This is a genomic window from Sulfurivermis sp., assembly GCF_059410345.1.
This window is the reverse complement of record NZ_JBLJDO010000002.1, coordinates 228515-343077: the sequence shown is the minus strand read 5'-3', so window position 1 is coordinate 343077 and position 114563 is coordinate 228515. Positions and strand designations below refer to the sequence as shown.

Below are 114563 nucleotides of genomic sequence, written 5' to 3'. Positions count from 1 at the left end.
GGAACAGCCCGCAGGGCGAGACAGCGGGGCCGCCTTTCTTTGGTTACTTTCTTTGGCGGGACAAAGAAAGTGACCCGTGCGCGGGGCGGCTCCCCGCATTCAATCAAACCGTGGCGTAGCCACACTACAACAGCCTGCGTCACCCGCCATAGCCATCGCAACGATACAGGCTGTAACTGGTCGCCACCGTGCCACGCAACACAACGCTCACCTCGTCCGCCGGCACGCATTGCGCAAAGCGTTGCTGCCAGCGCGCCGCATCGTTGCGGAACTGCCAGGGCACCACCAGCACGCCGCGCGCCCCCGCCTGCGGCGTGCCAAACCAGAGGTCATTCTGATCGTAGCGATCGTCGGCCACCTGCACCGGCCGCGGCCGCGCGTGCCAGGCGAGGTGGCTGGCGTAGGACCAGTTGCCGGCAAACACTACCGGTTCCACGCCCTCTTCCGCCGCCATCTGCAGGCGTAATTCCTCGGCGCGCTGCGCCGTCTGCTCCCAGCCATGCAGGTCGGCAAAGGGATACTGATTCTCGGCGAACGGCAGCCAGGGCACGGTCAGCTCGCTGTGCAGGATCAGGGTCAGCAGCAGCGAATAGCCGAAGCCGCTCCAGGCGATGATGCGCACCGGTCGCCGCGACCAGTGTTGCAACAGCCAGTGGGCGATGAGCGGGGTCAGCAGCGCCCAGCCGAGCAGGGTCCAGTGCGGCAGGGTCGGCTCGAAACCGCTGCTCCAGCCGAACAGCAGCAGCGGCGGCAGGGCCAGCACCAGCACATGGCGCGCCGCCGGTTCGCGCCAGCGGCGCAGGCCGCCGATCACCGCCGCAATGCCGAGCATGTACAGCGCCGGACCGTAGGCCACCAGTTGTCCGGCCTGGGACAGCAACAGGCGCGACAACTCCCAGGAGCGGGCCGGCATGCCGTGGCCGAGCTGGTAATGAAAGGAAAGCCAGTCGTGCTGCCAGTTCCACCACAGCACCGGCGTGATGAGCAGGGCGGCGACCGCCACCGCCAGCCAGGGCCAGGGCGTGCGCAGCAACACCCAGCGCCCGGACAGCGCCAGCAACAGCACGGCGCTCAGGGCCAGGGTCACCGCGGTGTACTTGGCCAGTCCCGCCAGACCGAGCAGCACGCCCAGCCACAGCCAGTCGCGCACCATGCCACGGTCGAACACCCGCCACAGCACCAGCGCAGCCGCCAGCCCCAGCGGCAGCAACGGCGTATCCGGCAGCATGGCCAGTGACAGCACCTGGAAGGCCAGGGCCGAATGCAGCAGGGCCACAGCGATGAAGGCGGTCCAGGGCGAGGCCTCCGGATAGAGCGCGCGCGTCAGGCGAAACAACGCAAAACTGGCCAGCGCCCCCAGCAGCACCGGCCACAGGCGCAAGGCGAACTCGCTGGCGGAAAACAACAGCGCCACTGCCTGCAACCAACCCACCAGCGGCGGGTGGTCGAAATAGCTCAGGGCCAGGTGATAACCGTACAGGGCGTAGTGGGCCTCGTCGCCGGACAGCTCGACGCGGCCGGCCGCCAGCAGGTGCAGCAGGGAACTGAATGCCACGAGCAGCGATGCTGCCCGCCCGGGACTCATCGCGGCGGAAGCTGGAACTGGGGCCAATCTTGGAATCCCGTGGCGTAAATAAAGTGGGGGATTATACCCAAATCACTCTGCCGCCGACGCTTCCGGTACATAGAACACGTACCAGCGCAGGGACAGGTCCGGGTTCTGCACCTCCAGCAGGCTGTGCTGCCGCCAGGCCCCTTCCGGCAAAACGAGGCGCTGGGGCACATCCGCGCGGGCCATGGCCTCGGCATCGTACTTTTCGATGAACAGGCACAGCGGCGCCAGCGGTTGTTCCTTTGCCCACAGGTGGTACTGGCTCATGCGCGTTTCCAGGGTGACGCCCACCCGCCGCGGGGCATTGAGCAGCCAGGCCACCATGCCGGCGCTGGCGTGGTTGCCGGCGATGATGCCGCAGTCCGCCCCCGCCGGCTGCGTGGCCTCCAGCTCCGGCAGCAGGCGGCGCAGTTCGGCCCCCACCTGATCCCAACCGTAGGCCTGGCTCAACTGGGTGCGCTTGGGGGTCATCTCCTCCCCCGCCACCTGCTGCAGCCAGTGGGGAAAGCGCAGCAGATTGACGAGCAGCAGGCTGGCCAGCGCCGCCAGCACCACCAAACCGAGCAGCAGCGGGCGGGCACGGCCACGCGCCCGCGCCGGCGGATAGAGCCAGCGATTGAGGGCGCCGGCGAGCAGGAGGGTGCCCGGCACATAGGCCGTCTCCGGCCAGTTGGGGCCGCTGTCGGCGGTCAGGCCGGCGGCGCCGAACACCAGCAGCGGCAGCCAGAAGCCGGTGGCGAACAGGGCGCGGCCGTAGCCGCTCAAGCGCTGCGGACCGCCGGCGCCGAAGCTGGCCCAGGCCATGGCGAGCCAGGTCCACGGCATGGCCACCGCCATCTGGCCGCCGATGAACATCAGCAGCATCGTCCAGGGGTCGGCGGCAATGCTGCGCTGCACCCCGTGACCGAACTGGAAGGCGAAGGAGATCCAGTCATGCTGCCAGTTCCAGACCACCACCGGCATGAAGACCAGCACTGCCGACAGCGCCCCCAGCCAGGGCCAGGGGCCGGCCAGCTGACGCCGCCCGGCGCGGGACATGAGCAGGGCGAAGAACACACCGCCCAGCACCAGCACTGCCGGGTATTTACCCAACAAGGCCAGGCCGGCGCACAGCCCGGTCACGAGCCACAGTGCCGGCCGCTGTTCCTCCACCGCGCGCCAGGCCAGGTAATAGGTGCACCAGGTGAAGATGATGAGGGGACTGTCCGGCGTGACGATATGAAAACCCGCCTGCACGATGGGCAGGGTGCTCCAGATCAGCACCGCCAGACCGCCGGCACGGGCCTGGCCGTAGGCGCGCCGCGCCAAGTCGTAGGCCAGCAGCGCACCCACCAGCCAGGACAGCAGCGCCGGCAGGCGCAACACCGCGGCGCCGTGACCGAACAGTTCGGTGAACGGCCGCATCAGCCAGGCCACCAGGGGCGGATGGTCGAAATAGCCTGCCTCCAGCCGCTGCGACCACACCCAGTAATAGGCCTCGTCCGGCAGCAGGCCGAGACTGAGCCAGGCCAGCACGTTGCCGGTCAGGGTCAGCGCCAGCAGGGTCAGCAACCAGGGGGGAAAGGCGCGCGCCTCGCGCATCTGTTCGAGAAACATCGTCAGCTCATCCGACCGGAACAGCGGGCGAGTATATCAGCGTTATGTGTCAGCATCGGTGCGGCTTGCTACACTGGCCGCCATGAATCGCCTCCTGCTTACCCTCTGCCTCCTGCTCCTCGCCGGCGCCGCGGCCGCCGACGGCTACCGGCCGCAGCCGTTCCACGCCCGCTACTCGGTGCACGTCAATGGTTTCAAGGTGGGCGAGATCGAACGCACGCTGCGCATCGAGGCCGACGGGCGCTACGTGCTGGAGAACCTTGCCTACGCCACCGGACTGGTGTCGCTGTTCACCAAGGACCGCGCCCTGGAGCGCAGCACCTGGATCTATAACGACGATCATGCCCTGCCCATCGAATATTTCGCCCACTACACCGGCCGCTCCAAGGACGTGGTGGAGCGGCTCGATTTCGACTGGCGCCGCAACATCGTCGCCTCGCTGCGCGACGGCAAGGTCACCGAAGTGGCGCTGGTTCCCGGCACGCTGGACAAGCTGATGCACCAGGCCATCCTGCGCGGCGACGTGGCGGCCGGCACCCGCCACATCGAATACCCGGTGGCCGATCGCAACGAAATCAAACCCTACCAATATGAAGTGCTCGGCAGCGAGGAAGTGGTCACCGCCCGCGGCCGCGTGCGCGCCATCAAGGTGCAGAAGGGCACCACCACCTTCTGGCTGGCACCCGAGTGGGACTATTTGCTGGTGCAGCTGATCCAGAAGAACGACGACGGCACCTTCGCCAGCTATTTGCAGGCGCAGAAATAAAATAACCGACAAGATCAACAGGAATGAGCAAGATGTGTCTTGCTGATTTGTTTATCGTTCCCACGCAAAGCGTGGGAACGATAGCAGCCCCTAGCCCCTAGCCCCCAGCACGCGGCGCCACTCCCGCACGCCCAGCACCATCGCCGCCAGCAGCAGCGGTAGTCCTGCATACATGGCCATGGCACCCAACTGCTCGGTGACATCGCTCAACACCACATCACCCCGGGCGGTGGTGGCATAGATCTCCACGCCGCGCCAGAACAGCACGCCACCCACCCCACCCAGCCAGGCGATCAGCAGCAGGCGCGTGACGCGCACGCCGCGCCGCGCCAGCGGCGCCGCCGCCACCACGAGCAGCACGCCCCACAGCCACCAGCCCGCCACGCGCGGCCAGGACAACTCGGCCGCATAGCGCACGGTTTCCACCACGGGCGTGAACACCAGACGCAGGGTGGAGGGTGGGCCGAGATAGCCGGCCACCACCGGCGTGATGGCGGCGCGCTCGCGCGCGCGCAGGATGTCCACCACCGCCGCCGCCCGCTGGTCCGCCGTCAACTGCGCCGCACCGGGAACGCGGAAGGCCGTCCAGGTGCGGGTGAAGCCACCCCAGCCGTGCCAGTCGGTGGATGACACCAGCACCACCTTGCCCGCGCGCTCCAGTTCCAGCATGGCCGCGCGCACGTCGTGGGGAATATCAGGGTGACCGTTGTTGACGATCTCGAAACCGTCGACACCGGCCGCAACCAGGGCATGCACCGCCGGCGCATCGAGGCGCCAGGCCATGGAGATCACTGCACCGCCGTGTTCGTTGTGCACCGCAGCGACGAAGCGGCGCGCGTAATCATCGCGGTCGGCCCAGAAGTCGGGCAGTGCCACACCCTGGCGCAGGCCGAGGCCCAGCAAGAAGCCACCGTACTCGCTGCCCACCTCGATGCCCGGGATCACCGCCATCGCCGGGAAGTCGCGCGCCGCCACCGCGCGGGCGTGGAAGGAGCCCGCCGGGTCGTCGTGCTCGGTGATGGCGGTGACGTCATAGCCGCGCGCGGCGTGCCAGGCGAGGTTCACCGGCGCGCGCACCAGGCCGTCGTGGGAACCGAGGGTGTGACTTTGCAGGTCGGCGATCAGCAGATCGGCGTCGTCCACCGCCAGGCGCCAGCCGGGGAAATGGACGTGGGAGACGAACAGCACATAGGCGGTCAGACACCACACCGCCGCCAGCGGCGCCAGCGTCATGCGCAGTACGCGGCGCCACCACACCCCGCCGCGCCACCAGCCCCAGACCAGGGCGGCGAGCGCCAGCCAGAGCGCGGTGGCGGCGAAGGCGAGACGAAAATCAGGCGCACCGAGCAGGTAATGTCCCGGCGCCACCAAGGGCTCCAGCACCCCGGCCCAGGCCGGATATTCCAGCGCCATGCCCGCGACTGGTGCATAGTCGCGCGCGTCGAACGGCCCCATGGGATTCCACGGCAGCAGCGCCAGCGCCGTAAGAACCAGCAGCGGTATGAGGATGAGGGTGCGCATGCGTTCAGGTTTCATGATGGGATTAGTCAACCAGACGGCGAAATAATTTCAGCGCGCCCAACGATTGTCGCGCAGCAGCTCGAAGCTCAGTTGGTCACGCGCCAGCAGCTGGCGCTCCAGTTGGGCGAAATACGCCTCGTCCTCGTCCGCGCCCTCGCCCACCGCCTCCAGGCGCTGATGCAGGTTGTGCTTCACATAGCCGTGCGCGCCGACCAGGGCGATGCTCTGGCCGCCCTCGGTGACGAAGGCATGGCCGCTCTGCTTGCGCAGCATCGATTCGCCCAGGGCGGCGAACTCCTCGGGCAGACCGAGCAGGTCGATGATGGTGGGCATCACATCCAGTTGCGAGGCGATGCTGTCGTTGCGGCCGGCGGCGACGATGCCCGGCGCGTAGATGAGCAGCGGAATGTGGAACTGCTTGAGAAAGCCGCCGCGCTGATAGTGGGTGGCGTGATCGGCGGTGAAGATGAAGATGGTATTGGCAAACCACGGCTGTTGCCGCGCCGCACGCATGAACTCACCCACGCTCCAGTCGGAGTAGTGCAGCGCGTTGATGTAGCCGTTTTCATCGTCGTAGCCGTGCGGCTCGCGGATGACGTGGCCCTCCAGCGCCGGATAGGGCGTGTGGGTGGTGCCGGTGAAGGCATAGGCGAGAAACGGCTTGTCCGTGGCATCGAGCCGCCCCTTGAGGAACTGCAGCATGTCGTAGTCCCAGCCGAAGGTGGCGAGTCTGGGATCGGGATAGTTCAGCAACAGCGGGATATCTTCCTTGCCGTAGAACTCGCGGAAGCCGGCGGCGCGCGCCACGCCCTGGATCTTGAACGAATCGCGATCGGAACTCTGCACGAACACGCTGTGATAGCCGTGGCGCTCGGCCAGGGCGCCGAGACGGGTGAAATTGGACACGCCGATGCCGGCATCGATGCGCGGCAAGCCTTTCAGCGCCGGGATGCCGGTGAGTGTCGCCTGCACGCCCTCGATGCTGCGCTGGCCGGCGGCATAGAAGCGGGTGAACATCAAACCTTCGGCCGCCAGGGCGTCGAAGTTCGGCGTGGCGCCGATGCCGCGTCCGGCGAAGCTGTCCACATAGTCGAAGTTCCAGCTTTCCAGCAGTACGAACACCAGGTTGCGACCGTTGGGCGTCACCGCGTAGCGCTGCAGCATGGGAAAGCGCGGGTCGTGCACGGCGCGCTCCTCGGCCAGGATCGCCACCGCTTCTTCCGTAGGGAAGAAGTGGTGATCCACCGGGTCCAGGTTGAGCGAGAACACCATGGTGGTGAACACGCCGTTGAGGGCCAGGTGACCGTAGGCCGAGTCCCCATCAGCGTAGGCATCGATGATCTCGATCACCTTGCCGCCAATACCGCCGCGCCCCACCACGGCGAGCAACAGAAACAGCGCCAGGTACTGCGCTGCCGCCCAGCGCATCGGCTGCAACGGCACCCGCAGCACGCGCTGCCATAGCCAGGCCAGTGCCGCCGCGAACAAGACAAACAACAGCAGCGCCCACCAGTAGGCCTTGAAGGCGTAGTCGACCATGAAGCCCCAGTCATCGCGCAGCAGGATCAGCTCATAGGAGACGTGGCGGCGCACCTGTTCGAAGTAGATGATGTCCGCCACCAGCAACAGCACCATCGCCAGGGTGAACAGCCAAAGCACCCAGGCCAGACTATCGAACCACCAGCGCCGATCCAGCCAGCGCAGCGGCAACGCCATCAGCAGCAGGGGGATGGCGAACACCCGCGCGATGACCGCGCCGTCGAAGCGCAGACCATGGACGAAGGCCGAGACCACGGCACCGAACGCCAGCTGCTCAAACTGCTGCGGATACAACACATAGAGCAGCGCGCGGCCCAGGGTGAACAATCCCAGGGCAATGGCGAACAGCAGCAGGCCTTTGTGCAGGCGGGTCATGCAGGTGGGCATCAGAAACGGCGCAGCAACTGCTGCATGATCTTCTGGAAGAAACCGCCGGGCGCCACGGTGATGCGCGCATTGTCGACGTTGATCTCCTCCGGCGCATACATGGTGAGCGCCACACCGGCCTCGCGGTACATCTCGTAGGACAGCTCCAGATCATCGGCCCAGCGCGACAGAAAGTCCTCGCTCGGCGCAATGCACACCACGCGGCCGATCTCGTCCTGAATCAGCTTGGAGGCGCAGCGCGGACAGGGCGGATGGGTGACGTAGACCGTGCAGCCGCGCAGGTCGCGCTTGGCGAAGATCAGCGCGTTCTCCTCGGCGTGGATGGTGAGGTTCAGCTTGCGCGCCCGATCCACCAGGCGTTCGGTGGTATCGGCCACCCCGGCGGCGAAACCGTTGTAGCCCAGCGACACAATGCGATTGCCGTCGGTGATCACCGCTCCCACCTGCGACGACGGGTCCTTGCTCCAGGCCGAGATGTGAGCGGCAAGGCCGAGGAAGCGGGTGTCCCACTTCTTCGTGGCGGCGGAGATGTCGGTGCTATTGGTCATCGCAGTGGCTGCCGTAGGCGGTTGAGGCCTAGCAAGTTACAAGTTTCAAGTTACAGGTTTCAAGGAAAACCGGGCGCCGCATAAGAAAACGGGGCGGTTTCCCGCCCCGTTGTCCCGTCAGTTGCCGCTGGCCACCGATTATTGAATGACGATCTTCGGGAACTTGGTGCTGTAGTCCTTGGCCTTCAGCGCCAGCTTGGCGGCAACGCGGCGGGCGATGTCGCGGTAGATCTGGGCGATGCGGCTGTCCGGCTCGGCCACCACGGTGGGCTTGCCGTTGTCGGCCTCCTCGCGGATGCGGATGTCCAGCGGCAGGGCACCCAGGAACGGGATGCTGTACTGCTCGGCCATGCTCTGGCCGCCGCCCTGACCGAAGATGTGTTCTTCGTGGCCGCACTTGGAGCAGATGTGGATGGACATGTTCTCCACCACACCGAGCACCGGCACCTCCACCTTCTCGAACATCTTGTAGGCCTTGCGCGCGTCGAGCAGGGCGATGTCCTGCGGGGTGGTGACGATCACCGCGCCGGATACCGGCACCTTCTGCGCCAGGGTCAGCTGGGTGTCGCCGGTGCCGGGCGGCAGGTCGATGACCAGATAATCCACCTCGCGCCACTGGGTGTCGTTGAGCAGCTGCTCCAGGGCCTGGGTGACCATCGGGCCGCGCCAGATCATCGGGGTGTCCTCGTCGATGAGGTAGCCGATGGACATGGATTGCAGGCCGTGGCTGATCACCGGGTTCAGGGTCTGGCCGTCGCTGGACTCGGGGCGGGTACCGCCCACGCCCAGCATGCGCGGCTGGCTCGGGCCGTAGATGTCGGCGTCGAGGATGCCCACGGTGGCGCCTTCGGCGGCCAGGGCCAGGGCCAGGTTGACCGAGGTGGTGGACTTGCCGACGCCGCCCTTGCCGGAGGCCACGGCGATGATGTTCTTCACGCCCTTGATGTGCTTGACGCCCTTCTGGGCGGCGTGGGAGGCGATCAGGGTGTTGACCTTGACGGTGGCACTGCCGACACCGGCAACGGACTCCACCTTGGACTTGACGGCCCCGGCCAGCTCATCGGCATAGCCCTGGGCGGGGAAACCGAGGACCACGTCCACCGTCACCTTGTCGCCGTCGATGGCAATGTTCTTGATGCAGCCGGCGGAAACCAGATCCTTCTCCATATAAGGATCGACGTACTGCTTGATCGCATTCTCGACCTGCGCTTGGGTCACATTGGACATCTTGAGCACTCCGTAAATGGCCGCATCCGGGGAGCGGCACGAATCACCTAGTAATGAAATCGGGTATTGTACGGACCATGGGGCCGGATAGAAAGACCCGCAATGATACCAGAGTATTTCCCTGCCCCGGGGTTCGGTGGCAAGTCCTGTCCATAATTGGTACTGTATGCCCCTTTTTCAAACCCCCGTAAGTCACTGATATCACCGCCATGACGGACATCCCCCGCAAGATTCTGGTCACCAGCGCCCTGCCCTATGCCAACGGGCCGATTCACCTCGGCCATCTGGTGGAATACATCCAGACCGATATCTGGGTGCGCTTCCAGAAGCTGCGCGGCCATCAGTGCCACTACGTCTGCGCCGACGATACCCACGGCACGCCCATCATGCTGCGCGCCGAGAAGGAAGGGATCACCCCGGAGCAGCTCATCGCCCGCGTCTGGGCCGAGCACAAGGCCGACTTCGACGGCTTCCTGGTGGGCTTCGACAACTATTACTCCACCAACAGCCCGGAAACCCGCCACTACGCCGATGACATCTACACCAAGCTCAAGGCCGCCGGCCTCATCGAGGTGCGGGCCATCGAGCAATACTACGACCCGGTGAAGGAGATGTTCCTGCCGGATCGCTTTATTAAAGGTGAATGCCCCAAGTGCCACGCCAAGGATCAGTACGGCGATTCCTGCGAGGCCTGCGGCACCACCTACTCGCCCACCGACCTGCTCAACCCCTATTCGGCGGTATCGGGCGCCACGCCGGTGCGCAAGCAGTCGGACCACCACTTCTTCAAGCTGGGCGCGTGCGCCGACTTCCTGCGCGGCTGGATCCAGCCGCCGCGGGTGCAGGCCGAATCGGCCAACAAGCTCGCCGAGTGGCTGGACGCCGGCCTGTCCGACTGGGACATCTCGCGCGACGCCCCCTATTTCGGCTTCGAGATCCCCGGCGCCCCCGGCAAGTACTACTACGTCTGGCTCGATGCCCCCATCGGCTACATGGGCAGCTTCAGGAATTACTGCGACCAGAACGGCCTCGACTTCGACGCCTATTGGGACAAGCACAAGGCGGCCCGGGAAGGGACCGAGCTGTACCATTTCATCGGCAAGGACATCCTCTATTTCCACGCCCTGTTCTGGCCCGCCGAACTGGAGAGCGCCGGCTACCGCACCCCGACCGGCGTGTTCGCCCACGGCTTCCTCACCGTCAACGGCACCAAGATGTCCAAGTCGCGCGGCACCTTCATCACTGCGTCCAGCTACCTGCAACACCTCAACCCGGAATGGCTGCGCTACTACTTCGCCGCCAAGCTGGGCAGCGGCGTCGATGACATCGACCTCAACCTGGAGGACTTCGTCGCCCGCGTGAACGCCGACCTCATCGGCAAGTACGTCAACATCGCCGCGCGCACCGCCAGCTTCATCGGCAAGCGCTTCGGCGGCAAGCTGGGCGCCCACGACGAGACGACCAACCTGGAAAGCGAGATCAGCGCCGCCGCCGGCACCATCGCCGACGCCTACGAGCAGCGCGAATACGGCAAGGCGGTGCGCGAGATCATGCGCCTGGCCGACCTCGCCAATCAGTACGTGGACGGCAACAAGCCGTGGGAACTGGCCAAGGACAGCGCCAACGACGCGCGCCTGCATGCCATCTGCACCACCACCCTGCAAGTGTTCCGCGATCTGTCCATCTATCTGAAGCCGATCCTGCCCAAGGTCGTTGCGCAGGTGGAACAGTTCCTCGGCACCGGCGTGCTGTCCTGGAATGACATCCCTGCGCGCCTGCCGGCCGGCCACGCGGTCAACGCCTACAACCACCTGATGACCCGCATCGACGCCAAGCAGATCGACGCCCTCATCGCCGCCAACACCGCCAGCATGACACCGGCTGCGGACAGTCACTCCCAGGTGCGCCACGCCGAGCATCAACAACACGAGACCCAGACCACCATGGACCCCATCGCCGACACCATCAGCATCGACGACTTCGCCAAGGTGGACCTGCGCGTGGCGCGCATCGCCGCCGCCGCCTACGTGGAGGGCGCCGACAAGCTGCTGCAGCTCACCCTGGACCTGGGCGGGGAAACCCGCAATGTCTTCGCGGGCATCCGCTCCGCCTACGAACCCAAGGACCTGGAAGGCCGCCACACCGTGATGGTGGCCAACCTCGCCCCGCGCAAGATGAAGTTCGGTCTGTCCGAGGGCATGGTGCTGGCCGCCGGACCCGGCGGCAAGGACCTGTTCATCCTCAGTCCCGACAGCGGCGCCCAACCAGGCATGCGCATCAAATAGGCAGATACAAGTTACAAGCGCAAAGATTAAAGAGGATTGCGAATGATCATTCTTGCCCAAGCGCCGCTTCTGCTATCTTTGCACTAACCATTTAAGGTACTTGTATCTTTTTTCTTTCCACTTGCCTCCGACTTCATGACCGAATACGCCCTCATCCTCGTCAGCACGGTGCTGGTCAACAACTTCGTGTTGGTGAAGTTTCTCGGCCTGTGTCCGTTCATGGGCGTGTCGCGCAAGCTGGAAACTGCCATCGGCATGGGCCTCGCCACCACCTTCGTGCTCACCCTGTCGTCGATCAGCAGTTACCTGGTGAACGAGTTCCTGCTCGCCCCGCTCGGCATCGAATACCTGCGTACCATCGCCTTCATCCTGGTGATCGCCGTGGTGGTGCAGTTCACCGAGATGGTGGTGCACAAGACCAGCCCGGTGCTGTATCAGGTGCTCGGCATCTTCCTGCCGCTGATTACCACCAACTGCGCCGTGCTCGGCGTGGCCCTGCTCAATACCAAGGCGCAGCACAGCTTCCTCGAATCCGCCGTCTATGGCTTCGGCGCCGCCGTCGGTTTCTCCCTGGTGCTGGTGCTGTTCGCCGCCATGCGCGAGCGCATCACCGTCAGCGACGTCCCCACCGTGTTCCGTGGCCCCGCCATCGCCCTGATCACCGCGGGTCTGATGTCGATGGCGTTCATGGGCTTCTCCGGCCTGGTGAAGGGCTAAGGGCTTGGGTCCGCGAATGAACGCAAATACACGCCCATATGTAGCACCGCGACACGACTCCGTCTCTCGCATGAACTCCATTCGCGTTTATTCGCGTTCATTTGCGGACTGCATTTAAACGATGCTTACCGCGATCCTCGCCCTCGCCCTGCTCGCACTGGTCTTCGGCCTGCTGCTCGGCTATGCGGCCGTGCGCTTCAAGGTGGAGAGCGATCCCATCGTCGACAAGATCGACGCCATCCTGCCGCAGACGCAGTGCGGCCAGTGCGGTTTCGCCGGTTGCCATCCCTATGCCGAGGCCATTGCCAAGGGCGAGGCCGACATCAACATGTGCCCCCCCGGCGGCGAGACAGTGGTGATGGCGCTGGCAGATCTGCTGGGGCGTGATGCCAAACCGGTGGAAGGCGGTGCCAAGGAAAAAATGGTTGCCTTCATCGACGAACAGACCTGCATTGGCTGCACCCTGTGCCTGCAGGCCTGTCCGGTGGATGCCATCCTCGGCGCCGCCAAACAGATGCACACCATCATCGCGGACGAATGCACCGGCTGCGAACTGTGCGTGGAACCCTGTCCGGTGGACTGCATCAGCATGATCCCGATCAAGGTGGAGCCCGCCACCTGGACCTGGCCGTATCCGGCCGCCAGCATCAAGCCGGGAACCGCGTCATGACCAGACACGTCGGCAATCATCACGCCACTCCGCGCAAGCTGTACCGTTTCCACGGTGGCCTGCACCTACCCGATCACAAGGCGTTGTCCTGCGAACCGCCGATCCAGCCCGCCCGCCTGCCCAAGCGCCTGGTGCTGCCCTTGCAGCAGCACATCGGCGCGCCGGCCAAGCCGGTGGTGGAGGTGGGGCAGCGTGTGCTCAAAGGGCAGATGATCGCCCAGCCCGACGGTTTCGTCAGCGCGGCGCTGCACGCGCCCACCTCGGGTGTGATCACGGCCATCGAGGAACGCGCGGTACCGCACCCGTCGGGCCTCAGCGCCCCCTGCATCGTCCTCGACAGCGACGGCGAGGATCGCTGGACCGAACTGCATCCGCACGCCAACTGGGCTGCGCTCAGCCCCAGCGAGCTGCGCACCCTGATCCGCGAGGCGGGTATCGTCGGTCTGGGCGGCGCCGGTTTCCCCAGCTTCATCAAGCTCAATCCCGGCGCGCGTACCGAAGTGGAGACGCTGATCCTCAACGCCGCCGAGTGCGAACCCTACATCACCTGCGACGACCGCCTGATGCGCGAACGGGCCGACGAGGTGATCGCCGGCGCCCGCATCATGCGCCACGCCCTGCATGCGCGCCACGTGGTGATCGGCATCGAAGACAACAAGCCGCAGGCCCACGCCGCACTGCGCGAGGCCCTGTCCCGCCACGACCGCAGCGATATCGAACTGGTGCAGGTGCCGACGCTGTATCCCACCGGCGGCGAGAAGCAGTTGATCAAGGTGCTCACCGGCAAGGAAGTGCCGGCGCAGGGCCTACCCATCGACATCAACATCGTCTGCCACAACGTCGCCACCGCCGCTGCCGTGCATCGCGCAGTAGAGCTGGGCGAGCCGCTGATCTCGCGCATCGTCACCGTTACCGGCCGTGGCGTCGTCAGCCCGCGCAACCTGGAAGTACTCATCGGCACGCCCGTTGATGACCTGCTGGCACAATGCGGCGGCACCACACCTACACTGTCGCGCCTGGTACTGGGCGGCCCGCTGATGGGAATTATGCTGCAACACCGCGGCCTACCGATCACCAAGACCGGCAACTGCGTCCTGGCACTCACGCCGGGCGAGTTCGGCCAGCACGGTGCGGTGCGCAACTGCATCCGCTGCGGTGAATGCGCCCGCGTCTGTCCGGCCAACCTGCTGCCGCAACAACTGTACTGGCATGCCCGTGCCAAGGACTTCGACCACGCCCAGGACTACAACCTGTTCGACTGCATCGAGTGCGGCTGCTGCGCCTATGTCTGTCCCGCCAATCTGCCCCTGGTGCAGTACTACCGCTACGCCAAGACCAGCATCTGGACCCAGGCACGGGAAAAGAAAAAGGCCGAGCTGGCGCGCGAGCGCCACGATTTCCGCACCGAACGCCAGGAGCGGGAAAAGGCCGAGCGCGCCGCCAAGCTGGCGAAGAAAAAGGCTGCGCTGGAAGAATCGCCCGCCGCCGACAGCGAGGAGGCCAAGAAGGCCGCCATCAAGGCGGCGATGGAGCGGGCCAAGGCCAAGCGCGAGGCCGCCGGCGTCGAACCGCAGAACACCGACAACCTGACACCGGAGCAGCAGCGCCAGATCGAAGAGGCGGATGCGCGCCGCGCTGCGACGGATAAGGAAGAGTGAGTCCGCGAATGAACGCAAATATGCACAAATACAAAACCCCATACACGGTTGTTCCATGTGTTATTTGCGTCCATTCGCGTTCATTCGCGGAGCGAGATAATTCACCATGAACCACCCGATCGTCAGTTCACCGCACCTGCACGGCCCGGCCAACGTCAGCAACGTGATGTTGCGCGTGGTGTACGCGCTGCTGCCCGCCGTCGCCGGCTGCATCTGGCTGTTCGGCTGGGGCGTGCTGATCAATCTGCTGGTGGCCATCACCACGGCGCTGGCCAGCGAGGCCGCCGTGCTCGCCCTGCGCCGCCGCCCGATCCTGCTCACCCTGCGCGACGGCAGCGCCCTGGTCACCGCCCTGCTGCTGGCCGTTGCCCTGCCGCCGCTGGCGCCGTGGTGGTTGGTCGCCACAGGCAGCTTCTTTGCCATCGTGTTCGCCAAGCAGCTGTATGGCGGCCTGGGCTTCAATCCGTTCAATCCGGCCATGGCCGGTTATGTGCTGCTGCTGGTATCGTTTCCGCAGGAGATGACCTCCTGGGCCGCACCCGCCGGCCTGCGCAGCGCCGACCTCGGCCTGGTGCAAGTGCTGCTGCACAGCCTCACCGGCGCCCTGCCGGCGGACATCCCCATGGACGCCCTCACCTCCGCCACCGTGCTCGACACAATGAAAGTGCAGCTGGGCATGGCGCACACGGTGAGCGAGATCCGCGGCGGCCCGATCTTCGGTTATCTCGGCGGCAAGGGCTGGGAGATCATCAACGGCCTCATCCTGCTCGGTGGCCTGTGGCTGCTGTGGCGCCGCGTCATCACCTGGCACGTGCCGGTGGCGGTGCTGGGCAGTCTGGCGCTGATCGCCACGCTGTTCCACCTCATCAATCCCGAACTCTACGCCAGCCCGCTGTTCCACCTCGCCAGCGGCGGCGCCCTGCTCGGCGCCTTCTTCATCGCCACCGATCCGGTGAGCGGCGCCACCAGCGCACGCGGCCAGCTGGTGTTCGGCATCGGCGTGGGCCTGCTGATCTTCGTCATCCGCACCTGGGGCGGCTTCCCCGACGGCGTCGCCTTCGGCGTGCTGCTGATGAACATGGCCGCCCCCGCCATCGATTACTACACCCAGCCGCGGGTGTACGGCCACAACAGGGGCTGACGATGCCGTTCAAGAAGATGCTGCTCAGCGCCTCCCTGCTCGGCCTGTTCGCCGTCATCGGCACCTCGCTGGTGGCGTTCACCTATGAAAGCACGCGCGAGCGCATCGCGCAGAACGAGCGCGACACCCTGCTGCACAGCCTGCATGCCCTGATCCTGCCGGAACGCTACGACAACGACCCGGCCATCGATCGCACCGAGATACGCGACCCGGCGCTGCTGGGCAGCAACGCGCCGCAACAGGTATACCGCGCGCGCAAGGGTGGCCAGCCGGTGGCCCTGGCGCTGACCGCCGTGGCCCCCGACGGCTACAGCGGCGACATCCACCTGCTCATCGCCATCAATCACGACGGCAGCCTGGCTGGCGTGCGCGTCACCAACCACCGCGAAACCCCCGGCCTGGGCGACAAGGTTGACACAACCCGTTCCGACTGGGTGCATGGCTTTGCCGGCCGCTCGCTGGACAACCCGGCGCCGGAAAAATGGAAGGTTAAGAAGGACGGTGGCGTGTTCGATCAGTTCACCGGCGCCACCGTCACACCGCGCGCCGTGGTCAAGGCAGTGCACAACGCGCTGCACTATTATCAGCAGCACCGCGACACGCTGTTCGACGACGGCGCGGCAACGGCGTCGCAACAGGAGGCCCCCCATGGCTGACAAGTCCCTGCGCCAAATCGCCGGCGACGGCCTGTGGCACAACAACGTCGCCTTCGTGCAGATCCTCGGCCTGTGCCCGCTGCTGGCGGTGACCTCCAACGTGGTCAACGGCCTCGGCCTCGGTATCGCCACCCTGCTCACCCTGGTGCTGTCCAGCGTCACCGTCTCGGCGATCCGCAACCTGATCCGCCCGGACATCCGCATCGCGGTGTTCGTGATGCTCATCGCCAGCATCGTCACCGCCATCGAACTCGCCATGAATGCCTGGTTCCACGAACTGCACGGCATCCTCGGTATCTTCATCCCGCTGATCGTCACCAACTGCTCGATCCTGGGCCGCGCCGAGGCCTTCGCCTCCAAGAACAACATCGGCCGCGCCTTCGTCGACGCCTTCACCATGGGCCTCGGCTTCGCCGCCGCCCTGGTGCTGCTCGGCGCCATGCGCGAGCTGCTCGGCTCCGGCACCCTGTTCGACCAGGCCCATCTGATGTTCGGCGAGGCCGCGCGCTCCTTCAGCCTCACCGTATTCGATGACTACAAGGGCTTCCTCCTCGCCATCCTGCCGCCCGGCGCCTTCATCGGCCTGGGGCTGCTCATTGCCCTGAAGAACGTCATCGACCAGCGTCGTGTGCGGCACACCGAACCTGCCACCCGTACCGCCCAAGTCCCCGCCGCGCCCTGATCCACCCAGCGGCCGGCGTGCTATGATTCTTACCAAACCGGCATCGAATGCCTGGAGGTAAGATTATGGCGGCCACGGCAACCCTATCGAACAAGTTTCAGATATCCATCCCCAAGGCGATCCGGGACATGCAGCACTGGCAGGCCGGCCAGGAATTTGTATTCATCCCCAAAGGCAGCGGCGTATTGGTCATCCCCGTACCTGAACTGAACCAATTGGCCGGCATCGCCAAGGGCGCCAATCCGGAAAACTACCGGGATCACGGGGATCGTTATTGATGCGGGTGGTCGACACCTCGGCCTGGATCGAGTGGCTGATCGCCGGCCCACTGGCGGAAACCCTGGGCAGGGAACTCCCACCCCAGAGCGAATGGATCGTACCCACCCTCGTGCAACTGGAACTGTCCAAGTGGCTGGTGCGTGAAGTGGGTGAAGACGAGGCGGATCGGGTCATCGCCTACACCCAGAAGTGCATCGTGGCATCCCTCGACACCCAGACCGCCCTGCTGGCCGCCGAACTGCACCGCCAGCACAAACTGGCCACTGCCGACGCCATCGTCTATGCCACCGCGCTGCAACACGGCGCCGACCTGCTGACCTGCGACATGCATTTTGCCAACCTGCCCGGCGTCATGTTGCTGCAAAAAAGCTGACCACCGCTCACCATGAATGCCGCCAAACGCCACGAAATCTTCACGCGCCTGCGCGCGGAAAACCCCGCCCCCACCACCGAACTGCACTACAGCACGCCGTTTGAGCTGCTGGTGGCGGTAGTGCTGTCGGCACAGGCCACCGACAAGGGCGTCAACAAGGCCACCGCCAAGCTGTTTCCCGTCGCCAACACACCGCAGGCGATCCTCGGTCTCGGCCTCGACGGGCTGAAGGAATACGTCAAGACCATCGGCCTATACAACAGCAAGGCGGAGAACATCATCAAGACCTGCCGTATCCTGCTGGAGCAGCATGGCGGTGAAGTGCCCGCCGAGCGCGCCGCACTGGAGGCGCTGCCCGGCGTCGGCCGCAAGACCGCCAACGTGGTGCTCAACACCGCCTTTGGCCAGCCCACCATCGCTGTCGACACCCACATCTTCCGGGTGAGCAACCGCACCGGCATCGCGCCGGGCAAGACCGTGCTGGAGGTGGAAAAGAAGCTGGAGAAGGTGGTGCCGGCGGAATTCAAGCAGGACGCCCACCACTGGCTGATCCTGCACGGCCGCTACATCTGCGTGGCGCGCAAGCCCAAGTGTCAGGCCTGCATCATCGAAGACCTGTGCGAGTACAAGCACAAGACCAGCGACGAAGGCGAAAAAGCATCTCACCGCAAAGGCGCAAAGAGCGCCAAGAAAACCAAATCATGACCTACCGTGGATCAAACCTTTGCGCTCTTTGCGCCTTTGCGGTGAAGCCGTGATGCTGTTCGGCAATGACAGAACCGCGTTGCGCCGCTTCTATCTGGATGCCTGGCGCAAGCTGCGCGAGAACCTGCCGCTGGAGCCGCTGGAGCGGCAGATCGCCGAGGTGGTGAGCGAGCACCCGGAATACCATGCGCTGCTCGAAAGCGAGGAGTCATTGGCGCAGGACTACACCCCGGAGATGGGCCAGTCCAATCCTTTCCTGCACATGGGCATGCACATCGCCATCCGCGAGCAACTGGGCAACGACCGCCCCGCCGGCATCGTCACCGCCTACCGTGCCCTGTTGCTGCGCCTGGGCGATGCCCATGCGGTCGAACACCACATGATGGAGTGCCTCGGTCAGGCCCTGTGGGAGGCGCAGCGCGCCGGCCGTGCCCCCGACGAGGCGGCCTACCTGGCCTGCCTGCGGCGAGGGTGAGGTCACACTGATTGGACGGTTTCATCCTGCCGCCGCTGTGATAGGCTTGCGGAACCGCCGCTCAGAGTGGCGGTCACATGTTTACCCCGCATACGGAATCCATGATGCAAGGTTGGCGTAAGGCGATCATCTGGCTGGTGCTGCTGTGGCTGCCCGTACAGGGTTTTGCCGCCGGCTTCATGCCCTTCGCCTGTCACAAGCACGACACCGCCAGCAGCGCCCTATCCCAGCACGACGGTCACCACCACGAATCCCATGCCCACCACAGCCATGACCAGGCCGAGTCTGACGATGGCCTGAGCCATGCGCTGGCCTGCGACAACTGCAACCTGTGCCAGTTGTGCGGCGCCCTGGCCCTGCCCGCGGCGGCACTCAAGGATCATGCCCCCTTGTCCGGCGGCGTCGATGCCACCATGACGCCACGCCTGCCATCCTTCATCCCCGCCCTGCCACACCGACCTCCCCGCGCCCTCCTCGTCTAGGGACGGTTCCGCACCGGCCCGGCGCGCCCCTGCGCGTCGTCTGCGTGTGTCCCGTCCTGTCGTCCGGATGTTTTGTTTCCGTACCCGACGAGGATCATCATGCGTATTCTGTTCACCCTGCTGCTGGCGCTGTGGGCGCCGGTGTTGCCGGCCCATGAGGGCCACGACCACGGCGCTGCGGCACCGGCATTGCCGGCCACGCCGCTCGCCCCCCGTTTCGAGGCCCACGGTTCGGGCCTGGAGCTGCTCGGCCGCCTGCACGACGGCGAGCTCACCCTGTGGCTCGATGCCTACGACAGCAACGAGCCCATCACCGGCGCCGCACTGAGCCTGGAGGCGGGTACGTGGAGCGCGGAGGCGGTGGAGAGCGCCCCCGGACGCTACCGCGCCGACGCCGGTCCAATGCGCCAGCCCGGGCGTCACAACCTGATGATCTTCATCCACGCCGGTGATATCGACGAGGTGCTCATCGCGGCGCTGGAGGTCGCGCCAGAGGCGCATGCGGACACCCACAACCACTGGCTGGAATGGGCGATCGCCGCCGGTATTTTGCTGGCCGCGGGCGCACTGCTGGCAGGCCGCCGCCGTCTCCTGCGCGGCACGCCGCTCGCCGCCCTGCTGCTGGCGCTACTCATCATGCCGGACACCCATGCCGGACCGGGACACGATCACGGCGCAGAACCCGCCACGGTGCAGCCGAACGACGACACGCCAGCGCGCCTCCCCGGTGGCGGCCTGTTCCTGCCCAAGCCCAGTCAGCATCTGCTGGCGATCCGCACCCAGCTCGCGCAACCGGGCGAACTGGCGCGCAGCGTGGAGCTGATGGGCCATGTGGTCCCCGACCCCAACGCCAGCGGCGCGGTACAGGCACCACGCGCCGGCCGTCTGCTCGCCGGCCCCGACGGCCTGCCGTATCTGGGGCAGGGCGTGCGCAAGGGTCAGATGCTGGTGCGGCTGGTGCCGCTGGCCGCTGCCATCGATCACGGCGAAAAGGAGGCACAGCTGGCCGAGATCAAGGGCGAGCTGGAGGTGGCGGAGCGACAACTGATCCGCCTGCAGCAGTTGCGCGACAGCGTGACGGAAAAGGAACTGGACGCCGCCGCCGTGGCGGTGCGCAGCCTGCAACGGCGACGCGATGCGGTGGCCGCCGGCCTGTACAAGGACGAAGCGCTCACCGCCCCCCTCGACGGCGTGATCAGCCTCAGTACCGTTCGTGCCGGCGGCGTGGTGGCGGCCGGCGACATCCTGTTCGAGATCGTGCAGCCGCAGCGCCTGTGGGTGGATGCCGTCGCCTTCGATGCCGGACTCGCCGCACGCATCCGGGATGCCAGCGTGCGCCTCGCCTCCGGGGCGGTAGTGCCGGCGCGCCTGCTCGGTGCCGGCACGCGTCTGCGCCAGCAGGCAGTGCCGCTGCAATTCGAGTTGCTGCCACCGCTGCCGGCGCTGGCGGTGGATGAAAAGGTCACGGTCTACGCGCGCCTGACCGACAGCATGCATGGTGTTGCATTGCCGCGCGAGGCGGTGACGCGCGGCCCGGGCGGTGAGTGGCGCGTGTGGCTCAAGCAGGGTGCCGAACACTTCACTCCGCAGCGGGTAAGCATCGAGGCGCTGGACGGCGCCAGCGTCGCCATTACCGCCGGCCTCGGCGGCGGCGAGCGCGTGGTGGTGCAGGGCGCGTCCCTGCTCGAACAGATCCGCTGAGGAGGGCGCGCCGTGTTCAATCAACTGATCACTGCCAGCCTGCGCCAGCGCCTGCTGGTGCTCGCCGCTGCCGTGCTGCTCATGGCCTGGGGCTCGCTCAGCCTGCGCCAGATGGGCATCGACGTATTCCCCGATCTCAACCGTCCCACCGTCACCCTGATGACCGAGGCCTACGGCATGGCGCCGGAGGAGGTGGAACAGCTGGTCACCTTTCCCATCGAGTCGGCGATGAACGGCATGCCCGGTGTGGTGCGCGTGCGCTCGGTGTCGGGCATCGGCCTGTCCATCGTCTATGTGGAGTTCGACTGGGGCACCGAGGTGTATCGCAACCGCCAACAGGTGGCGGAACGCCTGGGCCTGGTGCGCGATCAATTGCCGGCCGGTATCACACCACACATGGGACCGATCAGTTCCATCATGGGTGAGATCCTGCTGGTGGCGATCCCGGTGGCACAGGATGCCGACCCGATGGCGGCGCGCGAGACGGCGGACTGGGTGATCCGTCCGCGCCTGCTTACTCTACCGGGTGTGGCCCAGGTGATCGCCATCGGCGGCGAGGTACGCCAGTATCAGGTGACGCCCGACCCGCTGCGCATGGAAGACCTCGGCGTATCGCTGGAGCAGCTGGAGGGCGCGCTGCGCAATTTCGCGGTGAACACCAGCGGCGGCTTTCTCGACAGCGCCTCACGCGAATACCTGATCCGCCACATCGGCCGCACCACCCGCCTCGACGATCTGCGCAACCTGGTGGTGGCCTGGCGGGACAACCGGCCAATCCTGCTGCGCCAGCTGGCCAGCGCCGATTACGGCGCGGCGGTGAAGCGCGGCGATGCGGGCTTCAACGGCGCGCCGGCGGTGATCGTGTCGGTGCAGAAACAGCCGGCCGCCGATACCGTGCAGCTCACCGGCGCGGTGGAGGCGGCACTGAGCGATCTGGCGCGCACCCTGCCGGCCGGCGTCGGCCAGCCGCAGATCCTGTTCCGCCAGGCCGACTTCATCGAGGCGGCGGTGGGCAATGTGGGCGAGGCGCTGCGCGACGGCGCCATCATGGTGGCGGTGGTGTTGTTCCTGTTCCTGCTCAACACACGCACCACCTTCATCGCTCTCGCCGCCATTCCGCTGTCGCTGCTGATGACGGTGCTGGTGTTCCGCTGGTTCGGCCTGTCCATCAACACCATGACCCTGGGCGGACTCGCCATCGCCATCGGCGAACTGGTGGATGACGCCGTGGTGGGAATGGAAAACGTGTTCCGCCGCCTCAAGGCGCGGCGCGCCAGCGGTACACCATTCGATGCACTCAAGGTGATTGCCGCAGCCACCGCCGAGGTGCGCTCCGGCATCGTCTACGCCACGGCAATCATCGTGCTGGTGTTCGTGCCGCTGTTTGCCCTGCCCGGCATCGAAGGCCGTCTGTTCACGCCGCTCGGCATTGCCTACGTGGTGTCGATCCTCGCCAGCATGCTGGTAGCGATCACCGTCACGCCAGTGCTGTGCTACTACCTGCTGCCGCGCATGAAGCACCTGCCGGAGGACGACAGCCCGCTGGTGCGCCGGCTCAAGCAGTGGGACCGCACACTGCTGCACTGGTCCTTCGACCATCCGCGCCTGCTGCTCGGGGGAGCACTGGCGTTGATCATCGCCGCTGCCGCCGCCGTGCCGTTCCTGCCGCGCGCCTTCCTGCCGGCCTTCAACGAAGGCACCCTCACCATCACCATGATGCTCAATCCGGGCACCAGCCTGGGCGAGTCCAACCGCATCGGCGCGCTGGCCGAGCGGCTGGTGATGGATGTGCCGGAAGTGGTGCAGGTGGGGCGGCGCACCGGCCGTACCGAACTGGACGAACATGCCGAGGGCGTGCACACCACCGAGCTGGAGGTGGACCTGCGGCCATCGGAGCGCGACCGCGAGGCGATCATGGCCGATATCCGCCGCCGCCTGGCGCCGCTGCCGGCGGGCGTCAGCCTGGGTCAGCCCATCTCGCACCGCCTCGATCACCTGCTGTCCGGCATCCGCGCGCAGATCGCGGTGAAGATCTTCGGTGACGACCTCGACACCCTGCGCGGCCTCGCCGCCGATCTGCACGGCCGTCTGCTGGCCATTCCCGGCCTGGTGGACGTGCAGATCGAAAAGCAGGTGCTGATCCCGCAGCAGGTGGTGCGTCTCGACTACCAGCGTGCCGCCGCCTACGGCGTCAACCCGGCGCAACTGCTGGCGGCGCTGGAGACCCTGGTGGGCGGCGCGCGCGTGGCGCAGGTAATCGACGGCAACCGCCGCTTCGACGTGGTGCTGCGCCTGCCGGAGGAGCGCCGTGGCGCCGCGGCGCTGGAGAGTCTGCTCATCGAGACGCCGGCCGGCCACGTGCCATTGCGCCTCATCGCCGACATAGAGGAAGTGGACGGCCCCAACCAGATCAGCCGCGACAACGGCCGGCGCCGCATCGTCATTGCCGCCAACAGCGACGGCCGCGACGTGAGCGCTGTGGTGGAACAGGTCCGCGCCGCCCTGGCCGAACAACGCCTGCCGGCCGGCTACTTCCACAGCCTGGAAGGGCAGTTCCAGGCACAGGAGCAGGCCACCCGCCTCATCACCTGGCTGGCCCTGCTGTCGCTGCTGCTGGTGGTGCTGGTGCTGTACAGCCGCTACAAATCATGGCGCCTCACCGCCATGATCCTCGGCAGCATTCCCCTCGCCCTGGTGGGCAGCGTGGCCACCCTGTGGATCAGCGGCGAGCAGCTCAGCGTCGCCACCCTCATCGGTTTCATCACCCTCACCGGCATCGCCGCGCGCAACGGCATCCTCAAGATCAGCCACTACATCAATCTCGCCGTGTTCGAGGGCGAGAGTTTCGGTCGCGAGCTGATCGTGCGCGGTTCCCTGGAGCGGCTGACACCGGTGCTGATGACCGCCCTGGTCACGGCCATCGCCCTGGTGCCGCTGCTGCTTGCTGCCGGAGATCCCGGCAAGGAGATCCTGCACCCGGTGGCGGTGGTGATCTTCGGCGGCCTCATCAGCGCCACCGTACTCGACACCCTGCTCACCCCGCTGCTGTTCTGGCTGTGGGGCGAAAAGCCGCTGCAACAACTGCTCGGCGAACAGCGCGCCGAAACCTATTGATTGATAACCATCACACGTAAGGAGAAATATGATGAAACTGCTGCCCACCCTGCTCATGGCCGCGGCGCTGACCATCACCGGTCAGGCCCTGGCCCACAGCGACGAGTATCTCGACAGCATTGCCACACCGCACGGCGGCCAGATGCGCATGGCCGGCATGTACCACTTCGAGCTGGTGGTCGAACCCGGCACGCTCACCGTCTACCTCACCGATCACGCCGACCAACCCGTCGCCAGCGCCGGCGCCAGTGGTAGCGCCACCGTGCTGGTAGGCAAGAACCGCAGCACCATCGCACTGGCCCCCGCCGGTGACAACCGCCTCGGCGGCAAGGGCGAATTCACCATGGACCCGTCCATGCGGGTGGTGCTCAGCATCACGCTGCCGGGCCAGGCGCCCGAACAGGCCCGCTTCACACCGCTGGCGCCGCGCGCCGTCGCGCCCGCCGCAGCCGACCACAGCCACAGCCACGACGACCATCACCATCACTGAAAGGACGGCTTCACCGCGACGGCGCGCCGCTGCCTGGCGCCGTTGCGGTGAATAGTCCGGCCGGCTGTGGGAAAATGGCGGTGTTCAATCAAGGAGCGCCGCCATGAACCAATACAAGCTGGTCCTGCCCGAACACCTCAACCACTACGGTTATCTGTTCGGCGGCAACATGCTGAAGTGGACCGACGAATACTCCTGGATTGCCGCCAGCCTGGATTATCCCGGCTGCAAGTTCGTCACCATCGGTATGGACAAGGTGGAGTTCCGCAGGGGTGTGGACAAGGGTGCCATCCTGCGCTTCGACGTAGCGCGCGCGCACCGGGGGACGACCTCGGTACGCTACGCCGTCAGCGTCTACGCCGACAATATCGAGACCGGTCTGGAAGAATTGGTGTTCTCCACCCAGGTGACCTTCGTCTGCCTGGATGAGAACGGTGACAAGCGGAGCCTGCCCGAAGAAAGGAACGCTGAGTAATAGACAAGGTGCGCATCCGCGCACCTTGTGTACCTTTTGGCTTTGGTCCTGCTTCTGCCGTCAGCGCGGCAGATTGAGGATCACGCTATTGGCCGTGATCGGGTGTTCCGGTGGCACGATGAAGCCATGGTCGTTGTTGTTGTGGCAGAGGATGCATTGCGCGCGCATGGTGCGGAAGGCGTGCAGGAAGGTGCCCCAATCCTTCTTCTTGAAGGCGGCGTCGAACTCCACCATGGCGTGATCCAGAAATACCTGCGCGGTGGCGGCGCGCTTGGGGGAGCTGATCTGCAGCAACTCGATGAGCTTGGCGATCTCTTCCATCTGGTACTCGGCGAACTCCCACTGGCCGAGCTTGCCCGCCCAGTACAGGTTCTGATAACGCTCGCCCACCTCGATCATCACGTGGGCGGTGGACGGCAGGGTCTTGAGGATCTGTTCCACCTTGGCCTCGGTGTCGCCGCTCTTGCGCCAGTCTCCGTTCTGGTCGGCCGCTGCCGCCCCGCTCAAGGCCAGCGCTGCAATGACCAGACCCCAACACCATCCATTACGCATCATCGTTTCCCGTTGCAGAAAAATTTAGACGCATTCTAAATCAGTCGATCGGCTTGGTAAAGCAATCAACCTTTGCGCCCGATGAGTTCTATGGGATAACCATCCGGATCGGCGACAAAGGCGATCAGCGTGGTGCCGGCATTCATCGGGCCGGGTTCCCGCAGGATCCTGCCGCCGCGCGCCCGTATCGCCTCCGCCGCCTGGTAGACGTCATCGACCTCCAGGGCCAGATGGCCGAAGCCGGTGCCCAGTTCGTAGCTCGCCACGCCCCAGTTGTAGGTCAGTTCGATGACGCTGTTGCTGGCCTCGTCGCCATAGCCGACAAAGGCCAGGGTGAATTTTCCTTCCGGATAGTCCTTGCGCCGCAGCAGTTTCATGCCCAGCACTTCGGTATAGAAACGAATCGAGCGGTCCAGATCACCCACCCGGATCATCGTGTGCAGTATGCGCATGGCCGTCCTCCTTTCGTGTTCACGGTAGTCCACCTCAGGCCCCTAGCCACCATGGAGGCTGGCTCAGGCGTTCTCAACATCCTGCTGCGATTGCCGCGTTTCCAGCGCCAGTATTTCGGCGAATGGGCTCGGGGTGGCGATGCCGCTGCCCTGCGCGTAATCGATGCCGGCCTTCTCCAGCGCCATCAGCACCGCCTCGCTCTCGGCAAACTCGCCGATGGTCTTGAGGCCCAGCACATGGCCCACCTGATTGATGGACTCCACCATGGCGCGGTCCACCTTGTCGATCACCATGTCGCGCACGAAACCGCCGTCGATCTTGAGGTAGTCCACCGGCAGATTCTTGAGATAGCCGAAGGAACTGAGGCCGGAACCAAAGTCATCCAGGGCGAAACTGCAGCCCATGCCACGCAATACGGTCATGAAACGGGTGGCGCGCGTCAGATTGGCAATGGCGGCAGTTTCCGTGACCTCGAAGCAGATGCTCTCGCAGGGAATGCCGGTGCGTTCGAACAAATCGATCACATATTCAAGGAAGTGCTCGTCACACAATGACTGGCCGGACAGATTGATGGCGCACTCCACCGGCGGGAAGGCCAGATCACCCTGCGCCGCGCGCAACTGGGCAAAGGTCTGACGCAATACCCAGCGGTCGATGGTCGGCATCAGGTTGTAGCGCTCCGCCGCCGGGATGAAGGCGCCGGGCGGCACCACCCGCCCGGTTTCATCGATCATGCGCAGCAACACCTCGTAGTGGGACACCACGCGATCACCGGCAATATGCGCCACCGGCTGTGCGTAGAGCACGAAGCGTTCATTGTCGAAGGCGGACGACAGGCGGTGCACCCACTCCATCTCGCCGTAGCGCTGCGCCACCGCCAGGTCATCGGGCTGATAGACGTGGATACGGTTACGGCCATGGTCCTTGGCGACATAACAGGCCGCATCGGCCGCCGCCAGCACGTCGGCCAGATTGCCGCTGTCCGGCGCAATCGGCACCACACCGATGGATACGCCGATCTCGAAGCTCTTGTCGTCCCAGGCAAAGCGGTAATCGCGCACCGCAGCACGCACCCCTTCGGCAATGAGGCAGGCCTTGTCCAGGGGACAATGCTCCAGCAACACACCGAACTCATCACCGCCCAGGCGCGCCAGCACATCAGTCTCGCGCACACGCTGCTGCATCAGCTGCGCAATCTGTCCCAGCAGCTCATCACCAGCCTGATGGCCACAGGTGTCGTTCACCACCTTGAACTGATCGAGGTCCATGTAGAACAACACGCTGCTGCCGCCGCCGGCCTGGGCCTCGCGCAGCTTTTCCTCGGTGCGTTTTTCGAACACGCGGCGGTTATACAAGCCGGTGAGCATGTCATGGGTGGCCTGGTAACTGAGCTGCCGCGCCATGCCCATCACCTCGGTAATGTCATGCAACGCCAGCACGGCACCGACTACATGGCCAAAATGGTCGCGCATCGGCGCCGCTGTCACCTTGAGATGGAAGCGGCTGCCGTCATCCTGCAACAGCAGACCTTCGTCGGCATGCACCGCACCCGCATCCAGGGTGAGACACATGCGCACCAGATCGCCCAGCGACTCGCCGGTGGCCTCATCCACTAGACGCAGCACCTCACGATGGTGCACCCCTATCGCCTGCGCCGAACTCACATGCAGCAGACGTTCCGCGGTGGGATTGAGGTAGTCGACCATGCCGAACTCGTCGGTGGTGATGACGCCGTCGCCGATGGACTGCAGGGTGACCAGGGCGCGCTCCTTTTCGTGGTGCAGCGCCTGCTGCGCCTGCTTCAACTCGTTGATATCACGGATGGTGCCTTCCAGCCCGACGACGCGACCACGCTCGTCGTGAATGAATTGGGCATTGAGCGACACCCACACGCGCTGGCCATTCCTGTGGCGCATGTGAATCTCATAGTTACTGAGCACACCACCGCGTGCGTGCAAATCATCGAGGAAGGTCTTGCCATAGCCGGCGACCGCATACAGGTCCGCGATGCGCTTGCCGATACAGTCCTCCGGCAGATAACCAAGCAGTTTTTCCATGGAGCGGGAGACAGAACTGATCCGCCCCACCGGATCGGCGCGGTAATAGGTATCCTGCATGTGATTGAGGATACGATTCAGCTCTTGCAAGGTACTGCGCGTCTTCTGCTCTGCCGCGACACGCTCGGTGATATCGCTCAGCACGCCGAGCAGGCGTACCGGCCGTCCGCCCGCATCACGGACCACCTCGCCGGCATCGCGCAGGACACGTACACTGCCATCGCGGTGTTCGACCCGGAACTCACGACTGAACAGGCCACCGTTATGTACCGCCTGTTCGATGTTGTATTGATAGGCGGTGCGGTCTTCCCAGTGGATCGCGCCCAGCAGGGTCTGCGGCCGGATCGTGCCACATTGCTCCAGACCGAGCAGGGTACAGGCCGCGGCGGACAAGTGAATCTCACCACTGACCAAATCCCACTCCCACTCCCCCAGTTCCGCCACGCGCCGGGCATGCACGAAATTACTGCGCTGGCGTGCCAGTTCCGCCGCCTGTAACGCGCCATGCAACTCCGCCCGGCGTCCGGCGGCGACTATGCCATGCACATGGTGGAGCAGGGCCAGCAGCACAGCGGCATAGAGCAGGATCAGCAGACCTAAGGCCTGATGCTCCTCATCACCGAGATGAAAACTGCGCGCTGCCAGCGGCAGCAAGACCGCCACGATGAACAGGGAGCCGCTCCAGCGCCGCGTGGTATGCGACAGCAATGCCGTCGCCGCGATCAAGGCAGGAAACAGCAGCAACAGCGGCTGCTGCAGGGGGGTAAGCGCGGAAAACAAGACGGTGGCACTGCCCCAGACCAGGGCCGTGATGCTGCTGGCGAAGGCGAACGGAGCGGCCTCGGGTGAATCGCGCCACAGGTGCAGGACGCCACCCCAGCCCAGATAGGCCAGCAGCAGCGCTGCCAGCCAGCCATACAGACGCACCGGGGGAACCACGTCATGCAGCAGCCACACCAGCATCAGCGCAGCCAGTACGCCCCCGCCCATGACCGTGGCCGCATGTGCCAGGCAACGGGCCGAGAATCCATCGGCAACCTCGAGGTTTACTGTTACATCCTGTACCACTACCACTCCCTCATCCGTTCCCTTTCCGCCGCGCCGGCACTCAGCCGGCTACGGCGTCACATTGGTCACGCAGCCGCATCGCCTGCGCCAACACATCGCGCAATGGCTGCGGGGTGCCGATGGCATAACCCTGCGCATAATCCACCTGCAACTGGCGCAGGGCGTCTATGATGGCCCCACTCTCGGCAAATTCGGCGATGGTCCGCAGGCCCATCACATGCCCGATCTGGTTGATGGACTCCACCATAGCGAAATCCACCGTATCGCGCACCATATCGCGTACAAAACTGCCGTCGATCTTGAGGTAATCAACGTGCAGATTCTTCAGATAGGCGAAGGAACTGACGCCGCTGCCGAAGTCATCCAGGGCGAAGCTGCACCCCATACCCCGCAGCACATCAATGAACTGCATGGCACGGCTGAGGTTTGAGATGGCAGCAGTTTCGGTGATCTCAAAGCAGACGCTGTCAGGCGCGATATCCGCCTCATGGAACTGCTCGATGACGAAATCGAGGAAGTGATCGTCTCCCAGCGACTGGCCGGACAGGTTGATGGTGCAGCGTATCGGCGGGGATTCATGCGGCCCCTGCGCTTCACGCAACTGCCCCAGGGTGGTGCGCACCACCCAGCGATCGATGGTCGGCATCAGATTGTAGCGTTCTGCGGCGGGGATGAAGGCCATCGGCGGTATCAGGTCCCCTTCACTGCCTATCATGCGCATCAACACCTCGTAGTGCGTCGGCGTCCGGTCCTCCGCGCGCAGCGCCACGATGGGCTGCGCATACAGCCGCAGGCGATCGTCCTCGAAGGCTTGCGTGATACGGTGCACCCAGGCCATCTCGCCATGATGGTGTACCACCTCACGGTCGTCGGGGGTGTAGACATGGATACGGTTGCGGCCCAGGTCCTTGGACACATAGCAGGCCGTATCCGCGGCGCTCATCACCTCGGCCAGACGGCCACAGTTCCTGCCGATGGGGACGATGCCGATGCTGGCGCCGATCTCGAAGGTCTTGCCCTGCCAGACAAAACGGAACTCATGAATAACCTGGCGCAGCTCCTCGGCGATGAGCAGCGCGTTATCCAGGTCGCAGCTCTCCAGCAGCACGCCAAACTCGTCACCACCCAGGCGCGCCAGAGTATCGGCGTCGCGCAAATGGCGTTGCAACAGGGTGGACAGCAAGGCCAGCAGTTCATCACCGGCACGGTGACCGCAACTGTCGTTGACCAGCTTGAACTGATCCAGGTCGATATAGAACATCGCATGCTCGCCTTCACCGCTGCGCGCGGTACGGATCGCGCGTTCCAGCAGGCGCTCGAATTCACGCCGGTTGACCAGCCCGGTCAACATGTCGTGACTGGCCTGATAACCGAGCTGGCGCGCAATGCCCATCACCTCGGTGAGGTCGTGCAGCACCAGGGCCGCGCCGATCACCTGACCGTCGCTGTCACGCATGGGGGCGGCACTGACGTTGATGTTGTACTCGGTGCCATCGGCGTGGGTCAGCACGCCGTCGTCGGCATGTACCAGGGCACCGTTCTGGCTCAGGCACAGACTGACCAGATCCGCCAGCGCCTCGCCGGTGGCCTCGTCCACCAGACTGAGTACGTCGAGATAGTGGCGGCCGATGGCGCTGCCATCTTCGCAGGCGGTAAGCCGCTCGCCCACCGGGTTGATGTAATCGATGATGCCGTTGGTATCGGTGGTGATGACGCCATCACCAATGGATTGCAGCGTGACCAGCTGACGTTCCTTTTCCTGCTGCAGGCGCCGCTCCACCCGCTCGCGGCGCCGCACCTCCTGTTCCAGGCGGGCATTGATGATCTGCAGTTCACTGGCCCGCACCGGCACATCGCATTGCACCGTCTCGTCACCGCACAGCTGGCGCTGCATCTGTGCCATGGCGGCGATACCGGGCATCCAGCGCCAGAAACCCAGCGCCAGCAGTGCGATGCCTGCCAGATAGCCACCCTCGTACAACACGACATGGGTTGCAGCAAGCGCATGCGGGAGGGACTGGGAGGTAAAATTACTGGCAAGATCAAGCAGGCCGGCGGCAAACACCACCAGAAAACCCGACCAGATGACGCGCCAACCCGGCTGCCGCGCCAGGCCATGCTTGCGTCCCACATGCCACAGCCAGGCCACGATCAATCCCAGCAGCAAGGCACGCAGGCTTTCGACTACGATGTCATTCATCGCTGTACCAGCCACTCCTCCAGTAAACCCCGTGTGGCGGATGGCGAGCGGCTGCGTGGCCGCCCGCTCGTTATCGACTTGGTGGATCAGCGGCCGCGCTTGGCGGCGATGCGCATGCGCAGGGCGTTCAGCTTGATGAAACCCTCGGCATCCTTCTGGTTGTAGGCGCCGGCATCATCCTCGAAGGTGGCGATGTTGGCGTCGAACAGCGAATCGCTCTCCGACTTGCGCCCGGCGACGATGACATTGCCCTTGTACAGCTTGAGGCGCACCACACCGTTCACATGCTCCTGCGAGGCGTCGATCATCGCCTGCAGCATCTTGCGCTCCGGGCTCCACCAGTAGCCGTTGTAGATGAGCGAGGCATAGCGCGGCATCAGCTCGTCCTTCAGGTGCGCCACCTCGCGGTCCAGGGTGAGCGACTCGATGGCGCGGTGGCCCTTCAGCATCACGGTGCCGGCTGGGGTCTCGTAGGCGCCGCGCGACTTCATGCCGACGTAGCGGTTCTCCACGATGTCGGCGCGGCCGATGCCATTGGCGCCGGCCACCGCGTTGAGATGCGCCATCACCTGGGCCGGGGTCATGGCCTTGCCGTCGATGGCGACGATATCGCCCTTGCGGTAGGTCAGTTCCACATAGGTCGGGGTGTCCGGGGCCTTTTCGGGTGAAACCGACCAGCGCCACATGTCCTCTTCCGGCTCACTCCACGGATCTTCCAGCACGCCGCCCTCGTAGGAGATGTGCAGCAGGTTGGCATCCATGGAATAGGGCGACTTCTTGCCCTTCTTGGCGAAGTCCACCGGGATGTTGTGCTGCTCGGCGTAGGCCATCAGCTTCTCGCGCGAAGTGAGGTCCCACTCGCGCCACGGCGCGATCACCTTCACGTCCGGCTTCAGCGCATAGGCGCCCAGTTCGAAACGCACCTGGTCGTTGCCCTTGCCGGTGGCGCCGTGGGAGATGGCGTCGGCGCCGGTCTCGTTGGCGATCTCGATGAGGCGCTTGGCGATGAGCGGGCGGGCGATGGAAGTGCCGAGCAGGTATTCTCCCTCGTACAGGGTGTTGGCGCGGAACATGGGAAACACGAAGTCGCGCGCGTACTCCTCGCGCAGGTCGTCGATGTAGATCTCCTTCACGCCCATGGCCTTCGCCTTGGCGCGGGCCGGCTCGACCTCCTCGCCCTGGCCGATGTCGGCGGTGAAGGTCACCACCTCGCAGCCGTACTTGTCCTTCAGCCACTTGAGAATGATGGAGGTGTCGAGGCCGCCGGAATAGGCCAGGACCACTTTCTTGATGCCGGACATGGAAGACTCCCCGAAAGATTTGTGCCGTACGCCGCCGCCCGGCGGCGCAAAGGGGAGCAATTATAACCGAGACGTCGCGCAGCTATTGGAAAAAATGGCGGCGGACGCCGGGCGCAAACCAAGCAGTCTCAGGGGTTATTTCACCAGCAGCACGACCACGCGGCGGTTGACCGCACGACCGGTGTCGACGCGGTTGCTGGCGAGGGGCTTGCTCTCGCCGAAAGGACGGATGGTGAACTTGCCCTTTTCCACCCCCTTGGCCACCAGGTAGTCGCGCACCGCCTCGCTGCGCCGGCGGCTGAGCTGCTCGTTGTAGCGGCGGAAACCGACGTTGTCCGTATGGCCTTCGATCATCACCTTGCTCACCTCGGGGTCGGCCAGCAGATAGTCGGCCACCCGATCCAGCGCCAGCCGCGCCTCGCGGCTCAGGGCGGCGCTGTCGAAGGCAAAGGTGACCAGGGTCTGCTTCACCTTGTCGAAGTCATAGGCCAGCAAGCCGTTCAGGCAGTGCAGGAACTCGCCCAGCGCCGCCTTCACGTTGACGGAGGAGACGGCCACCGTCACCTGGTCGCGGCCATCGGCCCAGTCCTGATAGGTGAAGGTGGGGACCATGCCCTTTTCCAGTTCGGCCAGCAGGCGCCGCGCCAGGGGACGATCAAAACGGAACGGCTCGCTGCTGTCGGCCACACTGACCTGGCCCAGGTCCAGCGCCGGGGCATCATGCTTCCAGGCCGGGGCCAGCGAGGCCAGTTGCGCCACACCGGCCTGCGCCGGCCGGCGCAGTACCTGCACCACGAAGTCGAGGTTGCCGCCGGCGCGGCCCTCGAAGCGGACGGTGCCATACAGCGGGATGGTGTGACTCAGCGTGCAGGACAGGCGGCTGGAGCTGACTTCCCACTTGGCCTCGTGCAGGGCGGCGCCATAGTGCTGCATGCCGGCCAGCACCGGGCCGGCCGGACACAGTCCGACGCATAACACCACCCACTTCCGCAGGAACAAGGCCACAGGAATACCCGCCATTACCGGTTTACCCGCTATGTCGGCGGCGCGGCCGGAAACTTGACCCTCCCTATTATTCCACCGGCTCCAGGCGCAGCAGCTGGCCGGGGTCGTGGTCGGTGAGCAGCCACAGGCGGCCATCCGGCCCCTGGCGCACGTCGCGGATGCGCCGGCCCAGGGTGGTCAGCAGCTGTTCCTCGGCCACCACCCGCTCGCCGTCCAGCGTGAGGCGGGCCAGGTGGGTGCGCACCAGGGCACCGACAAACAGATTGCCGCGCCAGCGCGGGAACGCATCGCCGCTGTAAAAGGCCATGCCCGACGGCGCGATGGATGGCGTCCAGTGGTACAGCGGCTGCTCCATGCCTTCCTTGTGGGTGCCGATGCCGATGGGCAGGTAGGTGTAGTCGATGCCATGGGTGATCACCGGCCAGCCGTAATTGAGCCCGGGACGCACGATGTTGATCTCATCGCCGCCGCGCGGGCCGTGCTCATGCAGCCACACCGCGCCGGTGTCCGGGTGCAGGGTCATGCCCTGGGGGTTGCGGTGGCCGTAGCTGTATATCTCGGGGCGGATGTTCTGCTGCCCGACAAAGGGATTGTCGGCGGGGACGCGGCCGTCGTCGTGCAGGCGGATCACTGAACCGGCGTGGTCGTCGCGCCGCTGGGCGCGGTCCATGTCGCCGCGATCGCCCACGGTGATGTAGAGAAAACCGGCGCGGTCGAACAGCAGCCGCGAACCGAAGTGGTGGGTACGGCGCGAGCGCGGCAGGGCCTCGAACAGCATCTGCACATGATCGAGGGCCAAGCGCTCGCCATCGAAGCGGCCGCGGGCGACGCGAGTGGTGTAACCGCCCTCGTCCGCCGCCGCATAGGAGAAATAGATCAGCCGGTTAGTGGCGAACTTTGGATGCAGCACCACATCGAGCAGGCCACCCTGACCGCGCGCCGCCACTTCCGGCAGGCCGCTCACCGCCTGCGGCAGCAGACGACCGTCGCGCACCAGCCGCAGCCGTCCCGGCCGTTCGGTGACGAGCAGGCTGCCGTCGGGCAGAAAGGCCAGTGACCAGGGGTGCGCCAGCCCATCCACCACCGTCTCGACGCGAAAGCGCTGCTGCGCCGATTCGTATACCGGCTGCGCCTGCACGGGCAGCAGCAGCAACAACAGGAGGGACAGACTCAAGGTTCGCATGGCGCGTCTCCGCTCGGGGCTTACCCTAGCTTAGACGGCGGAAAGGCGTTTTATCGTTGCCACGCCCGGCATTACGGCAGATGCCGAGCGTCCTGATCAACATACCCACGCAGAGCGTGGGTACGATAAACCTCGCACCTGCGCCGTTTTACCCCACCCACACCCGCGCGTTGCGGAACATGCGCATCCACGGGCCGTCTTCCAGCCAGTCGTCCGGGCCCCAGGAATGCTGCACGGCGCGGAACACGCGCTCCGGATGGGGCATCATGATGGTGACGCGGCCGTCGGCGCTGGTCAGGCCGGTGATGCCCAGCGGCGAACCGTTGGGATTGAACGGATAGATTTCCGTCGGGTCGCCGTAGTTGTTGACCCAGCGCAGGGCGACGCGGTGATCGCGCAGGGCCAGGGCCGGCCCCATCGCCGGGTCGGCGAACTCGGCGCGGCCTTCGCCATGGGCCACGGCGATGGGCATGCGTGAGCCTTCCATGCCGGCGAGGAACAGCGACGGCGACTTGACCACCTCCACCATCGCCACGCGCGCCTCGAACTGCTCGGACTCGTTGCGCACGAAGCGCGGCCAGCCCTCGGCGCCGGGGATGAGTTCGTGCAGATTGGACATCATCTGGCAGCCGTTGCACACGCCGAGACTGAAGCTGTCGCCGCGCTGGAAGAAGGCGGCAAATTCATCGCGCGCGCGCGGGTTGAACAGGATCGACTTGGCCCAGCCGCCACCGGCACCGAGCACATCGCCGTAGGAGAAGCCGCCACAGGCCACCAGGCCGGTGAAGTCTTTCAGTGACACACGGCCGGCGATGATGTCGCTCATGTGCACGTCCACCGCGGCGAAGCCGGCGCGGTCGAAGGCGGCCGCCATTTCCACCTGGCCGTTGACACCCTGCTCACGCAGCACGGCGACGCGTGGGCGCTGGCCGGTGTGGATGAACGGCGCGGCCACATCTGCGTCGATATCGAAGGACAGTTCGGCGTGCAGCCCCGGATCGCCGGCATCGAGCAGGGTGTCGAACTCCTCCTCTGCGCATGCGGGGTTGTCGCGCAACGCCTGCATGCGGTAACTGGTCTCGGCCCAGGCCCGTTGCAGTTCGATGCGCGCCTCGTTGAACAGTTCGATGCGATCCTGCGTGATGACGATGCGGTCGTCGTCATTGAGCGTGCCGATGACCAGGCTGTGTCTGCCGAGGCCGGCATCGTGCAGATATGCCAGCACGTCGTCGGTATCGACGTGACGCACCTGGATCACCGCACCCAGTTCCTCGTTGAACAGGATCGATGCCGCATCGCCTTCCAGCCCGTCCAGCTCGATGCTGATGCCGGTGTGGCCGGCGAAGGCCATCTCCGCCAGGGTCACGAACAGGCCGCCGTCGGAGCGGTCGTGATAGGCAAGCAACAGGCCCTTGGCGTTCAGATCCTGGATACAGTCGAAGAAGGCCTTGAACTGCGCCGCGTCATCCAGATCCGGCGCGTGGTGGCCCAATTCCTTGTACACCTGCGCCAGACAGGAGCCGCCCATGCGGTTCCGCCCCTTGCCCAGGTCGATGAAGATGAGGTCGGTATCGCCGTGCTCGGCATGCAGCTCCGGGGTCAAGCTCTTGCGCACATCGGATACCGGCGCGAAGGCGGTGACGATGAGCGACAGCGGCGCGGTGACGCTGTTCTTTATGCCGTTGTCCTCCCACACCGTCTTCATGGACATGGAATCCTTGCCCACCGGAATGGCGATGCCGAGTGCCGGGCACAGCTCCATGCCCACCGCCTGCACCGCCGCATACAGACCGGCGTCCTCGCCGGGATGACCAGCCGGGGCCATCCAGTTGGCGGACAGCACGATGCGTGAGAGGTCGTCGATGCGCGCAGCAAGGATGTTGGTCAGCGCCTCACCCACCGCCATGCGTGCCGAAGCCGCGTGATCGATGAGGGCAACGGGGGTGCGCTCGCCCATGGCCATGGCCTCGCCGGTGTAGACGTCGAAGCTGGTGGCGGTGACGCCGCAGTCGGCCACCGGCACCTGCCATGGGCCGACCATCTGATCGCGGCACACCAGGCCGGTGACCGTGCGGTCGCCGATGGTGATGAGGAAGTTCTTGCTCGCCACCGTGGGCAGGCGCAGCAGGCGGTAGGCGGCGTCCTTGATGTCGATGTGCGCGGTGCGCAGCTCGCTCTTGTGGAACGGCTTGTGCTGCACGTCGCGCAGCATCTTGGGCGGCTTGCCCAGCAGTACTTCCAGCGGCAGGTCGATGGGCGTGTTCTCGAAGTGGCCATCGCCCAGTACCAGTCGCTGCTCCTCGGTGGCCTCACCGATCACCGCAAAGGGTGCGCGCTCGCGCTCGCAAATCTTGGCGAAGCGTTCCATGTCCTCAGGCTGCACGGCGAGGACGTAACGTTCCTGCGCCTCGTTGCACCAGATCTCCATCGGCGTCATGCCCGGCTCGTCATTGGGGATGGCGCGCAGCTCGAAGCGCGCACCGCGGCCGGCGTCATTGACCAGTTCCGGCATGGCATTGGACAGACCGCCGGCGCCGACATCATGAATGGATACGATGGGATTCTTGTCGCCCAGCTGCCAGCAGCGGTCGATGACCTCCTGGCAGCGGCGCTCGATCTCCGGATTGCCGCGCTGCACCGAGGCGAAGTCCAGGTCTTCGTGGGACTGGCCGGTGCTCATGGAGGAGGCGGCGCCGCCACCCAGACCGATGAGCATGGCGGGGCCGCCCAACACCACCAGCTGCGCACCGACGGGGATGCGGTTCTTCTCCACGTGGTCGACGCGGATGTTGCCGAGGCCGCCGGCCAGCATGATGGGCTTGTGGTAGCCGCGCACCTCTTCACCATTGGGGCCGGCAACCTTTTCCTCATAGGTGCGGAAGTAGCCGTTGATGGCCGGGCGGCCGAATTCGTTGTTGAAGGCGGCGGCACCCAAGGGGCCGTCGATCATGATCTGCAGGGCGGAGACGATGCGCCCCGGCTTGCCGTGGTCGCGCTCCCAGGGCTGCTCGAAGCCGGGGATGCGCAGGTTGGACACGGAGAAACCGGTGAGGCCCGCCTTGGGCTTGGAACCGCGCCCGGTGGCGCCCTCGTCGCGGATCTCGCCGCCGGAGCCGGTGGCCGCGCCGGGAAAGGGTGAGATGGCGGTGGGATGATTGTGGGTCTCCACCTTCATCAGGATCGCCACCTGCTCCTGGTGATAGCGGTATTCATTGCTGCCGGGCAGCGGATAGAAACGGCCCGCCTCATAGCCCTCGATCACCGCCGCGTTGTCCTTGTAGGCGGACAGGATGCCGCGGGAATTGTGGTGATAGGTGTTGCGGATCATGCCGAACAGCGATTTATCCTGCGCCTGGCCGTCGATGACCCAGTCGGCATTGAATATCTTGTGGCGGCAATGCTCGGAGTTGGCCTGGGCGAACATCATCAGCTCGACGTCGGTGGGATTGCGACCGAGCGCAATGAAGTTCTCCACCAGGTAGTCGATCTCGTCGGCGGCCAGGGCCAGCCCCCACTCCCTGTTGGCCCGCTCCAGCGCGGCGCGGCCGCCAGCCAGCACGTCCACGGTACGCAGCGTCCCCGGCTCCTGCACGCGGAACAGCCCGGCCGCTTCGTCCAGCGCATCGAGCACATTCTCGGTCATGCGGTCGTGCAACAGCGCCGCCACCTGGGCGGCCTCGTGCTCGCTGAACGGTGCATCACCGGCCTTGGCGGCGTAATAGGCCACCCCGCGCTCCAGCCGATGCACCATGGCCAGACCGCAATTGTGGGCGATGTCGGTGGCCTTGGAGGCCCAGGGGGAGATGGTGCCGACGCGCGGCACCACGAAGAACAGTCGGCCGTGCGGCTCCTCCACACTCAAGCGCGGGCCATAGTTGAGCAATTGCTCCAGTACACCGCGCTCGGCGTCGGTGAGCGCCCGCTCCGTGTCGGCGAAATGGACGAACTCGGCGTAGAGGTGTTCCACCGTCGGCACGGCGCGGCGCACCTGCGCCAGCAGCTTTTCCAGACGAAACGGGGATAGAGCCGGACTTCCGCGCAACAACAGCATGACTGGGCAGGCCTTTCGGATGGGGTTCAGGGAGGCGCCAATGATACTGGAAACCGGCCCCCGGTTTCGAGTTGCGGGGAAAATACGGTAAGGTGGCGCCCCAACCCTGGCCCCGAGTCATCGCACCTTGAGCACCGCATACACCCCCAGCCACCTACTGCGCCGCCTGGCCGCCGCCCTGTACGACACCGTGCTGCTGCTCGGCGTGGAGTTGCTGGCCTTCATACCCTATACCCTGCTGCGCCGCGGCGCCGGCGACGGCAGCTTCGACCCGCTGGCCCTGTTCTGGCTGCTGGCAGTGGCCTTCCTGTTCTTCGGCTGGTTCTGGACCCACGGCGGCCAGACCCTGGGCATGCGCACCTGGCGCATCCGCGTGCAGACCCGCGACGGCCGTGCCATCAGCTGGCCCCAGGCCCTGCTGCGCTTCCTCACCGCCCTCGTCTCCTGGGCCGCCCTCGGCCTCGGCTTCTGGTGGTCGCTGTGGGACAGGGACCGGATGACCTGGCACGACCGCTGGTCGGAGAGCCTCCTCGTCAGGGTGGATACAGAAAAAAACAAAGGGTAGGAGCCCACGCCGTGGGCGATTCATCGCTTGTCATCGTTCCCACGCGGAGCGTGGGAACGATCATCCCCCCTCGCCCTTATTCCTCTATCCGATACACCGGCGCCAGTTGATCCGCGCCGGTGACCCGTACGCCGAGGTCGCGCAGGATGCCGTCGTTGATGCTGTAGATGCAGCCGTGCACCGACAGTTCCTGCCCGTTGTGCCAGGCGCGCTGCACGATGGTGGTCTGGCACACGTTGGCCACCTGCTGTACCACGTTCAGTTCACACAGGCGATCGATGCGCTCCTCCTCGTCGAGGCGCTCCAGCCGGGTGCGGTTCCTGTCGTAGATATCGCGCACATTGTGCAGCCAGTTGTCGATCAACCCCAGCTCACGGTTTTGCAGTGCAGCGCGCACGCCGCCGCAACCGTAATGGCCGGTGACGATGATGTGCTTCACCTGCAGGATTTCGATGGCGTACTGCAGCACCGACATGCAGTTGAAATCGGTGTGATAGACCAGGTTACTCACGTTGCGGTGCACGAACAGTTCGCCCGGCGCCAAGCCGACGATGTCGTTGGCGGGCACGCGGCTGTCGGAGCAGCCAATCCACAGATATTGCGGGCTCTGTTGCTGAGACAGGCGGGTGAAGAATTCGGAATCCTGAGCGATATGCTGGGCGGCCCAGGCGCGGTTGTTCTGGAACAGGTCGGCAAGATCGTCGGCCATGATGCGCGTCCGGTTGGATAAGGACGGGCATTCTAACCCAGACCGGTGGTAAGGAAAAAACGCCGCCACGCCACTGACTTCCCGCGGCGAGGTGTTAGTATTTGGGAAGCAGTTCACAAAAACAGGGAGAGCACCATGAAACGCGCACGGCGCCCGCACCGTACGGGCACAAGGAGAGGTGGGACAGCCACGCTGCAGGCCTTGGCCTGCACGGCCCTGCTGTTCTCGGTCACGGCGCAGGCCGACGCCACGCTGGACGAGGCGCGCCGGCTGCTGGACGGCAAGGCGGCGGAACGGGCCTATCAGTTGCTGGCCCCGCTGGAAGACAGCCGTGCCGGCGATCCCGAATACGACTATCTGCTCGGCGTGGCGGCGCTCAATGCGGGCCGTCCCAAGCTGGCGGTCTTTGCCTTCGAGCGCGTCCTCAGCGTGCAGCCGGGACACACCCAGGCCCGCGCCGAACTGGCCAAGGCCTACTTTCTGATGGGCGAAAACCAGGCGGCCCATCACGAATTCAATCAGGTGCTGCGCCAGGACCCGCCGGCAGCGGTGCGCGACAGCATCGCCCGCTACCTCAACGTGCTGGAGCAGCGCTTCGACACCCAGCGCGATCAGTTCAGCGGTTATGTGGAGGTCAGCGCCGGCTACGACTCCAACGTCAACAGCGCCACCAGCGACAACCAGGTGGCCATACCGGCGCTGGGCAATCTGGTATTCACCCTCGCCCCCAGCGGACTGGAGCAGTCGGACACCTTCAGCACCCTGCGCGGCGGCGTCAACTACCGGCGCGAGGTGCGCCACGACCTGCAGGCCTTCGCCGGCGGCAATCTGGATCTGCGCCACAACTTCGCCAAGACCCGCTTCGACACCAATATCGTCGACCTCCACGCCGGCCTGCGCCTGCAACGCCACAAGAACCGCTACACCGGCGCCATACAGGGACAGGGCTACTGGCTGGACGGCGAGCATTATCGCAACCTGCTCGGCCTCAACCTGCAGTGGGAGCACACCTTCGATGCCCGCAACCAGGGTTCGTTGTTCGTGCAATACGCCACCTTGCGCTATCCGGACCAGAAGATCCGCGACGCCAATCAGAGCATCGTCGGCGCGGCCTGGGTACATGCCCTGGCACAGACCACGGCGCCGGTGGTGTTCTACAGCAGCGTGTTCGGCGGCATGGACGACGAACAGGCCGCCGGCTACGCGCACTTCGGCCGCGACTTCCTCGGCCTGCGTCTGGGCATCAACTACGCCCTCAACCAGAAGACCGCGCTGAACCTGCTGGGCAGCTACCAGCAGGTGCGCCACGGCGGCAAGGACCCGATCTTCCTGAAGACGCGCGAGGACACGCTGTATGACCTCAGCGCCACGGTGACTTACCGGATGGACCCGGCCTGGTCGCTGCGCGGCCAGCTGCGCCACATCAAGAACGACTCGAACATCCCGATCACCGATTACCAGCGCAACCAGTTCATGCTGTCGGCGCGCTACGACTTCCGCTAAGGAGAGCCATCATGAAATCGCGCATACTCCGTATCGTCCCGCTCTGCGCCATCCTGTGCCTGCTCGCCGGCACCAGCGCCTGGGCCGCCGCCGGCAAGACCATCTTCGCCAGCGGCGAGGCACAGGCGCAGGACCCGCAGAACGTCAGCCGCGCCCTGCGCCGTGGCGACGCCGTCAACAGCGGCGACACCCTGATCACCGGCGCGGGAAAATTGCAGGTGCGCTTCAGCGACGGCGGCCTGGTATCGCTGCAGGAACACACCCGCTTCGTGGTGGACGATTACAACTTCGAGGAAAGCGGCGACAAGGCCTCCTTCAGCCTGCTCAAGGGCGGCCTACGCGCCGTCACCGGCACCATCGGCGTGCGCTCCAAGGAGACCTACAGCGTCACCACCCCGGTGGCCACCATCGGCATCCGCGGCACCGGCTTCACCCTGCGCTATTGCGCCGGCGACTGCCCGCCGGTGAACGGCAAGCCGCAGCCGGATGGCCTCTACGTCAGCACCCAGGACGGCACCATCTACATCGCCAATCCCGCCGGCATCATCGATCTCGCCGTCGGCCAGTCGGCCTTCGTTGCCAGCCGGCAGACGCCGCCGGAACTCATCGACACGCCGCCGCTGCTGCTGCCGCCGGCAGATGAGACCAGCCGCGAGCCGACCTTCCTGGCGGGTGAACAGAATCCGTCGGAAGATGGCATTCCTGGCACGCTGTTCACGCCGCGCAGCGTGTTCGATAACCTCGCCGCACAGGATCTCGTGGGGATATACAGCGGGGTGGGCGGCTCGGCAACCGACCAGTTTGGCAACCAGGGGCAGATTACCAGCGCAAGTCTATATGTGTATTTTGGCAGCGCCACCTTGGCTGGTGGTGCCGACATTATCTTCCCTGACAACCAAACATCAGACGCCAGTTTCAGCTTCAGCGGCAGTTTCATTTCCGGCACCACCCTGTTCACCGGCACCGGTGACGGCAGCACCACCCAGGCAGATTGGCTCAGCATTTCCGGCGGCCTGCTCGGCGCCAATGCCGAAGGCGCACTCATGAACTTCGCCTACGACAACGGCGACAACTCCGTGAGCAGCGGCACCATCGCCTTCGAACAAACAGGTCTCACACTCCCATGAGGTATTTCACTGCACACGCCGCATCAATCCCCACCACAGCCCATACACCACCAGGGTGGGGATGACGGCGCTGGCGATCGGCGACAGGTCGTAGACCAGGGCGATGCGGCCGAACACGCCGTTGAACAGATAGAAGCCGATGCCGAGCAGACCGCCGACGGTGATGCGCAGACCGATGCCGACGCTGCGCAGCGAGCCGAAGATGAAGGGCACGGCGAGCAGCATCATGCCGCCGGTAGCCAGCGGGGCGATGATGCGGGTCCACAGCGCCAGCTCGTAGACGCTGGCATCCAGATTGTTGGCGCGGGTGTAACCCACGTAGCCGGTCAGTTCCCAGATGGCCAGTTTGTCCGGCGGCAGCGCCGCCACGTTGATCACCTCCGGCGTCAGCGTGGTTTTCCAGCCTTGCTCAGCCACCTGAGCGGTTTCAACCCCGGCGGCGCCGATCAGGCTGCGCGCCGCCTGGCGCAACACCCAACCGCCCGCCTCGTACACCGCCTCCTTGGCGCGCACCATTTCATGCAGGCGCTGCTGCTCGTCGAACACATACAACGACACGTCATGGGCCAGGCCGCCGGGCAGCAGGCGACGGATATTGATGTAGGTGTTGCCGTCGCGCGCCCACAATCCTTCCTTCACGTTGAGGCTCACATTCTGGCTCATGGCCTGGCCGCGCAGCACGCGTGCCTGCTGCTCCAGTTGCGGCGCCGCCAGCTCGCCGATCAGCGCCACCGCCAGCATCAGCAACAGCGCCATCTTCATCACCGCCAGCATGATGCGCCGCACCGACACGCCGGCGGCGCGAATCACCGTCAGCTCGTTGCTGCTGGCCAGGGTACCGAGACCCAGCATGCCGCCCAGCAGGGCCACCATGGGAAACAGCTCATAGGCCTGGCGCGGCAGCAGCAGCAAACCGTATTGCAGCGCCGCCAGGGTGGTGTAGCGGCCCTGGCCGACGTAGTCCAGCTCGTCCACCAGGGTGCTGAAGAAATACATGGACAGCAGCACCAGCATCACCACCAGGGTGTGACTGAGCACGGTACGGCCGATGTAACGGTCGAGGATCTTCATGTTGCCGCCTGGCGCCGCGGCCCCGGCAGACGCTGCTGCCGCCACAGGATCAGCAGCAGCAGGGCGATGACCAGGGCGTGCACCCACCACAGCCCCAGCCACGGACTCACCTCGCCCTTGCCTACGGAGGACTTGGCCATGGACAGCAGGTTGTTGTAGACGATGTACACCAGAATGCCGACGAACAGACGGCCGTAGCGCCCCTCACGCGGCGAACTGCGAGAAAGCGGCACCGCCAGCAGGGCGAGCAGAATAGTGGTCAGCGGCACGGCGATGCGCCATTGCAGTTCGGCCAGTTCGCCGGGACTGCCGTTGCGCCACAGGTCCAGACTGGAGACCGCATGACGCGGCCGATCGCGCGCCACCACCTCACGCTCCACCAGGCGGATGCCATGTTCGCGGAACTCGATGACGCGGAAATCCGGCGCCCCGGGCAGACCTTCATACCGATAGCCGTCGTTGAACACCAGATAGCGCTCGCCGTCCGCCTCCACCCGCTGGAATGCCCGCGCCGCCGTCAGCAATTGCTGCCGTCCCTCCACCTCGCCCTGGGCGAAAACCTTGCCCAGTTCGCGGCGGTCGCTGCTGATGCTCTCCACATAGACCTGCATGCCACCGTTGCCGCCGGCCTGGTTGAAGCGCCCGGCCGCCAGCCCCTCGATCTCCGAGCGGGCACCGGCCTCGTCCAGCAGGCGGTAGCTGCGTTCCTCGGCCCAGGGGGCGAAATACAGCGCCAGAAAGGCCAGCAACGCCGCCACCACCACGGCCAGGGCGCCGACGCTGCGGTAGATGCGCTCCGGGCCGATGCCGCAGGCGTACAGCACGGTCATTTCGCTGTCGCGGTAGAAGCGCCCCAGGGCGAGCAGGATGGCGAGGAAAAAGGCCAGCGGCAGGATAAAGACCAGGTTGCCCACCCCCTTGAGGGCGAACAGTTGCAGCACCACGGCGGCCGGGTAGGTGCCCGCCACCGCCTCGGACAGGATGCGCACGAAGGTGCCGCTGAGAAAGATCAGCGACAGCAGCAGCGCCACCCCGGCAAAGGTAGCGACGATCTCGCGCAGCAGGTAGCGTTGGATAATCAAGAAATTGGCGTTCTGTTCTGGTTGTCGCGGACGGACAAGTTTACGCTATAGCCATAGCCGGCAACACCGGCATTCGGGCCAACATTCATTCAGGAGTCTTTCATGGAGTTTTCCGTCAAGCACGGTTCGGTCGAACAGCAGCGCAGCGCCTGCATCGTGGTGGGCGTGCACGAAAAGCACAAACTGAGCCCCGCCGCCACGGCGCTGGATGCCGCCTGTGGCGGCGCCATCACCCGGGTGCTCAAGGGCGGCGACATCAAGGGCAAGGTGGGCGACACCCTGCTGCTGCACCATGCCGGCGACCAGGCCGAGCGCCTCCTGCTGGTGGGCTGCGGCAAGGCCGGCGAGGCGCTGTCCGCCGCCGATTATCGCAAGCTGCTCGGCGCCGCCCTGGGCGCGCTCAAGGGCACCGGCGCCAAGGACGCCCTGCTCGCCCTCGCCGAGCTGGAGGTGAAGGAACGCGACCTGGCCTGGAAGGCGCGTCAGACCGTGGAGCTGGCCGGCGGCGTGATCTACCAGTTCGACCAGTTGAAGAGCAAGAAGGAAGACAAGGAGCCGCCGCACATCAAGAAGGTCGCCCTGCTGGTGGCCGATGCCGCCGCAGAGAAGGTGGCCAAAGAGGCGGTGCGCCAGGGCCAGGCCATCCAGGCCGGCATGAAACTGGCGAAGGACCTGGCCAACCTGCCCGGCAACCTCTGCACCCCGCGCTACCTGGCCGAACAGGCCGAAGGTCTGGCCAAGGGCGACAAGAGGCTCAAGGCCACCATCCTCGATGAAAATGAAATGGAGAAGCTGGGCATGGGCGCCCTGCTCTCGGTGGCCAAGGGCAGCCGCCAGCCGCCGCGCCTGATCGTGCTGGAATACCAGGGCGGCAAGAAAAAGGACAAACCCGTCGTCCTGGTGGGCAAGGGCCTCACCTTCGACGCCGGCGGCATCTCGCTCAAACCGGCGGCGGCCATGGACGAGATGAAGTACGACATGTGCGGCGGCGCCTCGGTGCTGGGCGTGATGCAGGCGGTGGCCGAGCTGGCGCTGCCGCTCAACGTGGTGGGTGTGGTGCCGTCCTCGGAAAACCTGCCCGATGGCGCCGCCAACAAACCCGGCGACATCGTCACCTCCATGTCGGGCCAGACCATCGAGATCCTCAACACCGACGCCGAAGGCCGCCTGATCCTGTGCGACGCCCTCACCTACATCAAGAAATACGACCCGGCGGTGGTCATCGACATCGCCACCCTCACCGGCGCCTGCGTGGTGGCCCTGGGTTCCCAGGCCTCCGGCCTGCTCGGCAATAACCAGGAACTGGTGGACGCCCTGCTCGCCGCCGGCCAGGCCAGCGGCGACCGCGCCTGGCAGCTGCCGCTGTGGCCGGAATACGACGAACAGCTCAAGAGCCCCTTCGCCGACATGGCCAACATCGGCGGCAAGGAGGCCGGCACCATCACCGCCGCCTGCTTCCTCGCCCGCTATACCAAGGACTACACCTGGGCCCACCTGGACATCGCCGGCACCGCCTGGAAGAGCGGCAACGGCAAGGGGGCGACCGGGCGGCCGGTGCCACTGCTGATGCAATATTTGCTGGACAAGGCCGCGAACGGTAAGTGACAAAAGTGGTTTACTTGTAACCCGCGACCCGCAACGTGTAACTGCCCCTATGACCCGCATCGACTTCTACATCCTCGAAGGTGAGCAGCCGGCCGACGGCCGGCTGGTGGCCTGTCGCGTGGCGGAAAAGGCCTACTTGGCCGGCCACCGGGTCTATATCCATGCCAGCGACGCCCGCGAGGCGGAGCGGATGGATGAATTGTTGTGGACCTTCCGCCAGGGCAGCTTCGTGCCCCATCAGCGCATCGACGGCGGCACACCGACCGATGCGCTCACCCCGATCCACATCGGTTGGGGCAGCGAACCGGCAGTGCACGACGAGGTGCTGATCAACCTGGCCGCCGAGGTGCCGCTGTTCTTCAGCCGTTTCCAGCGCGTGGCCGAGATCGTCCCGGCTGAGGAACAGGCCAAACAACAGGGCCGCGCCCGCTACAAGTTCTACCGCGATCGCGGCTATCCCTTGGAAACACACACCCTCGCTCAGGGATGAGACGATGACCGACCACGCCAAGAAATCCGCTGCCGAAATCCTCGCCGAACTGAACCGGGTGCGCGCCCTGCTGGCCACCCGGGCCAGCGCCAAGGCGGAGGAAGACATCCCCCTGCTGGACGAGGTGGTCGCCACGGGGGCGGAGCCCAAGGCGGCTGCCCCGGCAGCGTCCACCGCGCCGCAAGCCATGACGCCCCCGCCCCTCCCTTCCGAGGATGAGCTGCATGCCCTCCTCGACCAGATCATCGACCGCGAAATGCCCCGCATCCGCCTGGAGCTGAAGCGCGTCCTGCGCGACGAGCTGCGCATGCGCAACCTGCTGAAATAGCCCCCATCGGGTATAATCCCGCCCCACTTTTCAACTCCCGAGCAACCACGGAGGGCACGGAGGGCATGAAGGCATCGACGGGTTACGGCGTGGCCGCCGCCCGCATCGAGCAACAAACCCTCTCCGTGTGCTCCGTGGTTTGCTTCTGACTTAGAAGAACGACATGGACAAGAGCTACGAACCCCATTCCATCGAGCAGCGCTGGTACCAAACCTGGGAGCAGAACGGCTGGTTCGCTCCAATGAGCGACAGCGGTGCCAACAGCGATGCCTACTGCATCATGATCCCGCCGCCCAACGTCACCGGCTCGCTGCACATGGGGCATGCCTTCCAGGACACCATCATGGATGCCCTGATCCGCTACAACCGCATGCACGGCAAGAACACCCTGTGGCAGCCGGGCACCGACCATGCCGGCATCGCCACCCAGATGGTGGTGGAGCGCCGCCTGCTGGCCCAGGGCAAGACCCGCCATGACCTCGGCCGCGAGAATTTCCTCGACGAGGTGTGGAAGTGGAAGGCCGAATCCGGCGGCACCATCACCCGCCAGCTGCGGCGCATGGGCGCCTCGCCGGACTGGTCGAAAGAGCGCTTCACCATGGACGAGGGCCTCAACGACGCGGTGAAAGAAGTCTTCGTGCGCCTGTACGAAGAAGGACTGATTTACCGCGGCAAGCGCCTGGTCAACTGGGACCCGGTGCTGCACACCGCCGTGTCCGACCTGGAAGTGATCAGCGAGGAGGAGAACGGCTACCTGTGGCACCTGCGCTACCCCCTGTCCGACGGCAGCGGCCACCTGGTCGTCGCCACCACCCGTCCCGAGACCATGCTGGGCGACAGCGCCGTGGCAGTGAATCCCGAGGACGAGCGCTACCGGCACCTCATCGGCAAGACCATCACCTTGCCGCTGGTGGGCCGCGCAATCCCCATCATCGCCGACGACTACGTCGACCGCGAGTTCGGCACTGGCTGCGTCAAGATCACCCCGGCGCATGACTTCAACGACTACGCCGTCGGTCAGCGTCACAACCTGCCGCAGATCAACGTCTTCACCATCGACGCCAAGATCAACGCCAACGCGCCGGAACAATACCGCGGTCTGGATCGCTACGAGGCGCGTGATCAGATCGTGCGTGACCTGAAGGAACTGGACCTGATCGAGAAGATCGAGGACCACAAGCTGATGGTGCCGCGCGGCGACCGCTCGCACAGCGTCATCGAGCCGCTGCTCACCGACCAGTGGTACGTCAAGGTGGCGCCACTCGCCGCCGAGGCGATCAAGGTGGTGGAAGACGGCCGCATCCGCTTCGTGCCCGACAACTGGAAGAACACCTACTTCGACTGGATGCACAAGATCGAGGACTGGTGCATCTCCCGCCAGATCTGGTGGGGCCACCGCATCCCCGCCTGGTATGACGAACAGGGCAAGGTGTATGTAGGCCGCTCGGAAGCCGAGGTGCGCGACACACACAAGCTGGGCTTCGAGGTGAAGCTGCAGCAGGACGAGGACGTGCTCGACACCTGGTTCTCCTCCGCCCTGTGGCCATTCTCGACGCTGGGCTGGCCGCGGCAAACGGATGCCCTCAAGACCTTCTACCCGACTTCGGTGCTGGTCACCGGCTTCGATATCATCTTCTTCTGGGTCGCCCGCATGATCATGATGGGCCTGAAGTTCATGGGCGACGTGCCGTTCCGCGAGGTGTACATCCATGGCCTGGTGCGCGACGCCCACGGCCAGAAGATGTCCAAGTCCAAGGGCAACGTACTCGACCCCATCGACCTCATCGACGGCATCGATCTGGAGACCCTGGTGCAGAAGCGCACCACCGGCCTGATGCAGCCGGAGATGGCCAAGAAGATCGAAAAACAGACCCGCGCCGAGTTCCCCGACGGCATCAAGCCCTACGGCACCGATGCACTGCGCTTCACCTTCGCCGCGCTCGCCTCCACCGGCCGCGACATCAACTTCGATACCGGCCGCATCGAGGGCTACCGCAACTTCTGCAACAAGCTGTGGAACGCCGCGCGCTACGTGTTGATGAATACCGAAGACAAGGATTGCGGCCAGACCGGCGGTGCCTGCGAGCTGTCGCTGGCCGACCGCTGGATCCTGTCGCGCCTTTCCCGCACCGTCAGCACCATCAACGAAGCCGTCAACGGCTACCGCTTCGACCTCGCCGCCCAGGCCATCTACGACTTCACCTGGAACGAGTACTGCGACTGGTATCTGGAACTGTCCAAGCCGGTGCTGACCAGCGGCGATGCGACCGAGGCGCAGGAGCGCGGCACCCGCCAGACCCTGGTGCGCGTGCTGGAAACTCTGCTGCGCCTGGCCCATCCCATCATGCCCTACATCACCGAAGAGATCTGGCAGCGCGTGGCGCCGCTGGCCGGCGTCCAAGGCGACACCATCATGCGCCAGCCCTACCCGCAGGCCGCCGATTTCGCGCCTGACGCCGCTGCCGAGGGCGAGATGCAGTGGGTGATGGACTTCATCGTCGGCGTGCGCAAGATCCGTTCCGGCATGAACATCGCCCCGAGCAAGGCCCTGCCGGTACTGCTGCAGAACGGTTCCGCCGAGGACAAGCAACGCCTGGAGCGCAATGGCCTGTTCCTGCAACGCCTGGCGCGCACCGAATCCATCACCTGGCTCAATGCCGGTGATGCCGCCCCCGAATCGGCCACTTCGCTGGTGGGTGAGATGCAGCTGCTGGTGCCCATGGCCGGCCTCATCGACAAGGAAGCGGAACTGGCGCGTCTGAGCAAGGAGATGGGCAAGCTGGAAAAGGACATCGAGCGCATGCAGGGCAAACTGTCCAACGAAAGCTTTACCGCCAAGGCCCCGGCCGAACTGGTGGAGAAAGAGCGCGCCCGCCTGGCCGAAGTACAGACCGCCCTGGCCCAGCTCAGCGAACAGCAGGCGCGTATCGCCCGCCTGTAGCCCCTGAGCAGGGGCCGTAAGCGGCCCCTGCGATTTGCCAGAAAAGCCGATTTGCGGCACGATTGAACGCAGAATCGTACCCTTGTGCGGCACTTTTCCAGTCCATTTCGGTCAACACTTCCAGTTCACCGGCAGGCATGGAGGAGACATGGCGGTTTTGATCGAGTGGCAGTCCCACCTCAATCTCGGCATCGCACCCATCGACTATCAGCACCGCGAGCTGGTAGACCTGCTCAACCTGCTGGCAAATACGCTGCATACCGACACGGTCAACGCCACCCCCGCTGAACTGCTGCAACGCATTCACCGCCACGCCCGCTCTCACTTTCTCTATGAAGAGAAACTGATGCTGTCCATCGGTTTCCGCGACCACATCAGCCACCAGCGCGAACATACCATGCTGCTAGCCGAATTGAAGTCGCTGGTCAACGATGTCAGTCAGGGCAAAATGCCGGTGAACAGTGATCTGATGCACTCGCTGCGTGACTGGCTCGTTGCCCACATCGTCACCAGTGATCGCGAATTTGCCGCCCGCTATCTCGAAGAAGTCGGTGAGCCGTGATGCACAAGATGGGTTGTATTCTTCCTGTAACTTGCGCCTTGTAACCTGCGGCCGGATCTACGCCTATACTCTCCAGTTATTCGACTCTGACCGCAGGAAGCACCCATGCCCGGCACCCGCTATTCACTGGAAGTCCAGCCGCGCATTCCCCCGCGCCTGACGCGTTTGCAGGAGCTGGCCAACGATCTGTTCTACAGCTGGGACCGGCAGGTGCGCGGTCTGTTCCGCCGCCTGGACATATCGCTGTGGGAACAGTGCGGCCACAATCCCAAGGTGTTCCTGCGCCAGGTGGCGCAGGATGCGCTGGAACGGGCGGCGCAGGATCGCATCTACATGCAGGACTACAACCGCGTCATCTCGTCCTATGACGTCTACCTGCAGGAAGAGGCACGTGGCGATGTCCTGCTGCATCTGGACCCGCAACGCGACCTGGTGGCCTACTTCTGCGCCGAGTTCGGCCTGCACGAGAGCTTTCCCATCTATTCCGGTGGCCTCGGCATCCTCGCCGGCGACCACTGCAAGGCGGCCAGCGACCTGGGCCTGCCCTTCGTCGCCGTCGGCCTGCTCTATCGCCAGGGTTACTTCAACCAGACCATCGACGGCGGCGGCTACCAGATCGCCCACTACCATCCGGTGGATTTCCGCGATCTGCCGGTACGCCCGGCCCTGGACGCCAGCGGCAATGAAGTGCATGTCTTCATCGAGCTGCCGCACCGCCGCGTCGAGCTGAAGGTGTGGGAGGCGCGCGCCGGCCACATCCGTCTCTATCTGCTCGACTCCGATTTGCCCGGCAATCAGGAAAACGATCGCTCCATCACCTACCAGCTGTACGGCGGCGACATTCATACGCGCCTGCAGCAGGAGATCGCCCTCGGTATCGGTGGCGTGCGCGCCCTGCGCGCCCTCGGCATCCAGCCCACCGTCTGGCACATCAACGAGGATCACACCGCGTTCCAGATCCTCGAGCGTATCCGTGAACAGGTGGGCAACGGGCTGGACTTCGACAGCGCCCTGGAGCTGGTGGCCGCCGCCACCGTATTCACCACCCATACACCGGTTCCCGCCGGTCATGACATCTTTCCCCACCACATGATGCGCGAATATTTCGGCCGCTACATGCAGGAGTTTGGCGTCGACGAGGAGCGCATCCTGGCCCTCGGCGCCTCGCCCGCCACCCCCAACAGCTTCAACCAGACCGCCCTCGGCCTGCGCGGTTCGCGCTTCCACAACGGTGTGAGCCGTATCCACGGCGATGTCGCCTCGCAGATGGAGGCCTACATCTGGCCGCAGATCCCGGCCGAGGAAAATCCCATCGGCTACGTCACCAACGGCGTGCACGTGCCTACCTTCCTGGCCCGTGAGTGGGTCAATCATCTCGACATGCAATACGGCGGCGGCTGGCGCAATGAGTTGCTCAATGCCGGCTACTGGGAACAACTCGAAGACATCCCCGATCACACCTTCTGGAGCCTGCGGCAGACACTGAAGGCGCAGATCCTGGATGAGGCGCGCCGCCGTACCCTGCGCATGCACCGGCGCAACGGCGTGAGCGAATCACAGCTGGAACGGCTGGTGCGCCATCTGCAACCCACCGAAACCGACATTCTCACCATCGGCTTTGCGCGCCGCTTCGCCACCTACAAGCGCGCCACCCTGCTGTTCTCCAATCCGGAGCGGCTGGCGCGGCTGGTGAATGATCCGAGGCGGCCGGTACTGTTCATGTTTGCCGGCAAGGCGCATCCGCACGATCAGCCCGGCCAGCAGCTGATCAAGATCATTCACGACTATGCGCGGCGGCCGGAATTCGAAGGCAAGATCATTCTGCTGGAGGATTACGACATGGCGCTGGGGCGCAAACTGGTCACCGGCGTCGATGTCTGGCTCAACAATCCTGAGTTCCCCATGGAGGCCAGCGGTACCTCGGGGCAAAAGGCGGGCATCAACGGCGTGATCAACCTCAGCGTCACCGACGGCTGGTGGGGCGAGGGTTATAACGGCGATAACGGCTGGGCCATCACCCCGCACGGCCCGCAATACGATGCAGCCTTCCGCAACAGCGAAGAGGCCAACGAACTGCTCGACCTGCTGGAGCACCACGTCATTCCGCTGTATTACCAGCGCAACGGTCACGGCTACCCGGAGGGGTGGGTCAAGAAATCGAAGATGTCGATGAAATCACTGCTGCCGCGCTTCAACGCCCAGCGCATGGTGATGGATTACATCCGCGACTATTACGGCCCGGCGCAACGCCAGCAGCAACGCCTGGCGCAGGAGGACGGCGCCCCGGCACGCGAGCTGGCGGCATGGAAAAAACGCATCCGTACCGCCTGGCACAAAATCAGCATCAAACGCACCGACGACCTGCAAAAACAGGTCATGGCCGGGGAGACCGTGCCCATCGAAGTAAGCATGACTATCGACGAGCTGCAACCGGAAGACCTGATCGTGGAATGCCTGGTCGGCACGGAAACCGAAAGCGGCGAGTTCATCACCCAGGCCAGCCACACCCTCGGCTATCAGGGACACAACGCCCAAGGCGATGCACTGTTCCGCATCGACCTGCGCCCCAAGCTCTCCGGCATGCAGTACTACAAGCTGCGCGCCTATCCCTACCACCCGCTGTTGAGCCACCCCTTCGAGATGGGCTTCATGGTCTGGGTCTGATGCAGGAGCGGCATCGCCGCGACCAGCGTGCAGGCGAGACGGTTATGCCGGTCACGGCATGATGGTCTCTACACCGTTCTCGAACGGTAGATATCCTGCACCGCTGGCGGAATGGCATTGATGAACTCCTCGCGCAACGACTGATCGCTGCCGAGCTGCGCCAGCATCGGGTCTTCGGCCGATTCCGGCAACTGATACACGGCGAAGGCAATGATCGGCGCCAGCCACATGTACTGTGCGTCAGACTCGAACAGGCGATCCCAGTGGTCGCTGCGCAGCTGGGTGGCGCGCATGAAACCGGAACACCAGCCCTCCGGCTCCACCACTTCGTTGTCGTCCTCGTCCAGCCCCACGTACCACATGGGTTCGAAGATGTCGCTGCCGCGCAGCTCGTCCTCTATGGAGCGGCGCAGGGCGAAGATCAGTTCCACGATATCCCGTTCCTCGCAGTCATCGGCGAAGCCGGGATTCACGCCACCCCACACCTCGGCCAGCCACTCTGCGGCAGGCACCTCAGCGGGTGTGCAGACCAGCGCAGTGAGAAAACCGTCCAGCTCGTCCAGCACCATGCACTCCTGCGGGCGTTGTTCGGCGCTGAGAAACTCTTCCAGCCGCACCAGCCCGGCCTCGTCCAATTGTGCTGCGTTGTTCATGCGGTTATTCCGTTTGAGAGAAAAATACACCCGTACTGCAAAACATATCAGCGCTTCAGCTTGGCAAAGGCCTCGGCCATGGCACCGCCCGGTGCCGGCGCCTCGCGTCGTTCCTGGCGTGGCTTGCCACCCTTGGCGGGACGTTCCTTGGGCATGGCGGATGATACATGGTCGCGCTGGTCGTCGCTGAGGCGCATGGTGAGCGCGACGCGGCGGCGCTTCACGTCCACCTCCAGCACCTTCACCTTCACCACGTCACCGGCCTTGACCACCTCGCGCGGATCCTTGACGAACTTGTCGGCCAGGGCGGAGATGTGTACCAGGCCATCCTGGTGCACGCCGATATCGACGAAGGCGCCGAAGTTGGTGACGTTGGTGACCACGCCCTCCAGGATCATGCCCAGCGCCAGATCCTTCATATCCTCCACACCCTCGCGGAAGCTGGCGGTCTTGAACTCGGGGCGCGGGTCACGGCCGGGTTTTTCCAGTTCCTTGAGGATGTCACGCACCGTCGGCTCGCCGAAGCGCTCGTCGACGAAATCGTTCGCGGCAAGGCGGCCGAGCAGACCAGTGTTGCCGATCACCTCACGCATCGCCTTGCCGGTGGTGGACAGAATCTTCTCCACCACCGGATAGGCCTCGGGATGTACCGCAGAGGCATCGAGCGGATTGTCGCCGTTCATCACGCGCAGGAAGCCGGCGCACTGTTCGAAGGTCTTCTCGCCCAGGCGCGGCACCTTGAGCAGGGCCTGACGATTGGGGAAGGCGCCGTGCTCGTCGCGGTAGGCGACGAGGTTCGCCGCCAGCGTGGGATTGAGGCCGGCGACGCGGGTGAGCAGCGCGCTGGAGGCGGTGTTGACGTCGACACCAACGGCATTGACGCAATCCTCCACCACCGCATCGAGCATGCGCGCCAGGCGCGTCTGCGACACGTCGTGCTGGTATTGACCCACACCAATCGACTTGGGATCGATCTTCACCAGCTCGGCCAGCGGGTCCTGCAGGCGGCGCGCAATGGACACCGCGCCGCGCAGTGACACGTCCACATCGGGGAATTCCTTGGCCGCGTATTCTGACGCGGAATACACCGAGGCGCCCGCCTCGCTCACCATCACCTTGGTAAGACGCAACTCGGGATGACGCTTGATGAGGTCGGCCGCCAGCTTGTCGGTCTCGCGCGAGGCGGTGCCGTTGCCGATGCTGATCAGTTCGACGCCGTGCTTCTTCGCCAGCGCGGCCAGCACGGCGACGGACTGCTCCCACTGCCGCTTCGGCTCGTGCGGATAGATGGTCGCCGTATCCACCAGCTTGCCGGTGTTGTCCACCACCGCCACCTTGACGCCGGTGCGCAGGCCGGGGTCGAGGCCGAGGGTGGCACGTGGCCCGGCCGGCGCCGCCAGCAGCAGGTCGTGCAGATTCTGCGCGAACACCTTGATCGCCTCCTCCTCCGCCGCCTCGCGCAGGCGCGTCTTCAGGTCGGTGTCGAGGTGGGTGAAGATCTTCACGCGCCAGGCCCAGCGCACCGTCTCCTTGAGCCAGGCATCGGCGGGGCGGCCCTGTTCGCTCACCCCTGTGTGGGCGGCGATCATGCGCTCGGCGCTGCCGAGCTGACCGGCCGGCAGCGCCTCGTCATCGGGCAACACCAACGACAGATTGAGCACCCCTTCCTTGCGGCCGCGGAACAGCGCCAAGGCGCGGTGCGAGGGCACGCCCTTGAGCGGCTCGCGGTGGTCGAAATAGTCGGAGAACTTGGCGCCCTCCTCCTCCTTGCCCTCCACCACCTTGGACACCATGTGGCCCTGCTCCCACAGGTATTCGCGCAGACGACCCACCAGCTCGGCGTCCTCGGCGAAGTCCTCCATCAGGATCTGGCGTGCGCCGTCCAGCGCGGCGGCCACATCGGCCACGCCCTTGTCGGCATCGATGAAGCGCGTCGCTTCTTCTTCAGGCTTGAGTGCCGGGTCGGCCAACAGGGTCTTGGCCAGCGGTTCCAGCCCGGCCTCGCGGGCAATCTGCGCCTTGGTGCGGCGCTTCTGCATGTAGGGCCGATAGAGGTCTTCCAGGCGGGTCTTGGTGTCCGCCGCCAGGATTGCCGCCTTTAGTTCCGGCGTCAGCTTGCCCTGCTCCTCGATGCTCTTCAGCACCGTGACGCGGCGCTCGTCCAGCTCGCGCAGATAGGTCAGCCGCTCCTCCAGGGTGCGCAGCTGGGTGTCGTCCAGGCCCCCGGTGGCCTCCTTGCGGTAGCGGGCGATGAAGGGCACGGTGGAACCCTCGTCGAGCAGGGCAATGGCGGCCTCCACCTGGGCAAGCTTGACGGCAAGTTCGTTGGCAATGCGTTGTGCAATGGTCATGGGTAAACAATGCGCAGCAGAAAACGGAAGGGGCGGCATTGTAGCAAAGCCCGCCGCGGCTGGCGGACAAAACAGCAAATGCCATAGCCGGCAATAGGTTAGGAACGTGCCTCAACCAAAGGTCAGCGCCACCCAGTCACCGATGAAATGGGTGGTGACGATCACCACCACGGCGATGAGCAGATGTTCACCGATCACGCGCCAGGCCGGCTCGCCGCGGTTGCGCGCCAGATGCCAGGACAGCAGGGCGATCAGCGCCAGTCCCCAGGCGATGGCCGCCAGCATCGCCGTGCCCAGTTCGAGCAACAGCAGGGGAACCACGAAGGTCAGGGCGATGAGGGCCTTGGAGAACAAGGTGGCGAAGGTCGCCTCCCACACCGCCAGCGCGCTGCGCCCGGTGGTGGATTCCTCGGCGATGTGGATACCCAGGGCATCGGAAAAGGCATCGGCCACGGCGATGGTGATTACTCCGCCGATCACCGCCAGGGTCGAGCCGGTGCCGGAATGCAGCCCCACCATCAGGCCCAGGGTGGTGATTACGCCGGAGGTCAGGCCGAAGCTGAGACCGGTGCGCCAGGATTGCTTGATGTCCATCTTCAGTTCACCTTCAGTTCAGTCCAGGCGGCGCTTTTCACACGCAGCGCCAAATGCGGCAGTAATGCCGCCGCCGCGATGACGAAAAACATCAACGCATTGATCGCCAGCACGCTGCTGCACCCGTCGTACATGCTGCACACCGCCTTGTGCACAGCAACCGCTCATCTCACTCCCTCACCGCCAGGCTTGCACAACATACAGTACCCCACGGCCGCCGCAGCGGAACACACCAAGCCCTGGGGCATCCACCCGCCGCATCTTTCTTGCAAAATCGAAAACAGAGCCCAGTATATAAGTTCACTCCACTCAGCAAGAAAGGGACTTGTCATGCAATCACGCCGTCTACTCAAGCTCACCCTCGCCACCTGCGGCCTGACCGCCGCCGGCCTGGCCTTCGCGGTACAACCCTATTGGCACGATCAGGAGGGCCGGGTGGTCCGCGACGGCTCCGGCGGCTGCGTGCAGACCCAGGACTGGAAGCCGGAACTGGCCACCGTGGAATGCGGCGCGAAGGCCGCAACAGCAGCCCCCACTCCAGCTCCCGTGGCACACCCCACCCCTGCACCGGCGCCAGTGGCAACGCCTGCACCGGCGCCGGTGGCAGCACCCGCACCGGCAGCAGAACAACCGGTGACGCTGCGCGGTGACACCTCCTTCGCCCTGGGCAGCGATGAGCTGAGCCCGGCGGCGCGCACGGAACTGGATGCCCTGGCCAAACGTATCCTGGCCCTGGAGTCGGTGGACTCCATCGAGGTCGCCGGCCACACCGACAATCGCGGCGCCGCCGCCTTCAACCAGGCACTGTCCGAGCGCCGCGCCCAGTCGGTCAAACGCTATCTGGTGGAACAGGGCGTCAATGCCGCCAAGATCACCACCACCGGCTATGGCATGTCCCGCCCGGTGGCGGATAACGATACCGCCGCGGGACGCGCCGCCAATCGCCGCGTGGATATCACCATCCACGGTGCGCGCTAGCCGTCGCGGCAGTACAATGAATGCGGCCCCGTTGGGGCCGTTTTCATTCTGGAGACGACGATGGCTGCACTGCACTTCCTGCTGCTGATCCTGTTACTGGGCACCACGGCGACCGCCGCCGCGGCCAATCATGCGGTGGCCTTCATGTACCACCGCTTCGGTGAGGACCGCTATCCGTCCACCAGCATCCGCCTGGAGCAGTTCGATGCCCAGCTCGACTATCTGGCGCAGAACGGTTTCCAGGTCTGGCCGCTGGAGCGCGTGATCGACCATATCCTGCGCGCAGAGCCGCTGCCCGACCGCACCGTCGCCATCACCGTGGATGACGCCTACCTGTCGGTCTACGAACACGCCTGGCCGCGCCTCAGGGCACGCGGTTGGCCGTTCACGGTATTCGTCAACACCGACCCGGTGGATCGCAAGCTGGGTGGCTTCATGAGCTGGGAGCAGATGCGCGCCATGCAGCAGGACGGCGTGCGCTTCGCCAATCACACTGCCAGCCACGACTCCATGGCCGAGCGGCGCCCCGGCGAGGATGACGTGGCGTGGGAGCAACGCGTGCGGGCCGACATCGAGCGGGCGCAGCAACGGCTGCGCGAGGAATTGGGCGACCGTATCGAGCAGGAACCGCGCCTGTTTGCCTATCCCTATGGCGAATACGACACCCGCGCCGCGGAACTGGTGCGCGCCCTGGGCTACATCGGCTTCGGCCAGCACTCCGGCGCCATCGGCCCACTGTCCGATCGCCGCGCCCTGCCGCGCTATCCCATGGCGGAAAACTTCGCCGCCATCGAACCGTTCGCGCGCAAGGCAAGCAGCCTGCCGCTGCCCGTGGTAAAGGCCGAGCCGTGGGAGCCGCACACCGGTCCCAACAATCCGCCGCGACTCACGCTGACGCTGCAGCAGCCGCTGCGCATCGCCTGCTACAACGCCGCCGGGCAAGCACTGCCGACGAACTGGCTGGACGATACGCGCCTGCAGGTGCAGGCACAGGAACCACTGCGTGCCGGACGCAGCCGCTACAACTGCACCGCCCCCGCCGGCGGCGGCCGCTGGTACTGGTACAGCCACCCCTGGCTGGTGGACTAGGACTCTTCCGGCAGCAAGGCCAGGGGCAGGGGGCCAAGCTGCCCCAGGCCATTGCTGCTGATCATGGCACGGATCTCCGCCACATACTCTTCGCCGCGTTCGGAATAGCGCAACAAACCCTCGGCGAGGCTCTCGGCATCGAACTCTATGCCGGCACCACGCATGGCCGCACGGGCACGACGCATATCCACATAGGCATGGCCGATGTTGAGGTTGAACAGGTAGACGCGTACCGAGCTGCGCAGATCGGGAAATACGCGCACAAAGTGTTTGGCGCCTTCCATGCGCTGCGCGGGGACTATGCCGAGATCCTTTTTGTAGGTCCACAGGCCGAACAGATTGTTCGCCTCGCGCGCGAAGCGCGAGGTGCCCCAGGCGCTTTCATTGGCGGCCTGCGCCAGCACCAGTGCGGCCGGTACCTCATCGACACGGCGCAGCAATATCTCGCGTACCACCGGGTCGTTCAGATCGCCCGCCACGCGGTACAGGTCCGCCAGCTTCTCTATCTGATTCCAGTTGCGCGTACCCGGCCGCAGCGAACCCAGGGCGAAGCGTTCTTCAATGAAACGGCGCTGGGCACGGATGCGCGAGTTTTCCGCCTCCACCAGCGGCAGCAGACTGCGGAAGAACAGTGCCTTCTTGCGCGCCACCTCGAGCTGACCGATATCCGGCGGGAAACGATCGATGGCCAGGCGCGGCAGCGGCGCTTGGGGCGGCCAGGTGTAACCATGGCCGTCAAACACCGTCTCCAGTTGCGCCGCGGTGACAACCTCCAGCGCTTGCAGCGGTGTCTCTGCCGGCACCCCTGCCACATAGGGACGCACCAGCCACCAGGCCAATGCGGCGGCAACGAATACCGGGAAACAGGCCGTCAGCAACAGCAGTTTGAAACGCAGCAGCAGTCGCAGCAGGGATAGCATCAGGCCAGTCCGGGCAGTAACTGGCGCAGGCCGTTGGCCATGAACTCCACGGCGATGGCGGCGAGGATCAGGCCCATGATGCGCGTCAGCACGTTGATGCCGGTACGACCCAGACGTTGCGACAACAGCGGCGCGGCACGGAACACGATCCAGACGATGAGCGCCATCAGTAGGATCTCCGCCGCCAGCACGCTGTAGTGCATCGGCGCCGGCGAACGGTGGGCATAGACGATGATGGTACTGATGGCGCCGGGGCCGGCCAGCAGCGGAATGGCCAACGGCACCACCGCCACCGACTCCTTCTCCGCCGCGTCCTGCGCCTCCTCGTCGGTCTGCTTGGCCGGACTCAGCTTGGCGTGCATCATCGACACGGCGATGAGCAGGATCAGGATGCCACCGCCAACACGGAACGAGGCGATGGTGATGCCGAAGAAACTGAGGATCGCCTCGCCGGTAAACAGCGCCGCCAACAGCACGGCCCCTACCGCCAGCGCCGACAGCAAGGCGGTGCGATGGCGCCGCGCCGGGCTCAATCCCTCGGTCAGGCCGATGAACACCGGGATCGCGCCCACGGGATTGACGATGGCCAGCAGACCGGCAAAGAACTTGGCGTATTCAGCCCATTCCTGCATGTCGACTCCTAACGAGGATAATAGCTAGACCACAAGGGTCAGTCCGCCGCGATCCATGCGCGCCACGGCCCGAACAACGCCGGGTCCAGGGTGGCGACCACCGAACGCGGCTGCAGACTCACGTGCAGCACCGGCTCGCCCTGCAGGGTTTCGGCACAGCCGCCGGCCTCGCTCAGGATCAGGCTGCCGGCAGCATAATCCCACAGGTTCTGCCGACCGTGCAGATAGAGATGGCCGCGGCCGGCGGCGAGCATGCACCAATCCAGCGCCGAAGAGCCGAAATTGCGTTGCGAGGCAAACGGGGTGGCGCACACCAGGCGGGTGGCCAGCGCCGGCGTCAGGCGCTTGAAGTCGACCATGGCCACGCAGCGCGACAATGGCAGTCCGGTCGCACGGGCGCACAGCGGCGTATCATTGAGCCACGCCCCCTGACCGCGTGCGGCGGTGTAGCACTCGTCGCGCACCGGGTCGTAGACCAGCCCAAGCTGTACCTCGCCGCGGCGGACGTAGGCCAGGGCCACGGCGAAATAGGGGATGCCGGCGGCAAAATTGCTGGTGCCATCCAGCGGGTCGAGACACCACAGCCCCTCCGCCGACTCGTTCAACAACGCCTGCTGTACGGCCGGTTCCATTTCCTCGCCCAACAAGGGGATGCGGGGCCAGCGCGCGGCCAGCGCGGCGGCAATGGCCTGCTGGCAGGCCAGGTCCGCCTCGGTCACGATGCTGCCGTCGGTCTTCAGAGTGGCGGCGACGCGGGTGAAGCGCGGCAGCAGTTCCTGCCGCGCCAGGGGCAGCACCACCTCGCGCAACTGCTCCAGCGTGGGTGACATCAGCGGCGCAGGTATTCGAAAGTAGTACTGGGCCGGCCGATATAGCAGGCGTGGGTAAACTGATGCTTGCGGATCACGGTCAGTGCCGCGCGGGCCTCCGCCTCGCGGTCGCCCAGGTCGAACAGACGCAGGTCATTGTCGACGATGAGCCAGCGGCCCTGCCGCTGTACCAGCGCCGCGGTGCTGGGATGGAAACGCACACAGTCTTCCTCATACCACTGCCCGATGGGCGGACGTCCGCCGGTGAGCAGGAAGCGGAAGGCCGGCGGTTCACCGATGAAGCAGGACTGGTTCATGCCGTACTGCTGGATGATCTTCAGCGCAGCATAGGCATCGGTCTCGCGGGTGCCGAAATCAAACAGCCACCAGTCGTCCTGCGCAATCTGGAACTTGCCATCGACCTGGCGTACGGAGATTTTATCGGGATCGAAGTCGAGGCACTTCTCTTCCAGTGGCGCTACCGGCGGGACGAAGCCGGCGCGGGTGATGCGGGTGGCGGTGAAACCGCCGGTGACGCGGGTGACTTCCAGGACATTGCCCCCCTCGCGAACAGCCAGATGCAGTTCACCACGCGCCGAGGTGGTGCCCTTGGGCACGTCGATCCAACTGCCGAGGATCATCTGGCCGCGCACGCGGCCATTGAAGATGGAGGTGCGGCGCGGTTCCTGCGGTCCGCCTTCGTTGAACCAGTAGATTTCGTCGCCGGTGTGGCGCACATAGTAGGTGGCGCCGTCATCGCCGAACCACCTGCCGTTGAAATCCGTCGCGGCCACCGCAGGCAGCACGCCAGTCAACAACAGCACCAACCCTGCGAGTATACGTTTCATCTTCCCTGTACCAACCTCTAGGTGGCGGCCTTGAGCAGGCCGTCGATCAGTTCACTGCGCTCGCCGCGTGTCAGCTTGAGCAATTCATCATGGGCGACATCTCGGCGCAAACCCCGTCGCTCCAACACATCCAACATGCGGTTAAAGGTAGCACGCCGCCGCTGGCCGTCATTCGTCTCATCGCGCCGCGAACGGCAAAAATCCATCAATGTCGAGCCGCACACACAATTGCGGAACAACTCCACTACCGGCTTATCATCATCGTCCAGCGCCGACTTGAGTCCGCTGCGGCCTCCGGCAGGGACCGTCAACGCAAGGAACTGCGCCAGATTCTCGTAGGTGCGGCCACAGTTGGGGCAGATTTTGGGAAAGGCGCCGGCACTCAACTCCTGCAGCCCCGCAAACAGCCCATTGTCCGCGTCCTCTCCCATGTACGGGCTCTCCGGCACAGCCATGCTTCCTGTGACCACGCCTATGGCGCAAAGGTGCCGCAATGTTACCCGAAAAGGGACAGGGCTAGAACCCACGCCCCGCGGGCCGGGCGCAGGGAGTGGGCAAAGTCTGGAGATGAATGAATGTCTGAATTCCCGCCTGCAGCCATCAGGAGCTCGCTCCCTCCTGCACGATCTTCTCCACCAGGGCAAAGTCGAGACAGAACAGCCGCACCGGCTCCTTCTTGCCCTTGAGCCGCAGGGTCTGTTCGGCGCCGGCCCAGTGATGCTGCGGCAGGTGGCGATAGGAGCTTTCGCTGAGGGCGATGTCACGCCCCAGCCCCTTGGTCGCACTCTCCAGGCGAAAGGCGGTATTCACCGTATCGCCCAGGGCGGTGTTGTCGGCGCCGATGCCGAGGGAGGCCATGCCGGTATTGATGCCGGCGCCGATACGCAGCGGCCGCGGCAGTTCGGGAAAGGCGAGCTTGAGCCGGGCGGTGGTTTCGGCGATCTGCCAGGCGGTGCGCAGGGCCGTCATCACATTGTCCGGCGCCTTGTCATTGTCCCAGCGCACGAACACGCAGTCGCCGATGAATTTGTCGATGGTGCCGCCGCTGGCGTGAATGATGTCGCTGACATCCTGGAACCACTTGCTCATCAGTCGCGACAGGGTCTGGATGGAGACCTGCTCCGACAGGCCGGTGTAATCGCGGATGTCGGCCACCAGCACCGTGATCTCCTTGATCACCGGGCTGTGGAAGATGACCGTCTGCTGAAAGGAGATGGAGTCGTTGAAGCGGGCCGGCTGGATCCCCTGCTCGAACACGAACTCGGTCAGACCGATGGCGATGCGATCGCCGTTGCGCAAGCGCGTCGGCGCGGACACCCGCCCGCCGTTGACCGAGGTACCGTTGGAACTGCCGCTATCGATGACGTAGTAGTCACCGCGGCCGAGCCGGCGCACCATGGCGTGGTTGCGCGAGACCAACAGGTCGGTGAGGACGATATGGTTGTTCTTGTCGCGGCCGATGGTCAGGGCGCTGCCACACGGCACCCGCTCCGGCTGGTTGTCCCGCATGTAGGTCAGATAGGCCGACATCGGCGCGTCCCGATCCCTGATGAGTAGTTGTAAGCCACGCCCAGAACCCTACCTCCCGGGGGGCAACTAGGCAAATACCCGACGAATCTCCTCCAGCGAGGTAACGCCCTGCAACAGCTTGGCCAGGGCATCCTCGCGGATGGAGGTTGCACCTTGTTGACGCAGCAGGTTGCCGGTCTCCAGGGCAATGCGCCCCTTATCGAGCAACTCGCGCAGTTCCTCGTTCACCTCCAGCAGCTCGGCCACGGCGATGCGCCCGCGATAGCCGCTATCGCGGCAGTGCTCGCAGCCGACGGCTTCGTATATCGTCACGTCCCCCGCTGCCTCCGCCTCGCCCAAACCCTCCGCCGCCAGCTGCGCCCAGCTCAACGTCACCGGCCTCTTGCAGTTGTCGCACAGGCGCCGCACCAGCCGCTGGTACAGTACCACCAGCAGGGTGGCCGACAGCATGTAGGATTTGACGCCGAAATCCATCAGCCTGGCAATGGCCCCCTGGGCGTCATTGGCGGTCATGGTGGACAGGATCAGGTGACCCGACAGGGCACTGCGCGCCACCGCCAGGGCAGTCTCCTGGTTGCGCACCTCGCCGAGCAGGATGATGTCGGCATCCTGCCGTACCAGATGCTGCAGCGAATCAGCAAAGGTGTAACCCGCCGCCTCGTTGACGGCAGTCTGTTGTACCAGGGAGAGCTGGTATTCGATGGGATCCTCCACCGAAACCACGTTGCGCTGCAGGATATTGCTGCGCCGCAGCATGGAATACAGCGTGGTGGTCTTGCCGCTGCCGCTCGGCCCCACGGTCAGGATGATGCCGGACTGCTTGCGCAGGCAGCGCTCCAGCACAGCCACCTGAGCTGCCTCGAAGCCCAGACGTTCCAGACGGTGCAGCGCCTCGGTCTTGGGCAACAGACGCAATACCATGTTCTCGCCAAAGGAGGTGGGAATGATGGCCACGCGGATGTCGTAGCCGGCACGCAGGTAATGGAAGGCGAAGCCACCGTCCTGCGGCACGCGCTGCCGCGTGATGTCCATGTCGCTCAGCACCTTGACGCGCGAAATGACGTTGCGATGGATGCGCGCGGGAAAGGCGAAATAGTGGTGCAGCACGCCATCGACGCGGTAGAACACATGGGAGGCGAGCGCCTGCGGCCGGATATGGATATCGGTGGCGCGGTCCTTGATGGCGTTCTGGATCAGCAGATCGAGAAAAGTCTCGATGTCGATGTCGCGCTCGTTGGCGGCCTCGTCCACCAGGCTGGCGATACGGTTTTCGAGGGGGTTCTCCAGCTCGAAGTAATACAGCTCCACCGACTGGGCGATGAGCGCCTTGTCGCTGATGGCAAAGGCAATCTCCAGACCGGAAGTCTCGGCCAGCAATTCCGCCAGCTCGGTGTTGGCCGGGTCGTGGGTCACCACTGTCAGCACGCCGCGCTTGATGCGCAGCGGCAGCACCGTATGCGCCAGCGCCAGATCCTTGGGGATGGCCTGCAAGGCCTTCTTCTGCGGCACGCTGATGCCCAGATCGATGTAAGGCAGCTTGTGCTGTGCCGCCACGGCATGGGCGATTTCATCGGCGGTGACGAAGTCCAGCCCCACCAGGATTTCACCCAGATAGCCGGGGCGCGCCTTCTGGGTATGCAACGCCACTTCCAGCTGCTCCGCCGTAACGTGCCCCGTGGCCAGCAGCAATTCACCCAGAGGACTGTTTTTCATGGCATCACCCCGCGCAGGTCGATGCCAACATCATGACGCAGCCGCCGGGTCCACGCCAGCCCGTGCCCACCCCCGCCGATTTCTTGTATGCTTGGCCGAAGGTCCGTCAGGAAAGGAGATAGCGATGCCCCAGCACGCCGCCAGCGACAATACCGAATTTCAGAAGCTGATCCGCTGCCATATGGTCGGCCCCAAGGGCGATCAGGGTGTGCGCTTCGTGGCGCTGGAGCACTTCTCCCTGTGGGAACACATGATGCGTACCCGCCACGGCCTGGAATGCCGCGACTACTCGGTGGGTCTATGGATTCCAGCCGACGAATTCGAACGCAAGGCCCACATCTACAGCCACAGCGGCGCGGTGGAAGCGGTGGGGCGCTTCAACTTCTCCATTTTCGATCCCACCTACCACTACACCTACACCGCGTCCCGCTTCGTGCCGGATAGCGATGCGGAGCACTTCCGCAAGGCCATATTGGCCCACATCCCGGAAGACGTCCGCCTCAGCAGTCGCTTCGATCTGGAGGCCGTCCCCGGCTACTGCATCGAAAAGGAAAACGTGACCAACCGCAACAGCCTGGTGCTGGGCCTGTACCACGGTCTGCACGACATTTATTGATGCAACGTGCGCCGATCGCGCACGGTAAACTCCACGGTCAGGGCGGAGCCGTCACGGAAGGTCAGGGTAATGGGAATGCGCGCACCCGCCGTCATGCCACGACTCTTGTACAGCATCAGGTGATAGCCGGTCTCATTGCTGAACACCAGGCTGCCGCGGGGGGGAATTTCCAATTCCGGCTGCAGCACCATGCGCGCCATATCGTTCACTACCACCGACTGGTGAATCTCGATGTCGCCGGCGTTGGGACTGAAGGCGCCAATCAAGTATTTGGGCGTATCACCATCGTTGTGCAGCACCATCCAGCCCGCCGTCACCGAGATCATCGGCGGTATCTCGGGTATCCATGCCTCTTCCACGCGCAGCTGCTCCGCCTGCTGCCCGGAACATGCGAACAGCAACAGTGAAATGACAAACAGCAGGATTGTGCGCATGGCGATTCGTTCTCCGGCGTAAGGCGCCGGTCCATTGTGCCGCAACGTCGGTGCAGGGGAAAGCGGGCAAAAAAATAGCGTCATCCATCACGCAGCGACACGGCAAAAACAAGGGGGCTTGCGCCCCCTTGTTGTCACTGACTCACCGGCTGGAACTCCGACGGATCCTGCTTGGCCATGTGCTCATAAGTCTGCCAGCGCAGGTCCAGTGATTCCTGCGCCAGCTTCATCAGCCGCTTAGCCGCATCGGGATTGCTCTTCTGCAACAGCTTGTAGCGCTGCTCGTTGTAGGCAAAGTCCTCCAGCTTGAGCGTCGGCCGTGTCGAGTCGAGGATGAACGGCTTCTTGCCGGCGGCACGCAGCTGCGGGTTGTAGCGCAGCAGCGGCCAGTAACCGGAATCCACCGCCTTCACCTGTTGCGACAGGCCGTCGCGCAGATCGATGCCGTGGGCGATGCAGGGGCTGTAGGCGAGGATGATCGACGGCCCCGGATAGGCCTCCGCCTCGCGCATGGCCTGCAGCGTCTGCTGCGGGTTGGCACCCATGGCGACGCGCGCCACGTAGACATTGCCGTAGGAGATGGCCTGCAGCGCCAGATCCTTCTTGGTCACCGCCTTGCCAGCAGCGGCGAACTTCGCTGTCGCCGCGATGGGGGTGGACTTGGAGGCCTGGCCGCCGGTGTTGGAATACACCTCGGTATCCAGCACCAGCACGTTGATGTTGCGGCCTGAGGCCAGCGCGTGATCGAGACCGGAGGAGCCGATGTCGTAGGCCCAGCCGTCACCACCCACCAGCCACACCGAGCGGCGCACCAGATGATCAGCCACGGTGAGCAGCGACTTGGCGCGCGGGTCGTCGATCTCGCGCAGGCGCTGCTTCAGCTCCTGCACGCGTTGGCGCTGGCGGCTCATCTGCGCGCCGATCTCCTGACTGGTGTCCATCAGCGAGTCGATGAACTCCTGGTCGAAGTAATCGGTCATCTGCGAGAGCAGATCCTTGGCCAACGCGGTGTGCTGATCCGCCGCCACACGCATGCCGAGGCCGAATTCGGCGTTGTCCTCGAACAGCGAGTTGGACCAGGCCGGGCCACGGCCGTCCTTGTTCACCGACCAGGGCGTGGCCGGCAGGTTGCCGCCGTAGATGGACGAGCAGCCGGTGGCATTGGCTACCAGCAGACGCGGGCCGAACAACTGGGTGAGCAGGCGCACATAGGGCGTCTCGCCGCAGCCGGCGCAGGCGCCGGAGAACTCGAACAGCGGTTCGAGGAACTGCGCGCCGCGCACCGAGGCGAAGTTGACCGTGGAGCGGCGGTTGACCGGGATGGTGTCGAAGAACTCGACGTTCCTGCGACCATCCTCCAGCAACGGCGCCTTTTCCGTCATATTGATGGCCTTGCGCGAGGCATCGTTCTGATCGAAGGCCGGACAGGCCTCCACGCACAGGCCGCAGCCGGTGCAATCTTCCAGATAGATTTGCAGCGTATAGCGCGTCTCCGGGAAGCCGCGTGCGGTAACCGGCGCCGACTCGAAGCTGGCCGGTGCGTTCTGTAGCGTGTCCTCGTGATAGAAACGGGCGCGAATGACGCTGTGCGGGCAGACAAAGGAGCAATTGCCGCACTGGATGCACACGCCCGGCTCCCACTTGGGAATGAAGTCGGCGATGTTGCGCTTCTCCCAGCGCGCCGAACCGCTCGGGTAAGTGCCGTCCACCGGGATCATCGACACCGGCAGCGCATCGCCGTGGCCGGCCAGCATCGGCGCGGTCACCTCCTGCACGAACTTCGGCGCCAGCGGTGAAACCACCGGTTTCATGGCGCTGTGCGACGTCACCCGGCCCGGCACCTCGACCTGGTGCAGGTGATCCAGCGCCGCGTCCACCGCCTTGAAGTTGAGCTGCACAACCTCCGCGCCCTTGCGCGCGTAGGTCTTCTCGATGGCCTTCTTGATCTTGGCGATGGCCTCGTCACGCGGCAGCACACCGGACAGGGCGAAGAAACAGGTCTGCATGATGGTGTTGATACGCCGCCCCATGCCGGCATTGCGCGCCACCGTCGTCGCATCAATGACGTAGAACTTGAGCTGCTTGTCGATGATGGTCTGCTGCACCGGCATCGGCAGCGTATCCCACACCGCCTCCGGCCCTACCGGGCTGTTGAGCAGGAATACCGCACCCTTGGCCGCATTGTTGAGCATCTCCACCTGGTTGATGAAGTTGGTCTTGTGGCAGGCGATGAAATTGGCCGAGGTGATGAGGTACGGCGCGCGGATCAGGTCGGGACCGAAGCGCAAATGCGAGGTAGTCTGCGAACCGGCCTTCTTGGAATCATAGACGAAGTAACCCTGACAGTAGAGGTCGGTGGACTCGCCGATGATCTTGATGGAGTTCTTGTTGGCCGACACGGTGCCGTCGGAGCCAAGACCGAAGAACATGGCGCGGGTGACATTGGCCGGCTCGATGTCGAAGGACTCGTCGTAATCGATGGAGGTGTGGCTGACGTCGTCGTTGATGCCGATGGTGAAATGATTCTTCGGGGTCTTTCCCGCCAGATTGTCGAATACCCCCTTGACCATGGCCGGGGTGAATTCCTTGGACGACAGGCCATAGCGGCCGCCAATGATCTTCGGCATGAACGCCAGCTGATCGTTGCCGTAGGCCTCGGCCAGACCGGTGACCACATCCTGATACAGCGGCTCGCCGGCGCTGCCCGGTTCCTTGGTGCGATCCAGCACGGCGATGCGCTGGCAGCTTTTGGGCAGCGCGGCGATCAGGTGTTCGGTGCTGAACGGACGGAACAGGCGCACGGTGATCACACCCAGCTTGCGGCCTTCGGCGTTGAGGCGCTTGATGGTTTCCTCCACCGTCTGCGCACCCGACCCCATAATGATGATGACGTCGGTTGCGTCGGCGGCGCCGAAATAATCGAACAGGTGGTACTGCCGGCCGGTGAGACTGGCCAGCTGATCCATGGTCTCCTGCACGATTTGCGGCACCCGGGCATAGTACGGATTGGCGCTCTCGCGGCCCTGGAAGTACACATCTGGATTCTGCGCCGTGCCGCGAATGAAGGGATTGTCGGGATTGAGGGCGCGGCGACGGTGCTCCCACACCAGCTCGTCGTTGATCATCGCCTTGATCTGACCATCGGGGATCAGACTGATCTTGTTGATTTCGTGCGAGGTGCGGAAGCCGTCGAAGAAGTTGATGAACGGCACACGTGCCTTGAGGGTGGCGGCATGGGCGATGAGCGCCGCATCGTGCGCCTCCTGCACCGAGCACGAGGCCAGCATGGCCCAGCCGGTCATGCGCGCCGCCATCACGTCCTGATGATCGCCGAAGATGGACAGCGCCTGCGCGGCGATGGAACGTGCCGCCACATGGAACACCGTCGAGGTCAGCTCGCCGGCAATCTTGAACATGTTGGGCAGCATCAGCAGCAGACCCTGGGAGGCGGTGAAGGTGGTGGTCAATGCACCGGTCTGCAGCGCGCCGTGCGCCGTGCCGGCGGCGCCGCCCTCGCTCTGCATCTCGATCACCTGCGGCACCTGGCCCCAGATGTTCTTGATGCCCTGGGTCGCCCACAGGTCGGACAGCTCGGACATATCCGACGACGGGGTAATGGGATAGATGGAGCAGATTTCACTCACGCGGTAGGCCACGTGGGCGACGGCGTGGCCGCCATCGACGGTCACCTTCTTGGCAGTATTCTGTTCGCTCATATTCTTGCGGATCATCCTAAAAAACTGGTGTGGACCGTAGGATGGGTGGAGCACAGCGCAACCCATCCGCCGGGCATGATGGGTTGCGCTACGCTACACCCATCCTACATTCACTCATCACGCCACGCGGCTGCCGTTGCTGGCCGTTTCGGGAATCATCTCGATGGCGTGGCACGGGCACTGTTCGGCGCAGGTGCCGCAGCCGGTGCAGCGGGCATAGTCGTAGCGGTACTTCTTGCCCGGTCCCAGCTTGATGATGGCGTCCTCGGGACAGGAGCCGTAGCAACCGTCGCACTCGAAGCAGTTGCCGCAGGACAGGCAGCGCTTGGCCTCGTACACCGCATCATGTTCGCTGATACCTTTGAGGATCTCCTCGAAACCGCCGAGGCGCTGCGCCAGCGGCAGATGCGGCTGTTCCACCTGCGGCGCCTGGGTGCGGTACCACAGCTGCAACTGCTCGTGCTTGACAATGGGGTGCTTGGGATGCGGGCGGTAGGTCTCGCCGCGCAGCCAGGCATCGATGTGACGCGCGGCCTTCTTGCCATGACCGGTGGCGATGGTCACCGAGCGCTCTGACGGCACCATATCGCCGCCGGCGAAGATGCCCTCGGCGCCGGTCATCATGGCGGAATTGACGATCACCGTGCCGTCGGCCTTGAACTCGATACCGGGGATGCGGCCCAAAAAGCCGGTGTCGGTCTCCTGGCCCACGGCAAGGATCAGCGAGTCGGCCTCCAGCTTCTCGAAGCGGCCGGTGGGACGCGGGCGGCCCTTGTCGTCCAGCTCCATCACTTCCACCTCGATGGTGGAGCCGTCGATTTCTTTGATCGAGCGCAACCAGTTGAACTTGACACCCTCTTCCAGCGCCTCGTCGGCCTCGAAGTCGTGGGCGGCCATGTTGGCGCGGTCGCGGCGATAGATGATCATCGCCTCGTCCACGCCCATGCGCTTGGCCACGCGGGCGGCGTCCATCGCCGTGTTGCCGCCGCCGTAGATGGCGACGCGACGGCCGAGGGTGACCTTCTCGCCCTGCTCCACGCTCTTGAGGAAGCTCACCGCATCCATCATGCCGCGCGCATCGCGCGCCGGGATGTCGATCTTCTTGGAGATGTGCGCGCCCACGGCGACGAACACCGCATCGAAGTTACCGGCGGTCTTCTCGCCCAGCACGTCGTCGACGCGGTAGTTCAAACGAATCTTCACGCCCATGTCCACCACTCGCTGGATCTCCTGTTCCAGTTCCTTGCGCGGCATGCGGTAGGCCGGGATGCCGAAGTGGATCATGCCGCCGGCCACCGGGCCGGCCTCGTAGACCTCCACGGTGTGGCCGAGACGGGTCAGGTGGTAGGCCGCCGACAGGCCGCTGGGGCCACCGCCGATGACCAGCACGCGCTTGCCGCCCGGGCGCGGGGTGTACTTCGGTTTCCAGCCCTGTTCCATCGCCAGGTCGCCGAGGAAACGCTCGACCGCGTGAATGCTCACTTCCTGGTCGGTGTAGGCACGGTTGCAGGAGGTTTCGCAGGGGTGATAGCAGACGCGGCCATGGATGGCCGGGAACGGGTTGTTTTCGATCAGCGTCTGCCAGGCCTCCTCGTAGCGGCCGGCCTGGGCCAGTGCCAACCAGGCCTGGATGTCTTCACCGGCGGGGCAGGCGTTGTTGCAGGGCGGCAGGAAATCCATGTAGACGGGGCGACGCGAACGGGCGGCGCCGGTGCCCTTGCCGAAGCGATCGGGGTCCAGGCGCGCGGTCATATCCTTGGAATTCATGGGAATTTCTATATCTCTCAATCAGTTAGATAAAACAAAGAGGGGAAACCGCAAAAATGGCGGGCATTGTACCTGACTCATCAAAAATCCAATACTGAGTATTGAAAAATACAATACTTGCTTCACAAACCCGGTGCGGAGACTCCGCTGCTAGAGGCGGCGGATACGATAGTTGAGACGGCAGCTGCGCCGGGCGGGGTCGAGCGCCGGCCAGGCCGCCAGCTGCGCGCGCAGCCGGGCGGTGGGAACCTCCCGGCGCAAGAAGGCGCCCACCGCGTTGTGGTACTGCGGGGCGGTAAGGCGGAAGGCGGCAGGGTAGCGGGCGTGCAGCCCTGCGTCAGTAAACCAGGCGCACGCCTGCAACTCCGTGGCGGCGGGAAAATTGAACACCAGCATCCCGTCCGGGGCGAGCAGCTTGCCCAGCTGGCGGAACCAGCGCCCGTCCGCCGCCACCGACCGCTGCGGTTCGCCGTCGGCATGACCGAACAGGTCGTCGATGATCAGATCGAAGGGTTCGCCCCGGTAATCGCGCACCCAGCACAGCGCATCCGCCTGGTGCAGGGTGACGTTGGCCGCCGCCACGCCGAAAAAGCGTCGCGCCACGTCCAGATGGATCGGATTGAGCTCCACGCCGACGATGGCCTGTGGGGCAAGGAAATGGTTGAGCTGGCGGATCACCGCGCCGCCGCCCACCCCCAGCATCAGCACCCGCTGCACCGCCTGCGGTGCGAAGAACGCCGGCAGCATCAGCAGGTCCCACAGGCTGCCGCTCACCGGCTGGCGCGGGTTGTACTGGCTGTGAAAGACGCCGTTGGTATAGAGGCGGATGGAATGGCCCGCCGTACGCACCTCGTAGCGCGTGGCGCCGTCCTGTCTGAACCAGAGCAGGGCCAAAGGCCGGCGCCTCAGAACAGCGCCTTGACCCGCTCCCACAGGGCGGTGAAGTGGGCCACCGCCTCCGGGTCGGCCTGCTCCGGTGTCCACAGGTAGCTGCCGATGCCGAGCTGGGCCAGGACATATTCGCCGAGGGCGAGCTGGCCGATGGCGGTCTGGCCGGTGGCCAGCTGGCCGATACCGAACCAGCCACCGAGGGCGAGCTGGCCGACGGCATACAGCCCGCTGCACGCCTGCCCCAGACCGAACAGAATGCCGAAACCGGCCTGACCCACGGCGCACAGGCCGAACGCGGCCTGGCCGACGGCCAGGCCGCCCACCGCCACCCGTCCTACGGCGATCACCCCGCGAGCGGTCTTGCGGCTACCGGTCTGCGGATTGATACCGCGGGTGTAGTGCAGCAGCGGCCAGCCGAGGAATTCGGCGTGGGAGGTGAATTCGGCGTAGTAGCGCCCCTGCTCCGACAGGTGGCTGCGCCAGGTGCCCCAGGCGGTCTTTGCGATCTTGTATTCGACGGGTTGCAGCAACAGGTTCTTCATGCCGATGCCCTCCACGTCGGATGTCAGGCCAGGATTTCGCGCAACGCCGCCACCAGCGCAGCGTTCTGTTCCGGCGTGCCGATGGTGATGCGCAGGTGCTGGTCGATGCGCGGCAGGCGGAAGTGGCGCACGATGATGCCGCGGGTGCGCAGCGCTGCCGCCAGTTCCGCCGCATCGCGCGCCGGATGGGTGGCGAAGATGAAGTTGGCCGCCGACGGCGGCATGGAAAAGCCGAGTTGTTCCAGCTCGCGGCACAGCGCGGCACGGCTGTCCATCACCGCCCGGCGCGTGCGCTCGAAGTGCTCGCGGTCCTCCATCGCCGCCACACCGCCGACCAGGGCAAGCCTGTCCAGCGGATAGGAGTTGAAGCTGTCCTTCACCCGCTCCAGCGCCTGGATGAGCTCCGGGTGGCCGAGGGCGAAGCCGACGCGCAGGCCGGCCAGGGAGCGCGATTTCGACAACGTCTGCACCACCAGCAGGTTGGGATATCTGTCCACCAGCGCCACGGCGCTGTCGCCACCGAAATCCACATAGGCCTCGTCCACCACCACCACCGAATCGGTGTTGCGCGCCAACAGCCATTCGATCTCCGCCAGCGGCAACAGGCGGCCGGTAGGGGCGTTGGGATTGGCGAAGATGATGCCGGCGTTGGGACGCAGGTAATCGGTCACGCGCAGCTCGAACGCGTCGGAGAGCGGCAGTGTCTGATACTCGATGCCATACAACCCGCAGTACACCGGATAGAAGCTGTAGGTGATGTCGGGAAACAGCAGCGGCGCCGGATGCTGGAACAGGCCGAGAAACACATGGGCCAGCACCTCGTCGGAGCCGTTGCCGACGAACACCTGCGCAGTGGTAAGGCCGTAGTAGTCGGCCACCGCCTGGCGCAGCGCCATGCCGGTGGGATCGGGATACAGGCGCAGGCCGTCGTTCACCGCGGCACTGATCGCCGCCAGGGCGCGCGGCGACGGCCCGTAGGGATTTTCGTTGGTGTTGAGCTTGACCAGATTCTGCATCTTGGGCTGCTCGCCCGGCACGTAGGGCGACAGCCGGTGCACCAGCGGACTCCAGTAGCGGCTCATGCGCGGCTCCGATTAGGGCTTGATGCGGAATTCGGCGGAACGGGCGTGGGCGGTGAGGCCCTCGCCGCGCGCCAACACCGAGGCCACCTTGCCCAGCTCGGAGGCACCGTCCGGCGAGCACATGATGAGCGAGGAGCGCTTCTGGAAGTCGTACACGCCGAGCGGCGAGGAGAAGCGCGCGGTGCGCGAGGTGGGCAGCACGTGGTTGGGGCCGGCGCAGTAGTCGCCCACCGCCTCGGCAGTGTGGCGGCCCATGAAGATGGCGCCGGCGTGCTTGATCTTCTGCGCCATCGCCTGCGGCTCGGCCACCGACAGCTCCAGGTGCTCCGGCGCGATGTGGTTGGCCACGGCCACCGCCTCGTCCAGGTCGCGTACCTTGATCAGGGCGCCACGGCCATACAGCGAGTTGCGGATGATGTCGGCGCGCTCCATGGTGGGCAGCAGGCGCGCAATGCTGTCCTGTACCGCATCGAGGAAGGCGGCATCGGGACAGAGCAGGATGGACTGCGCGTCCTCGTCGTGCTCGGCCTGGGAGAACAGGTCCATGGCGATCCAGTCCGGCTCGGTCTGGCCGTCGCAGACGATGAGGATCTCGGAGGGGCCGGCGATCATGTCGATGCCGACGCTGCCGAACACCATGCCCTTGGCGGTGGCGACATAGATATTGCCGGGGCCGACGATCTTGTCCACCTGCGGCACGCTCTCGGTACCGTAGGCCAGCGCGGCCACCGCCTGCGCACCACCGATGGCGAACACGCGATCCACCCCGGCCACCGCCGCAGCGGCAAATACCAGTTCATTGATGATGCCGTCCGGCGTCGGCACCACCATGATCAGTTCCTCCACCCCGGCCACCTTGGCGGGAATGGCATTCATCAGCACGGAAGACGGATAAGCGGCCTTGCCGCCCGGCACGTACAGGCCGACGCGATCCAGCGGCGTCACCTGCTGACCCAGCAGCGTGCCATCGGCCTCGGTGTAACTCCAGGAATCCACCTTCTGATGTTCGTGATAGGCGCGCACCCGCGCCGCCGACTGCTCCAGCGCCTGGCGCTGCTCGGGACTGATGCGGCCCAGGGCCTCTTCCAGCCGCGCGCGCGGGATCTCCAGCTCGGCCATGTTCTTGGCCTGCATGCGATCGAAGCGGTTGGTGTATTCCAGCACCGCCGCATCGCCACGCTGCTTCACCGCCTGCAGGATCTCGCGCACCACGGCGTTGACCTGGTCATCGGACACGCCTTCCCAGGCCAGCAACTGCTCCAGCGCGTTCCAGAAATCCGGGGTAGTGGTATCGAGTCGTTTGATGGTCATTCGAGTTTTCCAGCAATCACAGAAAGATATCTAACCACGGAGAACACGGAGTGCGGAAAACTGGCTTCTACTCCGTGTTCTCCGTGGTTCCAGCGTTACGCTTTGCCGCGCTGCTCCACAGCCTCGTTCATGCGGTCGATAAAGGCCTTGACCCGCGCGTGCTTCATCTTCATCGCCGCCTTGTTCACCACCAGGCGCGAGCTGATGTCCATGATGTGCTCCAGCGGCTCCAGGCCGTTGGCCTTCAGGGTGTTGCCGGTCTCCACCAGATCGACGATGCAGTCGGCCAGGCCCACCAGCGGCGCCAGCTCCATGGAGCCGTACAGCTTGATCAGGTCCACCTGGCGGCCCTGGGCGGCGTAGTAATTCTTGGTGATGGTGAGGTACTTGGTGGCGACACGCAGACGGCGTGCCGGCGCGATGCCGGGCTTGCCGGCCACCATCAGGCGGCAGCGGGCGATCTGCAGATCGAGCGGTTCATACAATCCCTCGCCGCCATGCTCCAGCAGCACATCCTTGCCGGTGACACCGAGGTCGGCGGCGCCGTATTCGACGAAGGTGGGCACGTCGGCGGCGCGGATGATCACCAGCTTCACGTCGTCCTGGTTGGTGTCGAGGATCAGCTTGCGGCTGGTCTCCGGGTCGTCCTTGGGCACGATGCCGGCGTGGGCCAGCAGCGGCAGGGTGTCCTTGAAGATGCGTCCCTTGGACAGGGCGATAGTCAGCGTTTCGCTCATGGCATTACGTCGCGCAACAGGCTGCCGGCGCGGCTACGCTGGAAGCTTTTGTCCGGCAGGCGCTGGATGCGCGCACCGAGCTGCTGCAGCTTCTCCTCGATGCACTCATAGCCGCGATCGATGTGGTAGATACGGTCGACGATGGTATCGCCCTGCGCCACCAGCCCGGCCAGCACCAGGCTGGCGGAGGCGCGCAGATCGGTGGCCATCACCGGCGCCGCGGTGAGCCTGTCCACGCCGGTGGTGATGGCGGTGTTGCCTTCCAGACGGATGTTGGCGCCCATGCGCTGCAATTCCTGCACGTGCATGAAACGGTTTTCGAACACTGTCTCGGTGATGGTGCCGGCACCCTCGGCGATGGCATTGAGCGCAGTGAACTGCGCCTGCATGTCGGTGGGGAAGGCCGGATAGGGTGCGGTATGCACGCTCACCGCCTTGGGGCGGCGGCCCTGCATGTCCAGGCTGATCCAGTCGTCGCCGGTTTCGATCTCGGCGCCGGCCTCGCGCAGCTTGGACAACACCGCATCGAGCAGGCCCGGCCGGGTATCCTTCAGCTTGACCTTGCCGCCGGTGATCGCCGCCGCCACCAGATAGGTACCGGTCTCGATGCGATCCGGCATCACGTCATAGCGGCCGCCATGCAGGCTGTCGACGCCCTCGATGGTGATGGTGTCGGTGCCGGCACCATGCACCTTGCCGCCCATCATGTTGATGCAGTTGGCCAGGTCCACCACCTCCGGCTCGCGCGCGGCGTTCTCGATCACCGTGGTGCCCTGGGCCAGGGCTGCGGCCATCATCAGGTTCTCGGTGCCGGTGACGGTGACCAGGTCCATCACCAGTTTGGCGCCCTTGAGACGCTGGGCCCTGGCCTTGATGTAACCATTTTCCACCGAGATATCGGCGCCCATGCGCTGCAGCCCGGTGATGTGCAGGTTGACCGGGCGCGAACCGATGGCGCAGCCACCAGGCAGGGACACTTCGGCATGGCCGAAGCGCGCCACCAGCGGCCCCAGCACCAGGATCGAGGCGCGCATGGTCTTCACCAGCTCGTAGGGGGCGACGAAGGACTTGATGGTGGAGCTGTCCACCTCGGTGTTGAGCCTTTCATCCACCGTCAGGTGCACGCCCATCTGGCCGAGCAACTCCATGGTGGTGGTAATGTCGTGCAGGTGCGGCACGTTGCCCACGGTGAGCGGGGTGTCGGCCAGCAGCGTAGAGGCCAGGATCGGCAGCGCGGCGTTCTTGGCGCCGGAGATGCGGATCTCACCGCTGAGTCGGGTGCCGCCGCTAATGATCAGTTTATCCATGTACTGGCTCTGGCCCGCCGGATGCGCGGACCGTTAGGTGTGATGAACAAGTTAGAAGGAGACCTTCAGCTTGCGCTGGGTTTCCCACTCCTGCGGCGTGTAGGCCTTGATGGACAGGGCATGGATGGCGCCGCTGGTGATGCGATCGCCCAGGGTGCCGTAGACCAGCTGCTGTTCCTTGACCATGGACAGGCCGTCGAAGGCGGCGCTGATGACGGTGGCGTCGAAATGGCTGCCGTCGCCGGTCACGATGGCCTCGCAGCCGGGGATGCCGGCCTCGATGAGCCGTTTGATTTCGCTCGGTTCCATGGGGACTCCCAACACTGCCGGAAAAACAAGGGGAGGAATGATACCCCCTGAACCGCGAATTTGTAAGCTGGAATGGCCCGTCAGGCCGGGGCCAGCGGCAGGAGGTCGGTCAGACCGGAGGCGGCGGCGATGGCCTGCATCTGCGCCGGGACGGCCTGGAACTGCAGCTCGCGCCCGGCCCCGCGCGCCAGGCGCAGCCACTCGATGAGCAGGGCCAGTCCGGCGCTGTCGGCACGGCCGACGCCGGACAGGTCGACGCGCAGGGCGCCGCTGCCGGCGCTGAACAGGGGCCGGCTGGCCGCCAGCAGGGCGGTCACCGTGGCGAAGGTCAGGTCACCCTCCACCCGCAGGCCGTCGGCCGTGGTCTCGACCCGGGGCGCGCTCACTGCTTGCCGCTCTCCGCCTTGTCGAACAGGAACTTGCCGATCATCTGCTCCAGCACCAGGGTGGACTGGGTGAGCTTGATCTCGCCGCCGTCCTTGAGCACATCCATGTCGCCGCCGGGCTCCAGACCGACGTACTTCTCTCCCACCAGACCGGAGGTGAGCACCGCCGCCGAGGTATCCACCGGCAGCTGGTTATAGCTGGCGCCGATGCGCATGGACACCACCGCCTGGAAGGTCTGCGGGTCGAAATCGATGGCGGTGACACGGCCGATGCGCACTCCCGCCATGGTGACCGGCGAGCGCACCTTGAGGCCGGAGATATTCTCGAACCGGGCGGTGATGGTATAGCCCTTATCGTCGCCCACCACGGTGAGGTTGCTCACCTGCATCGCCAGCATGAACAGCGCGGCCAGACCCGCCGCCACGAACACACCGACCCAAATCTCCAACGTTTTCACCTGCATCATCAGTCCACTCCGAACATCAGGGCCGTCAACACGAAATCCAGTCCCAGCACCGCCAGCGAGGAATGCACCACGGTGCGCGTCGTCGCCCGGCTCACCCCTTCCGAGGTGGGCACGGCATCATATCCCTCGAACACGGCGATCCAGGTCACCACCAGGCCGAATACCAGGCTCTTGATCATGCCGTTCATCACATCGTCGTCGAAATCCACCATCGACTGCATCTGCGACCAGTAACTGCCCTCATCCACGCCGAGCAGGCCGACGCCGACGAAATAACCGCCGTAGACGCCGACGATGCTGAAGATCGCCGCCAGCAGAGGCATGGCGATGAAGCCGCCGAGAAAACGCGGCGCCAGCACCCGCTTCACCGGATCCACCGCCATCATCTCCATGCCGGACAGCTGCTCGGTGGCCTTCATCAGGCCGATCTCGGCGGTGAGGGCGGAACCGGCGCGGCCGGCGAACAGCAGCGCCGTCACCACCGGACCCAGCTCGCGCACCAGGGTCAGGGCGATCACCGGTCCCAGCGAGGCCTCGGCGCCGAAGTTGACCAGGGTGTTGTAGAGTTGCAGGCCCAGCACCATGCCGACGAAGGTGCCGGACACCACGATGATCAGCAGCGACAGCACGCCGATGGCGTACACCTGCTGCACCACCAGCAGCGGGCGCAGCGCCAGCCCCGGCACACCGCGCAGCAGCGCCAGCAGCAGCAGGTGGCCACGCCCCAGCCGTTCGAAAAAGCTCAGACCCTGATGGCCCAGTTGCGCCAGCCAGTTCAGCATCAAACCCTCCCCTCGCGCCCGGCCAGCAGGTCGTCCGCATAGGGCGCGGCGCGGTAATGGAACGGCACCGGTCCATCGGGCAGGCCCTGCAGGAACTGCTGCGCCCAGTCGGAGCTGGAGCGGCCCAGTTCCGCCGGCGTGCCGTGCGCCACCACCTTGCCGCCAGACAACAGATAGATGTAGTCGGAGATCGCCGCCGTCTCCTGCACGTCGTGGGAGACGATGATCGAGCTCAGGCCCAGGGCGTTGTTGAGGGAGCGGATCAGCTTCACCAGCACGCCCATGGAGATGGGGTCCTGCCCGGTGAACGGCTCGTCGTACATGATCATCATCGGGTCCAGGGCGATGGCGCGGGCCAGGGCGACGCGGCGCGCCATGCCGCCGGACAGCTCATTGGCCATCAGGCCGCGCGCCCCGCGCAGGCCCACCGCCTCCAGCTTCATCAGCACCAGGTCGCGGATCATCGGCTCCGGCAGGTCGGTATGCTCGCGCAGCGGGAAGGCGACGTTTTCATAGACGTTGAGATCGGTGAGCAGGGCCCCGGACTGGAACAGCATGCCCATGCGCTTGCGCAGGTCATACAGCGCATGGTGGCTGAGGCGGTGCACATCCTCGCCATCGACGGTGATGGTGCCGGCATCGGGGCGCAGCTGGCCGCCGATGAGCTTGAGCAGGGTGGTCTTGCCGGTGCCGCTCGGCCCCATGATGGCGGTCACCTGGCCGCGGCGAATGTCGAGATCGACGCCGTCGAAGATGGGGCGGTTGCCGCGCGCAAAACACAGCCCGCGGATCTGGACCAGCGGTGAATTAGGGTCTTCGGCCATATAAACAAAAGGCCCCACAGGGGCCGTGACTCTCCTTGAGAAGGCAGCAGTGTCCGCGAGATGCCGGGTTCAGTCAACCGCTAGCGGCCCAGCAGTTGCGCCAGGGTCTGCGCCGTGCGCAAGGCCTCCAGCGACGGCGGCTCCCCCGCGACGAGCAACACGCCGTTGGCCGGTACGCCTTCGATGAAGGCGCGCAGGGCACGGGCATCGCCCCCGCCCTCCCAGCGCGCCACCGTCAAACCGCCCTCCCCCGCCAGGCCGCAAAAGCGCGCGCCGAGGGCTTGCAGCAACATGGCCGGAGGCGGCGCCACCGCCGCCTCCAGCAGAAAACAAAATACTTCCGGCACGTCCACCGCCCACTGCGCGGCCGTCGCCGCATCGGCCCGCTGCCATTGTGCCGCCGGCACCACCACGGCACTGAATTCATTGGCGTAATAGGCCAGGCGCCACTCGGGCGGCAGATCCTCGGGATAGTAAGAGCCGCACCAGCCGGTATGGTCCCATCCGTAAGCAGCGATCAACATAGTTTTGCGTTTCGAGTTTTCCGTTTCGGCCGCCAGTATAGCCTTGTGCGTGCCGCATCTCCCCGCCGCTTGCAACTTCCCACCCGACACCTGAAACTGCCGCCATGGGTGAAGTCATCAAATTCAAGCGTCCCTCTCCGGCCAAGAAGCACAAGGGCAAGACCCTGTGCAAGAGCGGCTTCCACCGTTGGGAGGTGCAGTCGGACCAGCCCTTCGACGTCAAACTGGGGCGGCTGGTGACCTTGTATCGTTGCAGCCGCTGCGGCGCGACGAAGACGGAAGCGAAATAATGGTTTCGAGTTTCGAGTTCCGGGGAAAATGAGGTAAGGTGCCGCCCACGCGATACCTTATGCAACCCGAAACGCATACCCCCACCGTGAAACCGCATCTACTCCTTTCCCTGCTCCTGCTGTTGAGCCTCAGCGGCTGCGCCACCGTTCCCGGCGAACGCGACCCGCGCGACCCGTGGGAGGGTTTCAACCGCGGCGTGTACGAGTTCAACAGTGACTTCGACAAGGCCATCTTCAAGCCGGTGGCCGAGGGCTACGTGAATGTGGTGCCGCAGACGGCGCGCACCGGCGTATCCAACTTCTTCAGCAATCTGGGCGACGTGGTGGTGCTGGCCAACGACCTGCTGCAGTTCAAGTTCCGCCAGGCGGCATCGGATTTTTCGCGTCTGGTGTGGAACAGCACCGTGGGCCTGGCCGGCCTCATCGACGTCGCCACCCCCATGGGCCTGCCCAAGCATGACGAGGACTTTGGCCAGACCCTGGGCCACTGGGGCGTCGGCTCCGGCCCCTATCTGGTGCTGCCCTTCCTCGGCCCCAGCTCGCTGCGCGACGGCACCGGCCGGCTGGTGGACTACCGCCAGTTCGACCTCATCGGCGAGATCGACGACGACGCCACCCGCTATGGTGTCATCGGCCTGTACGCGGTGAACACCCGCGCCAACCTGCTGCGCACCACCCGCCTGCTGGAACAGGGCGCCCTCGACCCCTATCTGTTCATGCGCGAATCCTATTTACAGATGCGTGAAAACCAGGTCTACGACGGCAACCCGCCGGCGCCTGAATTCGATTTCGACGATCTGGACGACCTGCCACCGGACGAGCCGAAGGCGCAGTAGCGCTCCCGCCTGGCCCGGTCGGGCCACAACCCCGCGTATCTCGTCCCCATCCGGTTGTGGCAGAATGCCCGCCTTCCATCCCTCGAATCGACAACCATGCTCTGGACCTCTTTTTTCGCCATTCTCGGCGGCTTCGTGCTGCTGGTGTGGGGTGCCGACCGCTTCGTCACCGGCGCCGCCGCCACCGCCCGCAATCTGGGGGTCTCGCCCCTGATCATCGGCCTGACCATCGTCGGCTTCGGCACCTCGGCGCCGGAGATGCTGGTCTCGGCCATGGCGGCCTGGGCCGGCAACCCCGGCATCGCCATCGGCAACGCCATCGGCTCCAACATCACCAATGTCGGCCTGGTGCTGGGTATAACCGCCCTGATCACGCCGCTGGCGGTCAAATCGGAGACCCTGCGCCGCGAATTCCCCATTCTGTTCGCCGTCACCACCCTGGCCCTGATCCTGCTGCTGGACGGCGAGCTGAGCCGGCTGGACGGCGTGATCCTGCTGGGCGGCTTCGGCCTGATGGTCTATTGGCTGGTGGGCCTGGGCCTGCGCGAGCGCGCCTGCGACCCGGCGGTGCAGGCCTGCGACCCGATGCAGGAGGAGTTCGCCGAGGAAATCCCCACCGACATGACCATGGGCCGCGCCCTGTTCTGGGTGGCCCTGGGCCTCGTGGTGCTGCTGCTCAGCTCACGCCTCTTGGTGTGGGGCGCGGTCAACGTGGCCCACTATTTCGAGGTTCCCGACCTCATCATCGGTCTGACCATCGTCGCCATCGGCACCAGCCTGCCGGAACTGGCCGCCTCCGTCACCGGCGCCCTCAAGGGGGAACACGACATTGCCATCGGCAACGTGTTGGGCTCCAATATGTTCAACCTGCTGGCAGTGCTGGGCCTGCCGGGGCTGATCCACCCGCTGGCGACACCCGCGGGCGTGATGGAGCGCGACTTCCCCATCATGTTCGGCTTCACCGTGCTGCTGTTCGCCTTCGCCTACGGCTTCCGCGGCCAGGGCCGCATCAACCGGCCAGAGGGCGGTATCCTGCTCGTCCTGTTCATCGCCTACCTGGGCCTGCTGTATTACGCCAGCGTCCAATAAGGAGTGAGTGCATGCAGACCGAGGAATTCACCGTCAAAAACGTCAAGTGCGGTGGCTGTGTCGCCACCATCCACAACGGCCTCAAGGAACTGCCCGGCGTCAGTGCCGTGGAGGTCACCCTGGCGGGGCAGGTAACGGTGCGGGGCGAGCAGCTGGATCGTGCCGTTCTGACGGCCAAGCTGGCCGCACTCGGCTATCCGGTGGCTTGAATGACGCGCCCCGCCGACGACGACAAACTGCAGCAACTGGGCCGTGCAGTCCTCGACACGGAGGCCCGGGCGGTGGCGGCGCTGGCCGGGCGCATCGACGCCGGCTTCGCCCGCGCCTGCCGCCACATGCTGGCCTGCGAAGGGCGCATCGTGGTCACCGGCATGGGCAAGTCCGGCCACATCGGCGCCAAGATCGCTGCCACCCTGGCCAGCACCGGCTCGCCGGCCTTCTTCGTCCACCCCGGCGAGGCCAGTCACGGCGACCTCGGCATGATCACCGCCAAGGACGTGGTGCTGGCCCTGTCCAACTCGGGCGAGACCGAGGAACTGCTCACCATCCTGCCGCTGATCAAACGCCTCGGCATCGCCCTCGTCACCCTCACCGGCAACCCGCGCTCGCGCCTGGCCAAGGCCGCCGACGTCAATCTGGATGTGAGCGTGGAACGCGAGGCCTGCCCGCTGGGTCTGGCCCCCACCGCCAGCACCACCGCCACCCTGGCCATGGGCGATGCCCTGGCCGTCGCCCTGCTGGAGGCGCGCGGCTTCACCGCCGAGGACTTCGCCCTGTCCCACCCGGCGGGCAGCCTGGGGCGGCGCCTGCTGCTGCGCATCGAGGACATCATGCACACCGGCGAGAGCATTCCCCGTATCGGTGAGGGCGCCCCGCTGCGCGACGCCCTGCTGGAAATGACACGCAAGGGCCTGGGCATGACCTCGGTGGTGGACGATGCCGGCCGCGTCATCGGCATCTTCACCGACGGCGACCTGCGCCGCCTGCTCGACCACGGCGAGGTGTCCATCGCCACCCTGGGCGTCGCCCAGGTGATGTCGCGCGGCTGCACCACTATCCGCGCCGACCTGCTCGCCGCCGAGGCCTTGCGCATCATGGACGAAAAGCGCATCAACGCCCTGCCGGTGGTGGATGCCGACGGCGTGCTGTGCGGCGCCATCAACATGCATGACCTGCTGCGGGCAGGCGTGGTGTGAAGACAACATACGTTCCAACAACACGGCCAAGTCAGAAGACAACAGTCCAACCAGCGCAGGGTTCTTCCTCCTGCCTTCTGATTTCTGCCTTACGGAAAGCGGAGCACTGAATGCAGGACATACTGGAAAAAGCCGAGCAGATCCGCCTGGTGATCTTCGACGTCGACGGCGTGCTCACCGACGGCAGCCTGTTCATCGGTGACGACGGTCAGGAATACAAGGCCTTCCACTCCCGCGACGGCCACGGCATGAAGATGCTGCAGGCCGCAGGCGTGGAGATCGGTATCATCACCGGGCGCACCTCGCAGGTGGTCAAGCACCGCATGGACAGCCTCGGCATCCGCCACGTCTACCAGGGCAAGCTGGAAAAACTGCCCGCCTTCAAGGAACTGGTAGCCAAGCTGGGCCTGCCGCCACACCAGGTGGCCTACGTCGGCGACGACGTGGTGGACCTGCCGGTGATGCGCCGCGTCGGTCTGGCCGTGGCGGTGCAGGACGCCCACCCCCTGGTCAAGCAACATGCCCACTGGACCACCGACCACGGCGGCGGCCGCGGCGCGGCGCGCGACGTGTGCGAGCTGATCATGCGCGCCCAGGGCAAACTCGATAGCCAGCTGAAGCACTACCTGGCATGAACCGCCGCATCCTCCTCGTCACCGTGCTGGTTGCACTGGTGGTGCTGCTCAACAACTGGCTGTCGGGCCAGCGCGAGGAGGCAGTGCGCGAGCGCGAGGCGGCGGCGCGTCACGTGGCGGATTATTTTCTGCGCGACTTTGTCGCCACCACCATGGACCGGCAGGGCCGGCCGGAGCAGCGCCTCGCCGCCGGGCAGATGGTACGCTACGCCGACGACGGCTCCATGGAACTGACCGAGCCGCGGCTCACCCTGTACAGCGACGATGCCGCGCCCTGGCAGATCGATGCCGCCCACGGCCATATCAGCGGCGACGGCGAACGCATGCAACTGGGCGGCGGCGTGCGCGTGACCCGCGCCGAGGACGGCGGGCTGCTAGAGCTGACCACCACCGAACTGCTGCTCAAGCCCAAGGAACGCTATGCCGAAACCGATGCCCCGCTCACCCTCACCCATCCGCAGGGCCGGGTCGACGCCGTCGGCCTGCGCGCGTATATGAAGGAGGAGCGGCTGCTGCTCATGGCTCAGGTCAGGGGGAACTATGTCCCGTCACCTTAAGACAATGTGCATACTCCTGCTCGCCCTGCCGGGCCTGGCGCCGGCGCTGGAAAGCGACCGCGACCAGACCATCCATGTGCGTGCCGACCGGGTCGAACTGGACAACCGCAGCGGCGTCAGCACCTACCGCGGCAACGTGACGCTGGAGCAGGGCTCATTGCGCCTGGCCGCCGATCGGCTGGTGGTGCACCGCAGCGGCAACGAACTGGAGCGCATCGAGGCCGAGGGCAAGCCAGTACGCTTCCGCCAACGGCCGGACGGGGCTGCCGCCGACATCGAGGGCGAGGCGCTGCGGCTGGAATACCGCGCCGCGGAAGACCGCCTGCTGCTGCGCGGCAGCGCCTGGGTGCAGCAGGGCGGCGACCGCTTCAGCGGCGAGCGCATCGACTACGACATCGTGCACAGCCGGGTACAGGCCCAGGGCAACGGCGAGGGTGATGGCCGCGTCCACGCCATCATCCAGCCACGCGGGGAAAAACAACCATGACCGCCTCCCGCCTCAGCGCCGAGGGCCTCGCCAAGCGCTACAAGTCCCGCGACGTGGTCAGCAACGTCTCCCTGCACATCGACAGCGGCGAGGTGGTCGGCCTGCTCGGTCCCAACGGCGCCGGCAAGACCACCAGCTTCTATATGATCGTCGGCCTGGTGCCCTGCGACGCCGGCCGCATCGCCATTGACGGCCGCGACATCACCCGCGAACCCATCCACCGTCGCGCCCGCCTGGGGCTGGGCTACCTGCCGCAGGAGGCCTCGGTGTTCCGCAAGCTCACCGTGGCCGACAACATCCTCGGCATCCTGGAAACCCGCAGCGAACTCTCCCCCGCCCAGCGCGAGGAAAAAATGGAGGCCCTGCTGGAGGAGCTGCACATCGGCCACATCCGCGCCAACACCGGCATGAGCCTGTCCGGCGGCGAGCGGCGCCGGGTGGAGATCGCCCGCGCCCTGGCCATGGAGCCGCGCTTCATCCTGCTCGACGAGCCCTTCGCCGGCGTCGACCCCATCTCGGTGCTGGACATCCAGGGCATCGTCAACCACCTGCGTGAACGCGGCATCGGCGTCCTCATCACCGACCACAACGTGCGGGAAACCCTCGGCATCTGCGGCCGCGGCTACATCATGAGCGACGGCCAGGTCATCGCCGCCGGCACACCCGACGAACTGCTCAAGAACGAACAGGTGCGGCGGGTCTATCTGGGCGAGGGCTTCAAACTCTAGCTGGCCATGGCCGCTGCCAGCCGATTTCTTCCCCGTATCGCACCTCCTGCACGTTTTCTCTTCCTCCCTGGCATGTTATTTGCGGTAGAATTGCCGTCCCGCCCTTCGGGCGAGCCAATAACCCAATGAAACAGTCATTACAGCTCCGTCTCGGTCAGCAGCTCACCATGACCCCGCAACTGCAGCAGGCGATCCGCCTGTTGCAGCTGTCGACGCTCGAGCTGCAGCTGGAGGTACAGCAGGCGCTGGAGTCCAACGTCATGCTGGAACTGGCCGAAGAGGGTGAGGACGAAGGCCTCGACGGGCTGGAGGCTGAAGGCCTGGAGGGCGCCGCCCTGGCCGAGCCGGAGAGCTATGCCGAGGGCGAGCCGGTGGAGAGCGAGCCGCGCCACGAGGCCCCCACCGCAGAGCACGACCTGGAGCTGCAGACCAACAGCGACATCCCCGACGAGCTGCCGGTGGACAGCGCCTGGGAAGACATCTACGACACCATCAACAGCGGCGGCGCCTCCAGCTACGACAGCGACGAACGTGACTACGACTACGGCGATACCTCGGGTGAAACCCTGCAGGAACACCTCAACTGGCAGTTGCGGCTGATGCCCATGAGCGATACCGACCGCGCCATCGCCGAGGCCATCGTCGATGCCGTGGACGACGACGGCCTGCTCAGCCTGCCGCTGGAAGACCTGTACGAAAGCCTGCGTGAGGATCTGGACATCGAGCTGGACGAGGTGGAGGCAGTGCTGCACGCGGTGCAGAACCTCGACCCGCCGGGCGTGGCGGCGCGCGACCTGCGCGAAAGCCTGCTGCTGCAACTGCGCCAGCTGCCGGAAGACACGCCCCACCGTGAGCTGGCGCGGCAGCTGCTCAGCGAGCATTTCGACCTGCTGGCCGGCCGTGACTATAGCCAGCTCAAGCGCCGCCTCAAGCTGGAGGATGACGAGCTGGGGCAGGTGATCCGCCTGATCCAGTCGCTCAACCCGCGTCCCGGCTCGCAGATATCCAGCAGCCGCACCGAATACATCGTGCCCGACGTCATCGTGCGCAAGCTCAAGGGCGCCTGGCGCGTGGAACTGAACCCCGAGGCGGCGCCGCGCCTGCGCATCAATGCCACCTATGCCGGTCTGATGAAGCAGGCCGGCTCGGCCTGCGACACCACCACCCTGAAGAACCACCTGCAGGAGGCACGCTGGTTCATCAAGAGCCTGCAGAGCCGCAACGAGACCCTGCTCAAGGTGGCCAGCTGCATCGTCGAGCACCAGCGCGAGTTCCTGGAGCAAGGCGAAGTGGCAATGAAGGCGCTGGTGCTGCATGATATTGCCCAGGAGGTGGGGATGCATGAATCCACCATCTCCCGCGTGACCACCAAGAAATACATGCACACTCCGCGTGGGATTTTCGAGTTGAAGTATTTCTTCTCCAGTCACGTCAGCACCGCCAGCGGTGGCGAGTGCTCATCCACGGCCATACGGGCATTCATCAAGAAAATGATCGCTGAGGAAAACACCGCCAAACCCCTCAGCGACAGCAAGATTGCAGAAGTTCTGTGCAAACAGGGGATTAACGTAGCCCGCCGTACCGTCGCCAAATACCGCGAGGCCATGAACATCCCCCCGTCCAACGAGCGCAAGCGCCTGTCCTGATTACGCCACACATTGAATTTGAACCATCCAAGGAGAACACCATGCAACTCAACCTCACCGGCCACCACGTCGAAATCACCCCCGCCCTGCGCGATTACGTCGCCAGCAAGCTGGAGCGCCTGGAGCGTCACTTCGATCACGTCACCAACGTGCATGTGGTGCTGAGCGTGGAAAAACTGCGTCACAAGGCCGAGGCCACCTTCTCCATCACCGGCAACAACCTGTTCGCCAATGCCGAGGAAGAGGACATGTATGCCGCCATCGACGCCCTGGCCGACAAGCTGGACCGCCAGATCAAGAAGCACAAGGAAAAGCTCACCGACCATCACCGCACGGAAGGCGCCACGCTGAAGAACAATTCCGTCAGCGAATAAAGGCCTGACAGCCGCGCATCCATCATGCATATCGCAGACCTGCTTACCGCCGAGCGCGTCGCCTGCGGCGACCCCTCGGCCAGCAAGAAACGGGTGCTGGAACAGCTGAGCGCACTCATCGCGGGCGGCCAGCAGGCGTTGAACCCCACTGACATATTCGACAGCCTGCTCGCCCGCGAGCGTCTCGGCAGCACGGGACTGGGCCACGGCGTGGCCATCCCCCATGGCCGGGTGAAGAACGGCACCGTCACCGTCGGTGCCTTCATCAAGCTGCAGAAACCCATCGACTTCGACGCCGTCGACGGCGAGCCGGTGGATCTGCTGTTCGGCCTCCTGGTACCCGAACAATCCACCCAGGAACATCTGCAACTACTGGCCCAGCTGGCGGAGATGTTCAGCGACGCAACCTTCGTCGCCAGCCTGCGCAGCGCCACATCGGCGGCCGAGCTGCATGCCCGCCTCAGTCAGTGGATGCCGGCTGCTTGACGATATAGCGGCCCCGCCATGCCCGTCGCCCCGTTAAGCGTCCGCGCCCTGTTTGAGACCTACCAGAAGCGGCTCGCGCTGCACTGGCTGGCGGGGCATGCGGGCGCCGAGCGAACCATCAGCCGCGACCAGGGCGATCCTTCCGGCGCCACCCTGGTGGGCTATCTCAATCTGATCCATCCGTCGCGCCTGCAGATCCTCGGCGCGGCGGAACTGGACTACCTGCAGGGACTGGACGAGAAAACCTATACCGAGGCGCTGGACCATCTGTTCGCCGCCCCCACCCTGGCGGTGCTCATCGCCGGCGGCCTCCCGGCACCCACGGCGCTGCGCCGGGCCGCCGAACAGCACGACACTCCGCTGCTCGGCTCCGCCCTGGCCAGCGACAAGCTGCTCAATCACCTCGATTACTACCTCACCGATCTGCTGGCCGACAAGCAGGTGGTGCACGGTGTATTCATGGACGTCATGGGCATCGGCGTGCTGCTCACCGGCGAAAGCTCGGTGGGCAAGAGCGAGCTGGCGCTGGAACTCATCACCCGCGGCCACATCCTCATCGCCGACGACGCGCCGGAGTTCCGCCGCGTCGGCCCGGACACCCTGCGCGGCAGCTGCCCGGAATTGTTGCAGGACTTTCTTGAGGTGCGTGGCCTTGGCCTGCTCAACATCCGCGCCATGTTCGGCGACAGCGCGGTGAAGCGGCACAAAAATCTGCGCCTCATCGTGCAGCTGGTCGCGGTGAGCAAGAGCGAACTCCACAACATCGACCGCCTGCAGGGCAGCTTCAGCCACCGCAACCTGTTCGAGGTGGAAGTGCCGGAGATCCAGTTGCCGGTGGCGCCAGGCCGCAACCTGGCGGTGCTGGTGGAGGCTGCCGCTCGCAACCACATCCTGCGCGAAAACGGCTATGACGCCACCGCCCACTTCATCGAACGCCAGCGTCACCTCATCGCACGGGAAGAGCAGGAATGAAGCTGTACATCGTCAGCGGCACCTCCGGTTCCGGCAAGTCCATCGCCCTGCACGCGCTGGAAGACCTGGGCTACTACTGCATCGACAACCTGCCGGTGGGATTGCTGCCGGCCTTCGTGCAGGAACTGCAGGCCGCCGAGCGCCAGGGTTACAGCAATGCCGCCGTCGGCGTCGATGCGCGCAACCTGGTCAATGACTTCAGCGCCCTGCCGGACGCGCTCAAGCACATCCGCGACAGCGGCATCCCCTACCAGATCCTGTTCATGGATGCCGACGACGATACGCTGCTCAAGCGCTTTTCCGAAACACGCCGACCGCATCCGCTCACCCGCGGCGATACGCCGCTGGCGGAGGCCATCCGCCGCGAGCGCGCGCTGCTGGAGCCGATCTCCGCGCGCGCCGATCTGCGCCTCGACACCAGCCACACCAACGTGCACCAGTTGCGCGACCTGGTGCAGGCCCACGTCGGCGCCTCTTCGTCCGGCAAGCTGTCGCTGCTGTTCGAGTCTTTCGGCTACAAACACGGCATTCCGGTGGATGCCGATTTCGTGTTCGACATCCGCTGCCTGCCCAACCCGCACTGGAAGCCCAGCCTGCGCGCCCTCACCGGCCGCGACGCTGACGTGATTACCTTTCTGGAACAGCAGCCGGAAGTGGAAAAGATGTTTCAGTCCATCAGCGGCTTCATCAGTACCTGGCTGCCGCACTTCGAGAACGACAACCGCAGCTACCTCACCGTCGCCATCGGCTGTACCGGCGGTCAGCACCGCTCAGTGTATTTCGCCGAGCGCCTGGCGCGCCATTTCGCCAGCGACCGCGCCAAGGTCAGCGTGCGTCACCGTGAGCTGTCATGATGAGCAAAGTCGGTGTGCTGCTGATCACCCACGACCCGCTCGGTCACGTACTGCGCGCCACCGCCGATGCCATCCTCGGCCACTGTCCGCTGCCGCTGGAGGTGCTCACCGTCCCGCTGGACGCCGATCCGGATCTCACCGCCGCCGAGGCCCACCGCCTGGCCACCGCGCTGGACAAAGGTGCCGGCGTACTGGTGCTCACCGATCTCTATGGCTCCACCCCGGGCAACATCGCCTGCCGCCTGCTGGAGTGGGAACAGATCCGCGTGGTCTCCGGCGTCAACCTGCCGATGCTGCTCAAGGTGTGCAACTACCACACCCTCGATTTGGATCAACTGGCTGACAAAGCTGCCAGCGGCGGCCGCGATGGCATCCTGCTGTGTGCAGGAAAGAATGTGTAGTCCGCAAATGAATGCGAATGAGCGCAAATGAATGTGACAACGGACATGGTGGCCTGCGAGAGAACCGTGCTCCCCCGATAGCGCCATGTACATTTGCGTCCATTCGCGTTCATGCGCGGACTGAACCGGATTTAAGGATTACGACATGCTCAGCAAGGAACTCACCATCGTCAATCGCCTCGGCCTGCATGCACGCGCCGCGGCCAAGTTCGTCAACGTCGCCTCCTCCTGCGCCAGCAACGTGCACATTGCGCGCAACGGCCGCAACGTCAACGGCAAAAGCATCATGGGCGTGATGATGCTGGCGGCCGGTTGCGGCAGCACGGTGCAGATCAGCGTGGATGGCCCCGACGAGCAGGAGGCGCTGGCCAAACTGGAACAGCTCATCGCCGATCGTTTCGGCGAGGACGAATAGAGGCGTGCTGATGCCCGTCGCCCTGCACGGCACCGGCGTCTCCCGCGGCATCGCCCTGGGGCCGGCGCGTCTGTTGCAGCGCGGTGGACTGGACATCCCGCAATACGTCCTGCCGCCCCACCTCATTGACGAGGAGGTGGGACGCTTCATCGACGCCCTGGAAGCCGCACGCAACCAACTGCGCGCCATCCGCCAACAGATCCCTGCCGGCACCCCCACCGACATCGCCGCTTTCATCGACACCCACCTGCTGATGCTGGAGGACGCCACCCTCGCCACCGTACCCATCGAGCTGATCCTGCGCGAGGGCTGCAACGCCGAATGGGCATTGCAGATGCAACAGGAGGCGCTGACCAAGGTGTTCGACCAGATGGACGACGCCTACCTGCGCACGCGGCGTGACGACGTGGCACACGCCATCCTGCGCGTGCAGCAAATCCTGCTCAACCAGAACCAGCGCGAGGCGGCCATCGCCGCCGAACCGGGGGGCGGTCGCATCATCGTCACCGATGATCTGTCACCGGGCGAACTGGTGCTGCTGCATCAGCACAACGTCGCCGCCATCGTCACCGAGCACGGCGGCCCCATGTCCCATGTGGCGATCCTGGCGCGCAGTCTGGGCATCCCCGCCGTAGTCGGCATGCGCAACGCCTGGCAATACATCCGCGACGGCGAGCCGGTGGTGGTGGACGGCCGCCAGGGTGTACTGCTGGCCGGCCTTGATGCCGGCGGCACCGCCTTCTACCGCACGCGCCAACAGCAGGAAAAACGGGCCCGTGCCGAGCTACGCCGCCTCAAGGATACCCCCACCGTCACCGGCGACGGCGCCGCCATCGCCCTGTTCGCCAACATCGAGTTGCCCGAGGACATCCAGGCGGCCCGCCGCGTCGGCGCCGCCGGCATCGGTCTGTACCGCACCGAATTTCTGTATATGATGAACCGCGGCACGCCGCCGGACGAGGAGGAGCAGTACCGCGCCTACAGCAAGGTGGTGAAGGCGATGAAGGGCCTGCCGGTCACCATCCGCACCCTGGATCTCGGCGCCGACAAGACCACCGACGGCGCAGCGCCGGAACGCGGTGCCATCAACCCGGCCCTGGGCCTGCGCGCCGTGCGCCTGTGCCTGCGTGAGCCGGAGCTGTTCCGCCCGCAGCTGCGCGCCATCCTGCGCGCCTCCAACCACGGCACCGTGCGCCTGCTGATCCCGATGATCAGCACGCTGCAGGAGGTGCGCCAGGTACAGGAGCTGATTGCCGAGGCCAAGGACGAGCTGCGCCGCCGCCGCCAGCCCTTTGCCGAAAATATTGCCGTGGGCGGCATGATCGAAGTGCCTGCCGCGGCGATCTGTGCCGACGATTTCGCCCGCCGCCTGGACTTCCTCTCCATCGGCACCAACGACCTGATTCAATACACCCTGGCCGCCGACCGGCTCGACGACACCATCAACCATCTCTATCAGCCGCTACACCCGGCGGTGCTGCGTCTAATTCACACCACCCTGCATGCCGGCGCCGAGGCCGGCATCCCGGTCACCATGTGCGGCGAGATGGCCGGCGACCCATTGCTCACCCGCCTGCTGCTCGGTCTCGGCCTCACCGAATTCAGCGTGCCGCCCCCGGCCCTGCTGGAGGTCAAGCGCATCATCACCGGCAGCGAACTGGAACCCTTGCGCCGCATCGCCAGGAATATCCTGCGTCAGGACGACATGGAGCAGTCTGCCGCCCTGCTGGCCGAACTCAACGCCAGCGACTGACTCAGCGCGAGCAAGGGGCACCTGCTCACGGTAATACTGTAGCGCCAGCAGCGAAATCCGCGCCATTTCACAAATCTTTCACGGTTTCGCTTTTCCCTTTGTCGCCCCCGCTTGGTACACTTTGCGCGCCGAACTCTCTATTTCTCCCCCGCGCCATGACCGACGTCACCGAACAGGACAAGGATACCGACCGCCTGCAAGCGCTGCGTGACGCTTTACACGAGGACCAGTTGTCGCTGGCGCAAACGCTGCTCGACGATATGCACCCGGCGGAGATCGCCCTGCTGCTGGAGTCACTGCCGGAACCGGAGCGCATCACTGTCTGGGAGATGGTCAGCCCCGAACTGGACGGCGAGGTACTCACCTACGTCAACGACGAGGTACGCACCACCCTGATCCGCGAAATGGACGCCCAGGAGCTGGTGGCGGCCATCGAAGAACTGGATACCGACGACCTGGCCGACATCCTGCCAGAGATGCCGGACGAAGTGATCCAGCAGATCCTCACCACCATGGATGCGCAGCACCGCCAACGGCTGGAGGCCGTGCTGTCCTATCCGGAAGACAGCGCCGGCGGCCTGATGAACGTCGACACCATTACGGTGCGCGAGGACATCACCCTGGACGTAGTGCTGCGCTACCTGCGCTGGCATGGCGAAATACCGGAGACCACCGACAGCCTGATGGTGGTGGATCGCGAAGGTAAGTACCTCGGTCTGCTCTCCCTCACCGACCTGCTCACGCGCAATCCCGATCTCAGCGTTGCCGAGGTGATGATCCGCGACGTGGACGGCATCGAGGCCCATACCCACGCCAGCGACGTGGCGCAGCTATTCGAGATGCACGACCTGATCTCCGCGCCGGTGGTGGATCACGAGGGCAAGCTGCTCGGCCGTATCACCATCGATGACGTGGTGGACGTGATCCGCGAAGAGGCCGACCACTCGGTGCTGTCCATGGCCGGCCTGCGGGGTGAGGAAGGACTGTTCACCAATATCCGCGGCAGCCTGCGCAATCGTTGGGCCTGGATCGCCGTCAACCTGGTCACCGCCCTGGTCGCCTCACGTGTCATCGGTCTGTTCGAGGGTTCCATCGAAAAGATCGTCGCCCTCGCCGCCTTGATGCCCATCGTTGCCGGCATCGGCGGCAACTCCGGCAATCAGACCATCACCATGATCGTACGCGGCCTGGCCCTCGGCCACGTCCACCGCGGCAATACCCGGTTGCTGTTCCTCAAGGAGCTGGGCATTGCCATGATCAACGGCCTGATCTGGGGCAGCATCCTCGGCGTCATCACCTACCTGCTCTACGGCAGCGTCTCGCTGGGCCTGGTGATGACCGGCGCCATGACCCTGAACCTGCTGCTTGCCGCCGTGATGGGTGTGCTCATCCCCCTGATCCTGGAAAAACTGGGCCGCGACCCGGCGGAGGGCTCCAGCGTGCTCATTACCGCCATCACCGACAGCGGTGGTTTCTTCATCTTCCTCGGTCTCGCCACCATCTTCCTCATCTGACATGACCCACAACCACGACGACTTCGACGACGAGGACCTCGGCCCCAGCAAGAGCCAGCTCAAGCGCGACGCCCATGAATTGCTCGACCTCGGCGCCGCACTGGTCGAGCTGTCGGCCTCGCAACTGGCCGAGATTCCGCTGTCCGAGGAGGTGCTTGCCGCGGTGAAGGAAACCCGCCGCATCACCGCGCATGGCGCGCGCAAACGCCAGCTCAAATATCTGGGCAAACTGCTGCGCCTGGAAGACGAGACCCCGATCCGCGAGGCGCTGGAACGCATTCAGGGGCGCCACGCCCTCACCGTTGCCCATCACCACCAGTGCGAACGCTGGCGCGACCGCCTCATCAGTGAAGGGGATGATGCGCTGACCGAGCTGCTGAAGGAGTTCCCCCACGCCGACCGCCAGCAACTGCGCCAACTGACGCGCGCCGCCCAGGCCGAACAGGCCCAGGGCAAGCCGCCCAAGAGCGCGCGTGAACTGTTCCGTGCCTTGCGCGAGCTGATCGGATAATCATCAACGTCGAAAGCTGCAACGCAAGCGGCGTAGGCGCAGTCATCCGACACCGGGACGCGGAGTAAACATATCAAGCCACTGCGTTTCTGCATGGCGGGTGTGCAATTCTTTGCATCTTTGCGTTGAACGCCATTAGGCACCTGGCGAAGGGAGAGCATTCATGCCGCTGATCAATCGCACCCTGCTGGTGGCGCCGGAATCGGCCGAGGAACAGGTTGCGCCGATCACCACGTTCGCCGTGGCGCAGGGCATCACCCTGCTGCGTGCCACGACCGACGATTTCCTGCAGCGGCCCGCCGCCAACCTGCATGGCTGCAACCATGTGGTGGCCTTGGTGGACGATGCCACGCTGGCGCCGCTGCTGCAACGCGCCCGCATCGAGAACATCTCCCTCGGCATCCTTCCGCTCGACCCGCACAGCCGCCTCTATGACTGGTTCCGTGTACCGCGTACCGCCGACGAGGCCATGACCCTCGCCTTCGACGACGGCGCCCAGGCCATCGACCTCCTGCGCTGCAACGATGAACTGGCACTGGGTTCGGTCGTGCTGGGGGAAACGCCATTTCTCAACGCAGGCCACCGCATCTACCACGAACGCGGTCGTTCCTGGCTGCGCGCGCTGCGCTACACCCTGACCCTGCTGCTGTTCAGCATCCGCAACCTGCTCGCCATCCAGCCATTCCCGATAAAGCTCACCACCGGCAAGGACAAGACCATCCAGACCGCCATCACCGGCCTGGTAGCCATCGAGAACGACGTCAGCAATGCCGCCGCGCGTCTGCTCAACACCACCATCTCGGTGCAGGACGGCAAGGTGTCCAGCATCCTCATCGCACCGAAATCGGTGATGGAGTACCTGACCTTTCTGTTCACCGCCCTGGTATGGGGCGAACAAAAGGTAAACCGCCTGCCTAGTGCCATCAGCTACATCAAGAGCAGTTACCTGAAGATCGAAAGCCCGCGCCCCCTGCGCTACTTCATCGACGGACGCCGGCGCCTGGCGGAGAGCGTCGAACTGGAGATCCAGCAGGCGGCGGTGCGCATCAATCTGAGCCAGGCCTACCACGCGCTGCATGAAATCCAGGCCGATGACAAGGACACGGTAAAGGTGGAAAACCTGCCCACCAACGAGGCGCGCGTGGCAATGATCCAGCGCAGCCTGCCGCTGTTCACCCACGCCCTGGAGGAGGACTTCAAGGAGCTATTTCTGCAACTGCGGGAAAGCGCGCGCGCCCCGGCCCACTTCCTGCTGCTGATGGTCTTGAGCGCTATCGTCGCCACCCTGGGACTGTTTCTATCCAGCGCCGCGGTGATCATCGGAGCCATGGTGCTGGCGCCGCTAATGGCGCCGATCATTTCTCTCGCCATGGGTGTGCTGCGTGGCGATCGCGGCCTGCTCACTGCATCGCTAACCAGCATCGGCATCGGCACCCTGCTGGCACTGGGCACGGCTGCCTTCATCGCCTTGGTAATTCCGTTCGAGCGGATCACCCCGGAAATGGCCGGACGGCTCAACCCCAATCTGCTCGACCTCGGCGTCGCCATCGCCGCCGGCATCGCCGGCGCCTATGCCCACGCCCGCGAGAGTGTGATGAAGAGTCTGCCTGGCGTGGCCATCGCCGTCGCCCTCGCCCCGCCGCTGTGCGTAGCCGGCATCGGCATCGGCTGGATGGAGCTTCACATCATCAGCGGTGCGTTGCTGCTGTTTCTCACCAACCTGGTGGGCATCGCACTTGCCGCCGCCCTCACCTTTCTTGTGCTTGGTTACGCGCCGATCATCAAAGCCAAACGCGGTCTGGCCATCTCTCTGCTGTTGCTTGCCGTGATCAGCGTCCCGCTGTCCGTGTCGTTCTACAACATTTACACCTACTGGAGCATAGAGCGCGACGCTGGAACTACCGTATTCCATATCCGTGGCAAGCAGCTGCATCTCAAGCAACTGCAGGTAACGATCCAGCGTGACAAGGTAATGCTGCGTGCCGACGTCAGCGCGCGTCAGCCCATCGACCTCGACGACCTCAAGGCGCTGAAACAACTGCTGAGTGAACGCTGGAGACGTGAAGTGGAACTGGAGGTCAGCCACCGTTTGCAGCTGTGAGCCGCCACCGGCGACTGCCGCAAAAAAAAACAGCAACCCAAAGGTTGCTGTAAAAGTTACGCCACATGGAGAGCTGGCGCCCAGGAGGTGCTGCAAACGTGTGGCGTCAGCGCTTTTGCACGTAGCAGTGCAACTCGCCGTGCAAATTCTCTACCGCATCCAGCAGGATATGTCCGGTACTTCGAGTCCAGGCACTCACATCCATCCTGGCACTGGGGCAATCGCTGATCACGCGAATTATCTCCCCGGAGGCCAGCCCGCGCAGTGCATGCCCGGCCTCAATCACCGGCGTTGGGCAGCGGCTGCCGCGGGTATCCACCACCTGTTGTACCGAATGGAACAGGCCTTTGCGGATGTAATAGCCGCGGCGCCGCTCATCAAGCGGCTCCACATGCAACAATTCATTGCCGGTGGCGCGCGCCCAAGTGGCCAACTCATCGGTGGTGCGGACACAGTCGGCCACCAGCATCAGCACGCCACCAGCCTCGAGCTGGCGCGCGTGACGCCGCGCAGTCACTACCGGTGCCGGACAGGGATAACCGCACACGTCGACGGTTGCAACGGGAGCAAATGAACAGGTAGCGTGCATGATGGTTCCTTGTGACTGACAGCGGCGTTTTGCTATACCGTTGCCAAATCCTACGCCAGGAATCCTTTGTAGGAGAAAGAACCAGTGTTCATATCATTAGAACACCAGACACTAACGAATATCGTTCGACCCGCCCCGGCGTGTCGCCGGAGCGGGCCTCACACGACGATGACCTGCCTTACGGCAGGGTGCAGGGCAGGCGGCGGTGATCCAGAGCGGGGAAGTTGCGGCGGATGGCCTGCAGGCGGGAGCGTTCGATGTCGGCCATTACCACGCCAGAGCCGCGGGGCAGACGATCGAGCACCACGCCCCAGGGGTCCACGACCATGGAGTCGCCGTGGGTTTCGCGGCCATTGGCATGGTAGCCGCCCTGGGCCGAGGCGATGATGTAGCTCAGATTCTCGATAGCACGGGCGCGAATCAGTGCCTCCCAGTGCGCCTTGCCGGTGATGGCGGTGAAGGCCGAGGGGATGGCGATGATCTCCACATTCTCCTGCACCATGCGGCGGAACAGCTCGGGAAAACGCAGGTCGTAGCATACGGCGAGGCCGAGGCGACCGAACGGCGTGTCCACCACCACGACGTTGTTGCCCGGTTCGATGGTACGCGATTCGGCGTAATCCTCGTTGCTCTCTTCCAGATGCACGTCGAACAGGTGCACCTTGTCATAGCGCGCCACGCGCTGGCCCTTGTCGTTGAACAACAGGCAGGCGGCGCGCACCTTGTTGGCATCATCGGCCACCAGCGGCACGGTACCGCCCACCAGCCAGATGCCGTAGCGTGATGCGGTGCGGGCGAGGAAGTCCTGGATCTGCCCCTTGTCCTCCGCTTCACGCACCTTCACCTTGTCGAACTCGTGCATGCACATCAGGGCGAAGTTTTCCGGCAGCACGACCAGGCGCGCGCCGGCAGCGGCGGCCTTGGCGATGAGGCGCTCGGCCTCGGCAAGATTGGCGCTGATATTGGGGCCGGAGGCCATTTGCACGGCTGCCACACGAGTCACGCTTGCTTCTCCTTATTCATCATCTGTTGCTCATACTCTCGCCGCTGCCTCATTCCGACGCAGTCGGCATCCCCACCAGGCGCAGCTCGATGGCATCCTCGCGCGGGCTGCCCGCCAGCAGTTCGATACGTTGCGACGACAGCCCCAGCGCCACCAGCCAGGCCTGCAGTTCGCGCGCCCACAAACTGCCCTCGTCGCCACCCGGATAGAGCAATTGCAAGCGCTGTCCCGGGCGCAACTCCTGTACCGTCTGCGCCAGTGCAGGATGCTGCATGAGGGTCGCGCCGGTGCGCGGCTGCGCCCATTCCACCGCCGTGATAAAGCGCGGTTCGGCGCCCAGGGCAGCGGCAGAGACCCATAGCAGGCAGACCATGCAGAACAATCGCATCATACGCTCAGAATACCATTTTCTGTCATATTACAGCGTGCCCGTCTCCAACGCTGAACTCGCCTCGCTCTTGGGCTGCGGCACCTTTTCGATCACCGGCTGATCCCACGAACCGGTGACGCGGTATTCGGTACGCGCCGCCTCGTCCACATTCTTTTTCAGCAGCCGCTGGAACAGCAGCATCACTGCGCCCACCTGCGGACCGAAGGCCAGCGCACCGACCACCGGCGCAGTTCCCGACAGATTGGGCACCACGGTGATGCGCTGATCGTAATCGCGTGCCACCAGGCCGGTACGCCCCTCGACACGAATCAGGGCCGCCGCAGACTCCATCACCAGATTGGAAGTGTAGGCTTCGCCGCCGCGCAGACTGAAATCGCCTTCGATGCGGCTGAAGGCCAGCCCCTTCTGAAACAGGTCGCGGAAATCGAGCACCAGGCGCCGCGGCAAAGCCTGCAGGCTGAGCAGGCCCAGCAGACGGCCGGCACCCGGGTCCACCTCGTCCATCAGACCGTCCTCCAGCTTGCCGTGCAGGGTGCCGCCCAGGGTGGCGACACTGAATCCCGGCAGCGGGGCCGGCCAGTTGAGCTCGGCTTCCATCCTCGCCTTGCCGCGGGAGATGACACTGGCCACCCCGAGATGGCGCAACATCTGGCCGAAGTCGGGTGACTCCAGCACCAGCTTCAGCTCACTGTAGGAACGCGGCCGCAACTGCCAGCGTCCCTGGCCGCTCAACTGCAACGCAGGACCGGTCAGGCGCAGGTCATTGAGCTGCATGCTGTCGCGGTTGCTGCGCAGCTGGAAGGCCAGTTGCTCGAGCTGCAATGCGCCGTAGCCGAAGCGGCTGATCTGCACGTCCAGCGGCGGCAACTCGCTCCAGTCAGGCTCCGCACGTCCCTCTTCCTCCGCCTCTGCCAGATGCAGCTCCTCCATCTCCAGGCGTAGTGGCAGTGCGGCACCCTTGCCGCTGCCGCGCAAGACATCGCCCCACCGCCCCAAATCCAGGTCGCGCAGGATGCCACTGACATGCAGTTCGTCGCGCGATGGCAACCGCGCCGCCGCTGTGCCGAAATGCAGTGCACCACGGCGCAACCCGCCGTCCTCCTTCAGCGCCAGCACGGCACGCAGCACGTTGCCATAGGCCAACTGCAGCTGACCACGACGTGCCCCACTGAAATGATGCACCAGCTCCAGCGTCTGTGCTGTCTCTGCCGCCTTGCCCATAGGGTGCGGCAAATCCAGCGCCATGCCGCGCAGGTCGGAATGCAACCGCAGCTGTGCACCAGCGCGATGCTCCCCGTGCGGCACGCGCAGCGTACCCTGCCAGGCGCTACGCCCACTCAGGCGGGCCGCCAGCGGCGCATCATGCAAACGGCGCAGCGCAGCGGCCTGCATCTGGCCGCGCGCGGCCACGACCGTGCGCGCGTCGGTGCCCCGGCCCTCGCCGTAAATGGTGATGCTGGCCGGTTCATCGAGGATGCGGGCGCGCAGTGCCTCGGCCTGCAGGCCGCTGTCGCTAAAGGCCAGGCGGCCCTCGATGGCATCGATGGACAGCACATCGGCCAACCACAGCCGGTTGTCCTGCAAGGCCACGACGCCGCCCAGGCGGAAAGGCTGCGTCCTGGCCAGCGCACTATCCAGCGGCAGGGCAAAGTCGAGCTCCAATTCGCTGTCACCCTCCATGCGCAGCGCCGCCACATAATCACCCAAGCGCTGGCGCAGCGGAGTTTCCCGCAACAGCCGGATGGCATCGTCACCGGAGAGGCGCGCCGCCCCCTGCACCGTCAACAAGGGATGGTGCAGATCGGCAATTCCCACGTGGGCACGGCTGATACGGCTGTCATACATACGGCCGGTCTCGGCCTCGATGACCATGCCGCGGTTGAGAAAGCGGACCCGCGCATCCACCTGGCGCAGGCTGGGCCAACCGGCCTGGAAAAACAGTTCGGCATCGTGCACACCGAAATCCACTTCGAAGCGCCCTTCGCCGCCATCGAAGGGGAAGGCCGCCAGCGGGCCATGAAACAATACGCCGCCGCGGGTCACGCTGCCGCCACGGAAGGCCTGATCCAGCCAGGCCAGTGCCTCATGCCCCATGATGCCGGCGGGCAGATACTGCGGCGTGGCCACGGCGCGGCCATTCCAGAACAGACCGCGCAGATCGAGATAGGGCGTGGCGTCCTGCGGGACCGTCAGCGTGGCATCCGCGGCAAGCTGAATATCGGGGGTCGCGAGGCTCATGCCGTCGAAGGCAAGGTACCAGCCCGCAGCGCTATGCTGCACGTCGATGGTTGCCTGCAATTGCTGCAGGGCCAGCGGCGCCCGGAACAGCCGTGGCAACTCCAGCGCGCCGCCGCGGCTGTCCACCACGATGCGGCCATGATCGCCGCTCCATACCCAGCGCCCGCTCAAGCCGCTGAAGCCGGGCAACGCTTGCCACGGTGCCACCGACACCTGGTCGAGGATGCCCTGGGCATGCCGGAGCTGCCCCCCAGCGAGGGCGAGGCGCAGCTGGTGTAGCCGCCCCTGAGGCTGCATGGCAGCCATCATGGCGCGCTGTGGCTCGGCCAAGGGGAGCAGCGGCGCAAGCAGCGCCACATCATGCAGGCGCAGGCTCGACACCTGCGCCTCCCATGCCTCGCCGTCGCGGCGCAGCCATGCCTGTAGCGGCTCTGCGGCTACCGTCGCCTGTTGCTGCAGGGCCACATTGCCCAGTTGCAACTCCCATCCCTGATCCTGCCGCTGCCAACGCGCCGCCGCCGCCAGCTTGGCCAGGGCGAGTTCGCCGTGTTCACCGCGCACCGCCAGATCGCGTGCCTCAGTCACCACATCGGCAGCCGCCAGCCGACCCGCCGTCCATTCGCCCCAGGCACGCAAATCGAATACGCCCTGCTGCAGCGTAAGGCCGCCCAGCGGCCCCCACTCCTCCAGCCAGGGTGCCGGGCGCAGCCCCTGGGCCTGCACATAACCTCGTCCACTCCAGGCGCCGGGCTGCAACACGTTGCCCTCCAGATCGAGCGCCAGGTGCAGGCTGCGCCCCATGCCGGGAGGTAGCGTCACCTCCACGTTGAGCTGGTGACGCGCATCGCTGTTGAGCAGTTCGATGTCCACCCGCTCCATATCGAAACTGCGTCCGGTCTTGAGATCGCGCCAGTGCACGCGGCTGTCGAGCAAGGCCAGGCGCCCCTGCTCCAGCAGCCAGCGGCCGATGCCTTCGGCGGCCGCCGTATCACCGTCATCCGCACCCGCCAGCCCCTGTACCCGCAGGGCGCCGTCCGCCTGCCGCACCAGGGTCAGATCGGCCCCCACCACCGTAATGGCCGCGATCACCGGCCGCAGCCGGCGCAGGCTGATCAGCGGCGCGAATCCCACCTCCACCGCGCGAAAGCGTGCCACCGGATGTTCCCCGGCCACGTCGAGCAGTTCCACGTCTTCCAGCACCACCTGGGGAGAAATGCCACGCAGACGCGAGCCCAGGGTACGGATGTGCACGGGCTGCCCGAGTGCAGCGCTGGCCAGGGCCTCCACCCGGCTGCGTTGCCCCTCCAACTCGGGCAACAGCAACCGGGTCAGCGTCAACAGCACCGCCGCCAGGATCGCCAGCCCTGCCGTGGCATACCACAGCGCACGGCGCAGGCGACGAAGGAGGCTGGGCTTTTCCATGCGGCAAGATTCCCCGGCGGGATTGGACAGGATTCCTGTTGGAGCAAACCAACCGACGATAAGTTGCGCGTTCCGCGCCGTTATCGGTGTTTTACTTGTACTTATATCTGTTTCTACAACAACACCACATCAAACTGTTCCTGGGTGTACAGGGTTTCCACCTGGAACTGGATCGGCTTGCCGATGAACTCCTCCAGTTCGGCCACGGCGGTGGACTCCTCATCCAGCAACCGATCCACCACCTCCTGCGAGGCCAGCACCAGCAACTGCTGCGCATCGAACTGACGTGCCTCGCGCATGATCTCACGGAAGATTTCGAAACACACCGTCTCCGCCGTCTTCAGCGTGCCGCGGCCGTTGCAGGTCGGACAGGTGGAACAAAGCACATGCTCCAGACTTTCGCGCGTGCGCTTGCGCGTCATCTCCACTAGGCCCAGCGCCGACACCTCGGAGATGTGCGTGCGCGCATGATCCCGTTCCAACGCCTTCTCCAGGCTGCGCAGCACCTGGCGGCGGTGTTCTGCATCTTCCATGTCGATGAAGTCGAGGATGATGATGCCGCCCAGATTACGCAGGCGCAGCTGGCGCGCGATGGCCTGGCTCGCTTCCAGGTTGGTCTTGAAGATGGTCTCTTCCAGATTACGATGGCCGACGAAGGCGCCCGTATTGACGTCGATGGTAGTCATCGCCTCGGTCTGGTCGATGATCAGGTAGCCACCGGATTTGAGAGTCACCTTGCGCTCCAGCGCGCGCTGGATCTCGTCCTCGATGGCGTACAAATCGAAGATCGGCCGCTCACCGGCGTAATGCTCGATGCGCGGTACCAGTTCGGGAATGAACTTTTCCGCAAAGCGCTGCACCTTGCGGAAGGTCTCGCGTGAATCGATGCGCACCTTCTCCACCTCAGCGCCGACCACATCGCGCATGGTGCGCATCACCAGCGGCAGGTCTTCATGGATCAGGGTGCCGCTGCGCTCGTTGGCAGCGCGGGCACCGATCTCGCCCCACAATTTGTGCAGAAACGCGATATCGGCGCGCAACGCCTCGTCGTCCGCATCTTCCGCTGCAGTACGCGCGATATAGCCGCCGGGGCCGAACTCCGCTGCCAATGCGCTGACCCGCTCCTTCAGACGTTGCCGCTCCGCCTCATTCTCGATGCGCTGCGACACACCGACATGACTGGATTGCGGCATGAACACCAGAAAGCGCGCCGGTATGGTGATGTGGGTGGTAAGGCGGGCGCCCTTGGTGCCGAGCGGATCCTTCACCACCTGCACCAGCAACTCCTGTCCCTCGCGCAGCAGCTCGTCGATGTTACGCTGCGCCGGGCTGTCCGTGGCCTCACCCTTGAGACAGCGCTCGCGCTCATCGCTGCCATTGTCGGGGCAGAGAATATCGGAGGCGTGCAGAAAGGCGGTGCGCTCCAGACCGGCGTCGATGAAGGCCGCCTGCATGCCGGGCAGCACGCGGCGCACCGTACCCTTGTAGATGTTGCCGACCAGGCCGCGCTTGCGCGCGCGCTCGATCTGCACCTCCTGCAATACGCCATTTTCGACAAAGGCAACGCGAGTCTCGTGCGGCGTGACGTTAACCAGTATTTCGCCGCTCATGGCCGGCGTCAGCGGTGCATTCATGGACATGATCAAAAAGCTTCCAGTAACTCTATTCCGCAGCCGCGCAAAAGCGCGGCAGTTTCAAACAACGGCAGGCCCATTACGCCGGAGTAGCTGCCTTCCAGGCGCTCGATGAAGATGGCGCCCAACCCCTGCACGGCGTAGCCACCCGCCTTGTCCAACGGCTCGCCGCTGTCCCAGTAGGCGGCACGCTCGCCATCGGCAATCACGCGAAAGGTCACCGCGCTCACCGACAACAGGGTGTGCGCCTCGCCCTCCGTATCCACCAGCGCCACACCGGTATAGACGTGATGGGTGCGTCCCGACAAGCGCGCCAGCATGGTCAGGCCATCGGCACGATCACGCGGCTTGCCGAGGATCGCACCATCGATCACCACCGCGGTATCTGCGCCCAGTACCGGCCGCTCGCGGCAGATGTCATGGCCCGCACGTGCCTTGGCCAGGGCCAGCCGTACCACGTACAGCTCCGGTGCCTCACCCGGGTGCAGGGCTTCATCGACCAATACCTCCACCACCTGATGCGCCACGCCGATCTGCTCCAGCAGTTCGCGGCGGCGGGGCGATGAAGAGGCCAGAAATATCATCAATCGGTTCGCTCTCGATTACTTGAATCTGCTTCAGCGGTGATACGGATGCCCCTGCAACAAACTCCACGCCCGGTAGACCTGTTCCGCCAGCACGATGCGCACCAACGGGTGCGGCAGGGTCAGGCGCGACAACGACCACTGCACGTCGGCACGGGCACGGCAGGTATCGGCCAGACCTTCCGGGCCGCCGACCAGCAAGGCCACATCGCGCCCCAGCTGACGCCACTCGGCCAGACGCTGCGCCAGGTCTTCCGTGCTCCAATCCCTGCCGCCGACTTCCAGCGCCACCACGTAGGCGCCCTTGGGCAGGGCGGCAAGCATCTTCTCGCCCTCCTCACGCCGCGCCCGTTCCAGATCGGCCCCCTTGGTGCGCTTGCCGGGCGCAATTTCATGCAACTGCAGCGCACAGTCGGCGGGCAGGCGCTTGGCATATTCGGCGTAGCCCTGCTCCACCCAACCGGGCATGCGGTTACCGACAGCGATCAGATGCAGGCGCACAAATCACAGCTCCAAAATACGGGAAACCACGGCGGGCACGACGTAACGCCTGTCACGATGCCCGTGCCGCGATCTCCGTCGTTAATTCCTTGCCTCCGCCGCCGCCGGGGCTTCGTCACCCCACAGTTTTTCCAGGTTGTAGAAGTCGCGTTTTTCCGGGATGAAGACGTGGGCCACCACCTCACCCAGGTCGACCACTACCCACTCGCCTTCCCGCTCGCCTTCCACGCCGAGCAGGCTGAGGCCATTTTCTCTCGCCTTGTCGACGACATTCTGCGCCAGCGATTTTACCTGGCGATCGGAACGGCCGCTGGCGATGACCATAAAGTCCGTGATGCTGGTCTTGCCGCGCACATCCAGGGTGACGATATCGACACCCTTCACATCCTCCAGTGCATCCACCACCAACTGCTTCATCTGTTCTGCTTGCATCAATCTCTTCCACTCATTTCAAAAACCTCATTGCGCTGTCAGGGAAGCTCCGCATAGATTCAGAGCTTCAGCGGCACAGGGATGTGCCGTGAATCGAAAATCACACTTTTCGATTTGCGTGGGCTGAGAAGTCCAGGATGGACATATTCAGACCTTCCTTAGACGAACAGAGTCATACAAACCATGTGCGCGGATATGCTCCCATACGGCGTCGGGCAGCAGATAACGCGGGCTGCGGCCGGCGGCGATCAGATGGCGGATCGCCGTGGCGGAGATATCCAGCGGCGTCACCGGTACCAGCAGGATGCTGCCCGCCGGCTGCGCGGCCAGGGCCGCGGCCGCATGTACACGCCGCGTTTCCACCAGCTGCGCCAGCGGCGCGGCCAGATGGTCATCCAGCTCCCAGCCCGGCCGGTGCATCACCACCAGATGTGCCAGCCGCACCAACTCCTGCCAGCGGTGCCAACCCGGCAGCCCGAGAAAGGCGTCGCTGCCGAGGATCAGACACAGGGGCACACTCCCCTGCTCCTCCCGCAACGAGGCGAGGGTATCCACCATATAGGAGGGACCGGGCCGCTCCAGCTCGCGCGAGTCGACACGCAAACCAGGCTGTCCCGCGACGGCCAGCTCCAGCATGGCCAGGCGCGCAGAGGCAGGGGCACGGGGCGGAGCACGGTGCGGGGGATGACCGCAGGGGATAAGGCGCACCTCGGCGAGACCAAGGGCTTCCAGCAGTTCCAGCGCCGAACGCAGATGGCCGAAGTGGATCGGATCGAAGGTGCCGCCCAGGACGCCGATCGGCTGCATCAGCGTAGCCTGTGGCGCGCCTTTTCCAGCAAATCCTGGCGGGCGCGCTCCTTGGCCTCGGCATCCTCACGCAACGCCATGGCCAGGTCGCGGTATTCCCAGCGCCGGCTGCGCCGCCACAACAGCCAACCCAGCAAGGCCACACAGATCACCACCAGCACGGCGAGCGCCAGTACCCAGCGTGATGGATTGTTCCAGCCGCCATCCTGCGGCGATGGCGCCGCGGTGCGGATTTCCACCGCCGCCGGCGCCGTGGCAATCACTGGAGCGGACACAGGTTCCGCGACGGCCGGTGACGGCACCGCTGCCGGTGCCGACTCCGGCAGTGCCAAGACCTGCTCGGCCAGACGCCGTGCCTGCTGTTCCAGTTCGAGCAGGCGCAGACGCAACTCCTCGTTCTCCACTTCCACCGTCTCATTGAGCCGGCGCACCTCTGCCAGGCGCTGCTCCAGCTCACCGGCCCCCGCATCGGGCGCGGTGGGCGCCAGTATCTGCAAGGTCGGCGCGGGCACCGTTGCCTCCACGGATGCCCCCTGCAGGGCCTGCTGCTGTTCCAGCATCACCTTGCCGGCAGCACCGCGGGAGCGCGCCGCCATGGCCTCAGCCGTTGGCATGTACAGGGTGGTCCCCCAACGCAGGCGGTTCATATTGCCGCCGAGGAAGGCGTGCGGATTGGCCTCGAACAGGGCAACGGTCATCTGCGGCGTGCTCACCCCCTCAGGTTTGAGGCGCTGGGCGATCTGGCTCAGGGTCTCGCCGCGCTGCACCGGACCGTAGGCCGCGACCACCGGCGGTGCGGCACGCTCCACCGCAATGGGCGGTGTCCGCGCTGGAGCAGCGGGTGCCGGCGCTGGCGCAGCGGGTGTTGGCGCCGGCGCGGCAACCACGGGCGGCACGAACAGACTGGACGGATCCAGCAGCAAGGCGTAACGACGCACCAGGCGGCTACCGCTCGAACGCACGTCCAGCACCAGTTCCAACGCCGGCTCCCGCATGGGCTCGCGACTGGCGATCTGGATCACCGGCCGGCCGGCGGCATCGGTGGTCACCAGGAAACTGAGCGGCGGCAAGCCCTCGTGATAGACCAGCCCCATGCGCCGATAGGTCTCACGATCGGCCAGGCGGACATGAACGTCCGCCACTGTCTCGCCCGTGGTCAGGTGCAGCGGCAATTCCGCCTGCAAGGGCTGATTGAGGGCCGAGTACACGCGCAACTCGCCCCCCAGACCCAGTGCATGAACGTTGCCGGCGGCCAGCAGGCACAACACGAGCGCAAGGCGCAGCGGAAACGCCAGGCATCGGGTAGACGGCGGCATGGGCTTAGCGGCGAATATGGCCGTCTCCTATGACGATGTATTTCTGCGAGGTGAGCCCTTCCAGCCCCACCGGGCCGCGGGCATGAATCTTGTCGGTGGAGATACCGATCTCCGCACCGAGGCCATACTCGAAGCCGTCGGCAAAGCGGGTGGAGGCATTCACCATCACCGAACTGGAATCCACCTCGGCCAGGAAACGGCGCGCACGGCTGAGGTCTTCGGTGACGATGGCCTCGGTGTGGCCGGAACTGTGTTTGTAGATATGCTCCATGGCCTCGTCCAGGTCTTTCACCACACGCACCGCCAGAATCGGCGCCAGGTATTCGGCATCCCAGTCTTCCACCGTGGCCGGGACAGCATAGGACAGCAGGCGGCAGGTGGTGGCACAGCCGCGCAGTTCGACGCCCTTTTCCTGATACATGGCGCCCAGCTCGGGCAGCACGCGCTCGGCGATGTCCTCCGCCACCAGCAGGGTTTCCATGGCGTTGCACACGCCGTAGCGGTGGGTCTTGGCATTGAAGGCGATGCGCAGCGCCTTCTCCATGTCGGCCCTGTCATCGATGTAGACGTGGCAGACGCCGTGCAGGTGTTTGATCACCGGCACGCGCGCCTCACTGCTGATGCGCTCCACCAGCGACTTGCCGCCGCGCGGCACGATCACGTCCACGTACTGGCTCATGGTGATCAGTTCGCCCACCGCGGCGCGATCGGTGGTCTCCACCACCTGCACCGCATCGGCGGGCAGACCGGCCTGTTGCAACCCGGCGCGCACGCAGGCGGCGATGGCCTGATTGGAGTGCATGGCCTCGGAGCCGCCGCGCAGGATCGCCGCATTGCCCGACTTCAGGCACAGCGCCGCCGCGTCGGCGGTGACGTTGGGGCGCGACTCATAGATGATGCCGATGACACCCAGCGGCACGCGCATCTTGCCCACCTGGATGCCGGAGGGGCGGAAATTCATGTCGGCGATCTGCCCCACCGGATCGGGCAGCGCCGCGATCTGGCGCAACCCTTCGGCCATGGCGGCAATGCGGGAGGCATCCAGCATCAGGCGATCCAGCATCGCCGCATCCAGCCCCTGCGCCTTGCCGGCAGCGAGGTCCTTGTGATTGGCGGCGATGAGGGCCGCCTCGCCGGCCAGCAGCGCATCGGCCATGGCCAGCAGCGCGGCGTTCTTGGCATTGGTATCGGCGCGGGCCATGGCGCGCGCGGCACCACGCGCCTGCTGCCCCACCTGTTGCATGTACTGCTTCACGTCCATCGTCATCCCCACCACGTAAATTCAACCACGGAGCACACGGAGGGCACGGAGAACGCCCTGCCACCCTGTGTCCTCCGTGGTTCACGCCCGAATCTAAACCAGCCGCACCCCGGCCATCAGCAGGCTGAATTGTATCAGTTCATCCCAGGGGTTACCCGGCTCGGCGCCCTTGCAGATCCGGTCCACGCGGGCGGCGCGGCGCAACAGGGCCTGCCAGCGGCGCAGGTTGTGGCGCCTGAGGGCCGCCTGGTACAGCGGCTTGCGTTTGTCCCACACCCGCTGCTGCTGCAACAACGCATCCAGCGGCGTGCCGGCCGCCTGCCCGGCGGCAATCAGGGCCAGGGCGCGCACCTCGCGCACCAATGCCCACAAAATCAGCACGGGTTCATCACCCTCGCCGCGCAGACCCTCAAGGATGCGGGCACAGCGCGCGCTATCGCCGCCCAGCGCGGCATCGGCCAGTTCGAACACGTCATAGCGCGCCGAGTCGGCCACCGCCGCACGCACTTCTTCCACGTCCAGCGAACCGGCACCGTACAGCAGCGCCAGTTTCTCCACCTCCTGCGCCGCAGCCAGCAGATTACCCTCCACCCGCTCGGCCAGCAGTTGCGCCGCCTCCGCCGTCGGTTGCAGACCGCGGGCCTGCAGACGCTGGCGGATCCAGGCCGGCAGCGCGCGCGGCTCCACCGGCCACACCTGCACCACTGCCCCGGCCTCTTCCAGCGCCTTGAACCACTTGCTGTTCTGCTGCTGTTTTTCCAGCTTGCCGCAGCTGATCAGCAACAGATTGTCCGGCGACGGATCGGCGGCATAGGCGCTGAGCGCCTTGGCGCCGGCATCGCCCGGCTTGCCCGAGGGCATGCGCAACTCGATGAGCTTGCGCTCGGCGAACAGCGACAGGTTGCTGCCCACTGCCGCCAGCGCCCCCCAGTCGAAACCCGCCTCCACCTGCAGCACCTCGCGCTCGGTAAACCCCTGCTTGCGGGCGGCGGCACGCAAGGCATCCACCGCCTCATTGAGCTGCAGGGGTTCGTCGCCGCTGACCAGATAGATGGGCAGCAGCGGCTTGGCGAGGTGGGCGGCGAGCTGATCGGAACGCAGTCTCATCGGCGCAGCCACCGCGCGGCCAAGACAACATTTACTGCGGAGGGATTCATGGCTGCCCGGCCGACTGCAACCCGGCGCGCAGGCGCAACAGCATCTGGCGCACGGCGAAGGCACGCATCTCGCGCAACAGCAGCGCCTCTTCCTCGCCCTTGCCCAGCACGTTGTCCGGATCGAAGGCGTAGTCGCGGTTCAGGCTGACGGTCTGCACTGGCAACAATACTGCCGTGACTGCCTTGCCGGAGGCATCCACCGCGGGGGCACGCAGCTCGAAACTGAACTGATAGGTCAGTTCGTACTCGCTGGCGCGGCCGGTACTGCCGACGGAGAGCAGACGGCGCGCCTCGCGCTCGCCGCTGATGTGAAGCTGCGCCGTGGCGTCGCCGGCCACCACGCGCGCGCCGGCGTTTTCCAGCGCTGCCGTGATCTCCTCGGCCAGCGCACCGCGGCTGTCGATGCCGACCAGCTGAGTGCGCTCCATTTGCGGCGGCAGGGTAATGGCCACGCGCAGGTGAAAGCCGCAGGCAGCCAGTGACAGGGCACTCGTCACAAGCAACAACAACAGCAGGCCGCGCCTGCATACACCGCTTGCCGCCTGCAAGCTGGAAACGATCACCGGGGTTTCACCACGATGTTCACCAGCTTGCCCGGCACCACGATGATCTTCACCACCGCCTGGCCCGCGATGAAGCGCTGCACGTTTTCGTCGGTCAGCGCCGCCTGCTCGACGGCGGCCTTGTCGGCAGTGACCGGCACATTGACCTTGCCGCGCAGCTTGCCGTTCACCTGCACCACCAGCTCGATGCTGTCGCGTACCAAGGCCGCCTCGTCCACCTGCGGCCACTGCACATGCAGAATGTCGTCGCCGTAACCGAGGCCACGCCACAGTTCGTGGGTGATGTGCGGGGCGATGGGCGAGAGCAGGCGCAGCAGGATGGAGAAACCCTCACTACGCACTGCATCGCTGCCGTTGCCCTCCAGCTTGCTGATGGCGTTGAGCATCTTCATGCAGGCGGAGATCACCGTATTGAACTGATACTTGCCGAAATCCACCAGCGCCTGTTTCAACGTTTCGTGGATCTCGCGCCGGGCCGCCAGCACCGCCTCGGCTGCATCGGTGGGCAATGCCACGGCCTGCAGTGCGGCGGTGTTGTCGACGCCAAAGGCCCACAGGCGTTTGAGGAAGCGGTGCGCGCCCTCCACGCCGGAGTCGTTCCATTCGAGGGATTGTTCCGGCGGTGCCGCAAACATCATGAACACGCGCGCGGTGTCGGCGCCGTACTGTTCGATGAGGGTCTGCGGGTCGACGCCGTTGTTCTTGGATTTGGACATCTTTTCGATGCCGCCCATCTCGACCTTCTGGCCATCGCTCTTCAGCACCGCACTCACCGGCCGGCTCTTGTCATCGACGGTCACACTGACATCGGCCGGATTGAACCACTGCTTGCGGCCATCCGCACCCTCGCGATAGAAAGTGGGCGCCACCACCATGCCCTGGGTGAGCAGGTTCCGGAACGGCTCACCCACGGTGGTGAGTCCCATGTCGCGCATCGCCTTGGTCCAGAAGCGCGAATAGAGCAGGTGCAGGATGGCGTGCTCGATACCGCCGATGTACTGATCCGCCGGCATCCAGTAATCGGCGCGGCCATCCACCATGGTGTTCGCGCCCGGGCAGGCGTAGCGGAAGAAATACCAGGACGAATCGACGAAGGTGTCCATGGTGTCGGTCTCGCGCCGCGCCGCACCACCGCACTTGGGGCAGGTGCAGTTGAGGAATTTTTCATACTTGTTGAGCGGATTGCCCGAACCGTCCGGCACGCACTCCTCCGGCAACACCACCGGCAGCTGCGCGTCCGGCACCGGCACATCGCCGCAGGTGGGACACTTGATCATCGGGATCGGCGTGCCCCAGTAGCGCTGGCGCGAAATACCCCAGTCGCGCAGGCGCCAGGTCACCTTCTTCTCGCCCAGGTTCTTCGCGCTCAGATCGGCGGCGATGGCATCCACGGCGGCATCGAAGTCGAGGCCATCGTATTTGCCGGAGTTGATGCACACGCCGTGTTCGGCGTAGGCCTCTTGCCACGGCGCCGGCGTCGTCTCACCGGCGGAGGTTTTGATCACCGTCTTGATGGGCAGACCGTACTTGTGGGCAAAGGCAAAATCGCGCTCGTCATGCGCCGGCACCGCCATCACCGCGCCCTCGCCGTACCCCATCAGCACGTAGTTGGCGACCCACAGCGGCAACTCCTCGCCGGTGAGCGGATGGCGGACGGTGAGGCCCGTCGCCATGCCCTTCTTCTCCTGGGTGGCAAGCTCCGCCTCGGACACGCCACCGTGCTTGCACTCGTCGATGAAGGCGGCGAGTTCGGGATTGTTCTGCGCCGCATGCAGCGCCAACGGATGCTCGGCGGCCACGGCAACATAGGTGGCGCCCATCAGGGTATCGGCGCGGGTGGTGAACACCCACAGCGTGCCCACGCTGGCAAGCCCTCCCTCACCCCCGCCCCCTCTCCCTGAGGGCGAGGGGAGCTGATAGGGGAAACCGACGCGCACGCCGAAGCTCTTGCCGATCCAGTTGCGCTGCATGGTGCGCACCTGCTCCGGCCAGCCGCCGAGCTGGTCCAGGTCGGCGAGCAGTTCTTCCGCATATTTCGTGATCGCCATGTAGTACATGGGGATCTCGCGCTTCTCCACCACCGCGCCGGTGCGCCAGCCGCGGCCGTCGATGACCTGTTCATTGGCCAGCACGGTCTGGTCCACCGGATCCCAGTTCACGGTGCCGGTCTTCTGGTAGACGATGCCCTTCTCCAGCAGGCGCAGGAACAGCCACTGGTTCCAGCGGTAGTACTCCGGCGTGCAGGTGGCCACCTCGCGCGACCAGTCGATGGCGAAACCCAGCGACTTGAGCTGGTTGCGCATGTAGTCGATGTTGCTGTAGGTCCACTGTGCCGGCGGCACGCCGTTGTTCATGGCGGCGTTCTCGGCTGGTAGTCCGAAGGCGTCCCAGC

Annotated in this window: 106 protein-coding genes (1 of these 106 cut by a window edge); 49 read left to right on the top strand and 57 right to left on the bottom strand. The window is 65.2% G+C overall.

Translation table 11 applies throughout. From position 1 onward, the window contains the following. Positions 1-139: 139 nt before the first annotated feature. Both ACMV8A_RS03305 and ACMV8A_RS03300 read right to left on the bottom strand, forming a co-directional pair. Positions 140-1555 carry a glycosyltransferase family 39 protein gene (locus tag ACMV8A_RS03305; RefSeq protein WP_495324306.1) on the bottom strand — a complete coding sequence of 472 codons (1416 nt, stop codon included), beginning with the start codon at positions 1553-1555 and terminating at the stop codon, positions 140-142. Positions 1556-1657: 102 nt separating this feature from the next. Further along, entirely contained in the window at positions 1658-3208 is a 1551-nt protein-coding gene (locus ACMV8A_RS03300) for a glycosyltransferase family 39 protein (RefSeq protein ID WP_495324305.1), read from the bottom strand. Between the two features lie 82 nt (positions 3209-3290). Here ACMV8A_RS03300 and ACMV8A_RS03295 point away from each other — a divergent pair, with 82 nt between their 5' ends. Continuing rightward, complete coding sequence (locus ACMV8A_RS03295) at positions 3291-3974, top strand: DUF3108 domain-containing protein (RefSeq protein WP_495324304.1); 684 nt, start codon at positions 3291-3293, stop codon at positions 3972-3974. Positions 3975-4064: 90 nt separating this feature from the next. Here ACMV8A_RS03295 and ACMV8A_RS03290 read toward each other — a convergent pair whose 3' ends face one another. The 4 genes from ACMV8A_RS03290 to apbC form a co-directional block, all read right to left on the bottom strand. Beyond that, positions 4065-5510 (bottom strand): PHP domain-containing protein, encoded by a 1446-nt coding sequence (locus ACMV8A_RS03290; RefSeq protein WP_495324303.1) that lies wholly within the window; start codon positions 5508-5510, stop codon positions 4065-4067. A gap of 33 nt (positions 5511-5543) precedes the next feature. Continuing rightward, entirely contained in the window at positions 5544-7409 is a 1866-nt protein-coding gene (locus ACMV8A_RS03285) for an LTA synthase family protein (RefSeq protein WP_495324302.1), read from the bottom strand. 11 nt (positions 7410-7420) lie between these two features. Next, the gene (locus ACMV8A_RS03280; RefSeq protein WP_495324301.1) at positions 7421-7969 is read right to left on the bottom strand and encodes a deoxycytidylate deaminase; all 549 of its coding nucleotides are present in this window, start codon (positions 7967-7969) and stop codon (positions 7421-7423) included. 138 nt (positions 7970-8107) lie between these two features. Further along, complete coding sequence (gene apbC / locus ACMV8A_RS03275; RefSeq protein WP_495324300.1) at positions 8108-9196, bottom strand: iron-sulfur cluster carrier protein ApbC; 1089 nt, start codon at positions 9194-9196, stop codon at positions 8108-8110. Positions 9197-9405: 209 nt separating this feature from the next. Between apbC and metG the strand changes: the two genes are divergently transcribed. From metG to ACMV8A_RS03195, 16 genes are all read left to right on the top strand, one after another. Next, positions 9406-11481: a methionine--tRNA ligase gene (gene metG / locus ACMV8A_RS03270; RefSeq protein ID WP_495324299.1), complete on the top strand. Its 2076-nt coding sequence runs from the start codon at positions 9406-9408 to the stop codon at positions 11479-11481. 135 nt (positions 11482-11616) lie between these two features. Continuing rightward, positions 11617-12198, top strand: coding sequence for an electron transport complex subunit RsxA (rsxA, locus tag ACMV8A_RS03265; RefSeq protein ID WP_495324298.1), 582 nt, complete (start codon positions 11617-11619; stop codon positions 12196-12198). 121 nt (positions 12199-12319) lie between these two features. Continuing rightward, positions 12320-12868: an electron transport complex subunit RsxB gene (gene rsxB, locus ACMV8A_RS03260; protein WP_495324297.1), complete on the top strand. Its 549-nt coding sequence runs from the start codon at positions 12320-12322 to the stop codon at positions 12866-12868. Then, positions 12865-14526, top strand: coding sequence for an electron transport complex subunit RsxC (gene rsxC, locus ACMV8A_RS03255; protein ID WP_495324296.1), 1662 nt, complete (start codon positions 12865-12867; stop codon positions 14524-14526). The genes rsxB and rsxC overlap by 4 nt, the downstream gene beginning before the upstream one ends. A 106-nt stretch (positions 14527-14632) precedes the next feature. Beyond that, a complete protein-coding gene (gene rsxD / locus ACMV8A_RS03250) occupies positions 14633-15667 on the top strand; it encodes an electron transport complex subunit RsxD (RefSeq protein WP_495324295.1) in 1035 nt (344 codons plus the stop codon). Between the two features lie 2 nt (positions 15668-15669). Continuing rightward, positions 15670-16323 (top strand): electron transport complex subunit RsxG, encoded by a 654-nt coding sequence (rsxG, locus tag ACMV8A_RS03245; RefSeq protein ID WP_495324294.1) that lies wholly within the window; start codon positions 15670-15672, stop codon positions 16321-16323. Beyond that, the gene (locus ACMV8A_RS03240) at positions 16316-17005 is read left to right on the top strand and encodes an electron transport complex subunit E (RefSeq protein ID WP_495324293.1); all 690 of its coding nucleotides are present in this window, start codon (positions 16316-16318) and stop codon (positions 17003-17005) included. Before rsxG ends, ACMV8A_RS03240 begins: the two co-directional genes overlap by 8 nt. Positions 17006-17070: 65 nt before the next feature. After that, the gene (locus tag ACMV8A_RS03235) at positions 17071-17283 is read left to right on the top strand and encodes an AbrB/MazE/SpoVT family DNA-binding domain-containing protein (protein ID WP_495324292.1); all 213 of its coding nucleotides are present in this window, start codon (positions 17071-17073) and stop codon (positions 17281-17283) included. Next, the gene (locus ACMV8A_RS03230) at positions 17283-17657 is read left to right on the top strand and encodes a type II toxin-antitoxin system VapC family toxin (protein WP_495324291.1); all 375 of its coding nucleotides are present in this window, start codon (positions 17283-17285) and stop codon (positions 17655-17657) included. Before ACMV8A_RS03235 ends, ACMV8A_RS03230 begins: the two co-directional genes overlap by 1 nt. A gap of 12 nt (positions 17658-17669) precedes the next feature. Beyond that, on the top strand, positions 17670-18362 hold the full coding sequence (gene nth, locus ACMV8A_RS03225; protein WP_495324290.1) for an endonuclease III: 693 nt from the start codon (positions 17670-17672) through the stop codon (positions 18360-18362). Between the two features lie 52 nt (positions 18363-18414). After that, on the top strand, positions 18415-18837 hold the full coding sequence (locus ACMV8A_RS03220) for a DUF1841 family protein (RefSeq protein WP_495324289.1): 423 nt from the start codon (positions 18415-18417) through the stop codon (positions 18835-18837). A gap of 104 nt (positions 18838-18941) precedes the next feature. After that, the gene (locus ACMV8A_RS03215) at positions 18942-19319 is read left to right on the top strand and encodes a hypothetical protein (protein ID WP_495324288.1); all 378 of its coding nucleotides are present in this window, start codon (positions 18942-18944) and stop codon (positions 19317-19319) included. A 99-nt stretch (positions 19320-19418) separates the two neighbouring features. Further along, complete coding sequence (locus tag ACMV8A_RS03210) at positions 19419-21020, top strand: efflux RND transporter periplasmic adaptor subunit (RefSeq protein ID WP_495324287.1); 1602 nt, start codon at positions 19419-19421, stop codon at positions 21018-21020. A gap of 12 nt (positions 21021-21032) precedes the next feature. Continuing rightward, complete coding sequence (locus tag ACMV8A_RS03205) at positions 21033-24134, top strand: efflux RND transporter permease subunit (protein WP_495324286.1); 3102 nt, start codon at positions 21033-21035, stop codon at positions 24132-24134. Between the two features lie 31 nt (positions 24135-24165). Further along, the gene (locus tag ACMV8A_RS03200) at positions 24166-24624 is read left to right on the top strand and encodes a hypothetical protein (protein ID WP_495324285.1); all 459 of its coding nucleotides are present in this window, start codon (positions 24166-24168) and stop codon (positions 24622-24624) included. Between the two features lie 103 nt (positions 24625-24727). Beyond that, entirely contained in the window at positions 24728-25099 is a 372-nt protein-coding gene (locus ACMV8A_RS03195) for an acyl-CoA thioesterase (protein ID WP_495324284.1), read from the top strand. Between the two features lie 60 nt (positions 25100-25159). Here the strand turns inward: ACMV8A_RS03195 and ACMV8A_RS03190 are convergent, their stop codons facing one another. From ACMV8A_RS03190 to purL, 8 genes are all read right to left on the bottom strand, one after another. Beyond that, positions 25160-25654 carry a hypothetical protein gene (locus ACMV8A_RS03190; RefSeq protein WP_495324283.1) on the bottom strand — a complete coding sequence of 165 codons (495 nt, stop codon included), beginning with the start codon at positions 25652-25654 and terminating at the stop codon, positions 25160-25162. A gap of 62 nt (positions 25655-25716) precedes the next feature. Next, positions 25717-26103: a lactoylglutathione lyase gene (gene gloA / locus ACMV8A_RS03185; RefSeq protein WP_495324282.1), complete on the bottom strand. Its 387-nt coding sequence runs from the start codon at positions 26101-26103 to the stop codon at positions 25717-25719. 63 nt (positions 26104-26166) lie between these two features. Further along, positions 26167-29151 carry an EAL domain-containing protein gene (locus tag ACMV8A_RS03180; protein WP_495324281.1) on the bottom strand — a complete coding sequence of 995 codons (2985 nt, stop codon included), beginning with the start codon at positions 29149-29151 and terminating at the stop codon, positions 26167-26169. A gap of 118 nt (positions 29152-29269) precedes the next feature. Beyond that, positions 29270-31429: an EAL domain-containing protein gene (locus ACMV8A_RS03175; RefSeq protein WP_495324280.1), complete on the bottom strand. Its 2160-nt coding sequence runs from the start codon at positions 31427-31429 to the stop codon at positions 29270-29272. Positions 31430-31515: 86 nt separating this feature from the next. Then, complete coding sequence (locus ACMV8A_RS03170) at positions 31516-32730, bottom strand: argininosuccinate synthase (protein ID WP_495324279.1); 1215 nt, start codon at positions 32728-32730, stop codon at positions 31516-31518. Between the two features lie 135 nt (positions 32731-32865). Further along, positions 32866-33750, bottom strand: a complete 885-nt coding sequence (locus ACMV8A_RS03165) for a flagellar protein MotY (RefSeq protein ID WP_495324278.1) — start codon at positions 33748-33750, stop codon at positions 32866-32868. A gap of 52 nt (positions 33751-33802) precedes the next feature. Next, positions 33803-34918: a PQQ-dependent sugar dehydrogenase gene (locus tag ACMV8A_RS03160; RefSeq protein ID WP_495324277.1), complete on the bottom strand. Its 1116-nt coding sequence runs from the start codon at positions 34916-34918 to the stop codon at positions 33803-33805. Between the two features lie 148 nt (positions 34919-35066). Then, the gene (purL, locus tag ACMV8A_RS03155) at positions 35067-38969 is read right to left on the bottom strand and encodes a phosphoribosylformylglycinamidine synthase (protein ID WP_495324276.1); all 3903 of its coding nucleotides are present in this window, start codon (positions 38967-38969) and stop codon (positions 35067-35069) included. Positions 38970-39096: 127 nt separating this feature from the next. On the opposite strand from purL, the gene ACMV8A_RS03150 reads away from it, so the two are divergent. Next, positions 39097-39534: an RDD family protein gene (locus ACMV8A_RS03150; RefSeq protein WP_495324275.1), complete on the top strand. Its 438-nt coding sequence runs from the start codon at positions 39097-39099 to the stop codon at positions 39532-39534. A gap of 76 nt (positions 39535-39610) precedes the next feature. On the opposite strand, the gene can is transcribed toward ACMV8A_RS03150, so the two are convergent. Further along, positions 39611-40243 carry a carbonate dehydratase gene (can, locus tag ACMV8A_RS03145; RefSeq protein ID WP_495324274.1) on the bottom strand — a complete coding sequence of 211 codons (633 nt, stop codon included), beginning with the start codon at positions 40241-40243 and terminating at the stop codon, positions 39611-39613. 135 nt (positions 40244-40378) lie between these two features. Here can and ACMV8A_RS03140 point away from each other — a divergent pair, with 135 nt between their 5' ends. Beyond that, the gene (locus tag ACMV8A_RS03140; RefSeq protein WP_495324273.1) at positions 40379-41746 is read left to right on the top strand and encodes a surface lipoprotein assembly modifier; all 1368 of its coding nucleotides are present in this window, start codon (positions 40379-40381) and stop codon (positions 41744-41746) included. Positions 41747-41757: 11 nt separating this feature from the next. Continuing rightward, on the top strand, positions 41758-42873 hold the full coding sequence (locus tag ACMV8A_RS03135) for a FecR family protein (RefSeq protein WP_495324272.1): 1116 nt from the start codon (positions 41758-41760) through the stop codon (positions 42871-42873). 6 nt (positions 42874-42879) lie between these two features. Here ACMV8A_RS03135 and lptG read toward each other — a convergent pair whose 3' ends face one another. Together lptG and lptF are read right to left on the bottom strand one after the other, a co-directional pair. Further along, positions 42880-43944, bottom strand: a complete 1065-nt coding sequence (lptG, locus tag ACMV8A_RS03130) for an LPS export ABC transporter permease LptG (RefSeq protein ID WP_495324271.1) — start codon at positions 43942-43944, stop codon at positions 42880-42882. Next, positions 43941-45026 carry an LPS export ABC transporter permease LptF gene (gene lptF / locus ACMV8A_RS03125; protein WP_495324270.1) on the bottom strand — a complete coding sequence of 362 codons (1086 nt, stop codon included), beginning with the start codon at positions 45024-45026 and terminating at the stop codon, positions 43941-43943. The genes lptG and lptF overlap by 4 nt, the downstream gene beginning before the upstream one ends. 102 nt (positions 45027-45128) lie before the next feature. On the opposite strand from lptF, the gene ACMV8A_RS03120 reads away from it, so the two are divergent. The 6 genes from ACMV8A_RS03120 to glgP all read left to right on the top strand — a co-directional run bounded on the left by ACMV8A_RS03120 (position 45129) and on the right by glgP (position 53616). Continuing rightward, positions 45129-46631 (top strand): leucyl aminopeptidase, encoded by a 1503-nt coding sequence (locus ACMV8A_RS03120; protein WP_495324269.1) that lies wholly within the window; start codon positions 45129-45131, stop codon positions 46629-46631. 49 nt (positions 46632-46680) lie between these two features. After that, entirely contained in the window at positions 46681-47121 is a 441-nt protein-coding gene (locus ACMV8A_RS03115) for a DNA polymerase III subunit chi (RefSeq protein ID WP_495324268.1), read from the top strand. Positions 47122-47125: 4 nt separating this feature from the next. Next, positions 47126-47449 (top strand): hypothetical protein, encoded by a 324-nt coding sequence (locus ACMV8A_RS03110; protein WP_495324267.1) that lies wholly within the window; start codon positions 47126-47128, stop codon positions 47447-47449. Positions 47450-47612: 163 nt separating this feature from the next. After that, positions 47613-50390: a valine--tRNA ligase gene (locus ACMV8A_RS03105; protein ID WP_495324266.1), complete on the top strand. Its 2778-nt coding sequence runs from the start codon at positions 47613-47615 to the stop codon at positions 50388-50390. A 148-nt stretch (positions 50391-50538) separates the two neighbouring features. Continuing rightward, positions 50539-50952 (top strand): bacteriohemerythrin, encoded by a 414-nt coding sequence (locus ACMV8A_RS03100; RefSeq protein ID WP_495324265.1) that lies wholly within the window; start codon positions 50539-50541, stop codon positions 50950-50952. 105 nt (positions 50953-51057) lie between these two features. Further along, on the top strand, positions 51058-53616 hold the full coding sequence (gene glgP, locus ACMV8A_RS03095; protein WP_495324264.1) for an alpha-glucan family phosphorylase: 2559 nt from the start codon (positions 51058-51060) through the stop codon (positions 53614-53616). 68 nt (positions 53617-53684) lie between these two features. Here glgP and ACMV8A_RS03090 read toward each other — a convergent pair whose 3' ends face one another. The 4 genes from ACMV8A_RS03090 to ACMV8A_RS03075 form a co-directional block, all read right to left on the bottom strand. Beyond that, positions 53685-54269, bottom strand: a complete 585-nt coding sequence (locus tag ACMV8A_RS03090) for a YecA/YgfB family protein (protein ID WP_495324263.1) — start codon at positions 54267-54269, stop codon at positions 53685-53687. Positions 54270-54316: 47 nt separating this feature from the next. Beyond that, positions 54317-56620, bottom strand: a complete 2304-nt coding sequence (locus tag ACMV8A_RS03085) for a Tex family protein (RefSeq protein WP_495324262.1) — start codon at positions 56618-56620, stop codon at positions 54317-54319. A gap of 111 nt (positions 56621-56731) precedes the next feature. Beyond that, positions 56732-57214 carry a VIT1/CCC1 transporter family protein gene (locus ACMV8A_RS03080; protein ID WP_495324261.1) on the bottom strand — a complete coding sequence of 161 codons (483 nt, stop codon included), beginning with the start codon at positions 57212-57214 and terminating at the stop codon, positions 56732-56734. 2 nt (positions 57215-57216) lie between these two features. Further along, on the bottom strand, positions 57217-57348 hold the full coding sequence (locus ACMV8A_RS03075) for a hypothetical protein (protein ID WP_495324260.1): 132 nt from the start codon (positions 57346-57348) through the stop codon (positions 57217-57219). Between the two features lie 196 nt (positions 57349-57544). Between ACMV8A_RS03075 and ACMV8A_RS03070 the strand changes: the two genes are divergently transcribed. Both ACMV8A_RS03070 and ACMV8A_RS03065 read left to right on the top strand, forming a co-directional pair. After that, the gene (locus ACMV8A_RS03070; protein ID WP_495324259.1) at positions 57545-58192 is read left to right on the top strand and encodes an OmpA family protein; all 648 of its coding nucleotides are present in this window, start codon (positions 57545-57547) and stop codon (positions 58190-58192) included. Positions 58193-58252: 60 nt separating this feature from the next. Next, positions 58253-59281 (top strand): polysaccharide deacetylase family protein, encoded by a 1029-nt coding sequence (locus ACMV8A_RS03065; RefSeq protein ID WP_495324258.1) that lies wholly within the window; start codon positions 58253-58255, stop codon positions 59279-59281. On the opposite strand, the gene ACMV8A_RS03060 is transcribed toward ACMV8A_RS03065, so the two are convergent. The 7 genes from ACMV8A_RS03060 to ACMV8A_RS03030 all read right to left on the bottom strand — a co-directional run bounded on the left by ACMV8A_RS03060 (position 59278) and on the right by ACMV8A_RS03030 (position 65733). After that, positions 59278-60201: a glucosaminidase domain-containing protein gene (locus tag ACMV8A_RS03060; protein ID WP_495324257.1), complete on the bottom strand. Its 924-nt coding sequence runs from the start codon at positions 60199-60201 to the stop codon at positions 59278-59280. The genes ACMV8A_RS03065 and ACMV8A_RS03060 overlap by 4 nt on opposite strands. Beyond that, the gene (locus ACMV8A_RS03055; protein WP_495324256.1) at positions 60201-60833 is read right to left on the bottom strand and encodes a YchE family NAAT transporter; all 633 of its coding nucleotides are present in this window, start codon (positions 60831-60833) and stop codon (positions 60201-60203) included. The genes ACMV8A_RS03060 and ACMV8A_RS03055 overlap by 1 nt, the downstream gene beginning before the upstream one ends. A gap of 38 nt (positions 60834-60871) precedes the next feature. Further along, a complete protein-coding gene (locus ACMV8A_RS03050) occupies positions 60872-61663 on the bottom strand; it encodes an inositol monophosphatase family protein (RefSeq protein WP_495324255.1) in 792 nt (263 codons plus the stop codon). Further along, complete coding sequence (locus ACMV8A_RS03045) at positions 61663-62490, bottom strand: hypothetical protein (RefSeq protein ID WP_495324254.1); 828 nt, start codon at positions 62488-62490, stop codon at positions 61663-61665. The genes ACMV8A_RS03050 and ACMV8A_RS03045 overlap by 1 nt, the downstream gene beginning before the upstream one ends. Positions 62491-62507: 17 nt before the next feature. Continuing rightward, entirely contained in the window at positions 62508-62921 is a 414-nt protein-coding gene (locus tag ACMV8A_RS03040) for an oxidoreductase (RefSeq protein ID WP_495324253.1), read from the bottom strand. 169 nt (positions 62922-63090) lie between these two features. Then, complete coding sequence (locus ACMV8A_RS03035) at positions 63091-64020, bottom strand: adenylate/guanylate cyclase domain-containing protein (RefSeq protein WP_495324252.1); 930 nt, start codon at positions 64018-64020, stop codon at positions 63091-63093. Between the two features lie 66 nt (positions 64021-64086). After that, positions 64087-65733 (bottom strand): GspE/PulE family protein, encoded by a 1647-nt coding sequence (locus ACMV8A_RS03030; RefSeq protein WP_495324251.1) that lies wholly within the window; start codon positions 65731-65733, stop codon positions 64087-64089. Positions 65734-65857: 124 nt separating this feature from the next. Between ACMV8A_RS03030 and ACMV8A_RS03025 the strand changes: the two genes are divergently transcribed. Beyond that, positions 65858-66349 (top strand): hypothetical protein, encoded by a 492-nt coding sequence (locus tag ACMV8A_RS03025; protein ID WP_495324250.1) that lies wholly within the window; start codon positions 65858-65860, stop codon positions 66347-66349. Here the strand turns inward: ACMV8A_RS03025 and ACMV8A_RS03020 are convergent. The 15 genes from ACMV8A_RS03020 to ACMV8A_RS02950 form a co-directional block, all read right to left on the bottom strand. Further along, positions 66343-66783 carry a copper chaperone PCu(A)C gene (locus ACMV8A_RS03020; RefSeq protein ID WP_495324249.1) on the bottom strand — a complete coding sequence of 147 codons (441 nt, stop codon included), beginning with the start codon at positions 66781-66783 and terminating at the stop codon, positions 66343-66345. The two genes, ACMV8A_RS03025 and ACMV8A_RS03020, sit on opposite strands and share 7 nt — an antisense overlap. Before the next feature lie 134 nt (positions 66784-66917). After that, entirely contained in the window at positions 66918-70499 is a 3582-nt protein-coding gene (nifJ, locus tag ACMV8A_RS03015; protein ID WP_495324248.1) for a pyruvate:ferredoxin (flavodoxin) oxidoreductase, read from the bottom strand. A 117-nt stretch (positions 70500-70616) separates the two neighbouring features. After that, positions 70617-72266, bottom strand: coding sequence for an NAD(P)-binding protein (locus ACMV8A_RS03010; RefSeq protein ID WP_495324247.1), 1650 nt, complete (start codon positions 72264-72266; stop codon positions 70617-70619). Between the two features lie 150 nt (positions 72267-72416). Beyond that, positions 72417-73160, bottom strand: a complete 744-nt coding sequence (locus tag ACMV8A_RS03005) for a spermidine synthase (protein WP_495324246.1) — start codon at positions 73158-73160, stop codon at positions 72417-72419. 11 nt (positions 73161-73171) lie between these two features. Beyond that, a complete protein-coding gene (locus ACMV8A_RS03000) occupies positions 73172-73699 on the bottom strand; it encodes a hypothetical protein (protein WP_495324245.1) in 528 nt (175 codons plus the stop codon). Positions 73700-73722: 23 nt separating this feature from the next. Then, positions 73723-74781 (bottom strand): histidinol-phosphate transaminase, encoded by a 1059-nt coding sequence (gene hisC / locus ACMV8A_RS02995; RefSeq protein ID WP_495324244.1) that lies wholly within the window; start codon positions 74779-74781, stop codon positions 73723-73725. 12 nt (positions 74782-74793) lie between these two features. Next, positions 74794-76092, bottom strand: coding sequence for a histidinol dehydrogenase (gene hisD / locus ACMV8A_RS02990; RefSeq protein ID WP_495324243.1), 1299 nt, complete (start codon positions 76090-76092; stop codon positions 74794-74796). Between the two features lie 95 nt (positions 76093-76187). Then, complete coding sequence (gene hisG, locus ACMV8A_RS02985; protein ID WP_495324242.1) at positions 76188-76829, bottom strand: ATP phosphoribosyltransferase; 642 nt, start codon at positions 76827-76829, stop codon at positions 76188-76190. Then, a complete protein-coding gene (gene murA, locus ACMV8A_RS02980) occupies positions 76826-78136 on the bottom strand; it encodes a UDP-N-acetylglucosamine 1-carboxyvinyltransferase (RefSeq protein WP_495324241.1) in 1311 nt (436 codons plus the stop codon). The genes hisG and murA overlap by 4 nt, the downstream gene beginning before the upstream one ends. 51 nt (positions 78137-78187) lie before the next feature. Further along, on the bottom strand, positions 78188-78445 hold the full coding sequence (locus ACMV8A_RS02975; protein ID WP_495324240.1) for a BolA family protein: 258 nt from the start codon (positions 78443-78445) through the stop codon (positions 78188-78190). An 80-nt stretch (positions 78446-78525) separates the two neighbouring features. Further along, positions 78526-78831: an STAS domain-containing protein gene (locus tag ACMV8A_RS02970; protein ID WP_495324239.1), complete on the bottom strand. Its 306-nt coding sequence runs from the start codon at positions 78829-78831 to the stop codon at positions 78526-78528. After that, positions 78828-79298, bottom strand: a complete 471-nt coding sequence (gene mlaD, locus ACMV8A_RS02965) for an outer membrane lipid asymmetry maintenance protein MlaD (protein WP_495324238.1) — start codon at positions 79296-79298, stop codon at positions 78828-78830. Before mlaD ends, ACMV8A_RS02970 begins: the two co-directional genes overlap by 4 nt. Further along, complete coding sequence (mlaE, locus tag ACMV8A_RS02960) at positions 79298-80080, bottom strand: lipid asymmetry maintenance ABC transporter permease subunit MlaE (RefSeq protein ID WP_495324237.1); 783 nt, start codon at positions 80078-80080, stop codon at positions 79298-79300. The genes mlaD and mlaE overlap by 1 nt, the downstream gene beginning before the upstream one ends. Then, the gene (locus ACMV8A_RS02955; RefSeq protein ID WP_495324236.1) at positions 80080-80904 is read right to left on the bottom strand and encodes an ABC transporter ATP-binding protein; all 825 of its coding nucleotides are present in this window, start codon (positions 80902-80904) and stop codon (positions 80080-80082) included. Before ACMV8A_RS02955 ends, mlaE begins: the two co-directional genes overlap by 1 nt. Positions 80905-80984: 80 nt before the next feature. Then, positions 80985-81428 (bottom strand): DUF72 domain-containing protein, encoded by a 444-nt coding sequence (locus tag ACMV8A_RS02950; RefSeq protein WP_495324235.1) that lies wholly within the window; start codon positions 81426-81428, stop codon positions 80985-80987. Positions 81429-81532: 104 nt separating this feature from the next. On the opposite strand from ACMV8A_RS02950, the gene ACMV8A_RS02945 reads away from it, so the two are divergent. The 20 genes from ACMV8A_RS02945 to ACMV8A_RS02850 all read left to right on the top strand — a co-directional run bounded on the left by ACMV8A_RS02945 (position 81533) and on the right by ACMV8A_RS02850 (position 98273). After that, positions 81533-81718 carry a hypothetical protein gene (locus ACMV8A_RS02945; RefSeq protein ID WP_495324234.1) on the top strand — a complete coding sequence of 62 codons (186 nt, stop codon included), beginning with the start codon at positions 81533-81535 and terminating at the stop codon, positions 81716-81718. Positions 81719-81804: 86 nt separating this feature from the next. Further along, entirely contained in the window at positions 81805-82554 is a 750-nt protein-coding gene (locus tag ACMV8A_RS02940) for an MlaA family lipoprotein (protein ID WP_495324233.1), read from the top strand. A gap of 96 nt (positions 82555-82650) precedes the next feature. After that, the gene (locus tag ACMV8A_RS02935; protein ID WP_495324232.1) at positions 82651-83643 is read left to right on the top strand and encodes a calcium/sodium antiporter; all 993 of its coding nucleotides are present in this window, start codon (positions 82651-82653) and stop codon (positions 83641-83643) included. Between the two features lie 11 nt (positions 83644-83654). Then, positions 83655-83852 carry a heavy-metal-associated domain-containing protein gene (locus ACMV8A_RS02930; RefSeq protein WP_495324231.1) on the top strand — a complete coding sequence of 66 codons (198 nt, stop codon included), beginning with the start codon at positions 83655-83657 and terminating at the stop codon, positions 83850-83852. Continuing rightward, positions 83853-84839, top strand: coding sequence for a KpsF/GutQ family sugar-phosphate isomerase (locus ACMV8A_RS02925; protein WP_495324230.1), 987 nt, complete (start codon positions 83853-83855; stop codon positions 84837-84839). Positions 84840-84949: 110 nt separating this feature from the next. Next, positions 84950-85474, top strand: coding sequence for a 3-deoxy-manno-octulosonate-8-phosphatase KdsC (gene kdsC, locus ACMV8A_RS02920; RefSeq protein ID WP_495324229.1), 525 nt, complete (start codon positions 84950-84952; stop codon positions 85472-85474). Further along, the gene (lptC, locus tag ACMV8A_RS02915) at positions 85471-86031 is read left to right on the top strand and encodes an LPS export ABC transporter periplasmic protein LptC (RefSeq protein ID WP_495324228.1); all 561 of its coding nucleotides are present in this window, start codon (positions 85471-85473) and stop codon (positions 86029-86031) included. The genes kdsC and lptC overlap by 4 nt, the downstream gene beginning before the upstream one ends. A gap of 4 nt (positions 86032-86035) precedes the next feature. Then, positions 86036-86518 (top strand): lipopolysaccharide transport periplasmic protein LptA, encoded by a 483-nt coding sequence (gene lptA, locus ACMV8A_RS02910; protein ID WP_495324227.1) that lies wholly within the window; start codon positions 86036-86038, stop codon positions 86516-86518. Then, entirely contained in the window at positions 86515-87246 is a 732-nt protein-coding gene (gene lptB, locus ACMV8A_RS02905) for an LPS export ABC transporter ATP-binding protein (protein WP_495324226.1), read from the top strand. The genes lptA and lptB overlap by 4 nt, the downstream gene beginning before the upstream one ends. Positions 87247-87371: 125 nt before the next feature. Further along, on the top strand, positions 87372-88892 hold the full coding sequence (locus tag ACMV8A_RS02900) for an RNA polymerase factor sigma-54 (RefSeq protein WP_495324225.1): 1521 nt from the start codon (positions 87372-87374) through the stop codon (positions 88890-88892). 41 nt (positions 88893-88933) lie between these two features. Then, a complete protein-coding gene (gene hpf / locus ACMV8A_RS02895; RefSeq protein WP_495324224.1) occupies positions 88934-89266 on the top strand; it encodes a ribosome hibernation-promoting factor, HPF/YfiA family in 333 nt (110 codons plus the stop codon). A gap of 24 nt (positions 89267-89290) precedes the next feature. Further along, positions 89291-89752 carry a PTS IIA-like nitrogen regulatory protein PtsN gene (gene ptsN, locus ACMV8A_RS02890; protein ID WP_495324223.1) on the top strand — a complete coding sequence of 154 codons (462 nt, stop codon included), beginning with the start codon at positions 89291-89293 and terminating at the stop codon, positions 89750-89752. An 18-nt stretch (positions 89753-89770) separates the two neighbouring features. Further along, on the top strand, positions 89771-90724 hold the full coding sequence (gene hprK / locus ACMV8A_RS02885) for an HPr(Ser) kinase/phosphatase (RefSeq protein WP_495324222.1): 954 nt from the start codon (positions 89771-89773) through the stop codon (positions 90722-90724). After that, a complete protein-coding gene (gene rapZ, locus ACMV8A_RS02880) occupies positions 90721-91578 on the top strand; it encodes an RNase adapter RapZ (protein WP_495324221.1) in 858 nt (285 codons plus the stop codon). The genes hprK and rapZ overlap by 4 nt, the downstream gene beginning before the upstream one ends. Beyond that, positions 91575-91979 carry a PTS sugar transporter subunit IIA gene (locus ACMV8A_RS02875; RefSeq protein WP_495324220.1) on the top strand — a complete coding sequence of 135 codons (405 nt, stop codon included), beginning with the start codon at positions 91575-91577 and terminating at the stop codon, positions 91977-91979. Before rapZ ends, ACMV8A_RS02875 begins: the two co-directional genes overlap by 4 nt. A 145-nt stretch (positions 91980-92124) precedes the next feature. Continuing rightward, positions 92125-92394 (top strand): HPr family phosphocarrier protein, encoded by a 270-nt coding sequence (locus tag ACMV8A_RS02870; protein ID WP_495324219.1) that lies wholly within the window; start codon positions 92125-92127, stop codon positions 92392-92394. A gap of 10 nt (positions 92395-92404) precedes the next feature. After that, a complete protein-coding gene (gene ptsP / locus ACMV8A_RS02865; protein WP_495324316.1) occupies positions 92405-94147 on the top strand; it encodes a phosphoenolpyruvate--protein phosphotransferase in 1743 nt (580 codons plus the stop codon). Between the two features lie 155 nt (positions 94148-94302). Continuing rightward, the gene (mgtE, locus tag ACMV8A_RS02860; protein ID WP_495324218.1) at positions 94303-95661 is read left to right on the top strand and encodes a magnesium transporter; all 1359 of its coding nucleotides are present in this window, start codon (positions 94303-94305) and stop codon (positions 95659-95661) included. 1 nt (position 95662) lies between these two features. After that, positions 95663-96172, top strand: coding sequence for a ribosome biogenesis factor YjgA (gene yjgA, locus ACMV8A_RS02855; RefSeq protein ID WP_495324217.1), 510 nt, complete (start codon positions 95663-95665; stop codon positions 96170-96172). 163 nt (positions 96173-96335) lie between these two features. Continuing rightward, positions 96336-98273: a DUF389 domain-containing protein gene (locus ACMV8A_RS02850; RefSeq protein ID WP_495324216.1), complete on the top strand. Its 1938-nt coding sequence runs from the start codon at positions 96336-96338 to the stop codon at positions 98271-98273. Positions 98274-98379: 106 nt separating this feature from the next. Here the strand turns inward: ACMV8A_RS02850 and ACMV8A_RS02845 are convergent, their stop codons facing one another. From ACMV8A_RS02845 to leuS, 14 genes are all read right to left on the bottom strand, one after another. Further along, complete coding sequence (locus ACMV8A_RS02845; RefSeq protein ID WP_495324215.1) at positions 98380-98862, bottom strand: sulfurtransferase TusA family protein; 483 nt, start codon at positions 98860-98862, stop codon at positions 98380-98382. A gap of 178 nt (positions 98863-99040) precedes the next feature. After that, positions 99041-99865 (bottom strand): carbon-nitrogen hydrolase family protein, encoded by an 825-nt coding sequence (locus ACMV8A_RS02840; protein WP_495324214.1) that lies wholly within the window; start codon positions 99863-99865, stop codon positions 99041-99043. Between the two features lie 49 nt (positions 99866-99914). After that, on the bottom strand, positions 99915-100256 hold the full coding sequence (locus ACMV8A_RS02835) for a hypothetical protein (protein WP_495324213.1): 342 nt from the start codon (positions 100254-100256) through the stop codon (positions 99915-99917). Between the two features lie 27 nt (positions 100257-100283). Beyond that, entirely contained in the window at positions 100284-103916 is a 3633-nt protein-coding gene (locus ACMV8A_RS02830; protein ID WP_495324212.1) for a YhdP family protein, read from the bottom strand. 113 nt (positions 103917-104029) lie between these two features. Beyond that, positions 104030-105526 (bottom strand): ribonuclease G, encoded by a 1497-nt coding sequence (rng, locus tag ACMV8A_RS02825; RefSeq protein WP_495324315.1) that lies wholly within the window; start codon positions 105524-105526, stop codon positions 104030-104032. A 32-nt stretch (positions 105527-105558) separates the two neighbouring features. Beyond that, positions 105559-106134, bottom strand: coding sequence for a Maf family protein (locus tag ACMV8A_RS02820; RefSeq protein WP_495324211.1), 576 nt, complete (start codon positions 106132-106134; stop codon positions 105559-105561). Between the two features lie 33 nt (positions 106135-106167). Next, the gene (gene rlmH / locus ACMV8A_RS02815; RefSeq protein ID WP_495324210.1) at positions 106168-106635 is read right to left on the bottom strand and encodes a 23S rRNA (pseudouridine(1915)-N(3))-methyltransferase RlmH; all 468 of its coding nucleotides are present in this window, start codon (positions 106633-106635) and stop codon (positions 106168-106170) included. An 81-nt stretch (positions 106636-106716) separates the two neighbouring features. After that, the gene (gene rsfS, locus ACMV8A_RS02810; RefSeq protein WP_495324209.1) at positions 106717-107067 is read right to left on the bottom strand and encodes a ribosome silencing factor; all 351 of its coding nucleotides are present in this window, start codon (positions 107065-107067) and stop codon (positions 106717-106719) included. Positions 107068-107214: 147 nt separating this feature from the next. Continuing rightward, positions 107215-107874, bottom strand: coding sequence for a nicotinate-nucleotide adenylyltransferase (nadD, locus tag ACMV8A_RS02805; RefSeq protein ID WP_495324208.1), 660 nt, complete (start codon positions 107872-107874; stop codon positions 107215-107217). After that, positions 107874-109190 (bottom strand): type IV pilus assembly protein FimV, encoded by a 1317-nt coding sequence (locus ACMV8A_RS02800; RefSeq protein ID WP_495324207.1) that lies wholly within the window; start codon positions 109188-109190, stop codon positions 107874-107876. The genes nadD and ACMV8A_RS02800 overlap by 1 nt, the downstream gene beginning before the upstream one ends. Before the next feature lie 4 nt (positions 109191-109194). Then, entirely contained in the window at positions 109195-110451 is a 1257-nt protein-coding gene (locus tag ACMV8A_RS02795) for a glutamate-5-semialdehyde dehydrogenase (protein ID WP_495324314.1), read from the bottom strand. Between the two features lie 93 nt (positions 110452-110544). Continuing rightward, on the bottom strand, positions 110545-111558 hold the full coding sequence (gene holA, locus ACMV8A_RS02790) for a DNA polymerase III subunit delta (protein WP_495324206.1): 1014 nt from the start codon (positions 111556-111558) through the stop codon (positions 110545-110547). 46 nt (positions 111559-111604) lie between these two features. Beyond that, positions 111605-112171, bottom strand: coding sequence for an LPS-assembly lipoprotein LptE (locus ACMV8A_RS02785; protein WP_495324205.1), 567 nt, complete (start codon positions 112169-112171; stop codon positions 111605-111607). Further along, a protein-coding gene (gene leuS / locus ACMV8A_RS02780; RefSeq protein ID WP_495324313.1) for a leucine--tRNA ligase crosses the window boundary here: on the bottom strand, positions 112168-114563 show its 3' portion. Its footprint extends 232 nt past the window's final position; 2396 of the gene's 2628 nt are visible here — the last part of the coding sequence; its start codon lies beyond the right edge, outside the window; the stop codon is at positions 112168-112170. The genes ACMV8A_RS02785 and leuS overlap by 4 nt, the downstream gene beginning before the upstream one ends.

Bases quoted from the DNA above. Each gene is read 5' to 3' on its own strand.
- ACMV8A_RS02955 (WP_495324236.1), bottom strand. From the start codon at position 80,904: ATGGCCGAAGACCCTAATTCACCGCTGGTCCAGATCCGCGGGCTGTGT.
- ACMV8A_RS03190 (WP_495324283.1), bottom strand. From the start codon at position 25,654: ATGATGCGTAATGGATGGTGTTGGGGTCTGGTCATTGCAGCGCTGGCC.
- ACMV8A_RS03010 (WP_495324247.1), bottom strand. From the start codon at position 72,266: ATGAATTCCAAGGATATGACCGCGCGCCTGGACCCCGATCGCTTCGGC.
- can (WP_495324274.1), bottom strand. From the start codon at position 40,243: ATGGCCGACGATCTTGCCGACCTGTTCCAGAACAACCGCGCCTGGGCC.
- ACMV8A_RS02800 (WP_495324207.1), bottom strand. From the start codon at position 109,190: ATGCCGCCGTCTACCCGATGCCTGGCGTTTCCGCTGCGCCTTGCGCTC.
- rsfS (WP_495324209.1), bottom strand. From the start codon at position 107,067: ATGCAAGCAGAACAGATGAAGCAGTTGGTGGTGGATGCACTGGAGGAT.
- nth (WP_495324290.1), top strand. From the start codon at position 17,670: ATGAATGCCGCCAAACGCCACGAAATCTTCACGCGCCTGCGCGCGGAA.
- ACMV8A_RS03120 (WP_495324269.1), top strand. From the start codon at position 45,129: ATGGAGTTTTCCGTCAAGCACGGTTCGGTCGAACAGCAGCGCAGCGCC.
- lptA (WP_495324227.1), top strand. From the start codon at position 86,036: ATGTGCATACTCCTGCTCGCCCTGCCGGGCCTGGCGCCGGCGCTGGAA.
- ptsN (WP_495324223.1), top strand. From the start codon at position 89,291: ATGCATATCGCAGACCTGCTTACCGCCGAGCGCGTCGCCTGCGGCGAC.
- ACMV8A_RS03240 (WP_495324293.1), top strand. From the start codon at position 16,316: ATGGCTGACAAGTCCCTGCGCCAAATCGCCGGCGACGGCCTGTGGCAC.
- ACMV8A_RS03045 (WP_495324254.1), bottom strand. From the start codon at position 62,490: ATGAAACGTATACTCGCAGGGTTGGTGCTGTTGTTGACTGGCGTGCTG.
- ACMV8A_RS03285 (WP_495324302.1), bottom strand. From the start codon at position 7,409: ATGACCCGCCTGCACAAAGGCCTGCTGCTGTTCGCCATTGCCCTGGGA.
- ACMV8A_RS03110 (WP_495324267.1), top strand. From the start codon at position 47,126: ATGACCGACCACGCCAAGAAATCCGCTGCCGAAATCCTCGCCGAACTG.
- ACMV8A_RS03290 (WP_495324303.1), bottom strand. From the start codon at position 5,510: ATGAAACCTGAACGCATGCGCACCCTCATCCTCATACCGCTGCTGGTT.
- ACMV8A_RS02795 (WP_495324314.1), bottom strand. From the start codon at position 110,451: ATGGACGTGAAGCAGTACATGCAACAGGTGGGGCAGCAGGCGCGTGGT.
- ACMV8A_RS03235 (WP_495324292.1), top strand. From the start codon at position 17,071: ATGGCGGCCACGGCAACCCTATCGAACAAGTTTCAGATATCCATCCCC.
- hisC (WP_495324244.1), bottom strand. From the start codon at position 74,781: ATGAGCCGCTACTGGAGTCCGCTGGTGCACCGGCTGTCGCCCTACGTG.
- ACMV8A_RS03170 (WP_495324279.1), bottom strand. From the start codon at position 32,730: ATGTCCGGCATCAAGAAAGTGGTCCTGGCCTATTCCGGCGGCCTCGAC.
- ACMV8A_RS02870 (WP_495324219.1), top strand. From the start codon at position 92,125: ATGCTCAGCAAGGAACTCACCATCGTCAATCGCCTCGGCCTGCATGCA.
- mgtE (WP_495324218.1), top strand. From the start codon at position 94,303: ATGACCGACGTCACCGAACAGGACAAGGATACCGACCGCCTGCAAGCG.
- ACMV8A_RS03200 (WP_495324285.1), top strand. From the start codon at position 24,166: ATGAAACTGCTGCCCACCCTGCTCATGGCCGCGGCGCTGACCATCACC.
- lptC (WP_495324228.1), top strand. From the start codon at position 85,471: ATGAACCGCCGCATCCTCCTCGTCACCGTGCTGGTTGCACTGGTGGTG.
- ACMV8A_RS03165 (WP_495324278.1), bottom strand. From the start codon at position 33,750: ATGGCGGGTATTCCTGTGGCCTTGTTCCTGCGGAAGTGGGTGGTGTTA.
- ACMV8A_RS03135 (WP_495324272.1), top strand. From the start codon at position 41,758: ATGAAATCGCGCATACTCCGTATCGTCCCGCTCTGCGCCATCCTGTGC.
- ACMV8A_RS03115 (WP_495324268.1), top strand. From the start codon at position 46,681: ATGACCCGCATCGACTTCTACATCCTCGAAGGTGAGCAGCCGGCCGAC.
- ACMV8A_RS03105 (WP_495324266.1), top strand. From the start codon at position 47,613: ATGGACAAGAGCTACGAACCCCATTCCATCGAGCAGCGCTGGTACCAA.
- ACMV8A_RS02830 (WP_495324212.1), bottom strand. From the start codon at position 103,916: ATGGAAAAGCCCAGCCTCCTTCGTCGCCTGCGCCGTGCGCTGTGGTAT.
- ACMV8A_RS03050 (WP_495324255.1), bottom strand. From the start codon at position 61,663: ATGTCACCCACGCTGGAGCAGTTGCGCGAGGTGGTGCTGCCCCTGGCG.
- ACMV8A_RS03220 (WP_495324289.1), top strand. From the start codon at position 18,415: ATGCTGTTCGGCAATGACAGAACCGCGTTGCGCCGCTTCTATCTGGAT.
- rng (WP_495324315.1), bottom strand. From the start codon at position 105,526: ATGAGCGGCGAAATACTGGTTAACGTCACGCCGCACGAGACTCGCGTT.
- ACMV8A_RS02845 (WP_495324215.1), bottom strand. From the start codon at position 98,862: ATGCACGCTACCTGTTCATTTGCTCCCGTTGCAACCGTCGACGTGTGC.
- ACMV8A_RS03180 (WP_495324281.1), bottom strand. From the start codon at position 29,151: ATGGGCGGGGGCGTACTGGCTGCGCTGATGCTGGTGTGGCTGCTGCAT.
- ACMV8A_RS02975 (WP_495324240.1), bottom strand. From the start codon at position 78,445: ATGGAACCGAGCGAAATCAAACGGCTCATCGAGGCCGGCATCCCCGGC.
- holA (WP_495324206.1), bottom strand. From the start codon at position 111,558: ATGAGACTGCGTTCCGATCAGCTCGCCGCCCACCTCGCCAAGCCGCTG.
- ACMV8A_RS02850 (WP_495324216.1), top strand. From the start codon at position 96,336: ATGCCGCTGATCAATCGCACCCTGCTGGTGGCGCCGGAATCGGCCGAG.
- ACMV8A_RS03090 (WP_495324263.1), bottom strand. From the start codon at position 54,269: ATGAACAACGCAGCACAATTGGACGAGGCCGGGCTGGTGCGGCTGGAA.
- ACMV8A_RS03080 (WP_495324261.1), bottom strand. From the start codon at position 57,214: ATGGACATCAAGCAATCCTGGCGCACCGGTCTCAGCTTCGGCCTGACC.
- ACMV8A_RS03295 (WP_495324304.1), top strand. From the start codon at position 3,291: ATGAATCGCCTCCTGCTTACCCTCTGCCTCCTGCTCCTCGCCGGCGCC.
- ACMV8A_RS03140 (WP_495324273.1), top strand. From the start codon at position 40,379: ATGAAACGCGCACGGCGCCCGCACCGTACGGGCACAAGGAGAGGTGGG.
- ACMV8A_RS02930 (WP_495324231.1), top strand. From the start codon at position 83,655: ATGCAGACCGAGGAATTCACCGTCAAAAACGTCAAGTGCGGTGGCTGT.
- ACMV8A_RS03100 (WP_495324265.1), top strand. From the start codon at position 50,539: ATGGCGGTTTTGATCGAGTGGCAGTCCCACCTCAATCTCGGCATCGCA.
- rsxG (WP_495324294.1), top strand. From the start codon at position 15,670: ATGCCGTTCAAGAAGATGCTGCTCAGCGCCTCCCTGCTCGGCCTGTTC.
- rsxD (WP_495324295.1), top strand. From the start codon at position 14,633: ATGAACCACCCGATCGTCAGTTCACCGCACCTGCACGGCCCGGCCAAC.
- ACMV8A_RS02835 (WP_495324213.1), bottom strand. From the start codon at position 100,256: ATGATGCGATTGTTCTGCATGGTCTGCCTGCTATGGGTCTCTGCCGCT.
- ACMV8A_RS03075 (WP_495324260.1), bottom strand. From the start codon at position 57,348: ATGTACGACGGGTGCAGCAGCGTGCTGGCGATCAATGCGTTGATGTTT.
- gloA (WP_495324282.1), bottom strand. From the start codon at position 26,103: ATGCGCATACTGCACACGATGATCCGGGTGGGTGATCTGGACCGCTCG.
- ACMV8A_RS03035 (WP_495324252.1), bottom strand. From the start codon at position 64,020: ATGTCGGCCTATCTGACCTACATGCGGGACAACCAGCCGGAGCGGGTG.
- glgP (WP_495324264.1), top strand. From the start codon at position 51,058: ATGCCCGGCACCCGCTATTCACTGGAAGTCCAGCCGCGCATTCCCCCG.
- rsxC (WP_495324296.1), top strand. From the start codon at position 12,865: ATGACCAGACACGTCGGCAATCATCACGCCACTCCGCGCAAGCTGTAC.
- rapZ (WP_495324221.1), top strand. From the start codon at position 90,721: ATGAAGCTGTACATCGTCAGCGGCACCTCCGGTTCCGGCAAGTCCATC.
- yjgA (WP_495324217.1), top strand. From the start codon at position 95,663: ATGACCCACAACCACGACGACTTCGACGACGAGGACCTCGGCCCCAGC.
- nadD (WP_495324208.1), bottom strand. From the start codon at position 107,874: ATGCAGCCGATCGGCGTCCTGGGCGGCACCTTCGATCCGATCCACTTC.
- ACMV8A_RS03065 (WP_495324258.1), top strand. From the start codon at position 58,253: ATGGCTGCACTGCACTTCCTGCTGCTGATCCTGTTACTGGGCACCACG.
- ACMV8A_RS03060 (WP_495324257.1), bottom strand. From the start codon at position 60,201: ATGCTATCCCTGCTGCGACTGCTGCTGCGTTTCAAACTGCTGTTGCTG.
- murA (WP_495324241.1), bottom strand. From the start codon at position 78,136: ATGGATAAACTGATCATTAGCGGCGGCACCCGACTCAGCGGTGAGATC.
- kdsC (WP_495324229.1), top strand. From the start codon at position 84,950: ATGCAGGACATACTGGAAAAAGCCGAGCAGATCCGCCTGGTGATCTTC.
- apbC (WP_495324300.1), bottom strand. From the start codon at position 9,196: ATGTCCAATGTGACCCAAGCGCAGGTCGAGAATGCGATCAAGCAGTAC.
- hpf (WP_495324224.1), top strand. From the start codon at position 88,934: ATGCAACTCAACCTCACCGGCCACCACGTCGAAATCACCCCCGCCCTG.
- ACMV8A_RS03055 (WP_495324256.1), bottom strand. From the start codon at position 60,833: ATGCAGGAATGGGCTGAATACGCCAAGTTCTTTGCCGGTCTGCTGGCC.
- ACMV8A_RS02820 (WP_495324211.1), bottom strand. From the start codon at position 106,134: ATGATATTTCTGGCCTCTTCATCGCCCCGCCGCCGCGAACTGCTGGAG.
- ACMV8A_RS03215 (WP_495324288.1), top strand. From the start codon at position 18,942: ATGCAAGGTTGGCGTAAGGCGATCATCTGGCTGGTGCTGCTGTGGCTG.
- ACMV8A_RS03210 (WP_495324287.1), top strand. From the start codon at position 19,419: ATGCGTATTCTGTTCACCCTGCTGCTGGCGCTGTGGGCGCCGGTGTTG.
- ACMV8A_RS03000 (WP_495324245.1), bottom strand. From the start codon at position 73,699: ATGAAGAACCTGTTGCTGCAACCCGTCGAATACAAGATCGCAAAGACC.
- mlaE (WP_495324237.1), bottom strand. From the start codon at position 80,080: ATGCTGAACTGGCTGGCGCAACTGGGCCATCAGGGTCTGAGCTTTTTC.
- lptG (WP_495324271.1), bottom strand. From the start codon at position 43,944: ATGAAGATCCTCGACCGTTACATCGGCCGTACCGTGCTCAGTCACACC.
- mlaD (WP_495324238.1), bottom strand. From the start codon at position 79,298: ATGATGCAGGTGAAAACGTTGGAGATTTGGGTCGGTGTGTTCGTGGCG.
- ACMV8A_RS03175 (WP_495324280.1), bottom strand. From the start codon at position 31,429: ATGAATGACATCGTAGTCGAAAGCCTGCGTGCCTTGCTGCTGGGATTG.
- ACMV8A_RS03280 (WP_495324301.1), bottom strand. From the start codon at position 7,969: ATGACCAATAGCACCGACATCTCCGCCGCCACGAAGAAGTGGGACACC.
- ACMV8A_RS03195 (WP_495324284.1), top strand. From the start codon at position 24,728: ATGAACCAATACAAGCTGGTCCTGCCCGAACACCTCAACCACTACGGT.
- ACMV8A_RS03230 (WP_495324291.1), top strand. From the start codon at position 17,283: ATGCGGGTGGTCGACACCTCGGCCTGGATCGAGTGGCTGATCGCCGGC.
- ACMV8A_RS03085 (WP_495324262.1), bottom strand. From the start codon at position 56,620: ATGACCATTGCACAACGCATTGCCAACGAACTTGCCGTCAAGCTTGCC.
- ACMV8A_RS03025 (WP_495324250.1), top strand. From the start codon at position 65,858: ATGCCCCAGCACGCCGCCAGCGACAATACCGAATTTCAGAAGCTGATC.
- hprK (WP_495324222.1), top strand. From the start codon at position 89,771: ATGCCCGTCGCCCCGTTAAGCGTCCGCGCCCTGTTTGAGACCTACCAG.
- ACMV8A_RS02935 (WP_495324232.1), top strand. From the start codon at position 82,651: ATGCTCTGGACCTCTTTTTTCGCCATTCTCGGCGGCTTCGTGCTGCTG.
- rsxB (WP_495324297.1), top strand. From the start codon at position 12,320: ATGCTTACCGCGATCCTCGCCCTCGCCCTGCTCGCACTGGTCTTCGGC.
- purL (WP_495324276.1), bottom strand. From the start codon at position 38,969: ATGCTGTTGTTGCGCGGAAGTCCGGCTCTATCCCCGTTTCGTCTGGAA.
- lptB (WP_495324226.1), top strand. From the start codon at position 86,515: ATGACCGCCTCCCGCCTCAGCGCCGAGGGCCTCGCCAAGCGCTACAAG.
- ACMV8A_RS02925 (WP_495324230.1), top strand. From the start codon at position 83,853: ATGACGCGCCCCGCCGACGACGACAAACTGCAGCAACTGGGCCGTGCA.
- ptsP (WP_495324316.1), top strand. From the start codon at position 92,405: ATGCCCGTCGCCCTGCACGGCACCGGCGTCTCCCGCGGCATCGCCCTG.
- ACMV8A_RS03020 (WP_495324249.1), bottom strand. From the start codon at position 66,783: ATGCGCACAATCCTGCTGTTTGTCATTTCACTGTTGCTGTTCGCATGT.
- ACMV8A_RS02945 (WP_495324234.1), top strand. From the start codon at position 81,533: ATGGGTGAAGTCATCAAATTCAAGCGTCCCTCTCCGGCCAAGAAGCAC.
- ACMV8A_RS03300 (WP_495324305.1), bottom strand. From the start codon at position 3,208: ATGTTTCTCGAACAGATGCGCGAGGCGCGCGCCTTTCCCCCCTGGTTG.
- ACMV8A_RS03030 (WP_495324251.1), bottom strand. From the start codon at position 65,733: ATGAAAAACAGTCCTCTGGGTGAATTGCTGCTGGCCACGGGGCACGTT.
- metG (WP_495324299.1), top strand. From the start codon at position 9,406: ATGACGGACATCCCCCGCAAGATTCTGGTCACCAGCGCCCTGCCCTAT.
- rsxA (WP_495324298.1), top strand. From the start codon at position 11,617: ATGACCGAATACGCCCTCATCCTCGTCAGCACGGTGCTGGTCAACAAC.
- ACMV8A_RS02875 (WP_495324220.1), top strand. From the start codon at position 91,575: ATGATGAGCAAAGTCGGTGTGCTGCTGATCACCCACGACCCGCTCGGT.
- hisD (WP_495324243.1), bottom strand. From the start codon at position 76,092: ATGACCATCAAACGACTCGATACCACTACCCCGGATTTCTGGAACGCG.
- ACMV8A_RS03160 (WP_495324277.1), bottom strand. From the start codon at position 34,918: ATGCGAACCTTGAGTCTGTCCCTCCTGTTGTTGCTGCTGCTGCCCGTG.
- hisG (WP_495324242.1), bottom strand. From the start codon at position 76,829: ATGAGCGAAACGCTGACTATCGCCCTGTCCAAGGGACGCATCTTCAAG.
- ACMV8A_RS03070 (WP_495324259.1), top strand. From the start codon at position 57,545: ATGCAATCACGCCGTCTACTCAAGCTCACCCTCGCCACCTGCGGCCTG.
- ACMV8A_RS02950 (WP_495324235.1), bottom strand. From the start codon at position 81,428: ATGTTGATCGCTGCTTACGGATGGGACCATACCGGCTGGTGCGGCTCT.
- nifJ (WP_495324248.1), bottom strand. From the start codon at position 70,499: ATGAGCGAACAGAATACTGCCAAGAAGGTGACCGTCGATGGCGGCCAC.
- ACMV8A_RS02900 (WP_495324225.1), top strand. From the start codon at position 87,372: ATGAAACAGTCATTACAGCTCCGTCTCGGTCAGCAGCTCACCATGACC.
- ACMV8A_RS03040 (WP_495324253.1), bottom strand. From the start codon at position 62,921: ATGGGAGAGGACGCGGACAATGGGCTGTTTGCGGGGCTGCAGGAGTTG.